The organism is Methylobacterium sp. CM6247, from assembly GCF_054817925.1.
In genome coordinates this window covers 221289-336631 of record NZ_JBTXKX010000003.1, presented here as the reverse complement: position 1 = coordinate 336631, position 115343 = coordinate 221289, and the positions used below count along the sequence as shown (strand labels likewise).

At 65.5% G+C, this 115343-nt stretch carries 101 protein-coding genes, 1 tRNA gene and 1 other RNA gene (2 of these 103 cut by a window edge); 60 read left to right on the top strand and 43 right to left on the bottom strand.

The window, feature by feature from the left end; genetic code table 11:
• The 4 genes from ACYQOP_RS02400 to ACYQOP_RS02385 all read left to right on the top strand — a co-directional run.
• Nucleotides 1–49: the 3' end of an ArsR/SmtB family transcription factor gene (locus ACYQOP_RS02400; RefSeq protein WP_461221000.1), read on the top strand. 968 nt of this gene lie to the left of the window's left edge; only the last 49 of its 1017 coding nucleotides appear in the window; its start codon lies beyond the left edge, outside the window; its stop codon occupies nt 47–49.
• 65 nt (nt 50–114) lie between these two features.
• The gene (metF, locus tag ACYQOP_RS02395) at nt 115–1035 is read left to right on the top strand and encodes a methylenetetrahydrofolate reductase [NAD(P)H] (protein ID WP_056432058.1); all 921 of its coding nucleotides are present in this window, start codon (nt 115–117) and stop codon (nt 1033–1035) included.
• 158 nt (nt 1036–1193) lie between these two features.
• A complete protein-coding gene (metH, locus tag ACYQOP_RS02390) occupies nt 1194–4946 on the top strand; it encodes a methionine synthase (RefSeq protein ID WP_461220999.1) in 3753 nt (1250 codons plus the stop codon).
• Nucleotides 4947–5114: 168 nt separating this feature from the next.
• On the top strand, nt 5115–5546 hold the full coding sequence (locus ACYQOP_RS02385) for a hypothetical protein (RefSeq protein WP_056432068.1): 432 nt from the start codon (nt 5115–5117) through the stop codon (nt 5544–5546).
• A gap of 21 nt (nt 5547–5567) precedes the next feature.
• Here the strand turns inward: ACYQOP_RS02385 and ACYQOP_RS02380 are convergent, their stop codons facing one another.
• A complete protein-coding gene (locus tag ACYQOP_RS02380; protein WP_056432071.1) occupies nt 5568–5789 on the bottom strand; it encodes a hypothetical protein in 222 nt (73 codons plus the stop codon).
• Between the two features lie 260 nt (nt 5790–6049).
• Here ACYQOP_RS02380 and fae point away from each other — a divergent pair, with 260 nt between their 5' ends.
• Nucleotides 6050–6589 carry a formaldehyde-activating enzyme gene (gene fae, locus ACYQOP_RS02375; RefSeq protein WP_056432453.1) on the top strand — a complete coding sequence of 180 codons (540 nt, stop codon included), beginning with the start codon at nt 6050–6052 and terminating at the stop codon, nt 6587–6589.
• 60 nt (nt 6590–6649) lie between these two features.
• On the opposite strand, the gene ACYQOP_RS02370 is transcribed toward fae, so the two are convergent.
• From ACYQOP_RS02370 to pepN, 3 genes are all read right to left on the bottom strand, one after another.
• Entirely contained in the window at nt 6650–7096 is a 447-nt protein-coding gene (locus tag ACYQOP_RS02370) for a hypothetical protein (RefSeq protein ID WP_461220998.1), read from the bottom strand.
• Entirely contained in the window at nt 7093–9498 is a 2406-nt protein-coding gene (locus ACYQOP_RS02365; protein WP_461225168.1) for a PAS domain-containing sensor histidine kinase, read from the bottom strand. Before ACYQOP_RS02365 ends, ACYQOP_RS02370 begins: the two co-directional genes overlap by 4 nt.
• Nucleotides 9499–9689: 191 nt before the next feature.
• Nucleotides 9690–12332 carry an aminopeptidase N gene (pepN, locus tag ACYQOP_RS02360; protein WP_461220997.1) on the bottom strand — a complete coding sequence of 881 codons (2643 nt, stop codon included), beginning with the start codon at nt 12330–12332 and terminating at the stop codon, nt 9690–9692.
• Between the two features lie 169 nt (nt 12333–12501).
• On the opposite strand from pepN, the gene ACYQOP_RS02355 reads away from it, so the two are divergent.
• Nucleotides 12502–12942 (top strand): VOC family protein, encoded by a 441-nt coding sequence (locus ACYQOP_RS02355; protein WP_461220996.1) that lies wholly within the window; start codon nt 12502–12504, stop codon nt 12940–12942.
• Nucleotides 12943–12996: 54 nt separating this feature from the next.
• Here the strand turns inward: ACYQOP_RS02355 and ACYQOP_RS02350 are convergent, their stop codons facing one another.
• The gene (locus tag ACYQOP_RS02350; protein WP_200925922.1) at nt 12997–13173 is read right to left on the bottom strand and encodes a hypothetical protein; all 177 of its coding nucleotides are present in this window, start codon (nt 13171–13173) and stop codon (nt 12997–12999) included.
• Between the two features lie 168 nt (nt 13174–13341).
• Here ACYQOP_RS02350 and rnpB point away from each other — a divergent pair.
• The 11 genes from rnpB to ACYQOP_RS02295 all read left to right on the top strand — a co-directional run bounded on the left by rnpB (nt 13342) and on the right by ACYQOP_RS02295 (nt 29892).
• Nucleotides 13342–13737: RNase P RNA component class A (gene rnpB / locus ACYQOP_RS02345), an RNA gene on the top strand.
• A gap of 428 nt (nt 13738–14165) precedes the next feature.
• The gene (gene rsmH / locus ACYQOP_RS02340; RefSeq protein ID WP_461225166.1) at nt 14166–15230 is read left to right on the top strand and encodes a 16S rRNA (cytosine(1402)-N(4))-methyltransferase RsmH; all 1065 of its coding nucleotides are present in this window, start codon (nt 14166–14168) and stop codon (nt 15228–15230) included.
• A complete protein-coding gene (gene ftsL / locus ACYQOP_RS02335) occupies nt 15227–15703 on the top strand; it encodes a cell division protein FtsL (protein ID WP_207410283.1) in 477 nt (158 codons plus the stop codon). Before rsmH ends, ftsL begins: the two co-directional genes overlap by 4 nt.
• 91 nt (nt 15704–15794) lie before the next feature.
• Nucleotides 15795–17540 (top strand): peptidoglycan D,D-transpeptidase FtsI family protein, encoded by a 1746-nt coding sequence (locus tag ACYQOP_RS02330; protein WP_461225164.1) that lies wholly within the window; start codon nt 15795–15797, stop codon nt 17538–17540.
• A complete protein-coding gene (locus ACYQOP_RS02325) occupies nt 17537–19006 on the top strand; it encodes a UDP-N-acetylmuramoyl-L-alanyl-D-glutamate--2,6-diaminopimelate ligase (RefSeq protein ID WP_461220995.1) in 1470 nt (489 codons plus the stop codon). The genes ACYQOP_RS02330 and ACYQOP_RS02325 overlap by 4 nt, the downstream gene beginning before the upstream one ends.
• Nucleotides 19007–19205: 199 nt before the next feature.
• A complete protein-coding gene (locus tag ACYQOP_RS02320) occupies nt 19206–20669 on the top strand; it encodes a UDP-N-acetylmuramoylalanyl-D-glutamyl-2,6-diaminopimelate--D-alanyl-D-alanine ligase (RefSeq protein WP_461220994.1) in 1464 nt (487 codons plus the stop codon).
• A gap of 128 nt (nt 20670–20797) precedes the next feature.
• Entirely contained in the window at nt 20798–21880 is a 1083-nt protein-coding gene (gene mraY, locus ACYQOP_RS02315) for a phospho-N-acetylmuramoyl-pentapeptide-transferase (protein WP_056432110.1), read from the top strand.
• A 209-nt stretch (nt 21881–22089) separates the two neighbouring features.
• Nucleotides 22090–23448 (top strand): UDP-N-acetylmuramoyl-L-alanine--D-glutamate ligase, encoded by a 1359-nt coding sequence (gene murD / locus ACYQOP_RS02310; protein ID WP_461220993.1) that lies wholly within the window; start codon nt 22090–22092, stop codon nt 23446–23448.
• Between the two features lie 106 nt (nt 23449–23554).
• Complete coding sequence (locus ACYQOP_RS02305) at nt 23555–24658, top strand: acyltransferase family protein (protein ID WP_461220992.1); 1104 nt, start codon at nt 23555–23557, stop codon at nt 24656–24658.
• A gap of 224 nt (nt 24659–24882) precedes the next feature.
• On the top strand, nt 24883–26049 hold the full coding sequence (locus tag ACYQOP_RS02300) for an O-antigen ligase family protein (protein WP_461220991.1): 1167 nt from the start codon (nt 24883–24885) through the stop codon (nt 26047–26049).
• A gap of 183 nt (nt 26050–26232) precedes the next feature.
• Nucleotides 26233–29892 carry a PAS domain S-box protein gene (locus ACYQOP_RS02295; RefSeq protein WP_461220990.1) on the top strand — a complete coding sequence of 1220 codons (3660 nt, stop codon included), beginning with the start codon at nt 26233–26235 and terminating at the stop codon, nt 29890–29892.
• Between the two features lie 15 nt (nt 29893–29907).
• Here the strand turns inward: ACYQOP_RS02295 and ACYQOP_RS02290 are convergent, their stop codons facing one another.
• The 3 genes from ACYQOP_RS02290 to maiA form a co-directional block, all read right to left on the bottom strand.
• Nucleotides 29908–30231: a hypothetical protein gene (locus ACYQOP_RS02290; RefSeq protein ID WP_207410295.1), complete on the bottom strand. Its 324-nt coding sequence runs from the start codon at nt 30229–30231 to the stop codon at nt 29908–29910.
• A gap of 61 nt (nt 30232–30292) precedes the next feature.
• On the bottom strand, nt 30293–31624 hold the full coding sequence (locus ACYQOP_RS02285) for an NAD(P)/FAD-dependent oxidoreductase (protein WP_056432125.1): 1332 nt from the start codon (nt 31622–31624) through the stop codon (nt 30293–30295).
• A gap of 115 nt (nt 31625–31739) precedes the next feature.
• Nucleotides 31740–32384 (bottom strand): maleylacetoacetate isomerase, encoded by a 645-nt coding sequence (gene maiA, locus ACYQOP_RS02280; protein WP_207410299.1) that lies wholly within the window; start codon nt 32382–32384, stop codon nt 31740–31742.
• Between the two features lie 600 nt (nt 32385–32984).
• On the opposite strand from maiA, the gene dgcN reads away from it, so the two are divergent.
• The 5 genes from dgcN to coaA all read left to right on the top strand — a co-directional run bounded on the left by dgcN (nt 32985) and on the right by coaA (nt 37439).
• On the top strand, nt 32985–34007 hold the full coding sequence (gene dgcN, locus ACYQOP_RS02275) for an N-acetyltransferase DgcN (RefSeq protein ID WP_056432130.1): 1023 nt from the start codon (nt 32985–32987) through the stop codon (nt 34005–34007).
• Entirely contained in the window at nt 34004–34993 is a 990-nt protein-coding gene (dgcA, locus tag ACYQOP_RS02270; RefSeq protein ID WP_461220988.1) for an N-acetyl-D-Glu racemase DgcA, read from the top strand. The genes dgcN and dgcA overlap by 4 nt, the downstream gene beginning before the upstream one ends.
• A gap of 207 nt (nt 34994–35200) precedes the next feature.
• Nucleotides 35201–35977 (top strand): imidazole glycerol phosphate synthase subunit HisF, encoded by a 777-nt coding sequence (hisF, locus tag ACYQOP_RS02265; protein WP_056432135.1) that lies wholly within the window; start codon nt 35201–35203, stop codon nt 35975–35977.
• 98 nt (nt 35978–36075) lie between these two features.
• Complete coding sequence (locus tag ACYQOP_RS02260) at nt 36076–36399, top strand: phosphoribosyl-ATP diphosphatase (RefSeq protein WP_056432137.1); 324 nt, start codon at nt 36076–36078, stop codon at nt 36397–36399.
• Nucleotides 36400–36464: 65 nt separating this feature from the next.
• Entirely contained in the window at nt 36465–37439 is a 975-nt protein-coding gene (gene coaA, locus ACYQOP_RS02255; protein ID WP_461225162.1) for a type I pantothenate kinase, read from the top strand.
• An 18-nt stretch (nt 37440–37457) separates the two neighbouring features.
• On the opposite strand, the gene thpR is transcribed toward coaA, so the two are convergent.
• Together thpR and ACYQOP_RS02245 are read right to left on the bottom strand one after the other, a co-directional pair.
• Nucleotides 37458–38000 carry an RNA 2',3'-cyclic phosphodiesterase gene (thpR, locus tag ACYQOP_RS02250; protein ID WP_419951944.1) on the bottom strand — a complete coding sequence of 181 codons (543 nt, stop codon included), beginning with the start codon at nt 37998–38000 and terminating at the stop codon, nt 37458–37460.
• A 4-nt stretch (nt 38001–38004) separates the two neighbouring features.
• Entirely contained in the window at nt 38005–38679 is a 675-nt protein-coding gene (locus ACYQOP_RS02245) for an arylesterase (protein WP_461220985.1), read from the bottom strand.
• Nucleotides 38680–38700: 21 nt separating this feature from the next.
• Here ACYQOP_RS02245 and ACYQOP_RS02240 point away from each other — a divergent pair, with 21 nt between their 5' ends.
• The 4 genes from ACYQOP_RS02240 to ACYQOP_RS02225 all read left to right on the top strand — a co-directional run bounded on the left by ACYQOP_RS02240 (nt 38701) and on the right by ACYQOP_RS02225 (nt 43503).
• Entirely contained in the window at nt 38701–39474 is a 774-nt protein-coding gene (locus ACYQOP_RS02240; protein ID WP_419951942.1) for an ABC transporter ATP-binding protein, read from the top strand.
• Between the two features lie 39 nt (nt 39475–39513).
• Nucleotides 39514–42084, top strand: a complete 2571-nt coding sequence (locus ACYQOP_RS02235; protein WP_461220982.1) for an ABC transporter permease — start codon at nt 39514–39516, stop codon at nt 42082–42084.
• A 306-nt stretch (nt 42085–42390) separates the two neighbouring features.
• On the top strand, nt 42391–43158 hold the full coding sequence (locus ACYQOP_RS02230) for a Bax inhibitor-1/YccA family protein (protein WP_056432147.1): 768 nt from the start codon (nt 42391–42393) through the stop codon (nt 43156–43158).
• An 87-nt stretch (nt 43159–43245) separates the two neighbouring features.
• Entirely contained in the window at nt 43246–43503 is a 258-nt protein-coding gene (locus tag ACYQOP_RS02225; RefSeq protein ID WP_461220980.1) for a hypothetical protein, read from the top strand.
• 9 nt (nt 43504–43512) lie between these two features.
• On the opposite strand, the gene ACYQOP_RS02220 is transcribed toward ACYQOP_RS02225, so the two are convergent.
• Nucleotides 43513–43887, bottom strand: a complete 375-nt coding sequence (locus tag ACYQOP_RS02220) for a DUF2794 domain-containing protein (protein ID WP_461220978.1) — start codon at nt 43885–43887, stop codon at nt 43513–43515.
• A gap of 456 nt (nt 43888–44343) precedes the next feature.
• Here ACYQOP_RS02220 and bluB point away from each other — a divergent pair, with 456 nt between their 5' ends.
• Both bluB and ACYQOP_RS02210 read left to right on the top strand, forming a co-directional pair.
• Nucleotides 44344–44994: a 5,6-dimethylbenzimidazole synthase gene (gene bluB, locus ACYQOP_RS02215; RefSeq protein ID WP_461220976.1), complete on the top strand. Its 651-nt coding sequence runs from the start codon at nt 44344–44346 to the stop codon at nt 44992–44994.
• 187 nt (nt 44995–45181) lie between these two features.
• A complete protein-coding gene (locus ACYQOP_RS02210) occupies nt 45182–45697 on the top strand; it encodes a L,D-transpeptidase (protein WP_056432157.1) in 516 nt (171 codons plus the stop codon).
• 8 nt (nt 45698–45705) lie between these two features.
• Here the strand turns inward: ACYQOP_RS02210 and ACYQOP_RS02205 are convergent, their stop codons facing one another.
• Nucleotides 45706–45924, bottom strand: a complete 219-nt coding sequence (locus ACYQOP_RS02205) for a DUF1674 domain-containing protein (RefSeq protein WP_461220974.1) — start codon at nt 45922–45924, stop codon at nt 45706–45708.
• An 86-nt stretch (nt 45925–46010) separates the two neighbouring features.
• Between ACYQOP_RS02205 and ACYQOP_RS02200 the strand changes: the two genes are divergently transcribed.
• Nucleotides 46011–47408, top strand: a complete 1398-nt coding sequence (locus ACYQOP_RS02200) for an RsmB/NOP family class I SAM-dependent RNA methyltransferase (RefSeq protein ID WP_461220972.1) — start codon at nt 46011–46013, stop codon at nt 47406–47408.
• A gap of 8 nt (nt 47409–47416) precedes the next feature.
• The gene (locus tag ACYQOP_RS02195; RefSeq protein ID WP_461220970.1) at nt 47417–48559 is read left to right on the top strand and encodes a hypothetical protein; all 1143 of its coding nucleotides are present in this window, start codon (nt 47417–47419) and stop codon (nt 48557–48559) included.
• A gap of 28 nt (nt 48560–48587) precedes the next feature.
• On the opposite strand, the gene ACYQOP_RS02190 is transcribed toward ACYQOP_RS02195, so the two are convergent.
• A complete protein-coding gene (locus ACYQOP_RS02190) occupies nt 48588–49142 on the bottom strand; it encodes a hypothetical protein (RefSeq protein WP_461220968.1) in 555 nt (184 codons plus the stop codon).
• Between the two features lie 386 nt (nt 49143–49528).
• Between ACYQOP_RS02190 and ACYQOP_RS02185 the strand changes: the two genes are divergently transcribed.
• The 3 genes from ACYQOP_RS02185 to ACYQOP_RS02175 all read left to right on the top strand — a co-directional run bounded on the left by ACYQOP_RS02185 (nt 49529) and on the right by ACYQOP_RS02175 (nt 54413).
• Entirely contained in the window at nt 49529–51313 is a 1785-nt protein-coding gene (locus ACYQOP_RS02185; protein WP_461220966.1) for a heparinase II/III family protein, read from the top strand.
• A 73-nt stretch (nt 51314–51386) separates the two neighbouring features.
• On the top strand, nt 51387–52985 hold the full coding sequence (gene purH / locus ACYQOP_RS02180) for a bifunctional phosphoribosylaminoimidazolecarboxamide formyltransferase/IMP cyclohydrolase (protein WP_461220964.1): 1599 nt from the start codon (nt 51387–51389) through the stop codon (nt 52983–52985).
• Nucleotides 52986–53042: 57 nt separating this feature from the next.
• Nucleotides 53043–54413, top strand: a complete 1371-nt coding sequence (locus ACYQOP_RS02175) for a DUF2252 domain-containing protein (protein WP_461220962.1) — start codon at nt 53043–53045, stop codon at nt 54411–54413.
• A 217-nt stretch (nt 54414–54630) separates the two neighbouring features.
• Here ACYQOP_RS02175 and ACYQOP_RS02170 read toward each other — a convergent pair whose 3' ends face one another.
• The 5 genes from ACYQOP_RS02170 to ACYQOP_RS02150 form a co-directional block, all read right to left on the bottom strand.
• On the bottom strand, nt 54631–56370 hold the full coding sequence (locus ACYQOP_RS02170; RefSeq protein WP_082469909.1) for an MFS transporter: 1740 nt from the start codon (nt 56368–56370) through the stop codon (nt 54631–54633).
• Between the two features lie 385 nt (nt 56371–56755).
• Nucleotides 56756–58450 carry a cation acetate symporter gene (locus tag ACYQOP_RS02165; RefSeq protein ID WP_461220960.1) on the bottom strand — a complete coding sequence of 565 codons (1695 nt, stop codon included), beginning with the start codon at nt 58448–58450 and terminating at the stop codon, nt 56756–56758.
• Nucleotides 58447–58755, bottom strand: a complete 309-nt coding sequence (locus tag ACYQOP_RS02160) for a DUF485 domain-containing protein (RefSeq protein WP_461220958.1) — start codon at nt 58753–58755, stop codon at nt 58447–58449. Before ACYQOP_RS02160 ends, ACYQOP_RS02165 begins: the two co-directional genes overlap by 4 nt.
• A gap of 234 nt (nt 58756–58989) precedes the next feature.
• A complete protein-coding gene (acs, locus tag ACYQOP_RS02155; protein ID WP_056432182.1) occupies nt 58990–60939 on the bottom strand; it encodes an acetate--CoA ligase in 1950 nt (649 codons plus the stop codon).
• Between the two features lie 776 nt (nt 60940–61715).
• Entirely contained in the window at nt 61716–64358 is a 2643-nt protein-coding gene (locus ACYQOP_RS02150) for a PAS domain-containing sensor histidine kinase (protein ID WP_461220955.1), read from the bottom strand.
• Nucleotides 64359–64842: 484 nt separating this feature from the next.
• Here ACYQOP_RS02150 and ACYQOP_RS02145 point away from each other — a divergent pair, with 484 nt between their 5' ends.
• The 4 genes from ACYQOP_RS02145 (at nt 64843) to ACYQOP_RS02130 (ending at nt 66736) form a co-directional block, all read left to right on the top strand.
• Nucleotides 64843–65331, top strand: a complete 489-nt coding sequence (locus ACYQOP_RS02145; RefSeq protein WP_027172066.1) for a phasin — start codon at nt 64843–64845, stop codon at nt 65329–65331.
• Between the two features lie 269 nt (nt 65332–65600).
• Nucleotides 65601–65861 carry a DUF2798 domain-containing protein gene (locus ACYQOP_RS02140; protein ID WP_461220953.1) on the top strand — a complete coding sequence of 87 codons (261 nt, stop codon included), beginning with the start codon at nt 65601–65603 and terminating at the stop codon, nt 65859–65861.
• Nucleotides 65862–66097: 236 nt separating this feature from the next.
• The gene (locus ACYQOP_RS02135; protein WP_187273350.1) at nt 66098–66265 is read left to right on the top strand and encodes a hypothetical protein; all 168 of its coding nucleotides are present in this window, start codon (nt 66098–66100) and stop codon (nt 66263–66265) included.
• 141 nt (nt 66266–66406) lie between these two features.
• Nucleotides 66407–66736 (top strand): hypothetical protein, encoded by a 330-nt coding sequence (locus tag ACYQOP_RS02130; protein WP_207410340.1) that lies wholly within the window; start codon nt 66407–66409, stop codon nt 66734–66736.
• 72 nt (nt 66737–66808) lie between these two features.
• Here the strand turns inward: ACYQOP_RS02130 and ACYQOP_RS02125 are convergent, their stop codons facing one another.
• The 6 genes from ACYQOP_RS02125 to ACYQOP_RS02100 all read right to left on the bottom strand — a co-directional run bounded on the left by ACYQOP_RS02125 (nt 66809) and on the right by ACYQOP_RS02100 (nt 71987).
• A complete protein-coding gene (locus ACYQOP_RS02125; protein ID WP_207410342.1) occupies nt 66809–67462 on the bottom strand; it encodes a L,D-transpeptidase in 654 nt (217 codons plus the stop codon).
• Nucleotides 67463–67572: 110 nt separating this feature from the next.
• Entirely contained in the window at nt 67573–68379 is an 807-nt protein-coding gene (locus ACYQOP_RS02120) for a transglutaminase-like domain-containing protein (RefSeq protein WP_056432473.1), read from the bottom strand.
• Between the two features lie 72 nt (nt 68380–68451).
• On the bottom strand, nt 68452–69372 hold the full coding sequence (locus ACYQOP_RS02115; RefSeq protein WP_461220950.1) for a transglutaminase family protein: 921 nt from the start codon (nt 69370–69372) through the stop codon (nt 68452–68454).
• A 223-nt stretch (nt 69373–69595) separates the two neighbouring features.
• A complete protein-coding gene (locus tag ACYQOP_RS02110) occupies nt 69596–70117 on the bottom strand; it encodes a response regulator (protein WP_056432480.1) in 522 nt (173 codons plus the stop codon).
• A gap of 302 nt (nt 70118–70419) precedes the next feature.
• Entirely contained in the window at nt 70420–71565 is a 1146-nt protein-coding gene (locus tag ACYQOP_RS02105) for a transglycosylase SLT domain-containing protein (protein ID WP_461220948.1), read from the bottom strand.
• A gap of 345 nt (nt 71566–71910) precedes the next feature.
• Nucleotides 71911–71987, bottom strand: a tRNA-His gene (locus tag ACYQOP_RS02100).
• Between the two features lie 189 nt (nt 71988–72176).
• Between ACYQOP_RS02100 and ACYQOP_RS02095 the strand changes: the two genes are divergently transcribed.
• Nucleotides 72177–74054: a chloride channel protein gene (locus tag ACYQOP_RS02095; RefSeq protein WP_461220946.1), complete on the top strand. Its 1878-nt coding sequence runs from the start codon at nt 72177–72179 to the stop codon at nt 74052–74054.
• 203 nt (nt 74055–74257) lie between these two features.
• On the opposite strand, the gene ACYQOP_RS02090 is transcribed toward ACYQOP_RS02095, so the two are convergent.
• Nucleotides 74258–75619, bottom strand: coding sequence for an MFS family transporter (locus ACYQOP_RS02090; RefSeq protein WP_056432202.1), 1362 nt, complete (start codon nt 75617–75619; stop codon nt 74258–74260).
• A gap of 416 nt (nt 75620–76035) precedes the next feature.
• On the opposite strand from ACYQOP_RS02090, the gene ACYQOP_RS02085 reads away from it, so the two are divergent.
• The 3 genes from ACYQOP_RS02085 to ACYQOP_RS02075 are packed head-to-tail and all read left to right on the top strand — an operon-like array spanning nt 76036 to nt 76853.
• Nucleotides 76036–76488 (top strand): hypothetical protein, encoded by a 453-nt coding sequence (locus ACYQOP_RS02085; RefSeq protein ID WP_461220944.1) that lies wholly within the window; start codon nt 76036–76038, stop codon nt 76486–76488.
• A gap of 3 nt (nt 76489–76491) precedes the next feature.
• Complete coding sequence (locus ACYQOP_RS02080) at nt 76492–76689, top strand: hypothetical protein (protein WP_461220942.1); 198 nt, start codon at nt 76492–76494, stop codon at nt 76687–76689.
• 2 nt (nt 76690–76691) lie between these two features.
• Nucleotides 76692–76853: a DUF1236 domain-containing protein gene (locus tag ACYQOP_RS02075; RefSeq protein ID WP_348646056.1), complete on the top strand. Its 162-nt coding sequence runs from the start codon at nt 76692–76694 to the stop codon at nt 76851–76853.
• Between the two features lie 574 nt (nt 76854–77427).
• On the opposite strand, the gene hrcA is transcribed toward ACYQOP_RS02075, so the two are convergent.
• Nucleotides 77428–78522, bottom strand: coding sequence for a heat-inducible transcriptional repressor HrcA (hrcA, locus tag ACYQOP_RS02070; RefSeq protein ID WP_461225159.1), 1095 nt, complete (start codon nt 78520–78522; stop codon nt 77428–77430).
• 232 nt (nt 78523–78754) lie between these two features.
• Between hrcA and ACYQOP_RS02065 the strand changes: the two genes are divergently transcribed.
• Entirely contained in the window at nt 78755–79684 is a 930-nt protein-coding gene (locus ACYQOP_RS02065; protein WP_082469997.1) for a glutaminase, read from the top strand.
• 195 nt (nt 79685–79879) lie between these two features.
• Here ACYQOP_RS02065 and ACYQOP_RS02060 read toward each other — a convergent pair whose 3' ends face one another.
• On the bottom strand, nt 79880–80920 hold the full coding sequence (locus tag ACYQOP_RS02060; RefSeq protein ID WP_461220940.1) for a glutamine synthetase beta-grasp domain-containing protein: 1041 nt from the start codon (nt 80918–80920) through the stop codon (nt 79880–79882).
• 492 nt (nt 80921–81412) lie between these two features.
• On the opposite strand from ACYQOP_RS02060, the gene ACYQOP_RS02055 reads away from it, so the two are divergent.
• The 4 genes from ACYQOP_RS02055 (at nt 81413) to hemW (ending at nt 84576) form a co-directional block, all read left to right on the top strand.
• Complete coding sequence (locus ACYQOP_RS02055) at nt 81413–81733, top strand: hypothetical protein (protein WP_056432217.1); 321 nt, start codon at nt 81413–81415, stop codon at nt 81731–81733.
• A 122-nt stretch (nt 81734–81855) separates the two neighbouring features.
• Complete coding sequence (rph, locus tag ACYQOP_RS02050; RefSeq protein ID WP_056432220.1) at nt 81856–82569, top strand: ribonuclease PH; 714 nt, start codon at nt 81856–81858, stop codon at nt 82567–82569.
• Nucleotides 82566–83201 (top strand): RdgB/HAM1 family non-canonical purine NTP pyrophosphatase, encoded by a 636-nt coding sequence (gene rdgB / locus ACYQOP_RS02045; protein ID WP_056432223.1) that lies wholly within the window; start codon nt 82566–82568, stop codon nt 83199–83201. The genes rph and rdgB overlap by 4 nt, the downstream gene beginning before the upstream one ends.
• A gap of 196 nt (nt 83202–83397) precedes the next feature.
• The gene (gene hemW, locus ACYQOP_RS02040) at nt 83398–84576 is read left to right on the top strand and encodes a radical SAM family heme chaperone HemW (protein WP_461220938.1); all 1179 of its coding nucleotides are present in this window, start codon (nt 83398–83400) and stop codon (nt 84574–84576) included.
• Between the two features lie 111 nt (nt 84577–84687).
• Here hemW and ACYQOP_RS02035 read toward each other — a convergent pair whose 3' ends face one another.
• Nucleotides 84688–85878, bottom strand: a complete 1191-nt coding sequence (locus ACYQOP_RS02035; RefSeq protein ID WP_461225157.1) for a penicillin-binding protein activator — start codon at nt 85876–85878, stop codon at nt 84688–84690.
• A 190-nt stretch (nt 85879–86068) separates the two neighbouring features.
• On the opposite strand from ACYQOP_RS02035, the gene rsmI reads away from it, so the two are divergent.
• Both rsmI and ACYQOP_RS02025 read left to right on the top strand, forming a co-directional pair.
• Nucleotides 86069–87031 (top strand): 16S rRNA (cytidine(1402)-2'-O)-methyltransferase, encoded by a 963-nt coding sequence (gene rsmI, locus ACYQOP_RS02030; RefSeq protein ID WP_056432237.1) that lies wholly within the window; start codon nt 86069–86071, stop codon nt 87029–87031.
• Nucleotides 87018–87410 carry a YraN family protein gene (locus tag ACYQOP_RS02025; protein WP_419951927.1) on the top strand — a complete coding sequence of 131 codons (393 nt, stop codon included), beginning with the start codon at nt 87018–87020 and terminating at the stop codon, nt 87408–87410. The genes rsmI and ACYQOP_RS02025 overlap by 14 nt, the downstream gene beginning before the upstream one ends.
• Nucleotides 87411–87576: 166 nt before the next feature.
• Here the strand turns inward: ACYQOP_RS02025 and ACYQOP_RS02020 are convergent, their stop codons facing one another.
• Nucleotides 87577–87966: a response regulator gene (locus tag ACYQOP_RS02020; RefSeq protein WP_056432242.1), complete on the bottom strand. Its 390-nt coding sequence runs from the start codon at nt 87964–87966 to the stop codon at nt 87577–87579.
• Nucleotides 87967–88227: 261 nt separating this feature from the next.
• Here ACYQOP_RS02020 and ACYQOP_RS02015 point away from each other — a divergent pair, with 261 nt between their 5' ends.
• The 4 genes from ACYQOP_RS02015 to ACYQOP_RS02000 all read left to right on the top strand — a co-directional run bounded on the left by ACYQOP_RS02015 (nt 88228) and on the right by ACYQOP_RS02000 (nt 91631).
• A complete protein-coding gene (locus ACYQOP_RS02015) occupies nt 88228–89145 on the top strand; it encodes a glycine betaine ABC transporter substrate-binding protein (RefSeq protein WP_461220935.1) in 918 nt (305 codons plus the stop codon).
• Nucleotides 89146–89246: 101 nt separating this feature from the next.
• Nucleotides 89247–90326: an ABC transporter permease gene (locus ACYQOP_RS02010; protein WP_461220933.1), complete on the top strand. Its 1080-nt coding sequence runs from the start codon at nt 89247–89249 to the stop codon at nt 90324–90326.
• On the top strand, nt 90323–91063 hold the full coding sequence (locus tag ACYQOP_RS02005) for an ABC transporter permease (RefSeq protein ID WP_461220931.1): 741 nt from the start codon (nt 90323–90325) through the stop codon (nt 91061–91063). The genes ACYQOP_RS02010 and ACYQOP_RS02005 overlap by 4 nt, the downstream gene beginning before the upstream one ends.
• A gap of 271 nt (nt 91064–91334) precedes the next feature.
• Nucleotides 91335–91631: a hypothetical protein gene (locus tag ACYQOP_RS02000; RefSeq protein ID WP_461220929.1), complete on the top strand. Its 297-nt coding sequence runs from the start codon at nt 91335–91337 to the stop codon at nt 91629–91631.
• A gap of 560 nt (nt 91632–92191) precedes the next feature.
• Here the strand turns inward: ACYQOP_RS02000 and ACYQOP_RS01995 are convergent.
• The 7 genes from ACYQOP_RS01995 to ACYQOP_RS01965 form a co-directional block, all read right to left on the bottom strand.
• Entirely contained in the window at nt 92192–94633 is a 2442-nt protein-coding gene (locus ACYQOP_RS01995) for an EAL domain-containing protein (protein ID WP_461220927.1), read from the bottom strand.
• Nucleotides 94634–94872: 239 nt separating this feature from the next.
• Nucleotides 94873–96177, bottom strand: coding sequence for a L,D-transpeptidase family protein (locus ACYQOP_RS01990; RefSeq protein ID WP_461220925.1), 1305 nt, complete (start codon nt 96175–96177; stop codon nt 94873–94875).
• Between the two features lie 97 nt (nt 96178–96274).
• Complete coding sequence (locus ACYQOP_RS01985) at nt 96275–97192, bottom strand: extensin-like domain-containing protein (RefSeq protein WP_461220923.1); 918 nt, start codon at nt 97190–97192, stop codon at nt 96275–96277.
• A gap of 78 nt (nt 97193–97270) precedes the next feature.
• Entirely contained in the window at nt 97271–97462 is a 192-nt protein-coding gene (locus ACYQOP_RS01980; RefSeq protein WP_056254034.1) for a hypothetical protein, read from the bottom strand.
• Nucleotides 97463–97584: 122 nt separating this feature from the next.
• Nucleotides 97585–98991, bottom strand: coding sequence for an ATP-binding protein (locus tag ACYQOP_RS01975; protein ID WP_082469920.1), 1407 nt, complete (start codon nt 98989–98991; stop codon nt 97585–97587).
• A 12-nt stretch (nt 98992–99003) separates the two neighbouring features.
• Nucleotides 99004–99729, bottom strand: a complete 726-nt coding sequence (locus ACYQOP_RS01970) for a response regulator (protein WP_056432261.1) — start codon at nt 99727–99729, stop codon at nt 99004–99006.
• Nucleotide 99730: 1 nt separating this feature from the next.
• Nucleotides 99731–100348, bottom strand: a complete 618-nt coding sequence (locus ACYQOP_RS01965) for a MarR family winged helix-turn-helix transcriptional regulator (protein WP_207413231.1) — start codon at nt 100346–100348, stop codon at nt 99731–99733.
• A 204-nt stretch (nt 100349–100552) separates the two neighbouring features.
• Between ACYQOP_RS01965 and ACYQOP_RS01960 the strand changes: the two genes are divergently transcribed.
• Entirely contained in the window at nt 100553–101440 is an 888-nt protein-coding gene (locus ACYQOP_RS01960) for a branched-chain amino acid aminotransferase (RefSeq protein WP_461220920.1), read from the top strand.
• A 382-nt stretch (nt 101441–101822) separates the two neighbouring features.
• Here the strand turns inward: ACYQOP_RS01960 and ACYQOP_RS01955 are convergent, their stop codons facing one another.
• Nucleotides 101823–102515 (bottom strand): glutathione S-transferase family protein, encoded by a 693-nt coding sequence (locus ACYQOP_RS01955; RefSeq protein WP_461220918.1) that lies wholly within the window; start codon nt 102513–102515, stop codon nt 101823–101825.
• A gap of 105 nt (nt 102516–102620) precedes the next feature.
• Here ACYQOP_RS01955 and ACYQOP_RS01950 point away from each other — a divergent pair, with 105 nt between their 5' ends.
• From ACYQOP_RS01950 to ACYQOP_RS01940, 3 genes are all read left to right on the top strand, one after another.
• Nucleotides 102621–103184, top strand: coding sequence for a TetR/AcrR family transcriptional regulator (locus ACYQOP_RS01950; RefSeq protein WP_461220916.1), 564 nt, complete (start codon nt 102621–102623; stop codon nt 103182–103184).
• Nucleotides 103185–103334: 150 nt separating this feature from the next.
• A complete protein-coding gene (locus ACYQOP_RS01945; protein ID WP_082469922.1) occupies nt 103335–103580 on the top strand; it encodes a DUF3072 domain-containing protein in 246 nt (81 codons plus the stop codon).
• A gap of 460 nt (nt 103581–104040) precedes the next feature.
• Nucleotides 104041–104172, top strand: a complete 132-nt coding sequence (locus ACYQOP_RS01940) for a Flp family type IVb pilin (protein ID WP_461220914.1) — start codon at nt 104041–104043, stop codon at nt 104170–104172.
• A gap of 36 nt (nt 104173–104208) precedes the next feature.
• On the opposite strand, the gene ACYQOP_RS01935 is transcribed toward ACYQOP_RS01940, so the two are convergent.
• The 5 genes from ACYQOP_RS01935 to ACYQOP_RS01915 form a co-directional block, all read right to left on the bottom strand.
• On the bottom strand, nt 104209–105066 hold the full coding sequence (locus ACYQOP_RS01935; protein WP_461220912.1) for a DUF937 domain-containing protein: 858 nt from the start codon (nt 105064–105066) through the stop codon (nt 104209–104211).
• Nucleotides 105067–105184: 118 nt separating this feature from the next.
• Complete coding sequence (locus tag ACYQOP_RS01930; RefSeq protein WP_461220910.1) at nt 105185–106639, bottom strand: MATE family efflux transporter; 1455 nt, start codon at nt 106637–106639, stop codon at nt 105185–105187.
• Nucleotides 106632–108539, bottom strand: coding sequence for a monovalent cation:proton antiporter-2 (CPA2) family protein (locus tag ACYQOP_RS01925; protein WP_461220908.1), 1908 nt, complete (start codon nt 108537–108539; stop codon nt 106632–106634). The genes ACYQOP_RS01930 and ACYQOP_RS01925 overlap by 8 nt, the downstream gene beginning before the upstream one ends.
• A 179-nt stretch (nt 108540–108718) precedes the next feature.
• A complete protein-coding gene (locus ACYQOP_RS01920; protein WP_461220906.1) occupies nt 108719–109009 on the bottom strand; it encodes a DUF1127 domain-containing protein in 291 nt (96 codons plus the stop codon).
• 236 nt (nt 109010–109245) lie between these two features.
• Nucleotides 109246–109542 carry a DUF1127 domain-containing protein gene (locus ACYQOP_RS01915; RefSeq protein WP_461220904.1) on the bottom strand — a complete coding sequence of 99 codons (297 nt, stop codon included), beginning with the start codon at nt 109540–109542 and terminating at the stop codon, nt 109246–109248.
• A 141-nt stretch (nt 109543–109683) separates the two neighbouring features.
• Between ACYQOP_RS01915 and ACYQOP_RS01910 the strand changes: the two genes are divergently transcribed.
• From ACYQOP_RS01910 to thrB, 4 genes are all read left to right on the top strand, one after another.
• Nucleotides 109684–111081: an aminotransferase-like domain-containing protein gene (locus tag ACYQOP_RS01910; RefSeq protein WP_461220902.1), complete on the top strand. Its 1398-nt coding sequence runs from the start codon at nt 109684–109686 to the stop codon at nt 111079–111081.
• A 95-nt stretch (nt 111082–111176) separates the two neighbouring features.
• On the top strand, nt 111177–112403 hold the full coding sequence (locus ACYQOP_RS01905; RefSeq protein WP_461220900.1) for an acyl-CoA dehydrogenase family protein: 1227 nt from the start codon (nt 111177–111179) through the stop codon (nt 112401–112403).
• Between the two features lie 124 nt (nt 112404–112527).
• Nucleotides 112528–113523, top strand: coding sequence for a 4-hydroxy-3-methylbut-2-enyl diphosphate reductase (gene ispH / locus ACYQOP_RS01900; protein ID WP_056432293.1), 996 nt, complete (start codon nt 112528–112530; stop codon nt 113521–113523).
• A 79-nt stretch (nt 113524–113602) separates the two neighbouring features.
• Entirely contained in the window at nt 113603–114568 is a 966-nt protein-coding gene (gene thrB / locus ACYQOP_RS01895; protein WP_461220898.1) for a homoserine kinase, read from the top strand.
• A gap of 77 nt (nt 114569–114645) precedes the next feature.
• Here thrB and adh read toward each other — a convergent pair whose 3' ends face one another.
• Nucleotides 114646–115343: the 3' end of an aldehyde dehydrogenase gene (gene adh / locus ACYQOP_RS01890; protein WP_374766856.1), read on the bottom strand. It continues 823 nt past the right edge of the window; only the last 698 of its 1521 coding nucleotides appear in the window; its start codon lies beyond the right edge, outside the window — the gene reads right to left on this strand; its stop codon occupies nt 114646–114648.

Genomic DNA, 115343 nt, shown 5'->3' with positions numbered 1-115343 from the left:
GGCGGCCGAGCCGACCCTCGCTTCCGAGGTGGAGCGCGAGGTGGCCTGACCGGCCGCCACGGATTCCCGCCTCGACGACACACGTCTGAACCGAAAGATCTTGAGGACGACCCGATGCCCACCGCTTCCCATCACCGCGCCAGCCGCGACGGCTACCGTCCGATCCAGGTCTCCATCGAGTTCTTCCCGCCGAAGACCGACGAGATGGAGAAGGTCCTGTGGTCGTCGATCGAGCGGCTCGCCCCGCTCCAGCCGAAATTCGTCTCGGTGACCTATGGGGCCGGCGGCTCCACCCGCGAGCGCACCCACAACACCGTGGCGCGGATGATCAAGGAAACGAGCCTCAAGCCCGCCGCCCATCTCACCTGCGTGGACGCCACCCGGGAGGAGATCGACGAAGTCGTGCAATCCTATTGGGATGCCGGGGTACGCCACATCGTGGCCCTGCGCGGCGACCCGCAGGACGGCGTCGGCACCGCCTATCGGCCGCATCCGGGCGGCTATGCCAGGACCAGCGATCTGGTGGCCGGCATCAAGCGGATCGGCGACTTCAAGGTCTCGGTCTCGGCCTATCCGGAAAAGCATCCCGAGGCCGCTACGCTCGATGCCGATATCGATGCGCTGAAGGCCAAGGTCGATGCGGGTGCCGACCAGGCGATCACGCAGTTTTTCTTCGAGAACGACGTCTATCTCCGCTACGTGGAGAAGGTACGGGCGGCGGGGATCGAGATCCCGATCATCCCCGGCATCCTGCCGGTGCAGAACTTCAAGCAATCCGCCAATTTCGCCCGCCGCACCGGCGCCTCGGTGCCGTACTGGCTGGCCGCCCGGTTCGAGGGGCTGGACAACGATGTCGATACCCGCCGGCTGATCGCGGCGGCGGTGGCGGCCGAGCAGGTGCTCGATCTGGTGGACGAGGGGGTCAACGACTTCCATTTCTACTCGATGAACCGCTCCGACCTCGTCTATGCCATCTGCCATCTCCTCGGCCTGCGCGCGCAGGCACCGAAGGTGGCGGCGGCGAAGGCGGCCTGAACGACCCTGGGACGGGGGCCTCTCCTCCCCCCTTGTGGGGAGGAGCTGGAGGTGGGGGTGGTGTCGGATACGGCGCGACATCTTCGCGGCCACCCCCACCCCTGACCCCTCCCCACAAGGGGGAGGGGGATCATCTGCGACGGAACTTGAGAGACCCCATGACAGACCTCCGCCCCGTTGACGGAAAAGAGATCGAAACCGCCCTGCGCCAGCGGGCAGCGGAAAAAATCCTCGTCCTCGATGGGGCGATGGGCACCGTGATCCAGCGCCTCGGCTATGGCGAAGCGGATTTCCGCGGGGCGCGGTTCCTCGATCACGGCCACGACCAGAAGGGCAACAACGACCTCCTGATCCTGACCCAGCCCGACGCGATCCGGCAGATCCACCTCGACTATTTCCTGGCCGGCGCCGACGTCTGCGAGACCAACACCTTCTCGGGCACCACCATCGCCCAGGCCGATTACGGCATGGAATCGATCATCCACGAGTTGAACGCGGAGGGCGCGCGTCTCGCCCGCGAGGCTGCCGCACTGGCCGAGAAGCAGGATGGCCGCCGCCGCTTCGTGGCCGGCGCCATCGGCCCGACGAACCGCACCCTGTCGATCTCGCCGGACGTGAACAATCCCGGCTACCGCGCCGTGACCTTCGATGGGGTCAAGACCGCATACATGGAGCAGGTGCGCGGCCTGATGGATGGCGGCGCCGAACTGATCCTGATCGAGACGATCTTCGACACGCTCAACGCCAAGGCGGCGGTCGCTGCCGCCTGGGCGGTGTTCGAGGAGCGCGGCATGGTGCTGCCGATCATGATCTCGGGCACGATCACCGATCTCTCCGGCCGCACCCTCTCGGGCCAGACGCCCGAAGCGTTCTGGAACGCGCTGCGGCACGCCAGCCCGCTCACCATCGGGCTGAACTGCGCGCTCGGCGCCAAGGAGATGCGCGGCCACATCTCGGAACTGTCGCGTATCGCCGACACCCTGGTCTGCGCCTACCCGAATGCGGGTCTTCCCAACGAATTCGGCCTCTATGACGAGAGCCCCGAAGCCATGGGCAGGCTGGTGGGTGAGTTCGCCACCGCCGGCCTCGTCAACATGGTCGGCGGCTGCTGCGGCACCACCCCGGATCATATCCGCGCCATCGCGCAGGCCGTGGAAGGCGTGAAGCCTCGCGCGATCCCGGAGGTGCCCCGCCTGATGCGCCTGTCGGGCCTCGAGCCCTTCACGCTGACGAAGGAGATCCCCTTCGTGAATGTCGGCGAGCGCACCAACGTCACCGGCTCGGCCAAATTCCGCAAGCTCATCACCGCCGGCGACTACGCGGCCGCCCTCGACGTAGCGCGCGATCAGGTGGCGGCGGGCGCCAGCATCATCGACATCAACATGGACGAGGGCCTGCTCGATTCCGAGAAGGCGATGGTCGAGTTCCTCAATCTCGTCGCCGCCGAGCCCGACATCGCCCGCGTGCCGGTGATGATCGATTCCTCGAAATTCCACGTCATCGAGGCTGGGCTCAAATGCGTCCAGGGCAAGGCCATCGTGAACTCGATCTCCATGAAGGAGGGCGTCGAGAAGTTCATCAGTGACGCCAAGGTGTGCCGCTCCTACGGCGCCGCCGTGGTGGTCATGGCCTTCGACGAGCAGGGCCAGGCCGATTCTTATGAGCGCAAGGTCGAGATCTGCACCAAGGCCTACAAGGTGCTGACCGAGGAGGTCGGTTTCCCGCCGGAAGACATCATCTTCGATCCGAACGTGTTTGCCGTCGCCACCGGCATCGAGGAGCATAACGGCTACGGTGTCGCCTTCATCGAGGCGACCAAGACCATCCGCGAGACCTTGCCCCACGCCCATATCTCGGGCGGCATCTCGAATCTCAGCTTCGCCTTCCGGGGCAACGAGCCCGTGCGTGAGGCAATGCACGCGGTGTTTCTGTACCATGCGATCCAGGTCGGCATGGATATGGGCATCGTGAATGCCGGCCAGCTGGCGATCTACGCCGAGCTTCCGGCCGAGCTGCGCGAGCTGTGCGAGGACGTCGTCCTCAACCGCCGCGACGATTCCACCGACCGGCTGCTCGATGCGGCCGCGCGCTTCAAGTCCGGCGGCGGCGTCCAGGCCAAGGCGGCCGATCTGTCTTGGCGCGAGGCTCCGGTGGCGAAGCGCATCGAGCATGCCCTGGTCAACGGGATCACCGAGTACATCCTCGTCGACACCGAAGAGGCGCGCCTCGGCGTCGAACGTCCGCTCCACGTCATCGAAGGCCCGCTGATGGCCGGCATGAACGTGGTCGGCGACCTGTTCGGCTCGGGCAAGATGTTCCTGCCGCAGGTGGTGAAGTCCGCCCGCGTGATGAAGCAGGCGGTGGCCTATCTCGAACCCTTCATGGAGGCCGAGAAGCTCGCCAATGGCGGCGACGGCAAGCGCCAGGCCGCCGGCAAGATCCTGATGGCGACGGTGAAGGGCGATGTCCACGACATCGGCAAGAACATCGTCGGCGTCGTGCTGGCCTGCAACAATTACGAGATCATCGATCTGGGCGTGATGGTGCCGGCGGCCAAGATCCTCGACGTGGCCAAGCGTGAGAATGTCGACATCGTCGGCCTGTCCGGCCTCATCACGCCCTCGCTGGACGAGATGGTTCACGTGGCGGCCGAGATGGAGCGTGAAGGGTTTTCGGTTCCCCTGCTCATCGGTGGCGCCACGACCAGCCGCGTCCACACGGCGGTGAAGATCCACCCCTCATACAATCGGGGTCAGACGGTCTACGTGACGGATGCGAGCCGTGCGGTCGGCGTGGTCTCGAGCCTGCTCTCGAAGGAGACGCGGGACACCACCATCGCCAACATCCAGGCCGAGTACCGCAAGGTCTCGGACGCGCATGCCCGCTCGGAGCTCGACAAGCAGCGCCTGCCGCTCGCCAAAGCCCGCGCCAACCCGTTCAAGATCGACTGGTCGGGTTACCGTCCGACGAAGCCGAGCTTCACCGGCGTGCGGGTCTATTCCCCCTACGAGGTCGCCGACCTCGTGCCGTATATCGACTGGACGCCGTTCCTGCAGACCTACGAGTTCAAGGGCCGCTACCCGGCGATCTTCGAGGACCCGAACCAGGGTCCGGCGGCCAAGGCCCTGTTCGACGACGCGCAGGAGATGCTGAAGCAGATCGTCGATGAGCGCTGGTTCAACCCGAAGGCGATCATCGGCTTCTGGCCGGCAAATTCCGTGGGCGACGACATCGCGCTCTATACCGGCGAGAGCCGCTCCGAAAAACTCGCGACCTTCCACGGTCTGCGTCAGCAGCTGTCGAAGCGCGACGGGCGCGCCAATACCTGCCTGTCCGATTTCGTAGCGCCGAAGGAGACGGGCATCGGCGATTACGTCGGCGGATTCGTGGTCACGGCCGGCCTGGAAGAGGTGCGGATCGCCGAGCGCTTCGAGCGGGCCAACGACGATTATCGCTCGATCCTGGTGAAGGCGCTGGCCGACCGCATCGCCGAGGCGCTGGCCGAGCGCATGCACGAACGGGTGCGCAAGGAGTTCTGGGGCTATGCCGCCGACGAGACCTTCGCCCCCGAAGACCTCGTGCGCGAGGAATATGCCGGCATCCGCCCGGCACCCGGCTATCCCTCGCAGCCCGACCATACCGAGAAGGTCACCCTGTTCGACCTGCTCAAGGCCGAGTCGCGCATCGGCGTGAAGCTCACCGAGAGCTATGCCATGTGGCCCGGCTCGTCGGTCTCCGGCCTCTACATCGCCCACCCGGAAGCGCATTACTTCGGCGTCGCCAAGGTGGAGCGCGATCAGGTGGAGGATTATGCGCTTCGCAAGGGCATGGACCTGCGCGAGGTGGAGCGCTGGCTCGGCCCCATCCTCAACTACGACCCGGCCCGCTACCTCGCGGCGGCCGCCGAATGACGCCGGATCTCGGTGAGCCTGACCGATGCGGCAGGCTCACCGAGGCGTGGCATAAGCCGCGCGAGCTGGTGGAATGGCGCTCTGTGTGTCCGGCGGAGGCTTGACCATGGTCTCCGTCGCGCTTCAATGCGATCCCTTGATCGATGGCTTGAGCGGAGCGCGACCACGTTGAACCGGACCACCGGAATTCTGGCCGTCGCGGTCACGCTCGCTTTGGGAGTCTCCGGCTGCACCGGTTTCTCCTATCTGTCGAAGAACTACGCCGCTGTGGGCGTCCAGATCGTCACGATCGGCTGCAAGGACCCGTATTCCGTCTACGACCAGCGCCGGGTGAACAAGATGCTCGTCGTCTCCGATGGATTGCGGGAGATCACGGGGTGCGGCATCGACGAGCGCTATGACGGGCAGGGCGGCCCGGCGGAGACCCGCGCCAAGCGCCTGCGCGAGGCGGCCCGCACCTTCCTCGACGAGACCGCCCGAGAGAATTGCAAGATCACCGGGGAAGCGGTCTTCTCCGACCTGCAGACGGAATTCTCCTATATCTGCAAGCCGACGCCGGAAGAGCGTGGCCTGAAGGTGCCGAGACTTCCCGGTCGCTGAGGGAAGCGCCGGTCCGGCGCCCTAATCGCCGTTCGTGGAGGACGGGCGCGGGAACGTGCGTTCCGCCGCATCCCCCGATGCCGCGAGCAGGGCACGGGCGAGGTCGCGGGCCTCCCGCCGGTCGAGGGCCAGAATGGCCGTGAAGGGTGCCCCGGACAGGTCGGCGAGGCCGAGTTCGAGCCGCACACCGTCCGGCAATGCGGCGACGGCGAGACTCCAGTCCCGTTCCTGCTGCCTGTTCATGCGCCTGTCTCCCGTTCGGTTCGCCACGGCATCGGACGGGTGATGGGACGCGACCGAGCGAAGAACTCCGATGCCGCGATGCCTGGAACCGCGCATGGAATGACCGATTGCGGCCCTCAGGGCCAGAGCGGAAGCGCCGCCCGCGAAACTCTCTCGGCCGAGGAATATTGACGGGCGACGGCGGAACGGTGTTTCTCCGCCCGCGAAACGGCCGGATCGCCGGCCCGGCAGCCAATGCCCAGGAACAAGGAAACGCCGACATGTCCGAGATCTGGTTCCGCACCGGAGAGGCCACCGTCCTCGCCGCCGATGGCCAGTACACCGACGCGATGCCGGAGGTGCTGATCGGCTCCACCCGTGGCCCGGTGGGCCAGGCCTTCGCCGGCATGATGGGGCAGGTCCAGGGACATACCCGCATGTTCGTGGTGCGCGACCTGAACCAGCTCGTGCGCCCCTCGACGATGATGACCACCAAGGCGACGATCCACACCGTGGAATACGTCAACCTCCTGGGCGGCGTGGTTCAGGCCGCGACGGGCGACGCCATCGTCGATTGCGTGATCGAGGGCATCCTGCCGAAGGACGGACTCGACGACCTGTGCATGATCATCATGATCTGGCTCGACCCGCGCTGCGCCGAGGACGCCAATCTCGACCAGAAGGACCTCTACCGCACCAATTACGAGGCGACGAAGCTCGCCATCGCCCGCGCCATCAAGGGCGAGCCGACCATCGACGAGCTCATCGCCAACCGCAAGACGGTGAAGCACTACGCGCTCGAGGACATCGTCGAGTACTGAGAGACCGGGGGTGGGGGGATGCACTGGCGTCCTTCCACCCGCCGCTGGATCCCGTCTCCGTCAGCCCGGCGGGATGCGGCCCACCGAGCACAGGGTGCGGATCGAGCCCGATGGATCGGTGTAGCAGCTCGCCGACCACCCGTTCTGCTGGATGAACGACTTGCGCCGCTCGCGGAGCGACGTCTCGTAGGCCTTGCCGATGGCGCTTTGAACCGCACCGGCGTTCTCACCGGTCGCCATCGCACCGGCAATCGCCAGATCCTGAAAATAGACCGCCGAGGGTGCTGGATCGCCGGAGGCCGCCTGGACGATGGGCTCGGACCTGCAGGTCAGGTCGATCTTCGTGCCGTTCGGGATCTTGAGATCGATGCTCGGCCCTTGCCGCCTCCCGACCTTCGCGCCGATCTCGGAAGCGATCCTCGCCGCCAGTCCGTCGCACTCATCCGCATGGGCTGGGACCGCCACGGACAGGGTGATGGCCGCTGCGAGATAACCCGGCCGCGTCACGCTGGAACGACCGTCGGATTCCGCATCTGCGCCCCGCCCGATCCGGCTCCATCGCGCGGTTGCGCGCCCGACGCCTCGCGCAGGGAATCCACGGTTTCGTCGGAACCGGGGGCAACGAGATCACGTCGCCGTTCCGCCGTCGGCATCGGCATGCAGACCAGGATGATGGTGCCGAGACCCTCCTCGGACCGGATGCGCAGCGAGCCTCCATGAAGCTCTGCCATGGAGCGGGCGATGGCGAGCCCCAGGCCGGAGCCCTTATGGGTCCGGGTGAGGTTCGTCTCCACCTGCTGAAACGGTGAGCCGAGACGGCGAAGAGCGGCTTTCGGGATGCCGATCCCGTTATCTTCGATGAAGATGTGGACCCGGTCGCCAGCCGGCCGCGCCTTGACGATGATGCGCCCGTCTCCGCCCGGCGTGAACTTCACCGCGTTCTGGATGAGGTTCAGGAGGATTTGATGCAGCGCGCGGCCATCCGCCAGCAGGGTCAGGTCGTCTGAGACGTCCACGTCGATGCTGAGTGATTTCGCCCGGGCCGACTCGGCCACCAGCTTCAATGCGCCCTGGACGGCGGTGTCGAGGGGGACTTCCCGAAGCGCGAGGCGGACGCTGTGCGATTCGATGCGCGACATGTTGAGGATGTCGTCGATGACCGAGAGCAGGTAGTCGCCGCTGGAGCGGATATCCCGGCAATATTCCGTGTAGCGGGGCGATCCCAGCGTTCCGTAAACTCCGCTTTCCATCAACTCCGCGAAGCCCATGATGGCGTTGAGCGGCGTGCGCAGCTCATGGCTCATGGTAGCGAGGAACTCGGATTTCGCCTGGTTGGCGGTTTCGGCCTGGGCCTTCTGGTCGAGGTAGCGTTCGGCGAGGTCCGCGAGCTGCTGGGTCTGCAGTTCGAGGGTCCGGCGCGAGCGCTTGAGGTCCTTGACCGTCTCGATCAGTTCGCGCTCGGAGGCGACGAGCTGCTCCTGCTGGCGCTTGAGGTTGGTGATGTCGGTGCCGACCGAGACGTAGCCGCCGTCCTTGGTCCGCCGCTCGCTGATCTGGAGCCAGCGGCCGTCGGTGAGCTCCGCCTCGAAAGTGCGGGCGGTCGCCGACGAAACCTCGATCTCGCGGAGTTCGCGGCGTACCGGCGGCAGGACGCCCCGGCCCATGATCTCATGGTAGCGCTTGCCCGGAGTCGCATCGTCGGGACTCAGAGCGTGGAGGTGGCGGAACTTCGAATTGCACAGGACGAGGCGGTTGCTCGTGTCCCACAGGACGAAGGCTTCCGAGATCGCCTCCACCGCGTCGCGCAGGCGCATGTCGGCGGTGGCGTTGGACTCGGCGAGCTGGCGCTGTTCGGTGACGTCGAGTGCGATGCCGACGAGGTGCCGGCCGCCATCGACCTGATCGGGGACGACCTCGGCGCGGGTGCGCAGCCAGATCCAGCCGCCATTGGCGCTGCGCATGCGGAATTCGTGATCGACGGTGGATTGGCTCGCAGCCAACTGGCGGGCCAGGGCGTAGAGGTCGCCGTCATCGGGGTGGACTAGGGCGTTGACGTCGCCGAAGGACAGGAACTCGCGCTCCCGGCGATAACCGAGCAGGGCGTACATCGAATCCGACCAGTAGATCCGGCCGCGCGGAATATCCCAGTCCCACAATCCGCACCGACCGCGACCGAGCGCCGTGTCGAGCCGCTGCTTGATCTGCTCGCACAGCCTGTCGACCGCATAGGCCCGCTGGGTCTGTAGCGCGTAGGCGATGCCGATCCCGACGATCACGAGGGCGGCAGCCGCGTAGAGGACCGCCTGATGCCGCATCCGCGTGGCCCAGGCATCGAGAATGGGGGCGATCGGCTGGATCACCGCAACCTGGCCGCGACCTTTGGGAAGCGTCCGGAGGGCCGCGAAGGCCTGTTCGCCATTGGCGAGGGTCAGCGCCATCACGCCGGCGCGTTCGCCCAGCGTGCTCAGGGCCTGCATCTCTCCGAGGCGGTCCGCGATGGTCCCGCTCAGGTCCGTCAGGGCCGGGTGGGCGCCAAGAAGCGTTTCAGAGGACGAGGCCACCAGGATCTGGCGGCCCGACGGCATCAGCGAGGCGGGGAGCAGAGTCTCCAGGCGCGACCGGATCGCGGGCGGCGTCGCTTCCGCGTCCGACATGGCGGCCGTGACGAGCCGCGTGAAGGTCTCCATGTCCGTGACCGCATCGCGCAGGATCTCACTGCGCTCGCCGCGCAATTGAAGCGCTGCGCCGGCCGCCAGACAGACGAGAAAGGTGGCGAGGAAGGCGGGCACCGCATAGCGGAGCCAGATCTCGGCACGGACGAACCGGGTATGGGCCGCAGTCTGAGGGCGGTGAATACCGAGAATCGTATCCGCACGTGCGGAGAGGGAAGCGGAATCCGCCTCCAGCATGACAAGCCCCCGCAGCTGCTGGTGAGTCGTTCGGGGCATGTCGGTGAGTCACGCTCCGAATCGTATTCAATTCAGCATTTCCACAGCCAACTTGTCCACGAAATTCTTGGCCGTCCGCTTGACTCCTGGCGCAGTGTGGCAATCAGATTCAGAGAATCGATGGATCGAATTTAACCTTATTTTCGAGTGCGTTAACCATCACCGAGGGTCCGGGCCAGAATATCAGCCACATCACGGGAAAGCCCCGTCCTGGAGGCAATTTCTCCAAGCGTGGCCTTGGCTTGGCTACGCCGCACCGGCTCCCACATTCGCCACGAACCGAACGCGGTCAAAAGCCGCGCTGCGAGCTGGGGATTCGTTCGATCCGTCGTCTGAACCGCGTCCGCGAGCAGTCTGAAGCCCGCTCCATCGGGTCGGGCGAACTGCGTCGGGTTCGCCATGCCAAAGCTCCCGATCAGTGAGCGTACGCGATTTGGATTGGTGATCGCGAAAGCCGGATGCCGCTGCAGCCTCTCGATTCGATCGATCGTGCCGTCTTCCGGGATCATCGCCTGGATGGCGAACCACTTGTCGAGAACCAGCGGTTCGTCGGCATAGCGCAGGCCGAAAGCGTGGAGCCCAGTCTCCCGCGCCGTCCCTGGAATCGAGGCCAGGACCGAGAGTGCCGCCAGCCGGTCGGTCATGTTGGTGGTATCAGCGAGTTCGGCAGTGGCGAGCTCGACGCCTCGCTCTCCGTTCGAAGCGGCGATCAGGTCCAGAGCGGCATTACGCAGCGCCCGGCGACCCGCCGAAACCGCACCGGGGTCGAATGGCGCGTCCGCCCCGTCCGCCATGGCGGCGCGAAGGGTCTCCAGGCGCGGACCGAGTCCTCGTCCGATCTGGCGCCGCAGGATCTTTCGGGCCCGATGGATCGCATCGGGATCGACATCGGAGCCTAGATCGCCTGCGACGTCGCCTTCGCTCGGGATGCCGAGGACGAGGGCTGCGAATGCAGGATCGCTTGAGGCCTCGGCGTCCAGGAAGGTAGCGAGCGCTTCGATGAAGGCTTGCGCGGCGGGGTCCGTCTCCTCCGTGAGCGATGCGTTGGCTCTCGTGCGTTCGACGATCAGGCGCAGCGCGATGTTCTGCGCAGCCTGCCACCGATTGAAGGCGTCGGTGTCGTGAGCGAGTAGCGTCAGGCGGTCGGCATCGCTCGATGCCATGTCGATGCGAACCGGGGCGGAAAAGCCTCGGAACAAGGACGGGACCGGCCTCTCGGCGACGTCGGTGAAGACAATCTCGTCCGACGTCCGGTCAAGGACGAAGACGCCCTCGCTGACGCGTTCGCAGGAAGCGGCGATCGGGCCGCGCTCGCCGACGAGGCCAAGGGCGATGGGAATGACGAGCGGCGGGCTGCCTTCGGCGCCTGCCAGGCGCTGGCTGAAGCGCAGGCGATAGGTCCGCGCGGCAGCATCGTAGTCTCCTTCGACGCTGACCGTTGGTGTTCCCGGACGCTCGTACCATCTCGCGAAAGCCGACAGGTCGTGCCCGGTCTCAGCGGCGAAGGCGGCGAGAAAATCCTCCACCGTGGCGGCTCGTCCGTCGTTCTCGGCAAAATAGCGGTCCATCCCCGCGCGAAAGACGTGGGGCCCGATCAGCGTGCGCAGCATCCGCACGATCTCGGCACCTTTTTCGTAGACCGTCGCCGTGTAGAAATTGTTGATCTCGGCATAGGCCCGGGGCCGGACCGGATGAGCCAGCGGCCCGGCATCCTCCGGGAACTGGCGGGCGCGCAGCGTCCTGACCTCGCCGATGCGATGGACCGCACGCGAGCGCATGTCGGACGAGAATTCCTGGTCGCGGAAGACCGTGAGGCCCTCCTTCAGGCAGAGCTGGAACCAGTCGCGGCAGGTGACGCGGTTGCCCGACCAATTGTGGAAATACTCGTGGGCGATGATCCGCTCAATCGCCGCGTAATCGGCATCGGTGGCGGTGTCGGGCGAGGCGAGGACGTATTTGTCGTTGAAGATGTTGAGGCCCTTGTTCTCCATGGCGCCCATGTTGAAATCGGACACCGCCACGACGTTGAAGACGTCGAGATCGTAGGCGCGGCCGAACACCTCCTCGTCCCACGTCATCGAGCGGGCGATGGCGTCCAGGGCATAGGCGGCCCGGTCCGACTTGCCCGGCTCCACGTAGACGGCGAGGGAAACGGGGCGGCCATCCATCGTGGTGAACGGGCGGGACACCCGGTCGAGGCGGCCGCCGACGAGGGCGAAGAGATAAGCGGGCTTCGGGTGCGGATCGTGCCAGATCGCATAATGGCGGCCCGGGCCGGCAGGCCCGGCTTCCGTCAGGTTGCCGTTGCCGAGAAGGACGGGCGCTTCGTCGGCATCGGCCTCGATCCGCGTAGTATAGACCGACATCACGTCGGGCCGGTCGAGGAAGTAGGTGATCCGGCGGAAGCCGTCGGCCTCGCACTGGGTGCAGTAGACGCCGCTCGACCGGTAGAGGCCCATGAGCTTGGTGTTGGCGGTCGGGTCGATCCGCGTCTCGATCGCCAGCGTGAAGGGCTTTCGCGGCGGCTCATGCACCGTCAGCGCCGAGGCGGTGGCGGAATAGGCCGCCGGATCGAGGATTTCGCCGTCGAGCGACAGCCGCGTCAGCGTGAGATCGTCACCGTCCAGCACCAGGGGCGCGTTCGGGCGTCCGTCCGGGTTCGGGCGCAGGGCCAGGGTCGCGACGATCCGCGTCTCACGGGGATGGAGCCGAACGTCGAGTGCCACCGTGTCGATGAGGTGGTCGCTCGGCCGGTAATCCTCGAGACGGATCAGGGTCGGGCTTTCGGTGCGCATGCGGTTGGTCCTGATCGGGAGCGAGGATTAAGAACGGCTCCGCGTCGTCGGCCCGCTCGGCTTCCACCCTCGATGTATGAGAGGGGGCGGGAGCGTCGGGGGCATCGCGGCGTTGACGCCCGGCATAGCCGGGCCACATAGGCGGCATCAACCGGAGACGACCCAGCCCATGGAATACCTGCACACGATGGTCCGCGTGGCGGATCTCGACAAGGCGCTCGCCTTCTACGTGGACACGTTCGGCCTGCGCGAAACCCGCCGGGTTGAGAACGAGAAGGGCCGCTTCACCCTCGTCTTCCTCGCGGCCCCCGGCGATTACGACACGGCCCTGGAGACGAAGGCGCCCCAGGTGGAGCTCACCTACAACTGGGATCCGGAGACCTATTCCGGCGGGCGCAATTTCGGTCACCTCGCCTATCAGGTGGACGACATCTACGCCTTCTGCGCGCGCCTGCAGGACAAGGGCGTGACCATCAACCGGCCGCCGCGCGACGGCTACATGGCCTTTGTTAAGTCGCCGGACGGGATCTCCATCGAGATCCTGCAGAAGGGCGATGCCAAGGCGCCGCAGGAGCCGTGGGCCTCCATGGAGAATACCGGCTCCTGGTAGGACGGCGAGATCGCGGGGCGCGTCATCGCGCGCCCCGCGATCTCGGTTCTAGATCTATGCGCCGCCCGCTTCGCTGGCCGGCGTGATGCCGAGTTCAGCGAGCTTGGCCGAGACGGCTTCGATCGGCCGCTTGAGCTTCAGGCTGATGATGGAGACCGGTACGCGCTCGCGCGCCAGCGTCCGGAGTTCGGATACGTTTTCGAGCGTCCAGGCCGAATCGCTCGTTGCCATGGTCACCTCCTCACGTGGGCGGGCCGCCGCGATGGGCGTGGCCCTATTCGATGAGCTAGGGCCGCGTCGATCGTCGAGCAAGCCGCCGAACAAAATCCCGCCATGGCGCCCGGATGTGCATCCGGCTCCTTGACCTCGGGCGCGATGGCGGCGCACATCCGCGCCGGATCAGTCGGCCGGGCGGCCGCTCCGGTGCGAACCGGGGAGGAAAGTCCGGGCTCCATGGAGAGACGGTGCCGGATAACGTCCGGCGGGGGCGACCCCAGGGACAGTGCCACAGAGAGCAGACCGCCCTGCTTCATGCAGGGTAAGGGTGAAAGGGTGCGGTAAGAGCGCACCGCGGACGCGGCAACGCGGACGGCACGGCAAACCCCACCGGGAGCAAAACCGAATAGGGGCGACACGCCTTCTCCCGAAAGGGACGGGGCAGGCCCTCTCTCCAGGCTCGTCGCCCGGGTTGGTTGCTCGAGGCGTTCGGTAACGAACGTCCCAGAGGAATGGCCGCCACGTCCGGAAGTTCGCTTCCGGGCCCTACAGAACCCGGCTTAAAGGCCGGCTGATCCTCTTTCCGCCGGCATCGGCCAGCGCTTGGCGAGCTCTCTCACACCCAACGAATACGCTGCATAAAACCGACGAAACTTACCGTCGGTTAACCTTGCTGAGGTCTGATCGGACTCGGCGGCTCACATGCGAGTCCGCGCGTTGACGGTGCTCAGAGGCTCATGTTACCCGGAATCACTTCGTCAGCGGCGATTTTGGGAACGGCGGACGCGCTGCGCGCTCGCCGGGGGCGAAGTGCGGGCCGCGTCCGCGACGTCTCCTCTTTCTTTGCCGTTCCGTCTCCTCCGGCCGCCTCGAAGCGGTCGATGCCCGCCGCAGGGACGCATGCGTCACATCCCATCTTCCGCCGCCGCCTGGCGTCCCCGACTCGTTCCAGCCCGGTGCGGGTCTCCGCGATCGGTTCCGTTCCGACCCGCTGGTCGGGTTTCGGCATGACGCTCCCTCATGCCGCCGCCGCCGGCGCGGTTTCCGCTGCGCCGCATATTCCCGTCCTAATCGCCGAAGTCGTGGCATCGCTCGCACTTCCGGGCACATCCCTTGTTGTCGACGGAACCTTCGGTGCAGGCGGCTACACCCGCGCGATGCTGCAAGCCGATCCAGGGATCCGCGTGCTCGCGATCGACCGGGATCCCACTGCCATCGCAAGTGGCGCCGGCCTCGTGGCAGCTTCCGAAGGGCGTTTGACCCTCGTGCCCGGCCGGTTCGGCACGCTTGATACGCTTGTCAGGGAACAAGGCATCGAATCTACCGACGCCGTCGTCCTCGATATCGGCGTCTCCTCGATGCAGATCGACCAGGCAGACCGCGGCTTCTCGTTCCGCAACGACGGCCCCCTCGACATGCGCATGGAGCGCGCCGGCCAGAGCGCCGCCGACCTCGTCAATGGCGCCGAGGAGGCGACGCTGGCCGACATCATCTACCATTACGGCGAGGAGCGCCGCTCGCGCGCGGTGGCCCGCGCCATCATCGAGGCCAGGCGGAAAGGCCCGATCGAGACCACGGCGGCGCTCGCCGAGATCGTGTCGAGCGTGGTCTGGGCGGATCCCGCCAGCGGAATCCATCCGGCCACCCGGACGTTCCAGGGGCTGCGCATCGCCGTGAACGACGAATTGGGCGAACTCGTCCAGGCGCTCCATGCCGCCGAGCGAATCCTCCGGCCGGGCGGACGCCTCGCCGTGGTCACCTTCCATTCCCTGGAAGACCGTATCGTCAAACAGTTCTTCTCCGCGCGCAGCGGTCGAGCGGCCCAGGCCTCCCGTCATCTGCCAAGCGCCGATGCGCCGACCCCGCGCAGCTTCACCATGGTGACGAAGGGCCCGGTGACGGCCTCCGACTCCGAGGTTCATGCCAATCCCCGCTCGCGCTCGGCCAAGCTCCGAGCGGCGGAGCGGACCATGGCACCGGCCGCGCCGCCGCTGGCGGCCATCGAAGCGCTGGCGGCTCTTCCCGCCCAGCGCGGTCACCTCGTCTCGAAGAGCGGTGGAGTGCGTCGGTGATCCGTCTGCTGAACGTCGTCGCCATTCTCGGACTGATCGGCTCGGCGATTTACGCCTACTCGATCAAGTACGACACGCTGTACCAGGCCGGTCAGGTCTCGAAGGCCAAGAGCCAGCTCCACAAAGAGCGGCAGGCCATCGCGGTGCTCCGGGCCGAGTGGCAGCTCCTGACCCGGCCAGACCGCCTTCAAGCCGCCGTCGAGCGTCATCTTGCACTGGAGCCCATCGGCGTGAATCATCTCGGCCGTCTCTCCGACCTGCCGATGCGCCCCGACCGCGGTGACGAGATCGGTCGCCTGCTGGCCGCAACCGCAACGCCCAAGGAAAAATCTTCGGCGAAGACTGCCGATGAGCCGAGGACGACCGGGTCGATCACCACGCGTACGACCACCACCAAGCCGACTGTGACCGCGTCGACGATCAAGACGACCACCGTCCAAACCACCAGAACGCCCAATACGGTTTCGAGGTAGTCCCGTGTCAGACGAGACCGTTCACGATCACACGCTCCACGCCGCCGACGAGGCCGGTGATGCTCTTCCGCAGGAAGGCGCTCCGCAGCCCATGGCCGCCACGCGCCCGCCTTGGACGCCGATGGGCTTGGTGCGGGCGATGTTCCACCTCGCTATCGAGCGGTCCTATGCTCGCGTCGGCCTCGTCGGCCTCGGTTTCGCGCTGGTGTTCCTGACCATCGCCGGCCGACTGGTGGCGATGGCGGCCTTCCCTCAGGCCGATAACGGAGACAACCGCGTCGCCGCCGCGGCCACCACGGCGATCCGCCCCGACATCGTCGACCGCAATGGTGAGATCCTCGCCACAGACATCCGCACCGTGTCGGTCTTCGCCGAGCCCAAGAACATCTACGACAAGGACGAGGCGGTCGAGCTTCTGACCGCCGTCCTACCCGAGCTCAACGCCACCGATCTGCGTGCCAAGCTCTCGACGAAGAAGGGCTTCGTCTGGGTCAAGCGCGAGATCACCCCGAAGCAGCAGCTCGAAGTGCATCGCCTCGGCATTCCCGGCGTCGGCTTCCTGCCCGACCACAAGCGCGTCTACCCGAACGGTACGGCGGCGGCCCATATCCTGGGTGTGACCAACCTCGACAATATCGGCATCGCCGGTATCGAGAAGTACATCGACAATACTGGCCTGAAGGACCTGAACAGCCTCGGCTTCGTCGCCAAGGCCACCGACCTCCGCCCTGTCCAACTCTCCATCGACCTGCGGGCCCAGTTCGCCCTGCGCGACGAACTGGCCTGGGGCGTCGATCACTTCAAGGCCAAGGCCGCGGCAGGCCTGATCCTCGACGTAACCACCGGCGAGGTGATCGCGCTCGCCTCCCTGCCGGATTTCGACCCGAACAACCCGGCCGAGGCCAACAATCCCGACCGGATCAACCGGATGAATGTCGGTGTCTACGAGATGGGCTCGACCTTCAAGGCGATGACCCTCGCAATGGCGCTCGATTCCGGCAAGTACAACGTCAACTCGACCTTCGATACGCGCGGTGGCGTGCTGACCTGGGGCCGGCAGAAGATCCACGAATATCACGGTACCAACCGCACCATCACCATGCCGGAGGTGTTCACGCACTCCTCCAACATCGGCTCGGCCAAGATGGCGCTCGGCATCGGCGTGCCAGGTCACAGGGCCTTCCTGAAGAAGATGGGCCTCACCGACCGGATGCGGACGGAGTTGCCCGAAAGCGCCGAGCCCATCGTTCCCTCGCGCTGGACCGAGATCAACACCATCACCATCGCGTTCGGTCACGGCCTCGCGGTCGCGCCGCTCCAGGCGGCGGCGGCGGTGGGCGCGATCACGAACGGCGGTAACCTGATCGTGCCGACCTTCCTTAAGACGACGGAAGCCGAAGCGCTGAAGAAGGCGACCCGCGTGCTCAAGCCCGAGACCAGCGAGGCGATGCGCTTCATCATGCGCCTCAACGCGGTGGAAGGCTCGGCCAAGAAGGCGTCGATCCCGCTCTACTATGTCGGCGGCAAGACCGGCACGGCGGAGAAGGTCATCCACGGCCGCTACGTCAAGAACCGCCTGTTCACGACCTTCATGGCAGCCGCGCCCATGAACAACCCGAAATACCTGTTCGTCACCATCATGGACGAGCCGCAGGGCCTGCCGGAATCCGGCGGCTACGCCACCGCCGCCTGGAATTCGGGCGTCGTGACCGGCCGGGTGATCGAGCGCGTCGCCCCGATCATCGGTCTGCCGCCGCAATTCGATCCGCCGGTGAAGCCATTCCCCCTGATGGTGAAGCTCGGCGCCTATCACGCGACGATGCTCGACCCGCGATGAGCGACATGAATCTCGGTTCGCTGTTCCCGGACCTCGATGTCGGGCCGGCCTCCAGCGCGATCGTGACGGGCATCACGGCCGATAGCCGCCGGGTCGTTCCCGGCGGCGTCTTCGTGGCGGTGCCCGGCACGCGGGTGGACGGCAAGGTCTTCGCCGCCAAGGCCTTCACGGATGGCGCCGTCGCCATCCTGGGGGAGGGCGACCGGCCCGCCGACCTGCCGGCAGAGGCTCTCTGGATCGCCGTTCCCGACGTGCGACGGGCATTGGCTCTGGCTGCCGCGCGCTTTTCCGGGCGCCAGCCGGAGACCGTGATCGCCGTGACCGGTACCAGCGGCAAAAGCTCGGTGGCCGATTTCGTCCGCCAGATCCTGTCGCGTCTCTCCCTTCCTTCTGCCAGCCTCGGCACGGTAGGGGTCGTCACCGATCGGGGCGCCGAATACGGCTCGCTGACGACGCCCGACCCGGTCTCGCTGCACGAGATCCTGGCGCGGCTGGCCGATGACGGCATCACGCATCTGGCCATGGAAGCGTCTTCGCACGGGATCGAGCAGCGCCGACTCGATGGCGTAAGGCTCGCCGTCGCCGGTTTCACCAATCTCGGTCGCGACCACCTCGATTACCACCCCACCATCGAGGACTATCTCCAGGCCAAGTTGCGGTTGTTCACGACGTTGCTGCCTGCCGGCAGGCCCGCCGTGATCAATGCGGACGGCCCCTATTCCGAGCGCGTCATCGAGGTGGCGCGGGAAGCCGGGCACGACATCCTGACCACCGGCCGGACAGGCGAGACGATCCGTCTTCTGGATGCCCGCACCGAGGGGTTCTCCCAGGCCCTCACCATCCGCCTGCACGGTGAGGCCGCGACCCGTCACGTCGCGCTTCCCCTCGTGGGCGGGTTCCAGGTCGAGAACGCGCTTCTCGCCGCCGGTCTCGTCGGCGCCGCCATCGGCCTCGACCGCATGGCCGATATTCTCGCCGCCCTCGAACACCTCACCGGCGTGCCCGGCCGCATGGAACGGATCGGCGAGGTCAACGGTGCCCTCTGCCTCGTGGATTACGCCCACAAGCCCGAAGCCCTGGAGAGCGTGCTCGATGCGCTCCGCCCCTTCGCGACAGGTCGCCTAACTTGCGTTTTCGGCTGCGGCGGCGACCGCGATGCCGGCAAGCGCCCGCTCATGGGCGCCATCGCGGCGCGGAAAGCCGACCTCGTCATCGTCACCGACGACAACCCACGCAGCGAAGACCCGGCCTCGATCCGCGCTGCCATTCTCGCCGCTTCTCCCGGTGCCACCGAGATCGGCGACCGGGCCGAGGCGATCCAGACCGCCGTGCGCGGGCTCCGGGCCGGCGACGTCCTAGTCGTGGCCGGCAAGGGTCATGAAACCGGCCAGATCGTGGGCACACAGGTGCTCCCGTTCTCGGATCACGCAGTTGTCCGGTCAGCGATCGCGGAGGTGGGGGCGTGAGATCGACTCAGGGTGAAACGCTGTCTTCAGCGCGTCTCTCCCTCCCCCCTTTGCGGGGGAGGGTGCCTGCGGAGCAGGCGGGAGAGGGGACGACCTCTCCGGAACTGGCGCTCCCCTCTCCCGACCCGCTTCGCGGGCCACCTCCCCCCGCAGAGGGGGGAGGGTACGCGCGCGGTCGCCCCATGCATGAGTCCGCCCGATGACGACGCCCCTCTGGTCCCCCGAGGCCCTGGAAGCCGCCACCGGCGGCACCTTGCACGGCAACCCGAAGCCGATCACCGGCGCGTCCATCGACACGCGGACGCTGCAGCCGGGCGACCTGTTCTTCGCCATTCGCGGTGAGGCGCGGGACGGTCACGACTTCGTTCGCGATGCCCTGGCGCGTGGTGCCGGGGCGGCCGTGGTCGCGGCCGACCGGGCCGAGGAATTCGCCGGGGCAGGGGGCCTTCTCGCGGTATCGGGGACGAGCGAGGACCCGATCCTCGACGCCATGCGGGCTCTGGGCCAGGCCTCGCGCGCCCGCAGCCAGGCCGGCATCGTCGCCGTCACCGGCTCGGTGGGCAAGACCGGCACGAAAGAGGCTCTGCTGCACGTCCTCTCGGCTCAGGGCGAGACCCATGCCTCCATCGCCTCCTACAACAACCATTGGGGCGTGCCCCTGACTTTGGCGCGGATGCCGGCCGAGAGCCGTTACGGCGTGTTCGAGATCGGCATGAACCATCCGGGCGAGATCGTGCCGTTGACCGCCATGGTCCGGCCCGACATCGCGCTGATCACCACGGTCGAGCCGGTGCATATCGAGCACTTCGCCTCGCTCTCGGCCATCGCCGATGCCAAGGGTGAGATCTTTTCCGGCTTGAGTACGGGCGGGACCGCCATCATCAACCGCGACAATCCGAACTACCCGCGGCTGCTCGCCCATGCGCATGCCTCGAAGGCGGGGCGGGTCGTCACGTTCGGTGAGCATGAGGAGGCGGATGTCCGCGCCCTTCGCATCGTCATGCGGCCCGATCTCTCGGTGGTGGACGCGGTGGTGATGGGCGTCCCCGTCACCTACCAGCTCGGCACGCCGGGCCGGCACGTGGCGATGAACTCCCTCGGCGTCATGGCGGTGGTTCATGCTCTCGGGGCCGATCTCGCCCGCGCTGCCCTGTCGCTCGCCGCGCTGAAACCGCCGGTGGGGCGTGGCGAGCGCACGGCCTTGCGGCTCAAGGAGGGCGAGGCCTTCCTGGTGGACGAGAGTTACAACGCCAACCCGGCCTCGGTACGGGCGGCTCTGGCCACCTTGTCGGGAATCGAGACAGGGCCGCGCGGGCGCCGCATCGCGGTCCTAGGCGACATGCTCGAACTCGGCGCTTCGGCCGAAGATCACCACCGCGCGCTCGCCTCCGCCGTGGAAGCGGGCGGGATCGACCTCGTCTTCACCGCCGGCCCGATGATGCGGCATCTGTTCGAGGCGCTGCCGGTGAGCCGGCGCGGCGTCTCGGCGGGCGTTTCGTCGGATCTGGTCGATCCGCTCATCGGCGCCCTCCGCGCCGGTGACGCCGTCATGGTGAAGGGGTCGAACAGCATCCGCATGGGTCACATTGTCGAAGCTCTCAAAGCCCGCTACGCGGACGCGGTGGACCGCGCCGAGTCGGCGCAGGCCGCGATCCGCCAATAGACCTCCGTGTCAGGCCCGGCCTCGCACCGGGTTCGCCCGCCAGCCGGGTGCACGGCGGGGATGGAAAGGCGCGCGGCCTCCTCCAACCCCGATGATCCATTCTCAGACAAACCGCGACCGGGTGTCGGATGCTGTATCTTCTGTCGGACCTGAGCGGCACGCTCTCGCCCCTCAACGTCTTCCGCTACATCACCTTCCGCACCGGCGGCGCGCTGTTCACGGCGGGCCTGTTCGTGTTCTGGTTCGGGCCACTCATCATCTCGCTGCTGCGCCTGCGCCAGGGCAAGGGTCAGCCGATCCGCGAGGACGGTCCGCAGACTCATCTGACCAAGCGCGGCACGCCGACCATGGGCGGGCTGATGATCCTGGCCGGCGCCATCGTGGCGATCCTGCTCTGGGCCAACCCGCGCAATCACTTCGTCTGGGTAACCCTCGCGGTGACCCTGGGCTTTGGTGCCATCGGCTTCTACGACGATTACCTCAAGGTGACGAAGCAGTCGCATAAGGGGTTCTCTGGCAAATTCCGGCTCCTGCTCGAAGCCGCTATCGCCATCTCGGCCTGCACCCTGATCTCGTATTATTCGGCGCCCGCGCTCCAGAACCAGCTCGCCTTCCCGGTCTTCAAGGATGCCCTGCTGAATCTCGGCTGGTTCTACGTGCTGTTCGCCGGCTTCGTCATCGTTGGTGCCGGAAACGCCGTGAACATCACCGACGGCCTCGACGGCCTCGCCATCGTGCCGGTGATGATCGCCTGCGGAACCTTTGGGGTGATCGCCTATCTGGTCGGCAACGTCTTCACCGCCGGATACCTCCAGGTGAACTACGTCCGCGACACCGGCGAACTCGCGGTCGTCTGTGGTGCGGTCATCGGGGCGGGGCTCGGCTTCCTGTGGTTCAACGCCCCCCCGGCGCAGATCTTCATGGGCGATACCGGCTCGCTCGCTCTCGGCGGCCTGCTCGGCACCGTGGCTGTCGCCACCAAGCACGAGATCGTCCTCGCCATCGTCGGCGGCCTGTTCGTCTTGGAAATCATGTCGGTGATCATCCAGGTCGCCTCGTTCAAGCTCACCGGCAAACGCGTTTTCCGCATGGCGCCGATCCACCACCATTTCGAGCAGAAAGGGTGGAAGGAGCCGCAGGTCGTCATCCGGTTCTGGATCATCGCCGTGATCCTGGCGCTCGCCGGCCTCGCGACGCTGAAGCTGCGCTGAGCGTCGTATGATGGTTCGTCACAACTGGTCTTTCTCCCGCCGATCCACCTCGTCCTGAGGCGCCGCAGCGGAGCGGAGGCCTCGAAGGAGCCCTCCACTTCGTGCATTGGGCTCTGAAGGCCTCCTTCGAGGCCCGCTCGCGCGGGCACCTCAGGATGAGGTAGAGGGAGGGGGACAGAGATCAGAGCATTGGCGAGTTCGAGACCCGCATGACCCCCGCCACCACCTTCGCCGGCCGCACGGTCGCCCTGTTCGGCCTCGGCGGCTCCGGCCTCGCCACGGCGGTCTCGCTCCAGGCCGGGGGCGCCCGCGTCGTCGCCTGGGACGACAGTACCGAGAGCCAGGCAAAGGCGCGAGAACAGGGCGTCACCGTTGCGGATCTGCGCAGCGCAGACTGGTCGGGTTTTGCCGCCTTGATCCTGGCGCCCGGCGTACCGCTGACCCATCCCGTACCCCATTGGAGCGTCGGTCTCGCCGAGGCCGCCGGGATAGAAATTATCGGCGATGTCGAGCTGTTCTGCCGCGAGCGGGCGAAGACCGCCCCCGATGCACCTTTCGTCGCCATCACGGGTACCAACGGCAAGTCGACCACCACGGCGCTGATCGCTCATATCCTGGCCAAAGCGGGCCGTGACGTGCAGATGGGCGGGAATATCGGCACCGCGATCCTGTCACTGGAGGCACCGGCGCCGGGGCGCTGTCACGTCATCGAACTGTCCTCGTTCCAGATCGACCTGACGCCGTCGCTGGCTCCCAGCATCGGCGTGCTCCTCAACATCACGCCCGACCATCTCGACCGCCACGGCACGATGGAGAATTACGCGGCGATCAAGGCGCGCCTCATCAATGGCTCCGCCCTTGCGGTGGTCGGGGTCGACGACGAGCCGAGCCGCGCCATCGCCGACCGGCATAGGGGGGCGCTCGTGCGGATCGGCGTCGCGCAACAGGACGTGGATGGGCTGACCGTCCGCGACGGGATCGTGGCCGGGCGCTCCGCGGAGGCCATCGCGGATGTCTCCGGCATCGGCTCGCTCCGGGGCGCCCATAACTGGCAGAACGCCGCCGTCGCCATCGCCGTGGCCCAAGCTCTCGCCGTGACCGATGGGCAGATCGCATCGGCACTCGTGAGTTTCCCCGGCCTGCCGCATCGGATGGAGCAGGTCGGCCGTCGCGAGCGGGTGCTCTTCGTCAACGATTCCAAGGCGACCAACGCGGATTCCACCGAGAAGGCTCTCACCGCCTTCCGCGACATTCATTGGATCCTCGGTGGCAAGCCGAAAGAGGGTGGTATCGACCTGCTGGAGCCTCTGTTCGACCGCGTCGCCCACGCCTACCTCATCGGCGCAGCGAGCGACGTCTTCGCCGCGACACTGGAGGGGAGGGTGCCCTATACGCGCTGCGGCACCCTGGATGTGGCGACGAAGCAAGCGGCGGAGGCTGCTGCGAGATCAGAGGCGCCGGAGCCGGTGGTCCTCCTCTCGCCGGCCTGTGCCTCCTACGACCAGTTCAAGAGTTTCGAAGATCGGGGCGACCAGTTCCGCGCGCTCGTGCGGGGGCTGATCGGGTAATCCGACGCCGGACCCCGTTTTCCGCGACTGGCTTTATCGGGATTTAACCGGCCCGGACTCATCATTCGCTGCGACCGGCATCATGCCGCTGGCGAGGCCGCGCCCTGTGAAACAGATCGTTTCCGTTCAGATCCTGCGAGGACTGGCGGCATTCATGGTCGTTTTCGGCCATGCCCAGCATCACACCCTCGTGCAGACGTTGAAGCTCGGCGGTTCGTTCGAGCGTGTTCATCTGTTACCTTGGCGTGCTGGTGTCGATATCTTCTTCGTCATCTCCGGTTTCATCATGGTCTACGCGTCCGAAGATCTATTTGGACGAAAGGGTGCATCGGTCGAGTTTTTGGCGCGGCGAGTGGCGCGGATCGTCCCGCTCTATTGGATGTTCACGGCCTTCTACACCCTGTTTCTCGTGATCGCGCTCGCGGGCACGACTAAGGACTTTCCAGGCTGGCCGAACATCGTCGCATCCTTTGCCTTCTGGCCAGCCTATGCCACGGGGCATGAGGCTCCAATGCCCGTCTTCGAACTCGGATGGACGCTGAATTACGAGATGTTTTTCTATGTCGTCTTCGCGGTCTTCATCGGCTTGCGACGTAGTCGGACGGTGATCGTTGTGGCGGCCCTGCTCGGTGGACTCGTTCTCATGGGATTCGTCCTGCAGCCGAGTGCCGCCGCCCCGTTCTTCTGGACCCGCCCGATCGTTCTCGAATTTGTCTTCGGCATGGGGATCGCTCTGCTCCTCCGCCATGGTGTGGTTTTATCGGGACTGATCCGGGGAGCCTTTCTCGTCAGCGGGGTCGCCATCCTGATAGCCGACCCGATCGACTCGTCGCATCAGGCCATCGATTGGACGACGCCCAACGACGCCTGGCGCGTCCTCGGCTGGGGACTCCCCGCAGCTTTGATCGTCTGCGCAGCCGTCCTCGGCCGTCAGGGGCAGCCTTCCCGTCTCTCCAAGCTCGGGGTCCATCTGGGCGACGCATCGTATGCGCTCTATCTGAGCCATCCTTTCGTGATCGTCGGGATCCGCAAGGCCATGCAATGGGCGGGCTTCCATGAAACGACGAGGGCTTGGCCGACGCTCGCCTTCACGGTCGTATCCTGCTGTGTCTTTGCCGCGTTCGTGCACCGGTTCGTGGAACGGCCGGTGACCCGCTTCATCCAGGGAATCCTGGTCCGCCCCCGGCCTCCCAGGACAGCGACAGCCTGACGCTTGGGCGACGGTCCTCAGCATGCGAGGGACGCAACGCCGCCTGCTTAAGCCTTCGCTGACGGGACTGCCTCATGCTGAGGCCGGGCGCTTATCCTGAGGCGGGTTGGACGGGTGAAATGGCGGCAGGCGGGAGATGGAGTGCAGAAGAGGTTGGCGTCACTCTGACGTCGGCTGATTCTCGCCGTGTCTCTTCGGGGCCGCTGCATACCCTCGGTCACGCCTTGTTGGCGCTGGTCATCTTCTTCACGTGCTTCACCTTCATGAAGCCGTCGCCCTATGATTTTCTGGCATTGCCGACGATCGCGTTGTGGTTCCTGCTGGGGATCAGGTTCTATCGTTCGACGATCGTCATCGTAGCGCTTCTGCTGATCTATCTGGTGGCGATCGTCATCGCGCTGATCCCCTATCTCGACGAGAGCAATTCGGTCGATTGGACCTATCAGGCCGTCTATCTCGGGTTGACCGGGATCTTCTTCGTGATGTTCTTCTCGGACGAGTCGTCCGACAGGGTCGGTTTCGTCCTCAAGGCTTACCTCGCGGGAGCCCTCTTCGCCGCGATCTGCGGCATCTTCAGCTATTTCGACGTGCTCGGCGAAGACGTGCTGTTCAAGATGGACGGACGCGCCTCGGGCGTGTTCCAGGACCCCAATCTGCTCGGATCCTTCCTGATTCTGTCGGTGCTGTATCTCATCCGCAGGATGCTGGTGGGGGAGACGCGAGAGATGTTCCTGTCGGCGATGGCGCTGCTCGTCCTGCTCGCCTGCGTCTTCCTCTCGTTCTCGCGCGGATCCTGGGGAGCGTGCCTCCTCGGCATCTGCCTGACGATCGGCCTCACCTGGGCAACCTCTCCGTCGCGGGCCGTCCGGCGGCGCATCGCCCGGTTGTCGGCCCTCACCGTCCTCGTCGGCGCGCTCCTGATCGGCGGCCTCCTGTCGATGGAGGGTGTCTCGGAGCGGTTCACCGATCGGGCGCAGGTCACGAAGGATTACGACGAAGGCGAGACCGGACGGTTCGGCAACCAGCGCCGCGGCATCCCCATGCTCATCGATCGCCCCCTCGGTTTCGGGCCTCTGAGATGGCGCGTGGTCTTCGATCTGGAGCCGCACAATTCCTATATCGGCAGTTTCGCGAATGGCGGGTGGCTCGGAGGTTTCGCTTTCGTCTCCATCGTCCTGACATCGATCTTCGTCGGGTTTCGCCTGTGCCTCAAACCGTCGCCCTATCAGGGACTCGCCCAGATCGTGTTTCCGGCCCTTCTGATGTTCTTCCTCCAGGCATTTCAGATCGATATCGAGAAGTGGCGTCACCTTTATATGATGCTTGGAATGGTATGGGGGCTCGAGGCGGCCCGCGTTCGCTGGCTGTCTCAACAGCGATCGACCATCTGAAGTCTCACGCTGGGTCCATTGCCGTGGCAGCGAAGTCTCGCCGGCGATGGAATGATGCTGTGCGCCGTCGAGAGTGAGGCGGCGGAGGGCGAAATTCTCATGCGAGACATAGAACGTTATCCTTGCGACCCGCACATGTGATGCTCCGCAAGGCTGCCGCCGCAGCTCAACGAGGCCCGATCCTTGATCACGCCGTCTCATGAAGCCGAGCGCCTCGCCGCGCTTCACGGCCTGGGTATCCTCGATACGCCCCCCGAAGAGCACTTCGAGGCGGTGTCGCGCACGGCCAAACGCCTTTTCGGGGTCGAGAAGGCCTATGTCGCCCTCATCGACTCCGACCGGCAGTGGATCAAGTCGGACTGCGATCTCGGCCGCAAGGAGATGCCGCGCCTCGAATCGTTCTGCCATCACACCATCGCCGGTGGCGACATGCTCGTGGTGCCGGATGCGCGCCTCGATCCGCGCTTCGCCGGGAACCCCCTGGTGACCGGCCCAGATCCCATCGTCTTCTACGCCGGCGTGCCACTGTGCCTCGAATCGGGTTTCCGCGTCGGCTCGTTCTGTCTCATGCACAGCACTCCGCGCCCGTTCGGCGTGGAGGATGAAGCGGCTCTGCACGACCTCGCGGCCACCGTCACCGCCCATCTTCGCCTCGCGGACGCCCATGTGAGGCTGGTCCGCGAGGCCGAGGAACGCGCGGCCCATCAGGCGACCATCGCCGACCAGCGGGAAGAGTTGCAGCAGCGCCAGAGCGCGCTCGCCAGCGCGCATCACCTGCTCGCCATGGCGGAAGAGGTTGCCGGGATCGGCCATTGGCGCGTTCGGCTCGCCGATGGCCAAACCTTCTGGTCCACCGGCATCTACGGGATTGCCGGGCTCGATCCCGCGACCTCCGCGCCGACATTCGACGGGGCCATCGATCTGCATCATCCCGACGACCGTGAGCTGGTTCGGTCCAGCATCTCCAATGCGCTGGAGCGAAGAGGTGCTTTCGCCTTCGAAGCGAGGATGGTTCGTCCCACGGGAGAAATCCGGACGATGGTGGTTCGTGGCATCTGCGAATGCGACGTGGCGGGTCTGACCGTGGGTCTGGTCGGCACCGCCATCGACGTGACGGACGCCCGGAATTCCGACGCCGCCCTGCGGGAGCGGACGAGCCAGTTCCGCCGTCTCGTGGACGCGGTGAGCGATTGCGCCTTCGTCACCCTCGACCGGACCGGGCATGTCGCCAACTGGAACAGCGGAGCGGAGCGTATCACCGGCTATTCCGCCCAGGATGCCATCGGGCGTCACGTCTCGCGCTTCTACACGAGGGAGGGGCTCGAAGCGGGGGCCCCGCGTATCGCGCTTGCGACCGCTGCTTATGAAGGGAAGGTCAAATTCGAGTGCTGGCGGGTTCGCCGAGACGGCTCGCAATTCTTCGCCAGTGTCGCCATCGACGCCATCCGCGACGAACAAGGGTCCGTGGTCGGCTATGCTGAGATCACCCGCGACATCACCGAGCGTCGGGCGGCCGAACTCGAACTCCAGCGCAGCGAAGATCGCTACCGCACTCTCGCGGAGGCGCTGCCCGCGCTAATCTGGACGACGCGTCCACCGGACGGGACGGCGACCTATGTGAATCCGGCCTTCACGGATTTTTACGGCGCTATCGGTCCCGAGAGGACGGAGCGTACGGCGCGCAACCATCCCGACGATGCCGAACGGATGGAGGTCGCTTGGCGGACCGCCCACAAACGGGGGCGGACGTTCATGGTGGAGGGACGCCTGCGCCGCCACGACGGCGTCTACCGCTGGCACAAGATCGTGATGATTCCGATCCCGACCCATGACGACCGGGCGCCCGACGACGCCGAATGGCTCGGCACTGCCCTCGACATCGACGACATCATCACCGCGCGTCAGCGGTTGGAGGAGACGTCCGACCTGCTCCGCATCGCCCAGACGGCGGCCGATGCCGGTACCTGGGACCTCGACCTCCGGACGGACGCGATCACGCTCAGCCAGAAAGCCCTGGGCCTGTTCGGCATCTCCGGGGAGGACGCCCAGGCGATGCCGGTCCGGGACTGGATCCGGCTCGTCCATCCCGATGACAGGCAGGCGGTCCGCGAGGAGGCGGCCCAGGCGATCCGGAACCAGCTCAACTACGTCGCGGAATACCGCATCGTCGTGGAAACCGAGCAGCGCTGGATCTCCACCTGCGGACGCGTACACTACGACGTGGCTGGCGCGCCCTATCGTATGGTCGGCCTGCATTTCGACATCACCGAACGAAAGACCGTAGAGGCCGCATTGCAGGCCGCGACAGCCAGGGCCGAGGGGGCGAGCGCTGCGAAGAGCGAGTTCCTGGCTGCTATGAGCCACGAAATCCGCACGCCGCTGAACAGTATCCTCGGCTATGCCGACCTCCTGCTGGAGGAGCCGAGCCGGACGCCTGACGACAGGCACCGCCTCGAATTGATCCATGGTGCGGGCAATGCGCTCCTCACCATCGTCAACGATGTGCTGGACTTCTCGAAGATCGAGGCGGGGCAGTTCACGCTGGAATTGCTGCCATTCCCGTTACGCGACCTGATCGAGAACACCGTGGAGATCGTGCGCGGCAGTGCGCTCAAGAGCCCCGTGACCATCCTCTCGCGGCTCGACCCCGCGCTGCCGCCCTGGACCATGGGCGATGCGAACCGGCTCAGGCAGGTTCTGCTCAACCTGCTCAATAACGCGGTGAAGTTCACACTCTCCGGGTCCGTCACCCTTAATGTCAGCCAATGCGGCGAGGAGGCGGCTGGTCCGGTCCTGCGCTTCGAGGTGGTGGATACCGGCATCGGCATCTCGGCGGAGCAGCAGGAGCGCCTGTTCCAGCGCTTCAGCCAAGTCGATTCCTCGATCAGCCGCCGCTTCGGCGGTACCGGTCTCGGACTCGCGATATGCCGTCGCCTGGTCTCGATGATGGACGGGGAGATCGGTGTCACCAGCACTCCCAGGCAAGGATCGACCTTCTGGTTCACCCTCGTCCTGCCGCGCGCCGACGCAGCGAGCGGTGTCGCTGTAGAGGAAGCGGGAACGCAGCCTGTCCGGGCCTCCGCGTCATCGAGAAGGGCACGGATTCTCGTCGCCGAGGATGTGCCAGTGAACCAGGCCTTGGCCCGGGCGGTCCTCGAACTCGCGGGCCACAGCGTCGAGGTCGTGGGCGACGGCGCCGAAGCGGTGGCTGCGATCCGGGATGCCGCGGAAGGACCGAAGGCTTATGATCTTGTGCTGATGGACGTGCAGATGCCGGGCATGGACGGGCTTACCGCCACGCGCCTCATCCGCGCTCTGCCTGCGCCCGCCTGTACGGTACCGATCATCGCCATGACGGCCAATGTCCTGCCGCAGCAACTCGCTGCTTTGACCGCAGCCGGCATGAACGACCACGTTGGCAAGCCATTCAAGCGCGACGCGCTCTATGCCGCCATCGCCCGCTGGACCGATCCTTCGGCTACCCTCGATGCGCCGGATTCCCCGCCCATTCTCGACCGGGAGATCTTCGACACGTTGAAGGACATGGTGGGGCCGGAGCGAGCCACCGCGCTTCTGTCCATGCTGGCAGATGAACTCGTCGACCGGTTCGGGGCCCCTCCGGAATCGGTCGACCTATCTGGCATCGATCCGCCGGAACTCGCCTACGATGCCCATGTCATGGTGTCCGCCGCCGGGCTGCTCGGCTTCGTCGGATTGTCCGACCTCTGTCGAGAGATCGAGAACGCTTGCCGCAACGGTGACGATCTGGCGCCGCTGATCCACCGCCTCGCCGTGGTCCGGGACGGCACGCTCGGAACGATCAGGACGTTGCAGGCCGCTTGACCGTTCCGGCCAGGCTCATTCGTCCGCGGGGACCGGCTCGTCTTCCGGTTCCGGCTCTGCCGTCCAGGCGGTGGCAAAGGCGGCCAATTGCATCGCATCCTTGAAGGCCATCACCGAGACGCTGCGTTCCGTCGGCATCGCGCCCGGATAGGGGGCGATCAACACGGTCTCCTGCGATAGGCGTGCGCCCGGCGCTTTCTCGGCGATCCAGGCCTCGGCCTCGGTGCACAGCCGTGCGGGATCCGAAGGATGGCGCGCCCGGGAATCCGAGCGCAGCACCAGGACGTAGGGGCCAAGGGTAGGATTGCGCTGCTGCAGGCCCTGGATGATGTCGATCATGCTCGTGTCTCGTCACGTTTCTGCCGTGGGCGAGGCGCGCCCCCCGCCAACCCGGCCGTTCTCAGTGAAGTTTGACCCGTGGTTCGGTGCGCCGCGTCAGTGCGCGAGCCATGGCATCGAGCGCCGTCTTGATCGTGCCGTGCAGGGCCTGCTCGTGCATCTTGTAGAGTGAGCGGTACATCATCCGCGCGAAGAGGCCTGCGATGAACAGGTTCTTTCCCTGAATGAACCCCATCAGGTTGCCGACCGTGGAATACTCCCCGAGGGAGACCAACGAGCCGAAATCGCGATACTTGAACGGCTTCAGGGTCCCGCCCGCCATCTTGACCGGAATCTGCTTGATCAGGTGGCTCGCCTGCTGGTGCGCTGCCTGGGCGCGGGGGGGGATCGGGGTATCCGAGCCCTTCTCCACCAGATAGGCGCAATCGCCCATGGCGAAGATGTCGGGGTCGCGGGTCGTCTGGAGCGTCGGCGTCACGACGAGCTGATTGTTGCGCGTCGTCTCCAGGCCGCCGATCTCCTGCAGGAAGGGCGGTGCCTTCACGCCAGCCGCCCAGACGACGAGCTCGGAGGGGATAAAGCCGCCATCGGCGAGCTGAACCCCATCGGGGCGGACCTCGGTGACACGCGCTTGGGTGCGGACCTCGACACCGATCTTGTTCAACAGCGTCATGACGTCGGCGGACAGACGCTCGGGGACTGCAGGCAGAATCCGGTTCGCCGCTTCGACGAGGGTGATCTTCAGATCCTTGGCAGGATCGATCCTGTCGAGACCGGTGGAGGCCACGTCACGGGTCGTGCGATGAAGTTCCGCCGCGAGCTCGGTTCCAGTGGCGCCGGCTCCGATCACCACCACGTGGAGCTGCCCGGCCCGCACCGGGCCGACCTGGGTATGGGCGCGCAGCATGCCGTTGATCAGGCGCTGGTGGAACCGCACCGCCTGCTCCTGCGTGTCGAGGGCGATGGCGTTCTCCTTCACCCCCGGCGTGCCGAAATCGTTGGTGGTCGAGCCCACCGCGAGGACCAGCGTATCGTAGGGAATCGAGCGGACGGGCGTGACCTCACGCCCCTCGGCATCGTGGCTCGCGGCGAGCTGGATCGTGCGCGCGCCACGGTCGAGTCCCGTCATCGAGCCGATACGATAGCGGAAATGATGGCGGTGGGCGTGGTGGAGATAGTCCACCGCATGGTGGCCGACATCGAGGCTGCCAGCGGCGACCTCGTGCAACAGAGGCTTCCAGATATGAGTGCGGGCCTTGTCCACGAGGGTGACGTGAGCCTTGCCTTTCCTGCCCAGCGTGTCGCCGAGCTTGGTGGCCAGCTGAAGCCCCGCCGCGCCTCCGCCGACGACCACGATCCGATGCAGGTTGTCCACGGTTTCGCCCGGTACCATGCGTTCCTCGTCTTCAGCGTTGAGCGGCAGGCCGTACGCCCTTCTTGTCCGCTCGGGTATTATAGGCAAAATCTTTTTGAACGGCAGCCTTCGTCGTGCAGGCCGGCTCTACGCCTTAAGCAGGCGCACCCGGCTGGCGGAGGGGATGCGCTTTCGCGAAAGCCTCCTGCGACAGGCAATCCTCTGCGATCCGCTTCACGGTGGGATAGGGAGCTGTCTCGACGCCGAAGATGCCGGTGCCGACCCAGAGGCTCACGAGGCACAGATCGGCGTGGCTGATCGTGTCCCCTTGCGCGTAGCGACCGGTGCCGGGCTCGTGGGCGAGGCGGGTCTCGAGCGTCTTCAGCCCTGTCTCGAACCAGTGCCGTACGAAACCCATCATGTCGTCTTTCGGGATGTCGTAGGCCGACATCAGGTAGTTGCGCACACGCGGGACGTAGAGCGGATGGGTGTCGCAGGCGACGACCTGCGCAAGGGAACGGGCGCGTGCCCGCGCCCTCGGCTCCTTCGGCAGCAGGGCCGGTTCGGGGTGGATGTCCTCGAGATAGTCGAGGATCGCCAGCGATTGGGTCAGGGGAGGGCCGTCGCCATCGAAGAAGGCCGGTACTGCCGCCTGCGGATTGATGGCGAGGAAATCCGGCTTGTACTGGTCGCCAGCGTCGAGGTCGATGAAGGTCTCCTCGCAGGGAATCCCCTTCAGGTTAAGGGCGATACGGACCCGGAAGGCGGCGGCCGAGCGCCAGTTGCCGTACATCCTCATGCCCATCTCCCTCACCTTTGTCTGGCGCGGACCACACCCGACAAAGGCGCCGGTTGCAAGGGATGATCTTGTCGTAGTTCATCACGAGCGTGGCACGAGAGGATGGACGACGTGTCGAGCTTCTTCATCCGCGGCGGCATCGCTACGCTCGATGAATGACCTTGTTCGCGTATCCCCGAATGTCGCGTCCCTCGGTTTGCTGCCCGATGGCCGCATTGCGCCAAACGAGCGAGCCAGGCGTGGCGGGATCCGGCCTGGTCCGTTCGAGCCCCTAGAACGACCGGCCGTAATCGTACCCGCCGCATCAGTCCGTTGCTCCCTCGGAAGCTTGCGATACTCCTCCCCCTACCTCTTGGGCGGCATCCTGCATCAGTTTTGCTCTTCTGCCGCGACGTCGGGCACGGCAGAAGGCCGAATGCCTCGGAACGATCCGGCATCTTGGCTTCCCCTTGCAGGCGAGGCGGCTTCACCGTGGAAGCACAATTCCGTCTGCGTCGATTGCGGGGTTGGCGGCAGTCGCACATTTGGCAGCGCCGCCCGGTTCGCGCATAGACGGCGGGACACGGTCGACAGCCCCCGATTGCGACGGATGCCAGCGCGATGCAGATCGAAACGCCCTACCTGATGTTCCTCGGCGACGTGCCGGATACGCTCGCCGCCAAGACGGCCTACGGCATTGCCGATTGGCGGCCTGAATGGTGTGTCGGCCAGCTGCGCCTTCCCGGATGTGCCGCCGATCTCGGCATCCCCGATCTCACCCTGAGCGACGCCGTGGCCAAGGGCTGCAAGACCATGGTGATCGGCGTCGCCAATGCGGGTGGTGTGCTGCCCCCGCATTGGGTGTCCGAGGTGGTCACAGCGCTCGATGCCGGTCTCGACATCGCCAGCGGCTTGCATGTGCGCCTCGGTTCGATCCCCGAGATCGCCGAAGCGGCCGAGCGGAACGGGCGGCAGCTTCACGATGTCCGCCACACCAGCGAGACCTTCGACACGGGCAAGGGCACGAGGCGGCCGGGCCGGCGCCTGCTCAGCGTCGGCACCGATTGTTCGGTGGGCAAGAAGTACACGGTCCTCGCCCTGGAGCGCGCCATGCGGGAACGCGGGCTCGATGCAGATTTCCGCGCTACGGGGCAGACCGGGGTGTTCATCTCCGGGCGCGGCGTCGCCATCGACGCGGTGGTGGCGGATTTCATCTCCGGCGCCGTGGAGTGGATCGCCCCGGCGGCGGATCCTGACCACTGGGACCTGATCGAGGGGCAGGGGTCGCTCTACCATCCGTCCTTCGCGGGCGTGAGTCTGGGGCTGCTTCACGGCGCCCAGGCCGATGCCTTCGTGGTCTGCCATGAGCCGAGCCGCACCACCATGCGCGGGGTCAAGCACCCGCTTCCCTCGATCCAGCAGGTGATCGACCTGACGATCCAGCTCGGAAGCCTGACCAATCCCGCCATCTGCCCTGTCGGCATCGCCGTGAACACGCAGAAACTGCCGGAGGACGAGGCGCGAACCCTGCTCCAAGACCTCACTCGCGATCACGGGCTGCCCGCCACCGATCCGGTTCGCTTCGGTGTCGACGGCATTATCGACCGGATGCTCGCGGAATTTCCCGCCGGGAGCGCCGCATGAGCCGCCGCCTCACCGTCGCCGTGGAGCGCTTTCCTATCGCTGGCGCTTTCACCATCGCTCGGGGCAGCCGCACGGAAGCCGTGGTGGTACTCGCCACCATCGTCGATGGGGCAGACGGCCATGTGGGGCGCGGCGAATGCGTCCCGTATCCACGCTACGGCGAATCCCCCGAGAGCGTCTGCGCACTGATCTCTGAACAGGCCGACGCCATCGCCTCGGGTGCCACCCGCACGGACTTGCTCACGCGAATGAGCGCTGGCGCCGCACGCAACGCCCTCGATTGCGCCCTGCTCGATCTCGAGGCCAAGCAGATCGGCCGACCGGCTTGGGAGATTGCCGGGCTCAGCGCACCGCAGGTCGCCACCACCGCCTACACGTTGAGCCTCGGTACGCCCGAAAGCATGGAGGAGGCCGCCCGGGGGGCTGCCCATCGCCCCCTTCTCAAGGTCAAGCTCGGCGGTGAGGGCGACCCCGAGCGCATCGCCGCCGTGCGTCGCGGCGCACCGAATTCACGCCTCATAGTCGATGCGAACGAGGCGTGGCGCGCGAACACGATCGAGGCGAACCTCGCCGCCTGCATCGCTGCGGGCGTCGGCCTGATCGAGCAACCGCTTCCGGCAGGGGAGGACGACCTTCTCGCCCAGATCCCGCGGCCGATTCCGATTTGCGCCGATGAAAGCCTGCACGACCGTGCCGGCCTCGATGCTCTCTCCAACCGCTACGATGCCATCAACATCAAGCTCGACAAGGCCGGTGGCCTCACCGAAGCAGTGATGCTGGCGCACGAAGCGAAGGCGCGGGGCCTCTCGCTGATGATCGGCTGCATGGTCGGCACCTCGCTCGCCATGGCCCCGGCGATGCTGCTCGCCCACCATGCCGATTACGTGGATCTCGATGGGCCGCTGCTCCTGGCGCGGGACCGCGACCCGGCTCTGCGCTTCGACGGCAGCCTCATCCATCCTCCGACACCCGATCTGTGGGGATAGGGCCACCGGAATCGCCGCGGGGACGCCAAATACGGCTGACGCAGATCACGAATGGGTGTTTCTGCAGGATCGGCCGTCTTTCAAAACTGCAGAGTTGATCCTGCAAAATCGTGCCGATCCGCACCATCGAGTTGACGGAACGGTGCCCGGACGGGCATGGCCCGATGCCTGCGACCGGAGTCCGGCTGCAAGCGTGACAGGTCCACCATGTTGAAGACCCGCATCATCCCCTGCCTCGACGTGAAGGACGGGCGCGTCGTTAAAGGCGTCCAGTTCCTCGAACTGCGCGATGCCGGCGATCCCGTCGAGGCGGCCAAGGCCTATGACGCGGCCGGCGCGGACGAACTCTGCTTCCTCGACATCACCGCGAGCCACGAGGCGCGCGGCACCCTACTGGATGTGGTGAGCCGGACCGCCGAGGCCTGTTTCATGCCGCTCACCGTGGGTGGAGGCGTACGCACGGTGGAGGACATCCGCACGCTTCTGCTCGCCGGGGCCGACAAGGTCTCCATCAACACGGCGGCGGTGAAGGATCCCTCCTTCGTCGAGCGTGGTGCTCTCAAATTCGGCAGCCAGTGCATCGTGGTCGCCATCGACGCCAAGCGCACCTCGGCGCCAGGGGAGCCCGATGCCTGGCAGATCTTCACCCATGGCGGGCGCACCCCCACCGGTCTCGACGCCATCGACTTCGCCCGCACCGTGGCGGCTCGCGGCGCCGGTGAGCTTCTGGTCACCTCCATGGACCGCGACGGGATGCGCTCGGGCTACGACATCGCCCTGACCCGGGCGATCTCGGACGCGGTCTCCGTGCCGGTGATCGCCTCCGGCGGCGTCGGCGGCCTCGACGACCTCGTGGCGGGCGTGCGCGACGGGGGCGCCAGCGCGGTTCTCGCCGCATCGATCTTCCATTTCGGCCAGCACAGCGTCGCCGAGGCCAAGGCACATATGGCGGCGGCCGGCCTGCGCATGCGGCTCGATCCGTAATGCGCCCCCTCGACCCCACCCTTGCCCAATTCCGCCCCGTGCCGCAGGCTCCGGCCCGTGGAGCGCGCGGCCCCGCCCGCCAACGTCCCTAGGATCGCATGACCGATTTCACTCTGAGCGACCTGGAGGCCGTGGTGGCCGACCGCGCCGCCGCACCACCGGACCAATCCTACACCGCCAAGCTCCTTGCCGGCGGGCCGGCAAAGCCCGCCAAAAAACTCGGCGAGGAGGCCGTCGAGGCCGCCATCGCCGCGGTCCAGGGGGACCGGGCAGGCTTAGTGAGCGAGGCGGCGGATGTGCTCTATCATCTCCTGGTTGTGCTACGCGCCGGCGGCATCGGCCTGCCGGAGGTGATGGCGGAACTTCAGCGTCGTACGGCGCAGAGCGGCATCGCCGAAAAGGCGGCCCGGAGGCAGACGTGACCGTCGAGCCCCAACGGCCCGTGGCCTCCGTGATTGGGCGCGAACCGGCTCTCGGCCGCGGCCTCGTGCTGGGCCAGGATCCCGTGACTGGGATCGGCCCGGAGCGACTGTCGCCCTACCGACTGTTTTCCCGGGACGAGTGGGCCCAATTGCGCGCCGAGACGCCGCTCACCCTGACGAGCGACGATGTCAGCCGCCTGCAATCCCTCAACGATCCCATCTCCATCGAGGAGGTGGTGGCAATCTACCTGCCCTTGTCGCGTCTTCTCTCGCTCTACGTCGCGGCTACGCAGGGGCTGTTTAAAGCAACCCAGCGCTTCCTCCTCGCCGAGCACGAGGCCAAGGTCCCCTACATCATCGGCGTCGCCGGATCGGTGGCGGTGGGGAAATCCACCACGGCCCGTGTGCTCAAGGCGTTGCTGGCGCGCTGGCCCAACACGCCCAAGGTCGATCTCATCACCACGGACGGGTTCCTGCACCCGAATGCCGAGCTGAAGCGCATGGGCGCGATGGAGCGCAAGGGGTTTCCCGAGAGCTACGACACGGCGGCGCTTCTGCGCTTCCTCACCGACATCAAGGCCGGCAAGAAGAGCGTGGCGGCGCCGCTCTATTCCCACCTCGTCTACGACGTGGTGGCGGGCGAGGAGCGGGTGGTGGAATCCCCCGACATCCTCATCGTGGAAGGCCTGAACGTCCTCCAGCCGGCGCGCCTGCCGCGCGATGGGACCGCGATCCCCTTCGTCTCCGATTTCTTCGACTTCTCGATCTATCTCGACGGTCACGAGGACGACCTGCACCGCTGGTACGTCAACCGCTTCCTGCGCCTGCGCCAGACCGCCTTCCGGGATCCGCTCTCGTATTTCCGGAAATACGCCGAGGTGACGGAGGCCGAGGCCCTGGAGATCGCCGACAATCTTTGGACCACGATCAACCTGCCCAACTTGCGCGACAACATCCTGCCGACGCGCCAACGAGCGAGCCTGATCCTGGCCAAGGGCGCGAGCCACCGTATCGAGAGCGTAGCGCTGCGGCGGCTGTGAAATGGCCCGTGAGCGTCGTCATCCTAGCGGATACGCCGCCTCCACCACATACGGTCCTCCGCCTCGCGATTCCCGCGCCGAGAACAGCGCCACCCGTGTTGCGGTGAACCTCAGCGTCGCAAAAAGCCCCGCCTCGGCGATGTACCCTGCCACATCCGCCGCCTGGGTGTCGCGGCGGTTGAGGCGGGCGAGCGTGACGTGCGGCGTGAACTTGCGCCGTTCCGGCTCAGCTCCGGCTGCCCGGGCGATGCGCTCGTGCTCGTCTTGCAGGTCGAGCAGGTCGGGGCCGGCAGTCACGCTTGCGATGATCGCGCGAGGCTTGTCTCCGCCGAACGCGTCGAGGCCGGACAGCGTCACGTCGAGAGGCGGGCGCGGGCGCGCTTCGACCAGACCGGCATGGAACGCCTCGGCCACCTCGTCATCCACGTCGCCGAGGAAGCGCAGGGTGATGTGAAGGTCACCGCGCTCTATCCAGCGCGCGCCGCGAAGGCCGCATTGGTAGCGCGTCAGCGCCTCCGCTGCGTCGTCCGGGATTTCTATGGCTGTGAACAGGCGGGGCATCGGGTTACTTCGACGCCGTGCCGAGCTTGTCGAGGAAGGTCTCGACGGTGGGCAGGATGCCGGCCACGATCGTCTCGACGCCCTTCACATTGGGATGGAGCCCGTCTTCTAGGTTGAAGCGCCGGTCGCCCACGATGCCATCGAGGAAGAACGGGTAGAGGACGAGTCCGTATCGCGACGCCAGATCAGGATAAATCGCGTCGAACCGCGCGACGTAATCCGGCCCGAGATTGGTCGAGGCCTTCATGCCCGCGAGCAGGACCGGAATGTTGCGGGCCTTTAAGCGTGATACGATGGTGTCGAGGGCCTTCTTGGTGACGGCGGGGTCAGTGCCGCGCAGCATGTCGTTGGCACCGAGTTCGAGGATCACCCCATCGGTCCCGTCCGGAACGGACCAGTCGAGCCGGTCGAGGCCCCCGGTGCTGGTATCGCCGGACACGCCGGCATTGGCGATGGAGACCTCGCGTCCCCTTGCCTTCAACTCGCGTTCCAGCACTGAGGGGAAGGCCGCTGCCGAGGGCAGGCGATAACCGGCCGTGAGGCTGTCGCCGAAGGCCACGATGTTGAACGGTCGGGAGGCGGCGTGGCCGATTCCTATTCCAGCGCCGAGTGCGGCAAAGAGCGTCATCGCGAGGGCCGTCCGGCGCGAGTGCTGGCACGGCGCTCTCCGACCGACCATATCGACGCCGATGCGTGACGTATGACACAGACCCATTCGCGCAAAGCCCTGACCTATGGTGTTCATGACGATGATCTCACACAGATCGGTCCTGCCTTGATACCCGGCAAGGTCCAGAGCCCGGCGATCGCCCTTTCGAAGATCGATCTCAGTCTTGGACGGGGGGCGGCTCGGGTGCATGTCCTGCGCGGCATCTCCCTCGAAGTAGCGCGCGGCGAGGCTGTAGGGCTGGTCGGCCCCTCGGGCTCCGGCAAGTCGACGCTTCTCATGGTGATGGCCGGCCTGGAGCGCGCGGAATCGGGAAGCATCCATGTGGAGGGCACCGATCTCGGGACGCTCGACGAGGATGCCCTGGCGCGGTTTCGCGGGCGGCGCATCGGAATCGTGTTCCAGGCCTTCCATCTGGTGCCGACAATGACCGCCTTGGAGAACGTCGCCCTTCCCCTCGAACTCGCCGACAAGGCCGACGCACATGAGCGAGCGAAGGCCGAGCTCGAAGCGGTCGGCCTCGGACACCGTCTCCATCATTATCCGGCCCAGCTCTCCGGGGGAGAGCAACAGCGTGTCGCCATCGCTCGTGCCATCGCTCCGGACCCGGCAATTCTCGTTGCCGACGAGCCGACCGGCAATCTCGACGAAGCCACGGGCCGCCAGATCGTAGATCTGCTCTTCGCACTCAAGCGCGACCGGGGCGCGACCCTCGTCCTTGTGACCCATGATCCCGGCCTCGCCCGGCTCTGCGACCGCACCGTGCGCCTGCGCTCCGGGCGGGTGGATGAGGCGGTGGCGGCGTGATTCCGCTGAACTCCCGCGTTCGGCGGAAGGTCTGACCCCATGCACGGCACCCTGCCTCGGCCCGCTCCGAAACCGAGCCGCGTTCCACTGACGCTCCGCCTCGCATTCCGTGAATTGCGCGGCGGCCTTTCCGGTTTCGCGGTGTTCCTCGCCTGCATCGCGCTTGGCGTCGCGGCCATTGCCGGTGTCGCCTCGATCTCGCGCTCGCTCACGGATGGTCTCGGCCGCGAGGGCAAGCGCATCCTCGGCGGCGACCTGACCTACAGCCTCATAAACCGTGAGGCGACATCGGACGAGCGTGCCGCCCTCGACGCACAGGGCAAGGTTTCGGTGGTGACGACCCTGCGCGCCATGGCTCTGGCTGGCGACAAGGGCGCGGCCCTCGTGGAAATGAAGGCCGTCGACGGCGCCTATCCCGCCGCCGGGGACCTCGTGACCGACCCCGACACGCCGCTCTCTGGTCTGCTGGCCGAGAAGGATGGGGTATTCGGCGCGGTCGCCGACCCGCTCCTTCTTACGCGCCTCGACCTGAAGGTCGGCGATAGGATCGAGATCGCCGGTAAGTCGATTGCCATACGTGCCACTCTGGTCTCCGAGCCGGACAAGATCGCCAACGGCATCGGCTTCGGCCCGCGCCTCCTGGTTTCCGCCGCGACCCTACAAGCGACGGGTCTGATCCGACCGGGCAGCCTCAACCGCTGGAGCTATCGCATCCAGGCGCCCGAAGCCGACGATGCGGAGCTGGAGCGACGGATCGCAACCATCGCCAAGGCAGCACCGGATGCGGGCTGGGAGATGCGCTCGCGCTCGAACGCCGATCCGCGCTTTGCCAAGAGCGTCGAGCGCTTCACCCAGTTCCTCACTTTGGTCGGTCTCACCGCATTGATCGTCGGCGGTGTCGGCGTCGCCAATGCGGTGAACGCCTTCGTCGCGAGGAAACGCGGCTCCATCGCTACCCTGAAGAGCGTCGGCGCGCCGGGCGGACAGGTGGTCGCCATCTACCTGACGCAGGTGATGCTGGTCGCCGGCCTCGGTACCGCATTCGGCCTCGTGATCGGGGCGGGATTACCGTTCCTCCTCGACATGCTGTTCCACAATGCGCTTCCGCTGCCGCTGAACCCGACCCTAGCACCAGGGGAATTGCTGCTCGCCGCTGCCTACGGCCTTCTGACGGCGCTCGCCTTCGCCATCATTCCTCTCGGCCACGCCCATGATGTGCCGGTCTCCGGCCTGTTCCGAGACGTCATCGATCCCGACACCCGCAAGACGCGGCTCCGCTATCGCCTGATCCTCGTCGCTGCGCTCGCGACCCTGGTAACGCTAGCGCTCGCCACGGCGTTCGACCGCAGGGTGGCCTTGATGTTCATCGTGGCGGCCGGACTTGCCTTCGGACTCCTGCGCCTCGTCGCTCTCGGCCTCATGGCTTTGGCGCGGCGTCTGCCTCGCCCGCGCTCGGCAGCGCCCCGCATGGCGCTCGCCAACCTGCACCGCCCCGGTGCCCTCACCCCCGCCATCGTCCTGTCCCTGGGCCTCGGCGTGACATTGCTGGTGACGCTGAGCCTGATCGACGCCAATGTTCGCCGGACGCTGACAAGTTCCTTGCCGGCCCGTGCACCGAACCTGTTCTTCCTCGATATCCCGGCGGCGGAAGCGGACGGGTTCCACGCGGCACTCGGCCAACTCGCGCCGGGCGCCAAGATCGAGCGCGTGCCGATGATGCGTGGGCGCATCGTCGCCATCAACGGGGTTCCGGCAGCCGCGATCAAACCGCCGGAGGATGCAGCCTGGGTGCTCGATGGCGACCGCGGCATCACCTATGCCGAGGATCTTCCCGAGGGATCGAACCTCGTTGCGGGCTCCTGGTGGAACGCCGAGGAGGGGGTGAAACCCCTGGTCTCATTCGACTCGGAATTGGCGCGCAGTCTCAGTCTCTCCGTGGGCGGCACCGTCACGGTGAACGTGCTCGGGCGGAATCTGACGGCTACGGTCGCCAATCTCCGCAAGGTCGAATGGCGCAACCTCGGCATCAACTTCGTCATGGTTTTCTCTCCCGGTACCTTCCGGGGCGCGCCGCACTCGGACCTTGCCACCCTGACGCTGGGCGGTGGGCCGGATGCCAAGGCCGAGGCCGTGATCCTACGCGATATCGCACGCGCCTTCCCGTCTGTGACCAGCGTACGGGTGAAAGACGCTCTCGATACGGTCAACGATATCGTCGGCAAGCTGGTGCTGGCGATCCGTGGCGCCAGTGGCGTCGCCGTGTTGGCGAGCCTGTTCGTTCTCGCGGGTGCCATCGCGGCGGGGCACGGAGCCCGGTTGTACGACGCCGTCGTGCTGAAGGTACTGGGCGCCACCCGGGGTCGCCTGCTCCTGGCCTACACGCTGGAATACGGCGCATTGGGGCTAGCCACCGCCGTGTTCGGGCTCCTTGCCGGAACGCTGGCAGGTTGGGCCATCGTCACCCGCGTGATGAAGCTCGACTTCGCCCTCGACCTCTCGGGCGCCCTCGTCGCATCCGCCCTCGCGGTGGCGTTCGCGATCCTCCTCGGCCTTGCCGGGACTTGGCGCATCCTCGGTCAGAAGCCGGCACCTTACCTGCGCCGATTCTGATCCGGGCGAGGATAGGCCTATCCTCGCGAGTTCGGTGGGAATGAGCCGGCGAAAGTCATGCTTTATGAAATGTCACTATAGCTCTACCGTGCCGGGTGAATGATGAACCCGATTTAATCCGCGCGGCTGCAAATAAAGATCGTGCTCAGAAGCTATGATTCTGGGCGCACAAAGCTCGGCCGCCCCCTTGTGCGGAGCGGCATGACGGAACATATTTCGGCTCAAGGCGCGGTCACGTGCCAGAGGTCCTGTGCGTGAGCCTCGGTTCCAAATCACACGCTGAGAGAGCTTCCAAGGGAAACTCCCATGGCATTCGATAATAGCCCCTTCCGCTACGGCGCCCAGCCGCAGGGTTATGCTGGCTCGCAGGTCGAGGTCGACCAGGGCCTGCGCACCTTCATGCTCGGCGTCTACAACAACATGGTCATCGGCCTCGGGATCTCGGGCCTCGTGGCCCTTGGCCTGAACATGGCTGCGACCGCCCAGACGGCGACGGGCAAGCTCGCCCTGACCCCGTTCGGCCAGATGCTCTACACCAGCCCGCTGAAGTGGGTCCTCATGCTGGCGCCCCTCGCGTTCATCTTCATCTTCACGATGCGGATGGATAAGATGTCGGCCTCGTCCGCTCGACTGACCTTCTTCGCCTTCGCGGCGGTGATGGGCGCGTCGATGTCGACCCTGCTGCTCGTCTTCACGGGCGCCAGTGTCGTCCGGGTCTTCTTCATCACGGCGGCCACGTTCGGCGGTCTCAGCCTCTACGGCTACACCACCAAGCGCAGCCTTTCGGGGATGGGCTCGTTCCTGATCATGGGCGTGATCGGCCTCTTCATCGCCTCGATCGTGAATATCTTCCTTGCTTCCAGCGCGCTTCAGTTCGCCATCTCGGTTCTCGGCGTCCTGATCTTCGCGGGCCTTACCGCCTACGACACGCAGAAGCTCAAGGAGATGTTCCTCTACAGCGGTGCCGATGCCGAAGGTGCGGCCAAGCTGTCGGTGAACGGCGCTCTGACCCTCTACCTGGACTTCATCAACATGTTCCAGTTCCTCCTCCAGCTCCTCGGCGACCGTCGCTAAACGAGCTTTATGGGACACGGAGCGAGAAGGCCTCGGCGGAAACGCCGGGGCCTTTTGCGTTGGCTGCAGCAAGGCGAGGATGTTGCGGTGGCAAAGCCCGTAGTGCCGAAGATCGTGAGAGGTTCGGGGAGTGACACCCCACCTCCGAGCGATGTGCCGACTTACGCCATTGTCGGCGCGAGCGTTGCCGCCGCGATAGGCACAGGCGCATGGGCCGGCTTCGGTGTTGGCATCGTCGTGGGCATCATCAGTTTGGTTGTACTCGGCGGTCTGTATTCCGTGATCGCGTACCGGTTGGGTTGGCCCCCCATCCGATGGGAGACGATCCCGTTCTTCATTCCGTGACGTCAGGTGTCACACTACCCGTAGGGGCTTCTCCAGCACCGCTAGGACGCGGGCGAGGTCATGGCCGCGCTTTAGAACAATGCCGGCGGCGGAAATCACCGAGTAAGCGCCCTGCCGACGGGCGAGCTTAGGATCCTTCTCGACCCTGAACAAAGCCGTCTCGGACGAGCGGCGATAGATCGAGAACGCTGCCTTGTCGCGGCGGAAGTCGAGGGCATAATCGCGCCACTCTCCGGCGGACACCATGCGGCCGTAGAGGTTGAACAGGGTCCTGAGTTCGGAGCGGTCGAAGGCGACCTGTGGTACAACCGGGGCCGTCGGGAAAGGCACGACGCGGTTGGAGGAATCCTGTGATCGCGGCTCGGCTCCGGTCCTCTCGTCCATCCTCGCTCCTCGGTTTCGGCGACCCAACGGACACCATAAAGAGCAGATGATGGGCCTCCCGATCCGAGGCCGCAAGCCCAGCCAACCGTCGAGTGCGCTGCGGCACCAGCTACGGACGGGCAACACAACATCACGATTTCGCCGCGTTATTGCCCATCGTCGGCCTTGATAGAAGATGATACCTGTGGCTGAACCTCGTCGGTTCCGTGCTCGGTCGGGTGACCGATATCCATGCTCCCCAGCTTTCGGGAGCTCGCCGATGCCACGGAAGCGGCACTCCAGAGGTTTCGAGACCCAAGGACTTCAGGCCGCCTCTCCGGAGTGCGGCCTTTTTTTCTGCCATGCGGGCGAGCTCTGGTTTAAAAACCTCTCTGGCTGCGGCAGGCGCACAATCACTTCTCTCCCTGTGCATCTCGGCATTGGTCGCTAACAGGGTCCAGCGGTCATAAGCCCGCAATGAGGAGATGTCCGTTCGTGACGAGTTTCGACCCCGGCTTTCGCGAGACGCTTGGCGACCTGATTGCCTGGCGTCGAGACGTGCGCCGCTTTCGGGCCGATCCGGTCGACGACGCCCTCCTACGCCAATGCCTCAACCTTGCTTGTCTGAGTCCATCGGTCGGCAACAGCCAGCCGTGGCGCTTCGTCCGCGTCACCGATCCTGACAGGCGGGCGGCGGTGGTTGATAATTTCGAGCGCTGCAACGGCAATGCGGCGGAAACCTACGATTCGGAGCGTCGGGAAGCCTATAACCGGTTGAAGCTTGCGGGTTTGCGCGAGGCGCCGATCCATCTTGTGGTCTTCTGCGACGAAGCGACGGAATGCGGCTACGGGCTCGGCCGCGCCACCATGCCGGAAATGTTGCGCTACTCGGTGGTGACCGCCGTGCATACATTCTGGCTGGCAGCGCGCGCCCATGGGATCGGTGTGGGCTGGGTCTCGATCATCGAGCCGGACGGGGTTACCCGCCTTCTCGATGTTCCTCCGACGTGGCGCCTCGTCGCTTATCTCTGCGTTGGCTATCCCGTGGAGGAGCACGAGGATCCCGAACTCGTCCGGCATGGCTGGCAGGAGCGGGACAGGGCGGCGACCGGGCTGCTGGAGCGGTGAAGCTACCGGTCTTAACGAAAGCCTACCCGGATCATTCGCTTTTATCCGGAACACCCTAGGCCACGCTTAACTGTCCGGCGCGATATGCGTGCGTATCCCCCGGATAGGGCGCTCCGGTAACCGGAACCGCAACTTCGAGAGCTGCTTATCGTGAAGCTCACGGTCACGGTTTCGAGGACGACACCAAATGTTCGCGCGTCATGGGTTCACTGTTTATCTGGCCGGAACAATCCTCAGTGTCGGGTTTGCGGCGACACCCGCCGCATCCCGTGAGCTCGTTGCCTTTGATCAAGCGGTCATGCCCGGCACTGTCGTGGTCAGAACCTCAGAGCGAAGGCTCTACCTCGTCAACGGTGACGGCACGGCGATCCGCTATCCGGTGGCGGTGGGCAAGCCCGGCAAGCAATGGACCGGCGCCACCACCATCGACGGCAAGTATGTGGAGCCGGCCTGGTCGCCGCCGCGGGAGGTGAAGCGCGACAATCCGCGACTGCCCGACGTCATCGCCGGCGGCTCGCCGCATAACCCGATGGGCGCGGCGGCAATGACGCTTGCCGGCGGTGAATACGCCATTCACGGCACCAACCGCCCGAACTCGGTGGGTACATACGCATCTTACGGCTGCATCCGCATGTACAACCAGGATGTGGTCGATCTCTACGGGCGCGTCTCCGTTGGAACGCAGGTCTACGTCACGCGCTGAGACCTCGCTTAGAAATCGACGGCAATGCCTTTCACTTCCCAGTCGTCGTAACGAACAGGCTCGAGGCCGCCACGGCCCTGGCGTTCGCGCGCAGCGGAGATTTCCGCCGCCTTCGCATCGATGGCCGCGCGTCGGTCGGCAGCCTCGGCCAAAGCACGCTCGGCGGCGGGTGTCAGCCCCGCGCGGGGCGGGATCTCGGCGTTTTCCGCGTTGTAGGGCGTTGTCATGGCTTGCATCTCAGTGGGCCGGATGGGAGGGCATCCGTTGGAACTGGCTTCGGGTAACCGAGCCTCGGACACGGAAAGTGGCATTCATGGCGACACGCCGCAACGCGGACGGGCCGACGACGACGATCGACCGCACCGTTCCGGGCCTCGCTGCTCGGCAGGTGGCGCATGCCGCCGTGGCCGATCTCCTCGTTCAGGGACGGGCTTTCGCGCTCGAAGACGCCCTCGCTCAGGCGGGTCGTGACGCAGGCCTCGATGCGGCCGATGCGTCCCTCGCCCGCGCCATTGCCACCGCCACCTTCCGCCGCCTCGGCTTCCTGCGGCGAATGCTTTCGGCTCGGATGAACCAGGGCCTGCCGCCGGATCAGCCACGACTGGTGGCTCTCCTCGTGACCGGCGCCGTTCAGATCCTCGATCTCAACGTGCCGGACCATGCCGCCGTCGATCTTTCGGTGCGCCTCGCCAAGGGTGACCCCTACCTTCAGCACACGCCGGGCCTCGTGAACGCCATCCTGCGTCGGGTGATCCGCGAGCGGGACGCCATCGCGGCAGAGGCCTCCGATCCCCTGGCGCAAAATACGCCGGACTGGCTCGCCGCTCGCTGGAGCGCCGCCTACGGACCCGACACTGCCCGAGCCATCGCCTCGGCTCATCTCTCCGGCGCCGCGATCGACATCACGCCACGTGGACCGGCTGCGGAATGGGCCGATCGCCTCGGCGGCGTCGCCCTTCCCACTGGCAGCATCCGCCTGCACGAGGTCCGCTCTGCGGTTTCGGAACTCCCCGGATATGCTGAGGGCGCGTGGTGGGTGCAGGATGCCGCCGCCGCCATCCCGGCGCGCCTGCTCGCAGTCGGGCCGGGGCAGCGTGTGGCCGATCTCTGCGCGGCACCGGGCGGCAAGACCGCTCAGCTCGCCGCCATGGGGGCGGAAGTGGTCGCCGTGGATCGTTCGGCCCAGCGCCTCGAGCGACTGACGGAGAATCTCACGCGCCTCGGCCTCAAGGCCGAAATCCGCATCGGCGACGCTACTCAGTTGCCCGAGAGCGATGCCGATACGTTCGATGCCGTGCTTCTCGATGCGCCATGCTCGGCGACCGGCACGATCCGGCGGCATCCGGACGTCGCCTGGACCAAGGCCGGTGGCGATATCGGACGCCTTGCCGGTCTGCAGCGCCGCCTGCTCGACCGTGCCGCCACCCTTGTGAAGCCGGGTGGGCGTCTCGTCTATTGCACCTGCTCGCTGGAACCCGAGGAAGGTGAGGGACAGGTCGCGGCCTTCCTCGCACGCAATCCGGCTTTCGAGCGGCTTCCGATCCGCGTCGAGGAGATTGGCGGCCTCGAAGAACTCATCAATGGCGACGGCGATCTTCGGACGCTGCCCTCGCACCTCTCCGGCGAAACGACCACCGGCGAGGAGGGGCCGCCTGCGGCGCGCGGCGGGATCGACGGGTTCTTCGCGAGCCGTCTGGTTCGGAAGGCGTAGGACGCGCGGTGCGTGCCCCCCGCCATGCCATTGCCGGCCTGTTCGGGGGGCTTCTTCTCCTCGGCCAAGCTGGGGCCGACGAGATCGACCGCCGAATCCTGCCGGTTGCGCCGACCTATACCCGCAATGCGACCTGCGCCTCGGTCTCGGCGACGATTCCTTTCGAGATTCATACAGGGACCCAGGATGTAGGCATCTCGCCCTCGCCGAAGGACCTGCCGCTGAACCAAGGTGAGAGTGCGATCTGCTTTGCCTATGCCACGGCGGACATGATTTCGCACCGCGTCGGCAGGCCGGTCTCTCCCTTGGATGTGGCGACGAAATTCTATTTCGCCGACCCAGCCAGGCTGGAGACGATCTCGGACCCGCATCTCAAGCGCCATCTCCGTGCGCATCCGGCCTACCGGGCCGACATCGCCTGGAGTCGCAATACTGCCGAGGTCACCAAGGACGGTAACCCAGCCCTGGAACCGTATTTCGACAAGATCGAAGGCGGTGAGGAGGACATGGCGGCGCTCCTCTACAACATCGGCGGGTATTGCGAGGACCGCGACCTGCCGTCCAATGATGGCTATCGCTACGTGATGCCGACATTGCGTTCGCTGCGCTACCGGACGAAGCTTCACCCGGCGCGGCAGAGCTTTCGCGCGGTGGCTGCAACTGCTTCCCACTTGCGTGGGCGGTGGGCTGATTCATTCAACGCAGCATGGATCGCCCATGTGGAGGCCGTCTGCCGTCGTGTGCCGCTACCTGTGCCGCTTCTGCCGGTCTCCTACCGTGTGGCGGCGAGCCAGGCCGATTTCGCGGACATGCTCGAGTCCGGCCGTCATCCGAGCAAGCAAAAACTCGACCGAATCCTGGCCATGGTCGATTACGCACTCGACCGCGGCCGTGTGCCGACAGTGGGGTATAGCTGGTACCTTCTCGAAGACCGCGATCCGAAGGACCCGGACCTGTTCGCCGATCATGCGAGCCCGGTCATCGGCCGCCGCAAGGCAGAGGGCACCTGCCAGTATCGAATCCAGGACAATACCGGTGAATATTGCGGCCGCATGCGCGACGGCATCCGTGAACGTTGCGACAACGGACGCATCTGGGTCACTGAAAGCGAGCTGAGGAAGACCTTGTACAGCGTGACCTATCTGAGATAGGCGTCTAAAAACAGTATCGGTGTCGGCCTTACGGTGTAATGATTCGCATGGAGACGGTCTGCACCTGCGCATCGCCGTTTTGATCGCTGGCAGGTGCGGTCTTCTTCAGCCGCGCCATGAACTTGCGCACCTCGTCGGGCGGCAATGCACCCATCGGTGCGATCATCATGGACAGGAGTGCCTTGGTCTTGCGATCGACCGAGGCGGAACGGCTCACCGGCTCGAAATCCCGCACCGTGTGAGTCTTGTCCTCGTTGCCGGTAAAGACACGCGCGCCGTCCTTCAGCACGACGATGTCGCCCGGACGTAGGGTCGGATCCTTTAGCAGGGCGTTCATCGGTCCAGAAGACATGGAGATCGGCGTCTGGCGCTCGGCGATATGAAGCTGCAGCGGCTCGCTCTTCGGCAGGGCGGCATAACGGATCTTCGGACGGGGGCGGCTGGCTTCGCGCCGGATCGACGGAAGCCGGCGCTCAAATTGGTGCACGGGGACGGCTTGTTGCTGCTCGACAGCAGGACGGGCGGGAGAGAACAGCGCCTCGAAAAGTCCGCCCAAGCCACGGTCTTGAGCGTTTTGCGCCATCGCTGCGCTAGATGTGCACAATAACGCTGCTGCCGATATCAAGAGGCCGGCACGCTTGGCGACTGGGATGACAGTCATGGACACACTGCCATTGCTGGAGGCTACAGGGGAGAAGCTCGCTGGACGCTGTGTATAACCTGTGCAGCATTCAACCGTTCCAGCCGAGTTTGCCAAAAAATACAGTTCGGCGATTCAGCTTGGTGCCACGCCTCGCCCCAGTGGATGGCTCCGGCTCGAAGGCAAAAACCCGTGCGCAGATCGGCCTATGCATCGTGGGCAGTGTCGGCATCCTTAATCGTTGGTTAATACGCACGGCTTAGCTTTCGTGATGGGCGACATCTGGCGCGAGGGCCCAATCGGGTCTGGGCGCTGGAGGAAAGGTGTGCGTGGGTTGGGGGGCTGATCGCTGGCGGTTCTATCGGCTCGTCGGGCGGGAGATCGTCCGCTCGGCGCGGGGTGTGTCCGCACGCCTGACGGCGAGTCCAGACCTGCTCGCGCGGGCGCGCGTCAGCGCCCTGGTCATCGCCCCGCACGATCTGCGCACTAGCGACGCCACCTTTGCCGACGACATCTATGCCGGCCTCTTCGTTTTCGCGGGACGCTCTCTTTCCGTGAGCGGTCGGTCACCGTTCGACTATGCGCCGCCGTCACCGGAATGGGCGGATGCGTTCTACGGATTCGGATGGCTGCGCCATCTGCGCGCCGCCGATACGGCCCTGGCTCGAGCCAATGCCCGAGCCTTCGTGGCGGATTTCATCGCTGGCCGTGGCGATGAGACTCTGGCCGCGCCCGTCCCCGTTGCCGCGCGGCGGTTGATCTCCTTCCTCTGTCAGTCGCCGCTGGTTCTGGAAGGCGCGGACCACGCCTTCTACCAGGCGTTCCTCAAGGCCGTCGGGCGCGGCGCAAGAGACCTCGAACGCTCCCTGCGCCGTGGCCTGCCGCCGCAATCGCGGCTCTTGGCGGTGGTGGCGCTATGTTATGCCGGCCTGTGCTGCGAGGGCATCCAGCCGATCCTGCGCCGGGCCACCCGCATCCTGTCTCGCGAACTCGATCGGCAGATCATGGCGGATGGCGGGCATCGCAGCCGCGATCCGCGCTTCGCCATGGAGCTCTTGCTAGATCTCCTGCCTCTGCGCCAAAGCTTCCTGAGCCGCAGCCTCGACCCGCCGGAGGCTCTGCTTCACGCGATCGACCGGATGCTCCCGTTGCTGCGGCTCCTGCGCCACGGCGATGCGTCCCTGAGCCATTTCAACGGCATGGGCGCCACGGCGGCGGACCATCTCGCCACCTTGCTGGTCTATGACGGGGCCCTGGCGCAGCCGCTGATGCATGCGCCGAATTCCGGCTACGAGCGGCTGGAAAGCGGCCGTGTCGTTTTGGTCGCTGATGTGGGGGCGCCGCCGCCGCTGCCCTTCTCAATGAATGCGGGGGCCGGTTGTCTCTCCTTCGAGATGTCGAGCGGCCCCCAGCGGGTGGTCATCAATTGCGGGCTGCCGGCGAGCGGCCCGGAATTGCGTCGCCTCGCCCGCAGCACCGCCGCCCATTCCACGGCGACGATAGGGGATTCGTCCTCCTGCCGATTCCTCGGTGCCAGCGAAGGACTGGGCAGTCGCTGGGCCTCGGACTGGCTCATCAAGCGGATCGGTCCCGTGCTCGTGCGCGGCCCGCGCGCCGTCAAATCCGAGCGGACGAGCGATGGCGGAACGTTGATCCTGGCCGGACGCCATGACGGCTATGCCGCCGAGTTCGGGATCGTCCATGAGCGCCGCTGGCGCCTCCTGCCCGACGGGGCGGGGCTAGAAGGCGAGGATGCCTTCGTTCCGGTGGCCCATAAGGGCAACCGAATCCGGCTACGTCCGCCCGAGGCGGCAATCCGCTTCCATCTGCATCCCGCCATCGCGGCCAATGCGGCGGTCGGCGGTGGGGTCGATCTCGCCTCGCCCCTCGGGGAGGTCTGGCGGTTCGAGGCCGAGGGCGCTGCGGTAGCGCTGGAGGAGAGCGTCTATTTCGCGGGTCTCACCGGCGCGCGCCGAACCGACCAGATCGTCCTGTATGTCACGGCCGGGGAGGGCGCCCAGGTGCGATGGCGCTTCCTGCACATCGCACAGGCGCCGGGGCGGGGCGAACCCGCCGTGCGTGACGCTTCCATGGCCGATGACGCGGCGCGGTAGCCGATAGGGCGTCACTTGTGGTACCCGCGCCTTTGAGGGGCAGGATCTGCCCTGTGCCGGACGGTTCTCGACGATGTCGCATGATCAGGCGCGGGTTGCCCGCGCACTTCTTTCCGTTTCCGACAAGACGGGTCTCGTGGATTTCGCCCGCGCGCTGTCTGAGCGTGGCGTGGCCCTGGTTTCCACCGGCGGCACCCATCGGGCGCTCACCGGGGCGAGGCTTCCTGTCACGGAGGTGGCCGAGATCACCGGTTTTCCCGAGATGATGGACGGACGGGTGAAGACCCTGCACCCGGCTGTGCATGGCGGCCTGCTCGCGGTGCGCGACGACCCTCAGCACCAGGCCGCACTTGCCGCACACGGCATCGGCGCCATCGATCTTCTCGTGGTCAATCTCTACCCGTTCGAGGCGACGATCGCGAAGCCTTGCGGCTATGACGATGCGGTGGAGAACATCGATGTCGGCGGTCCGGCCATGATTCGCGCCGCCGCGAAGAACCACGCCGACGTGGCTGTGGTGGTGGATGTGGCTGATTACGCTGCCATCCTCACCGAGCTCGAGGCCGGCAACGGCGCGCTCGGAGCGGCGACTCGAAAGCGCCTTGCCCAGAAGGCCTTTGCCCGCACCGCCTCCTACGATGCTGCGATTGCGTCCTGGCTTGCCGACCATGTGGAGATGGATGAGGCGCCTGCCTACCGCGCCTTCGGCGGCACGCTCGCCCAATCCCTGCGCTACGGCGAGAACCCACACCAATCGGCGGCCTTCTACCGGACGCCCGGCCTCGTTCGGCCCGGCGTGGCGAGTGCCCGCCAGCTCCAAGGCAAGGAGCTATCCTTCAACAACCTCAACGACACCGACGCGGCCTATGAATGCGTCGCCGAATTCGATCCGGCCCGCGTCGCCGCAGTGGCGATCATCAAGCATGCCAACCCTTGCGGTGTCGCCGAAGGTCCTACGCTGGCGGAGGCCTATGAGCGGGCTCTGGCCTGCGACCCGACCTCGGCCTTCGGCGGCATCGTCGCCCTCAACCGCACCCTGGATGCCGAATCGGCTGCGCGGATCGTCGAGATCTTCACCGAGGTGATCATCGCGCCGGACGCCACCGAGGAGGCGATCGCCATCGTCGCGGCCAAGAAGAACCTGCGTCTCCTCCTCGCGGGCGCTCTTCCCGACCCGCGCGCCAAGGGCTTCGCCATGCGCAACCTCGCCGGCGGCATCCTCGTTCAGGGCCGCGACGCCGCGGTGGTCGACGACATGACGCTGAAGGTAGTGACGAAGCGCGAGCCCTCGGGCCAGGAATACGCGGACATGCGCTTCGCTTACCGCGTCGCCAAGCACGTCAAGTCGAATGCCATCGTCTACGCGCGCGACGGTGCTACGGTGGGGATCGGCGCCGGACAGATGTCGCGGGTCGATTCCTCGCGCATTGCCGCCTGGAAGGCGGCGGAGGGCGCCAAACGCATCGGTGCGACCGAGAGCCTAGCCAAGGGCTCTGTGGTTGCCTCGGACGCGTTCTTCCCCTTCGCCGATGGCCTGATCGCGGCGGCGGAAGCCGGCGCCACCGCGGTGATTCAGCCGGGCGGATCGATGCGTGACGCCGACGTAATCAAGGCCGCCGACGAAGCCGGTCTCGCCATGGTGTTTACAGGGCATCGTCACTTCCGGCACTGATGCCGCGCGGTGCGCGGCAAACGGCCTGCGCGCATCGCCTTGTCGAGGCTTTCTTCCATGACGAACATCTCTCCTTCCCCCGATCGCGCCCAGCGCCGAGCGGCCGGTAAGCGCTTGCGCGATGCGGTTCCCCGTGAATCCCATGCCGACTGGTATCCTGCCGAGAACCGCGATCCGCTCGCGGTTCTCCGGGCGAACGATTCGGGCAGGTTGCTCGAACTGATCCCTCTGCGGCACGAGCGGATGCGGGCAAACCCATTTGCGTTCCTGCGTGGGGCTGCCGCCGTGATGGCCGCCGACCTCGCGGGCGTTGCGGTTCCGGGCATTCCCGTCCAGGCCTGCGGCGATTGCCACATCGGCAATTTCGGCGTGTATCGCAGCGCCGAGGGCCAGACCCTTTTCGACATCAACGATTTCGACGAGACGCTCTGGAACGTCGATTTCACGATCGATGTGAAGCGCCTCGCCGCCAGTGTCGCCGTCGCCGCCCTGCCTCAGGGCGAGGACCGGGCACATCGTGCAGCTCGGGCAAGCGTCCGGGCTTATCGTGAACATATGCGTGACCTGTCGCATCTCTCGCCGCTCGCCATCTGGCACAGCCGGATCGATCTCGATCACGAAATCGGTCGCCTCGGCGACGGAGATCTGTGCCGCCGCCTCCTGTCCGATGCGGCTTCCGAGACCGCCGACGGCCTCAGCCATGGCGATGCACCGGACCTCGATCCTGCGAGCTTCGGCGCCGATCCGTCTTTGTGGCGCATCGCCGACAAGGCCCCGACCGTCTTCCATGGTGGGCCGAACGGCCTGACCGAGGCGGTTCAGGAAGCGGCCGCCGCGTTGCTCGCCTATCCGCAAAGCCTTCAGGCCGACCGGAACCTGCTGGCTCTGCGCTACACGCAGCGCGATGTCGCCTTCAAGGTGGTGGGGATCGGCTCGGTGGGCACGGTCTGCGCCGTGGGATTGTATACCGACGCGGATGGTGCGCCGCTCTTCCTGCAGATCAAGGAAGCCCGACCTTCGGTGCTGGCGCAGCTCACCCTGAGCCCCTTCTTCCTCGCATCCGAAGGTCAGCGCGTCATCGACGGGCAGCGCATCATGCAGGCCGCGAGCGACATGTTCCTGGGCACCGCCTATTCCGATGCGAGTGGGCGCTCCTACTATGTCCGCCAGTTGAAGAACAAGAAGCTGTCGGCCGTCGCAGAAATCATGTCCGAGAGCGGTCCCAAGGCCTATGCCCAACTTTGCGGGACCACGCTCGCCCGTGCCCATGCCCGCTCGGGGGACGCAGCGATGATCGCCGGCTATCTCGGCAAGGGCGATGCCTTCGAAGAGGCGGTGGCCGAATTCGCGATGCGCTATGCGTGGCAGACGATGGCAGACCACGATGCGCTGAAGCAGGCCTATCAGGAGCCCGCCGAGGCTGCGTGAAGGCAAAGGCCTCATGCAAGGTCTGACCGAACCCTGCGGCATAAGTCGAACCCGTCGACGACGTCGGAGATGACAAACGAAGAAGGCCCTGTCTCGCGACAGGGCCTTCTTCGTATCGTCGCCTTACAGGCATCGGGTCTTCAAGGCACCGACGCCGTTGAAGCACTTGCTCAAGCTGGACCGGGGCTGGCCCCGATCCAGCCCTTCGCTCCGAACGCTAGCGTGCCGGGCGGTCGTCCCAGGTGAAGATGTCCCTGTCCTTGGTCTCGGGGATGAACAGGGCACCGATGACGGCCGTCGCGAGGGCGATGACGATCGGGTACCAGAGGCCGAAATAGATGTCGCCGGTCTGGGCAACCATGGCGAAGGCGGTGGCCGGCAGAAGGCCACCGAACCAGCCGTTGCCGATATGGTAAGGCAGCGACATCGAGGTGTAGCGGATACGCGTCGGGAAGAGCTCGACGAGAGCCGCCGCGATCGGGCCGTAGACCATCGTCACGTAGAGGACGAGGATGGTCAGAATACCGATGATCGTCAGTTTCTGGACCGAGAAGATGTCGATCATCTTGGCGAAGTTCGACAGGCCGTCCTTCGGTTCGATGGCGATCTTCACGATGCTCGGGTTGTTGGCGCCAGGGTAGCCGGCGGCCGTGAGCGCGGCGCCGATATCCTTGGCGAAGGCCGGATCGGCGGCGGCGAACTCCTTGCCGGCGACGGTGACGGTGGCCTTGGTGCCGGGAGCGACCGGCTCGGTGGTGTAGTTCACGGCCGAGCGCGCGAGCAGCGCCTTGGCGATGTCGCAGGAATTGGTGAACTTGGCCGTTCCGACCGGATTGAACTGGAACGAGCAATCCGCCGGATCGGCCTTGACCACCACCTGCGTGCTCTGCTGGGCCGCGTGCAGGGCCGGGTTGGCTGCAGCGGTCAGCGCTTTGAAGAGCGGGAAGAAGGTCAGTGCCGCGATGACGCAACCGCCGAGGATGATCGGCTTGCGGCCGATCTTGTCGGAGAGTGCGCCGAAGAACAGGAATCCGCCGGTGCCGAGGATGAGCGACCAGGCGATGAGCACGTTGGCCGTGAACTGATCGACCTTCAGGATCGTCTGAAGGAAGAACAGCGCGTAGAACTGGCCGGTGTACCAGACCACGGCCTGGCCGGCGGTGAGGCCGAGCAGGGCGAGGAGCGCCCACTTGGCGTTGCGCCACTGGCCGAACGCCTCGGAGAGCGGCGCCTTCGAGCCGGTGCCCTCGTCCTTCATCTTCTTGAAGGCCGGGCTCTCCTGCATCTGCAGACGGATCCAGACCGAGACGCCGAGCAGCACGATCGAGACCAGGAACGGAATGCGCCAGCCCCAGGCGGCGAAGGGCGTGATCGTCCCGGCCGAACCGTCAGCGAGGGTGGTGGCGACGGGCGCGTAGTTCGCGTTGACGTAGATCTGGGTGAACAGGATCACCATCAGCGACAGCAGCAGCCCGAGGGTCGCCGTGGTCTGGATGAAGGCGGTGTAGAAGCCGCGACGCCCGGGGGGAGCGTGCTCGGCCACATAGACTGCCGCCCCGCCATACTCACCACCGAGGGCGAGACCCTGGAGCATGCGCAGAGCCAGCAGCGCCACGGGCGCGACCCAACCGACGCCGTACTCGTTCATCGTGGCGTAGGAGGGCAGAAGGCCGACTACGAAGGTCGAGATGCCCATGATCAGGATGGTCACGAGGAAGGTGTACTTGCGGCCCACAAGGTCGCCGAGACGTCCGAACACCAGTGCGCCGAAGGGGCGGACCAGAAAGCCCGCTGCGAAAGCCATCAGGGCGAAAATGTTGCGCGTGGCTTCCGGATAGGCCGAGAAGAACTGCGCGCCGATGATCGCGGCCAGCGATCCATAGAGATAGAAATCGTACCACTCGAACACGGTACCGAGCGAGGATGCCAGAATAACCTTCTTCTCGCCGGCACTCATGGGCCGTGCGGCTTCCTTTGGTAATGGGACCGCTGACGTTGCAGACATGGGGGAATCCTCCAAAATTTTTTTACTTCCAGGCTTTTGCAGGCCTGGCTTTCATCACTTCAGAAACTTGGGCGCTGCGTCGGCGTTCGCAGTCGCTCAAGTCCTGGCGCGCATTGGTCTTGCCGCTCACGGAAACGAGAGCGATCGACGCTACCTCACGCCATGATTTCGCCCAAGAGTGAAAAAGCCGTACGGTCCAGGGATACTCACGTTTTTATGCAAACGTGTCACTTTGGTGCCGATTGGTAGAACCGCTGCCCGATGGGCTGCCATGAATGAGAGAGGGCGCGGCTTCCGCCGCGCCCTCTCGAGCATTCGTAGTGTGGTCTTGGAACCGTCAGTGAGCGTGGGCGCCGTCGGCTCCGATCCCAGTCTCCGAGCGCACGAACTGCTGTTCGAACGATGCGCGCTCGCGCTTGGCCCTGGCAGTATTGTCGAGCTTCGACACGACGTAGATCGTGAGGAAGGCCAGCGGCATCGAGAACAGGGCCGGGTTGTCGTAGGGGAAGATCGCCGCAGGATTACCGAAGGTCGTCACCCACACTGCCTTCGACAGGATCACCATTCCGACAGCCGCGAAAAGGCCGACGAATCCGCCAATCAGTGCGCCCCAGGTGGTCGTGCCCCGCCATAGGATCGACATGGTGAGGATGGGGAAGTTGCAGCTCGCCGCCACCGAGAAGGCGAGGCCGACCATGAAGGCGACGTTCTGGTTCTCGAAAACGTATCCGAGATAGATCGCCACGATACCGATGACGACCGCCGAGATCTTCGAGAGTCGCACTTCGGACGCCTCGTTGGTGCGTCCGCGGGCGATGACGCTGGCATACAGATCATGGCTGACCGCCGATGCACCGGCGAGCGTGAGCCCGGCCACGACAGCGAGAATGGTGGCGAAGGCGACTGCCGAGATGAAGCCGAGGAAGTACGGCCCGCCAACGGCGTTGGCGAGGTTCACAGCAACCATGTTGGTGCCGCCAAGCATCCCCTTCAGCTTGTCGAACGCACCCGCCGGATCGAGCTTGAAGTAGACCGGATCGGACATCAGCAGGGCGATGCCGCCGAAGCCGATGATGAAGGTCAGGATGTAGAAGTAACCGATCAGGCCGGTGGCGTAGAACACCGATTTGCGGGCGGCCTGAGCATCGGAGACGGTGAAAAAGCGCATCAGGATGTGTGGTAGGCCGGCGGTGCCGAACATCAGACCGACGCCGAGGGAGATCGCTTCGATGGGGTTCGAGACGAGGCCGCCCGGCGCCATGATGGCATCGCCCTTCGGATGGGTGGCGACGGCGGCCGAGAACAGGGCCTCGGGGTTGAAGCCGTATTTGTAGAGGACCGCGCCGGCCATGAAGGTGGCACCCCCGAGGAGAAGGCAGGCCTTGATGACCTGGACCCAAGTGGTCGCCTTCATGCCGCCGAACGCCACGTAGACGATCATCAGCACGCCGACGATCACGACCGCATAGAGATATTCGAGGCCGAACAGCAGTTGGATCAGTTTCCCTGCGCCGACCATTTGGGCGATCAGGTAGAACGCCACCACCACGAGGGTGCCCACTGCCGAAATGATGCGGATCGAGGTCTGGTCGAGGCGAAAGGAGGCGACGTCGGCGAAGGTGAACTTGCCGAGGTTGCGCAGCCGCTCTGCAATGAGAAACAGCACGATCGGCCACCCCACGAGGAAGCCTGTGGAATAGATCAGACCATCGAAGCCGGACGTATAGACGAGGCCGGAGATGCCGAGGAATGAGGCAGCCGACATGTAGTCGCCGGCAATGGCCAGCGAGTTGGTGCCGGCCGAGATACCACCGCCGGCGGCGTAGAAGTCAGAGGCCGATTTGGTGCCCTTGGCGGCCTTATAAGTGATGCCGAGGGTGAAGAGCACGAAGAACGCGAACATACCGATGGCCGGCCAGTTCGTCTGGGCTTTCGTGACGGCGCCGAGATCCGGACCGGCGGCGTAGGCCGCGCCAGCGAGGATGACTGCGAGGGTGGTACCCAGGGCGATGGGGTGGGCTGAGCGGATCATCGGCCGAGATCCTGCTTGAGGGCGGCAGTCAGTTCGTCGAAACGGCCGTTGGCGCGCTGGACGTAGATACCAGTAAGGATGAAGGCGAAGACGATCACGGCGACGCCGAGGACCAGGCCCAAAGAGGTCGTGGCGCTCCCGACTTTCATGGCGAGCAGCGACTTGTCGAAAGCGATAAGCCCGATGAAGCCGAAATAGACGAGCAGCATCGCGATGGTCAGCGTCCAGCCGAAGCGGGTCCGCTCGTGGACGAGTTCCCTGAAACGCGGATTCTGCGCGATCCGTGCAGTCTCGATATCGGACATGGCGTAACTTTCCCTGAAGCTTCGGCCCTTCTGAACGGGGCCTCGGTCTTGGCGAATACTATGGCGATGGGAGACGAGCGCGTTCGATGCCGCCCAGCCTGTCTCGTGTCGCGAGGCGTGCCGGCGCAAGCGCCGCACGGTCACGATATCGTCAGGACAGGCGGGAGAGGCGGCCGAAAATGCGAGCGGCGCACCTCCTTCGAGATGCGCCGCTTCCTTGTGCGAGGCCCGCAATCAGGACGCGCGGTTCTGGCGGTTCTCGATCAGGTCGTCGACGACGGCCGGCTCGGCAAGGGTCGAGGTATCGCCGAGCGATGAGAACTCGTCCTCTGCGATCTTGCGGAGGATGCGGCGCATGATCTTGCCCGAGCGAGTCTTGGGCAGGCCGGGGGCGAACTGGATCAGGTCCGGCGAGGCGATGGGGCCGATATCCTTGCGGACCCAGGCCACCAGTTCCTTGCGCAGCTCGTCCGAACCGTCCTCGCCCTCCATCAGGGTGACGTAGGCGTAGATGCCCTGTCCCTTCATGGAGTGCGGGTAGCCGACGACGGCCGCTTCCGACACCTTCGGATGGGCGACGAGGGAGGATTCGACCTCCGCGGTGCCCATGCGGTGGCCCGAGACGTTGATGACGTCGTCGACGCGGCCGGTGATCCAGTAATAGCCGTCCGCATCCCGGCGGCAGCCGTCGCCGGTGAAGTAGAGGTTTGGATAGGTGGAGAAGTAGGTCTGCTCGAACCGCTCGTGGTCGCCATAGACCGTGCGCATCTGGCCCGGCCAGGAATCCGCGATGCAGAGGTTGCCCTCGCAGGCACCGTCGAGCGGCTTGCCCTCCGCATCGACGATGAGCGGCTGCACGCCGAAGAATGGGCGTGTGGCCGAACCGGGCTTTAGCTTGGTGGCACCGGGCAACGGCGTAATGAGGATGCCGCCGGTCTCGGTCTGCCACCAGGTATCGACGATGGGGCAGCGGCTGTCGCCGACCACCCGGTAGTACCAGTCCCAGGCTTCCGGGTTGATCGGCTCGCCGACCGAGCCGAGGACGCGGAGCGAGGCCCGCGAGGTCTTCTTCACCGGGCCTTCGCCGCCGCCCATGAGCGAGCGGATCGCCGTGGGCGCGGTGTAGAAGATGTTGACCTTGTGTTTGTCGACGACGTCCCAGAAGCGGGAGGTCGACGGATAGGTCGGGATGCCTTCGAACATCAGGGTCGTGGCGCCGTTGGCGAGCGGGCCATAGACGATGTAGCTGTGGCCTGTGACCCAGCCCACATCCGCCGTGCACCAGTAGACCTCGCCCTCGCGGTAATCGAAGACGTATTGATGCGTCATCGCGGCGTAGACGAGGTAGCCGCCGGTGGTATGCACCACACCCTTGGGCTGGCCCGTGGAGCCTGAGGTGTAGAGGATGAAGAGCGGGTGCTCTGCCTCCACGGCTTCGGCCGGGCACTCGTCGGTGACCATGGCGGCGGCCTCGTCGTAATAGACGTCGCGGCCGGGCTCCATGGCGACATTACTGCCCGTGCGACGCACAACGACGACGTGGTCCACGGCATCCTTGCCGAGCCTCGCGATCGCGGCATCCACATTGGCCTTCAACGCGACCTTGCGGCCGCCGCGCAGACCCTCGTCGGCGGTGATGACGAGCTTCGAGGCACAGCCTTCGATACGGCCGGCCAGGGAATCCGGGGAGAAACCGCCGAACACGATGGAGTGGATCGCGCCGAGCCGGGCGCAGGCCAACATGGCGTATGCGGCCTCCGGGATCATCGGCAGGTAGAGGGTGACGCGGTCACCCTTGCCGACACCGCGGTTGCGCAGCACATTGGCCATGCGGCAGACTTCCGAATGAAGCTGCCGATAGGTGATGTGCTTGGATTCGTTGGGGTCGTCGCCTTCCCAGATGATCGCGACCTGGTCGCCGCGCGTCGCGAGGTGACGGTCGATGCAATTGTAGGCGACGTTGGTCTTGCCGTCCTCGAACCATTTGATCGAGACGTTGCCGGGAGCAAAGCTTGTATTCTTGACGGTCGAATAAGGCGTCGACCAATCGATCCGCTTGCCGTGTTCACCCCAAAATGCAGCCGGGTCATCGACCGAGGCCTTGTACATCGCCTGATACCCGGCGTCGTCTACATGCGCACCGTCGATCCAGGTCGCGCGGACGTCGACCACCTTCTCGTCCATGACGTTTTCCCTACTGGTGCCCGATCGTATCGCGAAAACCGCGCAGCCGGGACTTCCAACTCGTTCTTAGGCGCAGGAACAGTCCTATCGCAAGCGCGAAGGGGGCGGATGCACCTGCGTCCGCACCCCCAATTTGGGCAATACTCTCGATCCATGATCGGACGGCTGTCAGTTGCAGCCGATACAGATTCCCTTGATCCCCGAACCTTCGGTCTCGCCCTTCTTGCGGGCCTCATCGGGGGGCAGCCGGGTGTCGGGCGCGGCTGCGGCACCGGGCGGCTTTGTGACGCCGGTCGGGGCAATATCTCGGAACGAGCCCGCCGATTCCAGGTTCTGACCGGTCGTCTGCGACGGACCCGCCGTTTGGGCTAGGACGCTGGTCGCTCCGGATATGAGTAGGCCAGCGAAAAGAAGCCTAAGGGTAATGTGCATGGGGTTTCTCCAAGACCTGCCTGGAGAACGGGTGGCGCTTGCCTGGGTTGCCGACCAGCAAGCGTTCGCACCCACGCCGGAATGCCCGTTTCAGGATGGCGAACCGCCCGGCTCGGTGCGCCGCGGCAGTGTCGGCTTGGCCCTTTGGGACTCGGCAACTATCGCATCGAGGCGCGCTTCCTCGATATCGGTCATCTGACGCATGACGTGTCTCGTCATGACGCTCGTACCCAATCTGGCTCGCCGACGGTCGCCGCTAGGCGATCGCCCACGGGCCGCGGCGTTGTGCCGGTCCACCATGCCAGATGCGTTGCCGCCAGACGAGCCTGGGCTCGCCGCGCTGATCACGCCGTTCTGACCGCCGCCTGCGGTGGGAACAGCATTTCCACCAGGGTGCCTTCGTCCTTCCGGCTCTCGATGCGGAAGCGGCCATGATTGGCCTCGACGAGCGCCTTCGTGAGCGGCAGACCGAGGCCGGTTCCAGTGCTTCGTCCGTCCGCACGTCCCCTGGCCGAGGCCGCCACGGCGATCTGCCGGAACGGTTCGAGGGCGGTCTCTACCTCGTCGGGGGTCATCCCGATTCCAGTGTCGCGGACCCTAAGTGCGATCTCGCCACGATCCGCCATGGTGGTGGAGACGATGACCTGTCCGCCGGCCTCGGTGAAGGCGATGGCGTTGGCGATGATATTGAGGGCAGCCTGCCGTACCGAGCGCTCGTCTGCGACCAGCATCGGGAGGTCGTCGGAGAAACTCGTCCGTACGACGATTCGATCGCGCATCGCCTGCGGCTGCAGCATCGCGACGCAATGGGTGACGACGTCGTTGAGGGGGACCTCGGCGAAGGTCAGGTCGAGGCGGCCGGCTTCGATCTTTGCAAGGTCGAGCAGGTCGTTGACGAGACTGAGGACGTGAGTTCCCGAAGCGTGGATGTCGCCCAGATAGTCGCGGTAGCGCTCGTGGCCTACGGGACCGAACGGTTCGGCTAGCATCATATCGGCGAAGCCGAGGATGCCGTTCATCGGCGTGCGGATCTCGTGGCTGATCCGGGCGAGGAAATCCGATTTGCGTGCGCTGGCATATTCCGCAGCCTGCCGTGCGTTCGACGTTTCCGCTTCGATACGTCTGGTGGCGCGAACGTCCCGCACGGTCATGACCATGCGGCCGTCGTCCCGACCGGCGAGGGGGGTCACCTTGATCAGCAGCGGAGACATGCCGGCGGCGGTGCGGCCGATCACATCCGGGGTCGCTTGCGCGAGGACGGTTTGCCCCGAACCGGCTATGCCATGGACGCTGGCGAGCACTGCCACCGCGCTTTCCGCTGCGAACAGACTGAGGATGGCGGCACCGACGACTTCGCGCGGGTCGAGGCCGAAGGTCGTCGCCGCGCTGCGGTTGAGGCCGATGATCCGCCCATTCCGGTCGAGGGTGATGACTCCGTCATCGAGGCTGTCGAGAACGGCCTGCGCATCGGCGGCTCGGGCTCCCGCGAAGGCGTCGGCGATCTGCAGGGCAACGCGCTCACGGCCAGGCTCACCGGCAACGGCGTCGCGGATGAGGAGAAGGTGAGCCGGTGCGCCGCGCCAATCGAGATCGGAGGCCTGTATGTCGACGCTCAGGCGGTGCCCCGAGGCGGCGGTGAGGATGGCGGGGGCGCCGCTGATCTTCCGCTCGTGCGGGACGAGGCCGCCGAACAGCTTGCCGATGCCGCCCGATGCCGCCAGTTCGGCCAGATCGGCGAAGCCCGCCATCGCCAGCAGGTGGCTGTTGGCGAACAGGACGCTGTCGCCGCGATAGACCATCACGCCGCCGGGCACCCGCTCCAGCGTCGCGCTGACGGCGGCATTGGGGTCTTCCGATGCAGGCTCCGCGAACCGCGTCATCGCCGTGGGAAACGGAGTCACAGAACCGCCGGTGGCGCGCTCTTCGCCGGTCCTGGTCTCCGAAACCTCATCGTCGGGCGTGCTATCGCCGGCGAAGCGCGCGCCCAGGGCCCGCGCGATTTCGCGGAACGCCGCATGTTCGTTGCTGGACAAATGCGGGTCGTGCAACGGTGTCCAGGCGTCTTCGTCAGTCGTCGGGGGCTCTGTTCCGGTCGCAGACCGTTCGGTCGTTTCTTCCCCTGACGGCTCCACGTTGAGGAGGGCGAGGGAGGAATCTCCTTCCGCAGCTGCGGACGGATCATCACCGATCGTCGCAAAAGCGGGTTCCGCGACGGGCAGAGCGGATGTTTCCTCGTTTCTCGCCAAGTCCGTTTTTCTCGCCAAGTCCATGGCGCTGAGCTCCATGGCCGTTGGCGTCACAGCCTCGGCAGTATCGGCAGATGCTCCATCATCGGGCTCCCCCTCCGATACAGGCTGATCGGTAGGATGCAGGTCGGTGATGATGTCCGCGTGTTCTGGGCTCACCGATCCACTCTCCGATGACGCGGTCGAAGACCGCACCATGGCGAAGCCGTTGAACCCGGTGAACTCGGCTGCCCCGCGCTGGATCGGCGTGCCGGATATGTCGAGATCCATCGCGTCCGGCATGCCATCGGCCTGCAGCGTGACGGAAATTGCACGAAAGGTCCGGCGCTGGGCCAACGCCTGCAGGAGCCCTTCCGCGTCGAGCAGCGTGCGCGTGTGTGACAGCGCAGCCCAGGTCCGTCCTATCAGTGCCGGTTTGACCGCGGCGGCGGCAGGCCCGGAAATGTCCGTGAGCCTGTCCTCGGCGTCGCTTTTCCAGGTTACGCGTCCAGTCCGCACCGCGCGGCTGTCCAATGGTGCGGACGTGTCTTCAAAGACGGAAGGACGCGGCTCAGGTGCTGCCGTCGGATCGGCCTGTGCGCGCTCCTGTTCGCCTGCGCCTTTCTGGGGCAAGGCTCGGTGGCCCGGCAGGCGATCGAGGACCGCCACGATCACGCAATTACGACCCGATGCATCCTTCGTCCGCAAAGCAAGGCAGGTCGTGGCCTGTCCGAGACGCCGCGTGTCGAATCGCAGCTTCATCAGCGATGGCCGATTCAGCGGCAGGGCGCGCGGACGAATTTGTTCGCCCATGCGAATCCCGTCGTTGATCCGGCCCGATTCGCCGCCGCTCAGAGACCGCGCAACGCCATCCGCCGTCGAAGCCAGCAGGATTCGCTCCGCCGTACCGTCGAGCACAAGCCACACCGCGTCTGGGCCGCTCAGGCGAGCGCCAAACCGCGAATCACCGCTCCAGTGTCTAATAAGGTCGCCGAGGTCCGGTTCAGGGCCGGATATCGGTTCTTCAGCCCGTCTTTCGAACATTCGTACCCGTTTCGCGTGACACGTGAGTGATTCGCACCCTTTTTTAACCGCAACGCGCCGCGGATGTAGACACCAAGCGCCGCCGATGCGCGTTTACCTTTTGTCATCCTTAATGCCGTGATCGAGGGTGGCATAGAGCGGGCGCTGTGTTATTGTGCAGCGCACAACAAACGATCAACAAGCAAGTTCAGAGGAGACGGACATGAGCAACACCCCGAACTATGAAGTGCCCGCTGAAATGCGCGATTTCGCTGAGAAGAGCGTCGATCAGGCTCGTAAGGCCTTCGACTCATTCATTGGCGCCGCTCGTCGCACCGCCGACACGGTCCAGGGTTCGGCCGACACGGCCCGTACCAGTGCACATGACGTCTCCGCGCGCGGCTTCGAGTTCGCCGAGCAGAACGTGAATGCCGCCTTCGACCTCGCCCAGAAGCTCGTTCGCTCGCGCGACTTGCAGGAAGCCATGCAGCATCAGGCTGAGTTCGTCCGCAGCCAGTTCGCCGCAATCCAGGCCCAGGCCAAGGAGTTCGGTGGCTTGGCGCAGAGTGCAATGCAGCAAGGCGCCGAGAAGGCCAAGGCAGCGATGCAGGAGACGGCTGAGAACACTCGCAAGGCGATGGAGCAGGGCACCGAGGCCGCTCGCAAGGCCGGCGCCGATGCCGAGCAAGCCATTCGCAACGCCAATTCCTGATATTTTCGAAATGCGACGGATCTAATCCGTCCGACGATAGAGGCCCGCCCCGCCCTCACGGTGAGGCGGGCCTTATTGTTTTTCTGAAGATGGACGCGATGACCCAGCTCGATATTCGGCTATTGACGGTCCCGGCCAAGCTGCCCTAGTCAAGTTTCGCCGCGCCAAGCGCGTGCCGTAAGCGTCTGACGTCAAGCAACGCATTTTCCGATCCGTCTTCCGGTCGGTGTCAGCGCTGCCCCGGATTGCGGTACAGACGTCGGGTTATCATGAACCGCCTGCAATCGTTCAGCCTCCGCGGATGTCTGTCGCCGAGCAGTCAGTGGCTCATCATGCCGCTGGTGCTCTCGCTGCTGATGACGCTCGTCGTCTCGGCGATCTCCACCTACAAGACCTTGGGGGCCGATGCGGCTTTCATCGAGCATTGGCCGCCGGCCTGGGCTTTGTCCTGGGTGGTGGCGTTCCCGACGCTTCTCCTGGTCCTGCCCCTGGTCCGCCGGATCGTCGGGTTCCTGGTCAGGCCCGCCTGATGCGTGCCGTGCCCGTCCCGGATTTCGAATGTGCGGCTCCATGAGTCGCTCCCAACGATGATCCGAGCATAACAGCGAGGGCGGAGGCAGGTTCTCAGACGAGCCGGCACGGCATATGAAACTGCCGCATCGCTCCTGAGACCATGTCCGGGACGGTGCGGCGGTCCTGCTCGACAGTCTCAAGTCACCAACGCTTAGGATGGCCACGCAGCGGAGATCGGGAGGAACGGGGATCGATGACCATCAAGCCGGGTGATTACGTGGGGTCGGACGACAACGAGGCGACAATGACCGTCGTCGAGATCGTGGACGACAAGGCCCTGTGCCGCTGGTTCGTGGATGGCGACGTCGACGGCGACGAACTGGAAGCGTGGCTGCCGATCGCCTCCCTCACGGTTCTTTGAAAGGCCCTCAATCGCCGGTGCCGTAGTCCCGTCGGCGACGGCAGCGAACGAGGTGCGACACGACGCTTGCACCGCGACGGCCGGTCTCCTAACCCTGGCGCCCCGCCCGGATTTCGGGCTCGTCGAAGAGGGCGAACCTTCATGCGACCTGCTTTTTCGCGCGCCGCCCAGCGTTTCGGCCTGTTGGCCCTCGCTCTGGCCGGTGTGCTATCCGCTGGCGCCGCCAGCGCCCAGTATGACGACGGCTACTACCGCCCCGCGCCCCGGCGCGACTATTACGAGGATCGCGGGCCCCCGCCCCGCCGGGCCGTCGGCTTGAACTGCGATGCTGTCCAGTCGGGAATCAGCGGCCTGCAGCCCTATTCCTGCCCGCTGCCCGGACCTCGTCCCCTCGGGGCGCGCTGTTTCTGCGACATGCCAATCGCGTCCTTCAGTTCACCGCAGACTGCGGTTGGACGTGTCGTCCCGTAAGGGTCGAACCGGAAAGAAACAACGCCGCGCCATCCTGGGATGACGCGGCGTTGTTCTGCAGAGACGTGGAATTCAGTTGAGGACGACGACCTTGGCGCCTACTTTCACGCGCTCGTAAAGGTCGGTGACGTCGTCATTGGTCATCCGGATACAACCTGACGAAACTGCCTGACCGATCGTGTCGGGCTCGTTGGATCCGTGGATCCGGTACTCCGTATTGCCGATATACATGGCGCGGGCGCCCAGAGGGTTCTCCACACCACCCGCCATGTAGCGCGGCAGGTCGGGGCGGCGGGCGATCATTGCGGCCGGGGGCGTCCATGACGGCCATTCGCGCTTGGCGGTAACGGTCTTCGTGCCTGACCAAGTGAAGCCGGGACGACCGACGCCAACGCCGTAGCGGATAGCTTCACCGTTCGGCAGAACGAAGTAGAGACGCCGTTCAGCGGTCGAGACGACGATCGTGCCAGGCTTGTATGCGCCGCGGAAGGTTACGATCTCGCGCGGGATCGGCGAGACCTGGGCCTGCGGAGCTGCTTGCGCGCCCTGACCGACGGTGCCCTGATAGCCATAAGGGTCGTAGGAGGGCTGGCTGTACTCGGTCTCGGGATAGTAATCGTCGCCCCCCGTTCCGAACGGATCGTAGGAGGAGGCGGCGAGAACGGGGGTGGAAGCGAGGATGCAAGCACCCATCATGCCTGCAAAAGCGGTCGCCAACGTCTTCATGGTCGGATGCCTTACCTGTGCGGTAACCTTTGCTATACAAGCGTAGGCGTAGGCGCGTGGTTCCACCCCCGGTCGCAGATTTCGCGTCTCGTTAACGTGAGCTTATGAATTTAGTACACCTCGTCCGTATGCACGTCGAAACGGGCAAGGTGCGAATAACCAAAGTTTGTGGTGATCGCGACATCAGTGGCATCGCGACCGCGGGCCATGACGATGCGGCCGATCCGCGGTGTATTGTGACGGGCGTCGAATGTGTACCAGCGCCCGTCCAGATACACTTCGAACCATGCCGAAAAATCCATCGGGTCCGGCACGGGCGGGATGCCGATATCGCCGAGATATCCGGTGCAGTAGCGCGCCGGGATGTTCATGCATCGGCAGAAAGCAACCGCCAGATGGGCGAAGTCGCGGCAGACGCCCTGGCGCTGCATGAAACCGTCCCAGGCCGTGCGCGTGGCATCGGCGAGCATGTAGTCGAACCGGATGCGGTCGTGAACGTAGTCGCAGATCGCCTGGACCCTCGACCAGCCAGGCATCGTTCCTCCGAAGAGGGACCAGGCCGTCTCAGACAGCTTGTCGGTGTCGCAATAGCGGCTGCCGAGAAGATAGACGAGGACATCGCTCGGCAGGTTCTGGACGTCGATCTGCTGCGCATGCGGAGCGTATTCGTCCGGCAATCCGGAATCGTAAACGGTAAAATCGGCCGAGATGTCGAGACGGCCAACCGGAGTGACGATGCGCGTGCAGATGTTGTCGTAGACGTCCCGATATTCCTGGAAAGGTATCGGCGGGTTGAAGCTGATGACGTGTGGGGTCATCACATCCGGCATGCGTGATGGATGCACGCTCAGTTCAAGAATCATGGGCGTCGGCTGAACCGATTCGAAGGCGATGTCGAACCCAGTCCTGATCTTCATCGTATTGGCCCCATGTCTGAAAAAATATGATTGGAACCCAGCCGCCATCTGATGGCAGCGGAATGAACGTCTTCAACGCACCACCATCGCATCGGGTGTACGCTGCTCGAGTGAACCGAGTTCGACTTCATCGACCTCGACGCTCACGGACATGCCGAGATCGTCCGCGGGAAACCCGAAGAAGGAGCCGTGCAACGGCACCGCCTGCCGCGGATCGCGGGCGACGGCGACGCGGATGAGGTCGCGATTGCCGACGATGCCATTGGTGGGATCGAACTCGATCCAGCCCGCGCCGGGCAGGTAGACCTGAACCCAGGCATGGGTCGAGCCACCGCCCACATGGCGGTTGCGGTCACCGCGCGGATTGTAGAGGTAGCCGGAGACGAAGCGGGCGGCCATGCCAAGCGCGCGCACGGCCTCGATCATCAGCACCGCGAAATCGCGGCAGCTTCCGCGCTTGAGGCGCAGGGTTGTGACGGGGTCCTGAACGCCTTTCTCCGAGCGCGCGAGATAGGCGAAGTTGCGCCGGACATGGCGCGTCATCTCGGCGAGCAGATCCTGCGTGCCGATGCGACCCGCAGGCGGAACGAAGCTACGCGCCCAGGCATCGACCTCGTTCTTCGGATCGCGGTGCTCGCGCTCGATGGAGCGGCTGAGATCCGGCATATCGTCGGCGCCGTAGCCGAAAGGGTAGTAGGCCGCATGCGGCGCGATCGGAAATTCCGGTGCGAGCTCGGGTGTGTGATCGAGGGTGATCGAGCATTCGAAGGTCAGGGTGGAGGCGCGACCCTGGAATGTCGCCACGGCAACGCAATTTCCGAACACGTCGTGCAACCACCGCAGAGACGACGGCTCGGGCGTGATCTTGAGCGTCGCGGCGATCAGGCGCTGGTCATAGCTGTCGCGCGGACGAAACATGATCCGGTGTTCGCCCAAGCCGACGGGCTGGCGGTACCGGTAGGTCGTAATGTGACGGACGGATAGGATCGGCACGTTCACAGGCTCCGCAGCACCGGTCGGTACCACTCTCTTGGATCGATGCAATGCAAGAGGTGCGCCCAACGTCATGGCGGCCCGTGATGTCGCCTCCACGGCACAGGAGTATTGGCCTGAATATCACCGCTGGGGCAATGCTCCTTGAGCTGGTTCGATAGCGATCTTCATTAAAGTGAAAGCGGCCCTGGCCCCTGGCCGATTCATCCGCGGCGGGCAGAGTTCAGGGCACTGGCGGAGGAGGATTGCTGGTCGCGTGCTCGGCTTCCACCAACACATCCTGGGGGCGCCAGGGTTTGGGGATGAAGACCACCCTTTCCGGCAATGCGTCCGGTCGCGGAGCACGTCGGCCGGATGTGACCACCATCCTCGCCGTAGGCCACAGCATCGCGACGGCACGCGCCAGTTGCAGGCCGTCCATGACACCCGAGAGCTGGATATCGGCAAAGACCAAAGCGACATCGCCGCCCCTGTCCCGCATCACGGCCAGAGCCTCTTCCGCCGTAGCGCAGCCGATAGCATCGAGCTCAGTCTCGTCCAACAGGGCGACTGCCAAGCCTTGTGTCGATGCATCATCCTCGACCACGAGGGCGAGGCGGCCGGATTTACGAATCGGCGCGGAGATAACGGGATCGGGCTCAGGCGTGGCTTCCGGCTGGTGGACCTGACGAACGAGGGCAGCCAAGTTCTCCGGAATGCCCTCGGCGATCAGGTCGTCATAGAAAGACGCTAGGGCTTCGCCGATTTGGTCGAGGGCGAGGCCAGGCGCGAGCGTATCGTTGCCTGCGCGCTTTTTCGGAACATCCTTGAAAGGAGTGGGCGAACGATTGTTCGACGGGCCTTTCGGATCGAGCACGTCATCCCTCCGGTTTTCGTCATCTGCATGGTACCGCCGCGTGCGGCCCCAAGCTCAACGTAGGGACTCAGGCGTCAGTTGCTCCCAAGGCGCAACAAGGGTTGGGCCGACGGCGAATCGGTCCGCGAAATGCGATTGCTGGGGTTCAGGACTGACAGCGAGATCGGCGCATAAAACGCGGTGAGGCGCGGTTACTCCGCCGAGGCGTCGGCATAGGCCATGACGCCCGAGAGAGAGCGGACATCGCGGTAGCGAGCACCACGAGTGCTCATCATGGTCTCGAACTTCTCATGAACCTGGGCCACCGACAGGCTCGCTGCCTTGCGGCGACCGCGTTGGGCCGCGAAGAAGATGGAACGGTTGGCGCGCGCCGGGCCCGGCAGCATCTGGGCGGCGGCGGATGTCGGCTTGTCGACAACGGTAGCGAGGAACTCCTCGGCATCGTCGGGACCGAGGAAGTGGGCGAGATACACCTCGCCCAGGGTCAGCTCGCGGCCGATACGCAGGGAGATTCGCGCTGCGTCGCGTTTCAGCATCTCGCCTGCCATCAGTGCGGCGAGATAGGGGTCACGCCGCAATTCGAGGATGCGGGTCCGCTCGGCGGCATCTGCCACGCTCGGCTTGCCGTTATCGCCGGAGACCACGAGGGCCGCTTCCTGCGTCAGGCCGTATTTCGGTCCGAAGTCGCGCACAACACCGAGCCAGGTGCGCTCGATGAACTGGAACAGGCCGGTCGCCGAGGACGTCTTGGCCTGCACTTCGGTGATGAAGCTCGACTCTTTGTCGGCTACCGCCATCAGCAGGACGGGGTCGGTCTGTACGGCCTGCGCAGCGCGGACGATCTTCTGCACCAAGTGGCGGCGAATCTTCATGGGTCCGAATTCGAGGATATCGTTCGGGTCGCCGACAGCGCTTTCGGTCAACAGGTAATCGTAGGAGACACGATCGACGGCATTGGAGCCGATTTCGGTGTCGAGGTCGTGGACGGGGGCAAAGGCCGAGGATGACGTGAGTACGGTGGGTGGAGCTTCTAGAACTCCCGGGACCGCCGACTGAATTCTGGGCTTCGGCATCGACAGCTCGGTCATCGCCTGAGCCGATTGTACCACGGCGCCGAAGCCACTGGTGCCGGTGCCGTTGAGAACGACGGCGCTCAGGCCTCCCGCGACCAGCATCATGGCCAGAACGGAGCGGGTGAGGGCGGGGCGGCTCCCATGGTCGTGTCCGACCCGATTCTTGAGCGTCAGCGCATCGGATGAAGTTGCCGCATCACCGCCAGCGCCGAAGCGGCGCGAGGGAGGGGTAACTCGTGATGATCCGACCTTCTGAACCCGCATCTGATCGACTCGTCTCCGTGTGGTGGCGCACATCGGCATTTACGAGGACAGTTGTGGCGACAAAACGGCTAGGCTCGTGATCATCCCGTGGCGTCGATGGCCACTTTGCGGCAGCTTAGCCATTACGAGCCATTACCGTCCGCATGCGACAGGGTCGGACGGAATGCACCAGCAACCACCGGGCATTCACGACAAGTTTGTATCGGAACTAATCTAGCAAGAACGGCGCTGCCGTAATCGGGCGGTACGCATCATTCTAGGCAGGCAAGGCCAAGCTGGGAGCTTTAGAAACAGCTGCCGATTCTTAGCCTGCAAGGCGTCGCCAAAGACGCCAATATAGTCGAATGGTACCACTGCCCCGGCTCGAACGGGGGACCTCTTGATCCACAATCAAGCGCTCTAACCAACTGAGCTACAGCGGCACTCGGGCTGCGATGTATCCTGAGGCTGCGGGCATTTCAAGCGTTAGAGACGCAAGGAATGCAGAATGGGGAAAACTCTTCGCCCCATCAATGCCGCCGGACGTCGAAATTCGGTCGACGGACCTTGCACCCCACCCCTAAGGTGCCGCGGTCTTCGTACCCCTTTCGTGCCAATCCCCCCGTCGGTCGATGAACTCAGAAACCGCGCCGCGCCGTGGATCTCCCGCCGGCCAGCTGCTGGTCCACGTGCCAAGCCGATTGCGTGCCCTGGTGCGCGGCAGCGAAGCCGGGCTCGTGGCGCTGGCCGCCTGCGTCGGCGCGATCGCCGGGATCGCAGTCTCGGCCATGAGTCTCGCGACGCAGGGCCTGCGCGAGATCCTCTATCGACTACCGCACGGCGCCCGACTCAGCGCTTCGACGGATGTGGCCCCGATCCTTATTCTAGTCGGCCCGGCCGTCGGCGGTCTCATCCTCGGCCTGATCGCTCTGGGCTTGGCTCGTCGCCGAGGCAACCCGCAGCAGCCGATCGTCGATCCCATCGAGGCCAATGCCCTGCATGGCGGGCGGCTCTCGCTGAAGGGGTCGGCTGCCGTGGCGGCGCAAAATGTGATCTCGAACGGCAGCGGTGCATCGGTCGGTCTCGAAGCGGGCTATACCCAGATCTGCGCCGGCATCGCCTCGCGTCTCGGCCTCTCCTTTGAAATGCGTCGCTCGGATCTACGTACCCTAGTGGGCTGCGGCTCGGCCGCCGCCATCGCCGCTGCCTTCGGGGCGCCGCTCACGGGGGCATTCTATGCGTTCGAACTCATCATCGGCACGTATTCCATCGCCACTCTCACACCGGTGGTCGTCTCGGCCCTGTGCGGTAGCCTCGTCGCCAAGGCGCTCGTAACGCAGAGTCCCCTGGTGACTGCCAACGGTTTCGATGTCCTGACGACGAGGGCGGTCTCCGGAATCGATACGCTACCGAGCCTCGCTCTCGGTTTCGCGTGCGCTGGGCTCGGAATTCTGATCATGCGTGGTGTCACCCTAGTCGAGCAGGGTGTGCGGGCGACCCGCCTGCCGGCCTTCCTCGCCCCCGCCATCGGCGGTCTCTGCGTTGGCGTCCTGGCCCTAGCTGTCTCCCCGCAGATACTTTCCGGTGGGCACGGAGCGCTCCATCTCCATCTCGACACCAACATGCCTGCCATGGGGTTCGGTGCTCTGGCGCTGCTGTTCGTGGCGAAGGCCTCGACCTCGGCGATCTCGATCGGCTCGGGTTTTCGCGGCGGCTTGTTCTTCGCTTCGCTGTTTCTCGGCGCTCTGGCGGGCAAGCTCTTTGCCGCGCTGATGGCGGAGGTAATCCCGGCCCTTTCCGGCGTTCATGGACTATCCGGCCTGGAGGGACTCACCTTCTTCGCTCTCACACCGCTGGCTTATGCGGTGATCGGCATGAGCGCCCTGGCGGTGGCAGTCATCGGCGGCCCGCTTACGATGACATTCCTCGCCCTCGAGCTCACCGGCAGCTTTCCGATCACCGGCCTCGTACTGGTGGCGGTGATCGCCTCGTCGATGACCGTGCGGAAGACCTTCGGCTATTCCTTTGCCACCTGGCGCTTCCACCTTCGCGGCGAAAGCATCCGTAGCGCGCATGATATCGGCTGGATCAGGTCACTCACCGTTGGGGCGCTCATGCGTCGCGAGGTCGAAACCGTGCCGGTCGATATGAAGCTCTGCGATTTCCTTGCGGCTCATCCCCTCGGCTCGCCGTCCCGCGTTGTGATGGTGGATAAGGAAGGGCGCTACGCCGGAATCGTGCTGGTGCCCGAGGCTCATGCCCTGGTGACGGCCGATAGCGAGGCCAGTCTCATCGAGGCCATACGCTATACAGACGTGTTCCTCACCGCCGGCATGAATGCCAAACAGGCAGCCTCGGCCTTCGACAGCGCGGAGAGCGAAGCTCTGGCGGTGGTGGATGATCCGGTCTCGCGTCGGGTGATCGGGCTGCTCACCGAGAGCCACACCCTCAAGCGCTACAGCGAGGAGCTCGACCGGCAGCGACGAGCGATCATGGGCGACGCTGCGTGAAACTGATCCAGTTCCTCGCTGCAAGTCTCGGCCATGCGGATGCGAAGGGCCAATTCCCGCACATGCACGACTGACTCGCACTGCATCGGAAATAGTCACCGACGATATCACCTGAACCGGATCACGGTCGCTGTGCGGCACTTATGAAGACGCACGCGGCGAGTGAACACCGCGTGCGTTTAACCTTTCGACAAAGCGGCAATTTAGGCGGGCAGCGCCCGGCGTGACTTGCGCATCAGCGCCTCTTCCACCGTGCCGTCACCGTCGAGATAACCGTGGCGCTTGGGGTTCGGCATGATCAGCGAGCCGATGAAGGCGATGGCGAGCATCGCCGTGACGTACCAGAAGAAGCTGCTTTCCGAGCCGATCTGCTTCAAATACAGGGCTACCGCCTCCGCCGTGCCACCGAAGATCGAGTTCGCCACCGCGTAGGAGAGGCCGACCCCCAGCGCCCGGACCTGGGTCGGGAACAGCTCTGCTTTCACAATGCCGCTGATGCCCGTGTAGAAGCTGATCACCGTGAGGCCGATCATGATCAGACCGAACGAGAGGTAGGGGTTCGTAGTGGAGCCGATCGCCGTCATTAGCGGCACCACCATCAGCGTGCCGAGCCCGCTATAGAGCAGCATGTTGGTCTTGCGGCCGATCCTATCCGAAAGCCAGCCGAAGAAGGGCTGGATCACCATGTAGACGAGGAGCGCCGCAGTGGAGATCTGCGATGCGGTGATCTTGTCGATATGCGCCGTGTTGAAGAGATATTTCGGCATGTAGGTGGTGAAAGTATAGAAGCTCAAGGAGCCGCCGGCGGTGTAGGCGAGTACCACGCAGAACGCCCGCCAATGCTTGAAAAGGGCCGAAAAGGTCCCCGATTCCTTCGAGGCCATGTCCTCTTTGGTCGCCGTCTCCGCGAGCGACGAACGTAGGAACAGCGCCACCACGGCCGCCATCGCACCGATGAAGAACGGGATGCGCCAGCCCCAGGCAGTGAGCTGCTGGGCGGTGAGGAAGCTCTGCAGAATGATCAGCACCAGCGAGGCCAGAAGCTGTCCGCCGATTAGGGTAACGTACTGGAACGAGGCGAAGAATCCACGCTGACCCTTCAGGGCGACCTCGCTCATGTAGGTGGCGCTGGTGCCGTACTCGCCGCCCACGGAAAGGCCCTGGATCATACGTGCGAGCAGGAGCAGGGCGGGAGCCCAGTGCCCCACACTGGCATAGGTCGGCAGCACGGCGATCATGAGCGATCCGCCGCACATCATCAGCACCGAGATCATCATCGAGGTCTTGCGGCCAAGGCGATCGGCGATACGGCCGAACAACCAACCACCGATGGGGCGCATGAAGAATCCGACCGCGAACACGGCGGCGGATTTCAGGAGCTGACTGGTATCGTCGCCTTCAGGAAAGAAGACCGGCGCAAAATAGAGGGCAAAGAAGGCGTAGCAATAAAAGTCGAACCACTCGACGAGATTACCCGACGACGAGCCCACGATGGCGAATATCCGCCGACGGCGGTCTTCCGGATCGTCAGGCTTCGAAGGATCGATCGCGATAGCGTCGGACATGGGCACTCCCTACCATCCTTGTCGGGGCCCTACCTGGGCCTCTTGGTCGGCGACGTTAAGCGGCGATGGAGAATTCACAAGCGCCTCAACGCGGCTTTCCTACAGCAGGCTGCAAATGTCAGCCATTCCCTCATCCCCGTCGCCCTTCCCGCCATGGCAAAGGTACGTCAGTGTCTTCTCCAAGTTGAGATACATGGAAGTCCGTTGCCGTGAAGCTTGGGCTTAAGTTGCCTGTGCAGCGTGATGACAACGTGGGAAGTAGTTTTAATTCACGGAACGGTTTTGGCAGTCTTTCCGTTTCGGCTTCGCGTCGGCGCCGCGTGGCGTCAGCATTCAACTAAGAGATGGACTGACTGACATGAGCAAGCTCTTGCGGAGTACGGTGACGGCTGCCGTTCTCGTCGTCGGTGCGGCGAGTGCTTTCGCCCAAGGTGGGCCTGGAGCAGGTGGCGGTGCGGGTGGCGGCGGCGCGGCAGGCGCCGGTGCGCCCGGCGGTGGCGCGGGTGGTGCCGGATCGGCTGGTGGCGCCGGCATGCGGGGCGCCGGTGGCGGCGGAGCCGAGCGTGGTGGAGCCGCAGGTGGTATGGAACGCGGTGGTGCCTCGGGGGATCGCGGCGGCCCTGCGGGTGAGCGCGGCGGCGCGGCTGGAATGGAGCGAGGCGGTGATGCTGGCGGCGAACGAAATGGCCGCGTGGAGCAGGGCGAACGTCCGAGTGCTGGCAGCAGGAGCGATCCCGCAGCCCGGCCGGATCGAGACGGCAAGTCTGATCGAGACGGCAAGTCTGATCGAGACGGCAAGTCTGATCGAGACGGCAGGGCCGATCGTGATGAGCGGATGGACGGAAGCGGCAAGGCCGATCGCGGCCTGAAGGATGGCAAAGCGGATCGTGGCGAGAGGAGCGACAGCGACCGGGGTGATCGAGCTGGGCGTCGAGATCGTTCGGGCCGAGGCGATAGCGGCGCCGTGCGCGGGGCTTATGGCCGACTGGGTGCTCCGCAGCGTACAGAATTTCGCCAGAGCGTACTTCGTCGCGGGATCCCCCGTCTCGCCGCTGGTGCTTTCGCTCTGACGGTGGGGACTGCAATCGCCCGAAGCTACACTCTCTACGACCTGCCGCCTGACATCGTGCAGATCGTGCCCGAATACGAGGATTATCGATACGTGCTCGTCGACGACGACATCGTCATCGTCGACCCGGACACCTATGAGATCGTGGACGTCATCCGCGGTTGATCTTCATCTGTGGTGTCCTCGAGGGGAACTTCCTCTGGCGAAGCGCATACGCTGTTGAAATGTGAACCGTAGCGCGTGATGCTTTGCCGGATCGAAGTGGTGACGTGAGAACAGAGTCCAGGCTCCTGACAAGCTGTCATCAGCGATCCGGAGCCTGGATGTTTCAGGCAAGGGCTTATTTTTGGTCCGCGTATCAAACGACCTGCGAGGTTGGGCCTCTTCCTCTTACTAAACTCTGCAGCGCCGCATGAGTGCAACAGGCTAGGTTGAGAACGTCATTCTCAGGCTGCGCCTGACGCGGGCGCTTGGCGAGATCACAGCGAGGTGAAAGACTGAGACTTCTATGCGAGTGATCGCAGCGAGTTTCGCTTTCCGGCAGGAGGGCAGCTAAGTCAGGGCCTTTCAGCAGGCCTTTGGCTACTCATGTGCCGAGCTTCGAATAAAGGTCACCAGTGTCTCGACATTAATCCCCGAAGCCGGGGCGTCGTCGACCATTGGTTCAGTTTCCTTCAAGTCGTGGCAGAGCTTTCTTGGAGAAGCGAAGTCTTGTCCGGTGAGATGAACGCAATGACGCTCAGCGCCCGTTGCGGTCGAGCATCTTCGAGACTACCCGAGCAGTGTAATCCACCATCGGCACGATCCGCGCGTAGTTAAGTCTCGTCGGGCCGATGACACCAACGACGCCGACGATTTTCTGAGAACCGTCCCGGAAAGGCGCGGCGATCATCGACGAGCCGGAAAGCGAGAACAGTTTATTCTCCGAGCCGATGAAGATGCGCACTCCTTCTCCGCCCTCGGCGCGGGAGAGCAGTTCGATCACATCCTTCTGTGTTTCAAGGTCGTTGAAGAGTAGGCGGATGCGCTCGAGATCCTCCACCGCGCGCAAGTCGTCGAGAAGGTTGGCTTGGCCGCGCACGATTAATTGACGTGCGTCGGAGGGCCCGACGGTGGTGGCTAGGCCCGCATCCACCAGGCGCTCGGTAATGACGTCTAGTTCGCGCTTCATCGCCTCGCGGCCGGCCTCGATCTCGGCGCGCAAGCCTCCCAGCGTGCGTCCATGAAGGCGGGCATTGAGGTAGTTGGAGGCTTCCTGCAGGGCGCTGGCCGGAAGGCCCAGGGGCAGATCCAGGAGGCGGTTCTCAACCGAACCATCATCCGACACCAGTACGACGAGGGCGCGGGCTGGATCGAGCCGGACGAATTCGATGTGTTTCAGGTGCACGTTTGTCTTAGTGGTGAGCACGACGCCTGCACCCCGGGAAATTCCGGACAGCAGCGTCGAGGCCTCGGCCAAGGCGCTTTCGAATGTGTGGCCAGATGCGGCGGCACGCATCTGGGCCTCGATCCGCTCCTGCTCCTCGCGCCCGACATCGCCGATCTCCAGCATGGCATCGACAAAGAAGCGCAGGCCCATTTCCGTCGGAAGTCGGCCGGCGGATGTGTGAGGCGCGAAGATCAGGCCAGAATGCTCCAGATCCGCCATGACATTGCGGATCGAGGCCGGCGACAGCGCCATGGGCAGGATGCGCGCGAGGTTGCGGGATCCTACAGGTTCGCCCGTCGTGAGGTAGCTCTCCACGATCTGTCGAAAGATCTCGCGTGTGCGCTCGTTTAGAGCCGCGAGGGGCTGGAGCTGCTGAGAAGAGAAGGGGCGGGGTCGATCGTTCAATGGGTTCTTCCTGAGCGGCGATTGTGTCCGGCTCTGCCCTCGCGCACAACCTCTAGGCCCGCGGCATCGACGTTGTTCTCCGGCAATCCGCTTCGTCCAAAAGGAATGCCCTTTGCGTCGCGGTGCGGCCGGCCGCGAAACTCCGCCATCTGTCGGATGGCGCCGTGGCGGAGGCATGCGGGTTCCGTCTTGGCTCGCATCGATACCCGTTTCCTCGCAGATGAGCGACGCCGTGCCCGACCTTGATACCGTCGTCAGAGAAATCGCCGAAGAGATGGCTGACCGGCCAGACCGAGGTGAGGTCGCCACCTACATCCCGGAACTCGCCCGTGTCGATCCGAAGGCCTTCGGAATCGTCGTCATCGATGCTGACGGGCATGTGGCGGCAGGAGGTGACAGCGACACTTCATTCTCGATCCAAAGCATCTCGAAGGTGTTCACGCTGACTCTGGCCCTCGGCATGGCGGGAGATCGGCTCTGGCGCCGAGTCGGTCGCGAGCCGTCCGGCAGTCCTTTCAACTCCATTGTCCAGCTCGAGCGTGAGCGCGGCATCCCCCGCAATCCATTCATCAATGCCGGTGCCATCGCGGTGACCGACACGATACTGTCGGGCCACCAGCCCCGGGAGGCACTCGGTGAAATCCTGCGCTTCATGCAGTTCCTCGCCCAGGACCCGACCATTACCATTGACGAGGCGGTGGCCGCGTCCGAGCTGCGTACGGGTTTCCGTAATATCGCGCTTGCCAACTACATGAAATCCTTCGGCAATATCGATAACCCGGTCGATTTCACCCTGGGTGTTTATTTCCATCATTGCGCCATCGGCATGTCGTGCCGGCAGCTAGCCACGGCGAGCCGCTTCCTCGCTCATTCCGGCCGCAACCCTCTCACCGGGCATTCCGTGGTCTCTCCGGAGCGCGCCAAGCGTATCAACGCAGTCATGCTGACTTGCGGTCACTACGACGGGTCCGGCGAATTCGCTTATCGTGTTGGCCTTCCCGGCAAAAGTGGCGTCGGCGGCGGAATTATCGCGGTGGCCCCCGAAAAAGCGTCGATCGCGGTATGGTCGCCGGGCCTCGACGCATCCGGTAATTCGCATCTCGGCCGGATCGCCCTCGAGATGCTCACTCGGCGCCTTGGCTGGTCGATCTTCGGCGCGTGAACTCAGTAGGGACGGTAATCCCCTACGCCCCATCGTGATGTAGGCGAAAAGAAGCGTGTTGCACCGAGGTAGCCAAGCGACTTGTTCATTGAGACCCGCTTGCCTTCCAAATGAGCAAAAAAGAATGCCTGCCGCAGACCCTGCGACAGGCATCGATTATAATTGGCGCAAAATCCTTGCTTATGTGCCTTATATTTAGGCGGCGGCTTTCGCCTCGTCGGCGGTGGAAACCGTCGCGATCGTCTTCAGGATCTGCGAGGCGATCTGGTAGGGGTCCCCCTGGCTGTTGGGACGGCGGTCTTCCAAGTAGCCCTTGTACTCATTGTTGACGAAGCTGTGGGGCACCCGAATCGAGGCACCACGATCGGCGACGCCATAGCTGAACTCGTTGATCGCAGCGGTCTCGTGCTTGCCGGTCAACCGCATGTGGTTGTCAGGCCCGTAGACCGCGATGTGGTCGTCCAGGTTTTCCTTGAACGCTGCCATGAGCGCTTCGAAATAGGCCTTGCCGCCCACCGTGCGCAGGTGCTCCGTCGAGAAGTTCGCGTGCATGCCGGAGCCGTTCCAATCCGTCGCACCGAGCGGCTTGCAATGGTACTCGACATCGATCTCGTAGGTCTCGCACAGGCGCTGGAGAAGGTAGCGAGCGACCCACATCTCGTCGGCGGCTTTCTTGGAGCCCTTGCCGAAGATCTGGAATTCCCATTGGCCCTTGGCCACCTCGGCGTTGATGCCTTCGTGGTTGATACCGGCATCGAGGCACAGGTCGAGATGTTCCTCGACGATCTTGCGAGCGATGCTGCCGACTTCCTTATAGCCGACGCCACAATAATAGGGACCCTGCGGGGCAGGGTAGCCGCTGGCGGGGAAGCCGAGGGGGCGTCCGTCCTTGTAGAAGAAATACTCTTGCTCGAAGCCGAACCAGGCGCCGTCATCATCGAGGATGGTTGCGCGCTTGTTCGAGACGTGCGGGGTGACTCCGTCCGGCATCATCACTTCACAGAGAACGAGGACGCCATTCTTGCGAGTGCTATCGGGGAAGTGGCGCACAGGCTTCAGCATACAGTCGGAGCTGCCGCCCTCGGCCTGCATCGTCGAGCTGCCATCGAAGCCCCACAGCGGAAGCTGCTCAAGGGTCGGGAAGCCATCGAATTCCTTGATCTGGGTCTTGCCACGCAGGTTCGGCACCGGCGTGTATCCATCGAGCCATAGATACTCGAGCTTATATTTCGTCATTTCGAGCCTCTCGTACCTCAAGCGATCCGACAGCCGGGTTTCCCCTCACATCGTTCGCGGCCGTTCGTAGCCGGATTCGCCGTTAGCATATCTCATGCCAATGACTTGCACGGACGGTTGATGGCTGTGCGTTCCGCGGAGAGCGTGGCCGATGAGAGATAGTGACATGGCAGGGACGACGGTCTGGAACATGCCGGCTACCTGCCAACCTGAATCACCCAAGTGGGAGAAAAACGAGTTCGGGTCATGATTCTAACGGGCGTCTACAGACGATCACCGCTCGCTCATTTCGGCGCATTCTGTCGAGCGAGGATGGAGGCTCGACGAGTTTAAAGGAATAAAAGCCTTATTCTGATCGGCCTCTGCTTAATCCCGAAACAAAAAATATATAATCTCCCCAGGTCGTGCGTCGTTTTCCGTCGAACATGCGTTGCACCGCATCCGCACCCAGCGGTCGACGAAACAAACATCTTTCAAACGGAGCCCGTCCTGATGAAGAACCCAACCCTGTCCGCCATGGCGAAGACCTTCGCCATCGTGGTCGCCCTGGTGGGCGCGATGATCCTGGGAACGCCCCGTGGCGCTGAAGCCGCGCCGATGGCGGTATCCAGCGAAGTCGCCGGCGCGGCGAACGCGGCCGCCACCGAGGTTCAATACGGCGGCGGACACTGGCGCCACCACGGCCGGCATCATCGCCGCCATTTCGGCCATCATCGCGGTCGTCATTTCGGCCATCATTACGGTCGTCGCTTCGGTCATCACCATCACCGCCGCCATTTCGGTCATCATCATCGCCGCTTCTATCGCTACTGAGGCCCGAGTTTGGGGCGCGCCGCGAGGCGCGCCCCTACCTTACCTCGCTGCGCTTGCCGGTAGCCGGACCGCGGCCTAAGAGCCCGGACGACCATCCCGGAACCCGACCAAGGAGAGTGCCCATGCGGCCCTCGAAGCGCGCGAACGACGAATTGCGCAACGTGACTCTGGAGCGCTCCGTCGCCCGTTATGCCGAGGGTTCGTGCCTCGTGACGTTCGGTCAAACGAAAGTTCTTTGCACCGCCTCCCTCGAAGAGCGCGGTCCGCCATGGCTGCGCGGCTCGGGAAAGGGCTGGGTCACCGCCGAGTACTCCATGCTCCCCCGCGCTACCCATGAACGCACCCGCCGCGAGGTAAATTCCGGCAAGCCCTCCGGACGGACGCAGGAGATCCAACGGCTGATTGGCCGCTCGCTCCGCGCCGTCACCAATCTTCCCGCCATCGGCGAGCGCCAGATCACCGTGGATTGCGATGTGATTCAAGCGGATGGCGGCACTCGCACTGCCGCGATCACGGGCGCTTGGATCGCCCTGCATGATTGTTTCACCTGGATGCGCGGGCGCTCCATCATTTCCGTCGATCCCCTACGTGAGCATGTCGCCGCCATTTCCTGCGGCATCTACAAAGGCACCCCCGTGCTGGATCTCGAATACGCCGAGGATTCGGCCGCCGAGACCGATGCGAACTTCGTCATGACCGGCTCCGGCGGCCTCGTGGAGGTGCAGGGCACCGCCGAGGGAAAGCCCTTCTCGGAAGCCGAACTCATCGAGTTGCTGCGCCTAGCCCGCGGCGGCGTCGAGCAACTCGTCGCCCTTCAGAAGCAGGCGATCGCATGAGCGCGCCGCGCATTCTCACCGGGCGAGTTGTTATCGCCACTCATAATGCCGGCAAGCTCGTAGAGATGCGCGAGCTTCTGATGCCCTTCGGTGTCGAGGCCGTCTCTGCCGGCGAACTCGGCTTGCCGGAGCCCGAGGAGACCGGGACGATGTTTGCAGAGAACGCAGCGATCAAAGCTATCGCTGCGGCGCAGGCTTCGGGCCTGCCCGCCTTCGCTGACGATTCCGGACTTTGCGTCAACGCTCTCGATGGCGCACCCGGACTGTTCTCCGCCCGCTGGGCCGGGTCGAGCAAAGACTTTTCCAGTGCGATGGCTCGCATCGCGGCCGAACTCGATAAGCGCGGAGCCACGACCCGCCGGGCTCATTTTGTTTCGGCCCTCGTCATCGCTTGGCCCGATGGCCACACCGAAACGTTCGAAGGTCGCGTCTTCGGCGATCTCGTGGAGCCGCGCGGCTCACAAGGCTTTGGCTACGACCCGATGTTCCTGCCCGACGGCTACGACCGAACCTTCGGTGAGATTTCTTCAGAGGAGAAGCACGGTGTCGATTGGCAGAGCGGAAATGCGCTGTCGCACCGGGCACGGGCCTTCGTGCTGTTGGCCCAAAGTTGCCTGCAGCGTCCGGTCTGACCGGTCTCGTCTAGATTGAGATTGGATGACCCTGATCTCAGTCGTGCCGACGGGAGCAGGTGGATTCATCGACGGCCGCAACGGTCTCTCACCGAGACCTTCTTGTGACGGATGAATCCAAGAAGGGGGCGTAGGCTGAGCGCGGGATGTCTCCGGGACCATTGCCAAAACTGTTATCCGCGCGCACATCCGTTGAATGACCGACTCTTCAGGACCGGACCACCCGACCCGCGACGCCGGGTTCGGAATCTATGTCCATTGGCCTTTCTGCGCTTCGAAATGCCCCTATTGCGACTTCAATAGCCATGTCCGCCATGCCCCGGTGGATGAAGGACGTTTCCTGGCGGCATTCCGGACCGAGATCGCCCATGTCGCGGCGCGCGTTCCGGGCCGCACGGTTTCCAGCATCTTCCTCGGCGGCGGCACGCCGTCCCTCATGCAGCCGTCAACCGTGGCGGGGCTTCTCGAGGCCATTGACGATGCCTGGGGGGCGGCCCCCGATATCGAGGTCACGCTGGAGGCCAATCCCACGAGCGTCGAGGCCGGTCGCTTTCGCGGCTATCGGGCCGCGGGGGTGAACCGTGTCTCGCTCGGTGTCCAAGCCATGGACGACATCTCCCTGAAAGCGCTGGGGCGCCTCCATACGGCCGCGGAGGCAATGTCGGCGGTGCAGACGGCGGCTGCCCACTTCGAACGCTACTCCTTCGATCTCATCTATGCGCGGCCGAACCAGAGCGCGTCGGCGTGGCGGGCCGAGTTGAAGGAGGCCATCGCGCGGGCGGCGGAGCACCTGTCCCTCTACCAACTCACCATTGAGCCCGGCACGCCGTTCTTCGGCCTGCATGCGGCCGGCAAGCTTGTCCCACCGGACAACGACATGGCGAGGGCACTCTATGATGTGACGCAAGAGGTATGCGACGCCGCGGGCCTCCCATCCTACGAGATTTCCAATCACGCTCGCCCCGGCGCGCAATCGCGTCATAACCTCCTGTACTGGCGCTACGGCGAGTATGCCGGCATCGGTCCAGGCGCGCATGGCCGGCTTGTGACGGAAGAAGGGCGGATGGGCACCGTCACTGAGCGGGCGCCGGAGGCGTGGCTTGCTCAGGTCGAGCGCAACGGTCATGGCATCATCGAGACCGAAGCACTCTCATGTGCCGACCAGGGCGATGAGTTCCTTATGATGGGTCTGCGCCTCAAGGAGGGCGTCGACCCCGACCGTTACGCGATGCTGAAAGGCCGTCCCATCGATGCGGCGCGTGTCGAGGCTCTGATCGGCGACGGGCTCGTCGCCCGCCTGGACGGAGGCCGCATCGCCGCGACCCCGCGCGGTGCGCCGGTTCTCAACGCCGTGGTGGCGGAACTCGCTGCCTGATGCTGGCCCCCGTCCGCTTGCTCATGATCTATCACATCGACCAGGGTGCATCGCCGGCCAGGGCTACCTTCTGCGCAGCCTTTCTCGACCATACCTGACGCGCAAGCCGGATCAGGTGCCAGAGGGGCCGAGCGTGCGCGGGGCCGGGCTCACGATAGCCGGTGCGCCGCTGCGGATTTCGTAGATGGCTAGAGCTCTATCGCTTACCCCCTCCGGCCGGAAGCGGAAGGTGCCGTCGATCCCCGAGAAGCCGGCCTGCGTCGTCAGCGTCGCGTCGGCGAAGCGCTGAGATCCATATTGCCGCGACAGCGCTGCCATGAGCGAGACAGCGTCGTAGGCCAGCGTCGCCACACGCGGAGGTGCAGAGCCGAACCGCGCCTGATAGCGCTGTGAGAAATCGCTGAATCCCTTCGAATCGGCCGCTGCGAACCAGCCGCCCTGCAGGGCGGGCAGGGCGAAAAGGCGCGGGTCGTTCCACACCGCCGTGCCGATGGGCTTCACTCGGCCGGGAGAAAATCCCGCCTTGGCGAGGGCCGGTGCGACGATGGCCAAGCCTTCCGGGCTTTCCGGCAGGAACAGGGCGTCAGCCTGGGCGCCAGGACCATTGATGAGGCCCGCAAGGCGAGAGATAGCGGGGGCTGGCGCGCCGGGCGCATAGCGCTCGATCCCCACCAGCCGAGCACCCTTTCTGGCCACCGCCTCACGGAATTGTGCCTCCACGGCATTGCCGTAGCTGCTCTCGGGAATCAGCGCGGCGAAGGAGCGTCGCCCGGCCGCCACCGCCTCGTCGACTACCCGGTCCACCTCGGTCTGCGGCAGGAAACTGAGGAGATAGACACTGCGTGCCGCGACGCTCGCATCGGTGGAAAAGGCGATGATCGGCTTGCCCGCCGCGCGCGTGACGCCGGCAGCCGCCTGGACATTGGCCGCGAACAGGGGGCCGAGCACCAGTTCGGCGCCCTCGGATAGGGCGGCCTGGGCCGCCTCGCGTGCGCCATCGGGCGATCCGCGATCGTCCTTCACCAAAATCTGCAGGTCGGGCTTTTGGAAATCCTCGACCGCGAGTTCCGCCGCATTGCGGAGGGCCGTTCCGACGGTCGCACCGGGACCGGACAGGGGCAGGATGAGGGCGATCTTGACCGAACCCGTGCCGATCTTCATCGCGCCCGGTGACGGCGCCTGCGGATCGCCAGCGGCGGCAATATCCGGGTTAGGAGAGGCTTTCGTAGCGCGTGGGCCACCATCGGGGCCGCCGATGCAGCCGCTGAGCCCCCCGGCGAGCAGGAGAATCGCCACCGCCATCGCCCAAACGGGCATTGCCGGACGGTGGCCCCTTGCAAGGCTTTTCTCCATTGCACGGGACTCCTCGTCGCCAATCCGCATCTCACGCCCGATGCGCGCACGGTTAAAGCCTGAACGACAAAAGTAAATGTCGCGACACCCCCGGTGCAGGCATTCCTCCGGCCCGTGTCCCCGTGGCAATGTCTGCCTCATGACTCAGAGAATCGACAATCGGACGCGCCGCTCCAGGGCGGTCCACGATCCGGCCAAGCCCATCTCGACCTTCACCGCCTTCGGCCTCGCGGCAGAGGCGGAACCGCTCGACCCTGGCCTGCACGTGGTGGCGACCCCGATCGGCAACCTCAAGGATGTGTCGTTCCGCGCGCTCGCGACTCTGGCGGCGGCCGATACGGTGCTCGCCGAAGACACCCGCGTCACCCGCACGCTGTTGATGCATTACGGCATCACGACGCCGCTGGTCGCCTATCACGAGCATTCCAACGCGGCTGTCCGCGAGCGGATGATCGCACGGATGCAGAACGGCGAAGCCTTGGCCCTGGTCTCGGATGCCGGGACGCCGCTCGTATCGGATCCGGGTTTCAAGCTTGTTCAGGCCGCCATCGAGGCGGGTATTGCGGTGACGCCTATCCCCGGTCCATCGGCGGTGATGACCGCCATCGTCGCGGCGGGCCTGCCCACCGACCGGTTTTTTTTCGAAGGCTTCCTGCCGCAGAAATCCGGTGCCCGGCGCAATCGCCTAGCGGCGCTCGGGCAGATCCCCGGAACGCTGGTGCTGTTCGAATCACCCCACCGTCTGCCCGAAATGCTGGTGGATGCCGCCGCGATCCTCGGAGGGAGCCGGCCCGCGGCGGTCGCCCGCGAACTCACCAAGCTCTACGAGACGATCCGGCGCGGCACCCTCGCGACCCTGGCCGAGACGTTCACCGAGGAGGGGGCTCCCAAGGGCGAGGTGGTGGTGGTGATCGGGACCAACCCAGAAGAACCGCCGGAGGAGGAGGTCGAGGCCGGTCTCGATGCGGCAATCGAGGCAGCGCTTTCGCGTCACTCGATCAAGGATGCCGCTGCTCTCGTGGCCGATGCCACCGGCCAGCCCCGCCGGGTCGTCTATGCCCGGGCTCTCGTCCTCGCCAGACGTACCGATGCGGACGTCTAAGCTCCTCGATGCGAAAGGACGGCGGCGCGCCACCTACCTGCGCGGCCAGTCCGGCGAGACCTTGGCCCTCTTCGCCATGATCATGAAGGGCTATCGCCCTCTGGCCCGCCGCTTCAGCGCGAATGGCGGCGAGATCGACCTGGTCCTACGCCGGGGCGACACCGTTGCTTTCGTAGAGGTGAAGGCGAGGGCGAATCTCGAGACTGCCCTGGTCGCTATCGATGCAAAGAAACGCGCCCGGTTTTCCCGTGCCGTGCGTGCCTGGATCACGCGCAATCCCCGCTACGGGGGGATGACGTTCAGGGCGGATGCGGTGTTCGTTGCGCCAAGGACTTGGCCGCGCCATCTCCCTGACGCCTTCACAATCGAGGGACTCTGAGCCGAGAGGTAACCCTCCATCCGAGGACGGAGTTGTGTCGTGTCCGGACCCGCCCGCGAGCTTGATGGGGCAGGGCTGCAGGCGCCGCTGTACTCTCTGGAAGAGCGGTCGCTGCTGACACGAGGCCATCAGCCAAGAGCAGCGCCCGAGCGAGGTCGACCGAGGCTTATTTCTTCGCTGCCGCGAGGGCAGCGATCAGGGTGCGCTTCAGATCGGCCTGGCTGAATGGCTTCTGGACCACGAGACGATCACGGAACGGCTCACGAATCCCCGCGCCGCCGTAGCCCGTCGAGAAGACGATGGGCAGGTCGCGCTCGGTGATCGCTTCGGCCACCGGATAGATCGGCTCGCCGGCGACGTTGACGTCGAGGATCGCGACTTCGAAGGTCTCGTTCCGAGCCATTTCCAAAGCCGTCGCAAGACGCGCAGCGGGACCGACTACGGTACACCCGAAGTCGAGCAGCATGTCTTCGAGCAGCATCGAGATGGCCGCTTCGTCCTCCACCACCAGAACCCTGGCGCCGTCGAGGAGAGTGTCGTTCTGTTCAGCACTCACGCTGGGGATTCTTCCCTTCGATTCGTTCCTGCCCGGAACGGTGCCGTCATCCGTAGCCTCGCAGGCTTGCCATCCGTCGGGGTGGCGGGAATGACGTATGGCTCCTGCGGCAACGGTCGAGCCGTCGCCCGTTCCGCTTGGCGTGTCAAGGCGCAGAAAGTGGCCTCGGCGGTTCAGGATCGGGTTAATGTTATCGGACGATACATTTTCACGCACATCGCCGATACCTGTGGCATGCGGAGCAAGCGAGGGCGCGGCCTCATGACCACTCATCGTCGCGGCGCCCTGGTAATGCTGGGCGCGGCGTCCTTCGCGGCTGCATCTCCTGTCCGAGCTGAGCGGCCCCTCGTCGTGGCCTCGAAAAGCGATACGGAGGGAGCGCTCACGGGGGCGATGATCGCCCTGGCGCTCGAGCATCTCAACGTCCCGGTGGTGCGCAAGCTCGGCCTCGGCCCGACCCTGATCGTCCGCGGCGCCCTGCTGTCGGGCGACGTGGATATCTACCCGGAATATACCGGAAACGGCGCGTTCTTCACCGGCACCGAGGCCGATCACGCCTGGAAGATCCCTCAGGACGCCTACGAGACCATCCGGCGGAGCGATGCCGAAAAGGGGCTGGTCTGGCTCGCCAGGGCGCCCGCCAACAACACCTGGCTCATCGCCCTCAACGGCGCTTTCGCGCGGGAGCGGCATCTGGTCACGATGGCGGATTTCGCCAAGGTGGCGAATGACGGCCTGATCTTGCTGGCCGCGTCAACCGAGTTCGTGGAGAGCCCGGCGGCTTTGCCGTCCTTCGAGGCGGCCTACCGTTTCAGCCTGCCCCTCGACCGCATCATCAGCCTGCCCGGCGGCGATACGGCGGTGACGGCCCGGGCGGCGGCACAGCGGATCAGCGGGGTCAATGCCGGGATGGTCTATGGCACCGACGGGGCCCTCTCCGCCCTGGACCTCGTGGTGATGAGCGATCCCGCTGCGGCTCAGATCGTCTATGAGGTTGCACCGGTCATCCGCGCCGCCGCTTTGGAGCGATTTCCGGCGATCGGCCCGGCCCTGGCCCGCATTTTCGCCGGTCTCGACGCGCCGACCCTTCGCCGGCTGAACGCGCGGATCACCGTCGACGGCGAGATCGCGGAAAAGGTCGCACGTGACGACCTCACGGAGCGCGGGCTGATCGGATGAGAGCGGAATCGGACCCGCGTTCGAACCGCCATCGGGCGGCTTTTCATGCGTCATCGGCCGGGCTTTTCGGGGCCGGCCTTCTCATCGCATTCCTCCATCGGATGGCGCTGCTCGATATCGCGCCGAATCGCCTCCTGCCCGGCGCTCCTGTGGTTGCGTCCGGGTTCGGGGATGGGTCGATCGGCCTGGTCTCGCTGCTGTCGCTGGCCGGTCTCGTCCTTCTCGCGACGCTGCCCCGACGCATGGGCGGTCTGCTCGCCGTCGGCCTCTTCGCGGCGGCCTGGGCTTTCCTCCTGCTCGGCCTCGGGGCGGAGGCCACTCGCCGCCTCGCGACCATGCCTACTGCGGCGAGAGCCAGCCTCGGCTCCGGGTTCTGGATGGCCTCGGCCTGCCTCCTGGCCTTCGCCGGAGCCAGTATCGGACGCGCCCGGATCCGCGGGCTCGGAGTGGTCGCCGCCCTCGCCGTCGCGGGAATCCTGATCGCGGCGTGGCACGGCGGCGGGTTGGACCGGCTCTCGCTGGTCGTGGAATATGCCGGGCGGCGGGAGGCGCTCCACCAGGCCATCGCCGAGCATCTGCTCCTGTCGGGCGGGGCGATCGTTCTGGCGCTTCCGGCGGCGGTGCTTTTGTCGCTCTGGCGCTCGGGGGAGGGAATCGTCGGGCTCGTCGTGAACGGCATACAGGTGATTCCCGCCGTCGCCTTATTCGGCGGCCTCGTCGCTCTGGTCTCCGGGTTGGTCCGCGCCGTGCCGGCCCTGCGCGATCTCGGCCTCTCGGCGCTCGGGCCATGGCCCGCCCTCATCGGCATCGCCGCCTATCTGCTGCTTCCGCTCTGGCGCGGGATCGGCACTGCCCTGCGCTCCGCCGACCCCGCCGCCATCGATGCCGCCGAGGCCATCGGCCTGACGAGGGGGCAGATCCTGCAGCAGGTCAGGCTGCCGCTCGGCGCGCCGGTGCTCGTGGGAGCCTTGCGGGTCGCGACGGTCCAGAGCCTCGGCCTCGCGACACTGGGCGCCCTCATCGGCGCAGGCGGCCTCGGGCGGATCGTGTTCGACGGCATGGCCCAGTTCGCGCCCGACCTGATCCTCCTCGGCGCCATCCCCATCGTCGCCCTGTCGCTCGCGGCGGAAGGGGCCTTGAGCGCGATGGAGGCTCGCTGCCGAGCAAGGTGGCGCGCATGACCCACCGCCTGCGCCCGGCCTTCGGTATCTTCCTGGTCGGAGCCATCTTCGCGGCGATGAGCCATCCCTCCCTGGCCGCCTGGATCGTGGCTGGCCTCGGCGAGGAGCCGCGACGGGGCCTGAGCGCCGAGCGGTTGCTGGCCCTCGCGACGCATCATCTCGGCCTCGCCGCGCTCGGGCTCGCCCTGGTGGCCGCCCTCGGCCTCGGTCTCGGCATCCTGGTGACGCGCGCGGTCGCCGCGCCCCTGCGCGGCGGCATTGATGGCATCGCCGCCGCCGCGCAGGCGGTGCCGCCGGTGGTGATGGTGGCCCTGGCCCTGCCCATCCTCGGCTTCGGCGGGCCGCCGACCCTATTGGCCCTCGTGGCCTACGGCATCATGCCGGTCCTGCGCGGCACGGTGGGCGCGCTGGAATCGGTCTCGCCCGAGGCCCGCGAGGCGGCGGAGGCCTTGGGCTTCACGCCGATCCAGGTCCTGCTCCGGGTGGAACTGCCCCTGGCGCTGCCGGGCCTCGTCGATGCCCTGCGCACGGCCCTCGTCCTCGCCATCGCCACCACGGCGGTGGGAGCCCTGGCGGGAGCCTCCACGCTCGGCACCCCTATCGTCGCCGGGCTGCAGAACCAGAACGTCCTGCCAATGCTGCAGGGGGCGCTCGCCACCGCCGCCCTGGCCTTTCTCTGCGACGCGGTGCTGCTCGGGCTGGCGAGTTTGGTTTCGGCGGACCGAGCGCGGCAATGAACGGGTTTCGTAAAGGCGGCGACCGTTTATGCGATCTAAAATCGACGACGGGTCGGTGCCTGTTTAAGTTGATTTCCCATGCTTTACCTCATCCTGAGGTGCCGCGTAGCGGCCTCGAAGGAGGGCTTCAGAATCCGCTACGCGAACTGGAAGGCTCCTTCGAGGCCTTCGCTGCACTTCGGCACCTCAGGATGAGGTGGTCGGCTGGGGATGATGAGCTCAAGCCGTCGGCGCGGTCGTTTCCTGGCCTGTTCGAACGTCACGAGGCGGTATGACAAACCCGACGTCACAGGACATCGCGGCATTGCGGAGCGAGTGGATCACCGGAGGTCGGCTGGTCGTCGGGGACGATTCCTCTCCGTCGGACCATGAATCCGTCTACCGATGGGTCTTGAACTTCATCGACCGCAGCGCTGACGATCCCGACTACAGCACCGTCCTCGGCCTGATTTATCATAGCCTGAACTTCGATATCCCGTTCAGCGCGACCCAGTCCGTTCGGGACGATCTGATGCACATAGCGCGGAGAAAACTCGATGATCCGCATTGGCGCAGACACCCGCCCTAGCTCTCAGGTTGCGAGAGTTCCCCTGCATCAACTGTGACGCGAAGCTGCCGAGGGCGAAACGCGATAAAGCCGACGGAGTGAAGGGCGGCCGAGGATGGCACGCCGACCGGATTGGTCACCGGGCCAAAGGTTGGACCCGATGCGCTCGCGGGCCGCCTCAATGCCTTCGTGCGCGAGGGTCCGGGACGGATTGCCGTCTTGCATGGACCGCTCGAAGTTGTTGGCAAGGAGAAGCCCGAGGGGGAGCGGGGCTCCCCGACAGCTCTCCCCAGTGGCGCTCGCCTCGGAGATCACTTTATCGGTCCGATGCTGAACGAGGATATCGAGCGGCGGCACAAATCGTAGACATGCCATTGCCACTCAATCTATCTTGGCTACCTCGGCCATATCGGCACGCCAACGGCGCAGATCGCCTGACGTTGGAAGCCGGTACCGTTGCCGGACCGTAGCGGTAAGGTCCTGGCCTTGCGTCCCGAAGCAGACGTTGCCGTTGATGCTGAAGGTCGCCTGCCCGAAAACATCAGTTCTTCGTAGCCGGCGTGGAACAAGAAAACGCGGTATCACGCCACAAGATCTTTCGAAGCACGGGCGTATTGAAGAGCATCGCGCGCTGAAAGTGGTTTGCTCAGCAAGTAGCCTTGTGCCTCTGTGAAACCCTCTCGACGTGCGTGGGCAAGCTGTATTTCGTCCTCGACACCCTCGGCGGTGATGCTCGCGCCCAGCCGTTCAGCGAGGCCGACGATGGCGCGCACGATCGCGGCCGTATCGGCATTGCCGATTTCGTGGATGAAGGAACGGTCGATCTTGATCTTGTCGAATGGGAATCGCCGCAGATAACTCAAGGACGAAAAGCCGGTGCCGAAATCATCGAGGGCTATGTGTACTCCAAGCTCACGCAGCCGATGCAGGCAACGGATTGCGCTTTCCGTGTCGCTCATCAGCACGCTCTCGGTGATTTCGAGCTCAAGACGTTGCGGCGGCAGACCTGACGCCGCCAGCGCCGTCACAACAGCATGCTCCAAACCAAGTACGGCGAATTGCACGGTTGAGGCGTTTACGGCGACCTTGAGGTCGCCGGGCCATCTCGCCGCTTCGCAGCATGCTTCCTTCAGGGCCCAGGCGCCGAGCTGGACGACCAAGCCGATTTCTTCGGCCAGTGGAATGAAGTCTCCGGGCGAGACGAGGCCCCGCGAAGGACTTCTCCAACGCATGAGCGCCTCGAAGCCGCTCAACATATCGTTCTCGAGGCGGATGATCGGCTGGTAGTACAACTCGAACTCACCCAGCCGAACGGCTTCGCGAAGGTCTAGTTCGAGCGCATTGCGTTCGGCTATCGCCGCATCCATCTCGGGCTCGTAGTAGCGGTAAGTGCTCCGACCTGCGGCCTTGGCGCGGTAGAGCGCGATATCGGCATTCTTGAACAACTGGTCCGGATTGCAGCCATCCTGCGGCCCCAGCGCGATGCCAATACTGATCCCGACACTGACTGCGCGGCCCTCGATATCGAAAGGCAGCTTCACGGCGTCGATGACCTGCTGCGCTGTAGTGCTGGAATTCTGCGGATGGTCGAGTCCTCTGAGAACGATCGCAAACTCGTCGCCGCCGAGCCGAGCGACGGTGTCTCCCTCACGGATCGCCGCGGTAAGCCGTTCAGCGACCTTGCGCAGAAGGGTGTCGCCCGCCGGGTGTCCCATGCTGTCGTTCACGGATTTGAATCGATCGAGATCGCAGGCGAGCACAGCGAAAAAGTGTCCGCGTCGTTCCGCGCTCACCATTTCACGGTCGAGGCGATCCCAAAATAGGGTGCGGTTGGGCAATCCGGTGAGCGCATCATACAACGCCAGATACTCGATCTGCTGCTCCGCCTGTTTGCGCGCCGCGATGTCGATCTGTGTGCCGACGATGCGGAGTGGAGCCCCCGTGGCATCACGCGCGACGATCTTGCCGCGCGACAGGACCCACGTGTAGGCACCGCTTTTGTTGCGGACGCGTTGCTCGCATTCGTAGATCTTCGTCTTCCCCTCTATGTGGTCGGCCAGCTGCCTTCGAGACTGCTCGATGTCGTCAGGGTGCGTAAGTCGTATCAAGGACCGCACATGACCCTCGATCTCGCCCGGCTCGTAGCCGAGCATTGTCTGCGAGCGGTCTGAGAACCAGACCTTTCCTGTCGCGACATCCCAGTCCCAAAGGCCGTCGCTGCCGCTATCGAGGGCGAGCGCAAGACGCTCTTCGCTGATCCGCAAAGCGGTCTCACTGGTCCGCAAGGCGCGATTGGCGCGGCGCATGCGGTCGGCGAACAGGGCGAGCGCGGCAAAGCCCAGGATCGCAAGCATGACCGCAGCGATGCCGGAGGCGAGGGCGAGACGTGGCAGCCCAGACACCGAAGCAGGTTCCGCTCCGTCAGGGGTGATCTGCACCGCGCCCATGGCGGTGAAGTGCAATCCCGCGATCGCGACGGTCAGAAGCGTCGCGGCGACACCGTTCGGGTATTTCAGCCCTCGATGCCTGAAAGCGACGAATGCGGCGGCTGAAAAGCTACAACCGATCAGCACCGAGGCGAAGACGAGCGTTCGATCCCAGGCAAAAGCTCCAGGAAGCTGGATGCTCGCCATGCCGATAAAATGCATGGCCGCCACGCCCAGCCCGAGAACGATCCCAGCGCCCGCCGCCATGGCTGAATTGGTGGCCCAACGTCCGAACGCCAGTGCGACCACCGACGCCAGTATGGCTGCCATCAGGGATAGCAGCGTCAAGCGCGTATTGTAGCTGACGACGAGTCCCGGGTCATAACCGAGCATACCGATGAAATGCGTACTCCAGACCCCGGCCCCAGCTGAGAAACCCGCCGCCAACAGCCATGCCAAAGGTTCCAGACCCCGGCTCTTAGTTGACTGGCGGGCAAGCCGCAGGGCGGTATGGCTCGATACCCAGCATACGATAGCAGCAAGGGGCAATACCCAGGCGTCGTGCTGCGCGCTTAGGCAGAGAAGGGCGCGGTACATTGACGAATACCCTGTGGTTTTATGTCGACCACGCTGCCGTCAAGAGCCTTAATAAATTTAAACTATTTCTCGATGAATACGATTGAAATCAGAGCTATACAGTGAACCTTCGTTCCTCCGGTCGTGCTCTCTATCCCGCCCGGTGGCTTGAAAGCCGACTTACTCAGGAGCTGCTCAGGTCGGAACCTGCCCCTCGTCCGTTCGAACTGCGCACGTCCCAACCCTACGCCCAAGTCACCTCACTCGTCCTTGAACACAACCTTCGCGCCGCGTTCGATGCGGGTGGCGAGGTCGCGGGCGTCCCAGTTGGTGAGGCGGATGCAGCCGTGGGATTCGGTCTTGCCGACCTTCTCCGGCTCTGGCGTGCCGTGGATGCCGTAGGACGGGATCGACAGGTCGATCCAGACGATGCCGACCGGGTTGTTCGGGCCGGGGCGGATCGAGAAGGTCTTGTTCGTCTTCACGCCCTTGAAGGCGTATTTCGGGTTGTAGGTGTAGACCGGCGCGAAGGCGACGCCCTTCACCTTGGCCTCACCCGAGGGGGCCGGCTTCTCGGCACTGCCGATGGAGGCGGGGTAATAGGCCCGCAAGGTGCCGTCCTCGCCGAAGCCTCGGACATGCCTAGTGACCTTGTCGACCTCGACCCGCACGATGTCCTTTTTCGGGGTGTCATCCTTCTTCGGAGCGTCATCCTTCTTGGAGGTATCGTCGCTCTTGGGCGCATCGTCCTTCTTCGACGTGTCCGTGCCTTTGTCCGCGGATTTGCCGTCCGATGCGTCGCGGGCCATGTCTTCCGTTTTGCCGCTGGACTTGCTCTTGGACTTCGCCTCGTCCTTTGCCGGCTTGCCGGTCTCGAGCGGAGGGACCGCCGCCACGACGATGCCGGTGCCGGACTTGTCGAAGGCGGCGTCGGGGTTCAGGGCGCTGAGGAGGTCGCGCGACATGTGGAATCGCTCGGCCAGCATCTCGCGCGGATTGGTGTAGTTCATCGCCTCGAGATCGGCCTGCTCTTCCATCTTGGCGGGGATCTTTCCCACGAAGGGGCCCGAGGCGTCGGAATCGGTGATCGTGTAGGTGGCCACCACCGGGTCGGCGCTGGAGGCGGCCAGCTTGTCGAAGAGCTCCTGGTTCAGGGTCTGGCTCGCAGGCAGCCCCTGGGCCACGGCGAAGGCCGACAGGGCGTTGCGCATGTTCTCGCCGTCCCGCCCGTCGATGGCGCCGGGGGAGAAATGTGCCCGGTCGAGCAGCACCTGGACTTTCACCAGCAACGGCTGAGGACGCTTGTCCTTGCCCTTCGCCCGCGCTTTCTTGCTCTCCTTCTTACCGTCCTTCTTGCCGCCGCCCTCGGGTGTTTCGGACGCCGTGAAGGTCGCACCGTTGATCGCCTCGGCGGTCAGGGCCTCGCCGGGAGCGTCCTTGTCGGAGCTCGTCTTGCTGGCCTCCGAGGATGTGTTTCCCGCCGGCTTCGCCACTGCCGCGTTCGGAGCCGCGAGGCAGACAAGAGCCATGAGCGCGACGGCGCTCGGCAGGGGCAGATGGGGCATCGGGAGATCAACTTTCGCCTAGGGATCGACAGCTTCGTTCCTTCAAGCCGGTCCGACCCCTCGGCGTTCCACCGCTCCTACTGGCAGAGACCAAGTCTTATTGGCAGAGACGATGTCCCGCATTCCTCTCGCGTTCGTCGAGATGGAGGTGGTTGCCGTGGGAGGCATCCGACCCCGGCCCGAGCACGGTGCGGAAGAAGGCGCAGGCCTTGGCCCGGGTCGCGGCCTGGAACGTCGCCTCCGGCGCACCGTCGAGGCCGGCGCCCACCTGGATCGGTGCCCGTCCTTCGAAGCCGTAGCCCATGATGTCCACGCCGTTGGCAAAGCTGTGCTCGCTGAGCTTGGCGTCGGGATCGTGGTTCTGGCCGCGACACTCGTAGGACGTGCCGATGGAGAGGCTTCGAAGCGGAGCCTTCAGGATGCGCTCCGAGGCTTCCTGGGCCTCCGTCGTCCAGCGCGCCAGGGCTTCGGCGGTGTTGCAGACCAGGGTCGCGGGCGGGGTGAGCGTCACCTCGCCGGACAGACGGCTGAGCTTCAACGGCTTCTCCGCGCCGCATTGGCCGTTCGAGATCGGCGGCAGCGCCTCGAAGACCGCTCCCAGCCGTTCGAGGCCTTTGCGACAGGCGGTATCGTCGAGGGGGGCGACCGTCAGCGTCAGGGCGGGCGTGGAGGCCGGCGGCGTCGAGAGTTCGGCCGGGCGCGGTGGCGGCGCTGGCATTTCCGAGGCCGGGCCCGTCTCTGGCGCGGCCGGGGCAGGGGGCGTGAGTTCGGCGGGGCGTTCGGGCGGGGTCGGAGCGTCCGGCAGGGGCGGGACCGTCGCGGGTGTCGGCGCGGGTTCGGGCTTCAGCTCGGCGGGCCGAACCGGCGGCTCTGGCATCGACGCGGGCGGAGGGGCCGACTTTTCCTCGGCGGCCAGGGCCAGTGGGGAGAGCGCAGCGACGCCCGCCGCGAGGCAGAGGGCGACTGCCGTCCATGGCCGGGCGGGCAGGGGAATTCGAGCGAGGGCGGCCTTCATGTCGTCCTCGATCCCATCGTCACCGTTGCGTCACCGGGGAACCGGCCCCGCCATGGGGCCGATCCGGAGGCGCGGTTGTCAGCCTTCCGAGCGGGCGGCGAGCCGGCTCGCGCCGTAGGACAGGATCCCGGCGATGGCGAACAGGGCGACGAAGGTCTTCACCGTGGCGGAGAACAGCGCCGGCTCGATCCCGGTATCGGTGTAGAGCAGGAGGCCGATGGCGGAGATCGGGAGGAGCAGGACGATCAGGACGGGACCCAGCGGGTTCATGGCGTACTCGCGTGTATCGGGACCGGGGTTCGGCCCTTCTCTTGAAAGCGGCACCGGTCATAGCATTGGACTGCGCCCGAGGGGACACCCCGAACGCAACAAAATTCACAGGCGCTCCACCGTCACGCCGGGATGCGGACGGTGGCACGCAATCCCCCCAGCGGACTGTCGTGAAGGGCGACGTCGCCGCCATGGGCGCGGGCGATGTCGCGGGCGATGGCGAGGCCGAGGCCCGACCCGCCGGCATCCTGGCGCGCATCGTCGAGGCGGACGAAGGGCTTGAACACCTCTTCGCGGCTCTCGGGAGGGATGCCGGGGCCGTCATCGTCGATGGAGACGACGAAGGAGCGTGCCTCCGTGCGGCCCCGGATCGCCACCGTCTCGCCGTAGCGGGCGGCGTTGGCGGCGAGGTTGAACAGGCAGCGGCGGAACGCGTCCGGCCGCAGCGTCACCATGGCGCGGCCGTCGAACTCCACCTCGGCCACATGGGCTCCGAGGCGTTCCACGTCGGTGCGCAGGTCGTCCAGCATCGCCCGCATGTCGGTGGACACGGCGGCCTCGCCGGAATCGCCGCGCGCGAAGGCGAGGTAGGCCTCCAGCATCCGGCTCATCTCGTCGACGTCGCGCTGGAGGTCTTCCACCTCCGAGGTCTGCTCCACCAGGGCGAGCGACAGCTTGAACCGCGTGATGATGGTGCGAAGGTCGTGGCTGACGCCGTTGAGCATGGTCGTGCGCTGTTCCATCGCCCGCTCGATGCGCCGCTTCATCTCGATGAAGGCGTGGCCGGCCTGGCGCACCTCGCGGGCGCCGCGCGGCCGGAACTCGATCTCGCGGCCCTTGCCGAAACTTTCCGCCACGTCGGCCAGCCGAAGGATCGGCTTGATCTGGTTGCGCAGGAACAGGATCGCCACGCCGAGCAGGACCAGGGACGAACCGCTCATCCAGAGCAGGAAAATGTGCGAGTTCGAGGCGTAGGCCATGCTCCGCCGCGCGGTCACCCGCAGCACCCCGTCCGGGATCTCGACGCGGATCTCGATGAGGCTGGACCGGCCCACCGTGTCGATCCAGAACGGCCGGCCGATCTGCTTGGCGAGTTCCTCGGAGAGTGTCTCGTCGAGGATGGAGAAGAACGGGCGCGGCCCCGGCAGGGGGAGCTTCGCCCCTTTCAGGATGTCGAGGTCGAGGTTCAGCCGCGTGCCGGCGATGCGGGTGAGGGTGTCGGCGTCCTTGTCCTGGGGGTAGCTCTCATAGACGTCGATCATCGCCGCCACGTCGGCCGTCACGGCGGCCGAGAGGCGGCGGGTCACGAGCTGCCAGTGCCGCTCCATGAAGGTGTAGGCGATGACCGATTGCAGCAGCACCACCGGCGCGATGATGATGATGAGCGAGCGGGCGTAGAGCCCCTTCGGCAGGGCGTTGCCGATGGCGCGCGCGAGCCTCTTCCACATCCGGCGCGGATGCGGTCTCGCGCGCCAGGCAGCGGCGGTGCTGGTTCTGATCCGCGACAGGTTCAGGCCGGCGAGGGCCATGGCGGGTCCTGTCTAATCGATCGCGAGGCGGTAGCCGATGCCGCGGACCGTCTGGAGGAAGAGAGGATTGCCCGGATCGACCTCGGTCTTGCGGCGCAGGCGGTTGATCTGCACGTCGATGGTGCGCTCCGCGGCGAGGCCGCCATTCCCGGCCAGCACGTCGCGGTCGACATTGCCGCCCTTGGCCTCGGCCAGGATCGTCAGGATCTCGCGTTCGCGCTCGGTGATGCGGATGGTCTCCTCGTCGCGGCGCAGTTCGCCACGGTCGATCCGGTAGGAGAACGGCCCGAACGTCACCGTGGCGATGGTGCGGTCCGATGGCGGCGCGCCGTCCGGGCGGCGCTTGATGATGTTGTTGAGGCGCAGGATCAGCTCGCGCGGCTCGAAGGGCTTGGGCAGGTAATCGTCCGCCCCGATCTCGAGTCCCATCACCCGGTCGTTGGGGTTGGAACGGGCCGTGAGCATCAGGATCGGCACCCGCGAGGTCTCGCGCACCTGCCGGGCGTAATCGAAACCGTTCTCGCCCGGCATCATCACATCGAGGACGAGGGCGTCGAAGACGAAGCTCTGTGCCCGCTGGCGGGCCTCCTCGACATTTCCGGCGGAGGTGACGCGGAAGCCCTGCTCGTAGAGATAGCGCGACAGCAATTCACGTACCCGCCGGTCGTCGTCGACCACGAGGATATGCGGCGCGTGGTCGGGAAGCTCGGCGCGGACCTTCAGTTCCGGTGATGCCATGTCAGCGACGGCTCCGGGCGCGCCGCGCCATCAGGCTCGTCACCGCCGCGCGCTCTTCGGGTTCGATCATCGCCATGAGAAACCCCTGTGCCGCTGCAAATCCGCTCTTGTCCCGGGCGTCCTTCGGACCATCCCCCACGGGGTCCGCGATGGCGCGGGCGACCCGCCGTACCTGCACCCGCGTCAGCTCGGCCGTGAGGGTGGCGCCCGTCTCCGAACAATAAAGCAGACGCTGCCGGCGGTCGCTCCGGCCGGTCTTCTGCACGATGTGACCCTGTTCGATCAAATCCTTGAGAACCCGGTTCAGACTCTGCTTCGTGATCCGCAGGATGTCGAGGAGTTCGGCGATGGTCAGGCCGGGATAGTGGTAGACGAAATGGAGCACCCGGTGATGCGCCCGCCCGAACCCGTATTCGGCCAGCATCCGGTCCGGATCGCCGACGAAATCGCGGTAGGCGAAGAAGAGCAGTTCGACGAGATCGTTGGTGATGCCGTTGTCGGATACGCGCACGCCTTCGGGCGCGAGACCTGAATCCGCCAGCCCGTCATCCTCCCCGGACGGGGGTATGGGGGGCGGGCTCGTTGCCAGGGTCGATTGGCGCGTCACGTCCGGCGACATCCTCAATATACGTCAGTGTTGTTGACATATCTCAGGGGCGTTGATACCCGTCAAGCCTCCCCGGGGCCGGCTCGCCGTAACGGCCGTCTTGCGGACCTCCGTCCCCGCGGATACTGCGCGGTGCATTGCCTGGCCATCGCGCCAACCCGATCGATCGACCCCGCAGGCGCGACGATGCGAGCCCGCGGATTCAAGGAATTCGTCATGTCCGTGATCCCGTTCGACGAACGCGAGGGCACCATCTGGTTCGATGGCGTGCTGGTGCCGTGGCGCGAGGCCAAGATCCACGTGCTCAGCCACGGCCTGCATTACGGCTCGGCGGTGTTCGAGGGCGAGCGCGCCTATGGTGGACGGATCTTCAAGAGCCACGAGCATGCCGAGCGCCTGCTCCGCTCGGCGCAGTATCTCGATTTCACGATTCCCTACGGCGTCGCCGAGATCGAGGCGGCCAAGGAACTCGTGCTCAAGACCAGTGGCCTCACCGACGCCTATCTGCGTCCCGTCGCTTGGCGCGGTTCGGAGATGATGGGCGTCTCGGCCCAGAACAACACCATCCATCTCGCGGTCGCCGCCTGGGAATGGCCGAGCTATTTCGATCCCGAGACCAAGATGAAGGGCATCCGCCTCGACATGGCCGATTATCGCCGGCCCGATCCGCGGACCATTCCCTCCGCCTCGAAGGCGGCGGGCCTCTACATGATCTGCACGATCTCGAAGCACCGGGCCGAGAACAAGGGCTATGCCGACGCCCTGATGCTCGATTGGGAGGATTACGTCGCCGAATGCACCGGCGCGAACATCTTCTTCATCAAGGACGGCGTGGTCCACACCCCGCTCGCCGACCGCTTCCTCGACGGCATCACCCGCCAGACCGTCATCGACCTCGCCCACCGGCGTGGCTTCGAGGTGATCGAGCGGCGGATCAAGCCCGAGGAGATGGAGGGCTTCTCCGAGTGCTTCATCACCGGCTCCGCTGCCGAAGTGACGCCGGTCTCCGAAATCGGCCCCTACCGCTTCACCCCGGCCGCCATGACCAAGACGCTCATGGACGATTACACCGCCGAGGTTCAGCCGAAGGCGGTGGCGGCGTAGTTCGGACCGCACTTCGCGGGGCCACGTCGCAGGCGCTTGCGGGGACGAGGCGTGAACGACGCCTTGCCCTCGCTCACCGGGGATTCACATCGAGCTGGTCCTTCGTGACGAGGCTCGCCGTCCATCACGCAAGCGGGCGCGATGGACGGTCCCGGTGTGGAAGCCTGCGGCTCCCAGACATCTGTCTGCTCGGATTTTTCAGCGGACGATCCTAACCGAAATCGAACATCCAAGCAGATTTCCTCATCCTGAGGTGCCCGCGTCAGCGGGCCTCGAAGGAGGCCTCCAGTGGTCACGCGATCCCTGGAAGGCTCCTGCGAGGCCGCTATGCGGCACCTCAGCAGGATGAGGCGAAGCCCTGGAAAAACAGCCCGAACAGGCCCTAAGCCGCGTCGCCGTATCGCGCCAGGTCTTCCGGCCTCGGGACCTGTCCGCTGCGGTTCTTCACGGCCGGACGATCGGCGACCTTGCCGCGCCAGTCGTGAAGGGCGGTGAGTTCCGGGGCGATCGGCAGGCCGACGATCTCGGCGAACATCAGCCCGGCGAACAAGGTGATGTCCGGCATCGAGAAGCCCTCTCCGGCGAGAAAGGGCTGCTTCGCCACCAGATCGTTGAAATAGGGCATGTTGGCGACGGCATAGGCGCCGCGCCGCTGCCCCCATTCTTTGGCCCCGCTCCAATCCGGCATCCGCCATGGCCGCAGCGCGCCGCCGAGGCCGGGGGTGCCGTAATGGAAATAATCGTCGACGGCATCGATCAGCATCATCTCGGCGCGTCGCTGCATCATATGGATGATGCCTTTGTCACGCGGTGTCGTACCCGTGAGGGTCGGATGGCCGTCCAGGTTGTCGAGATATTCCGTGATCGCCGTGGATTCGGTGATGATCGTTCCGTCATCGAGTTCGAGGACCGGGACCTTCCCGATCGGGTTCATCGCCAGGAAACCAGGCTGCTTCTGCTCGGCGGCGATGAGGTCGATACTGACGAACTCGATCCTTTCCTCCAGCCCCTTCTCGGCGAGGACGATGCGGATTCGTGCGGGGTGGGGACCCGCCTCACGGTCGTAGATTTTCATGGGCAACGCTCTCTATCTGCCAGTTGGTAGATACACCATGCAGGTCGATGACGACACGTCAACGTCTACCTGCCAATCGATAGAATGCAGGTGTACAAGCGGAGGATGAGTGAGAGCACCCGGGAACTGATCCTGAACGCCGCAAGGCTGACCGCGCAGGCACGCGGCTATGGCGGCCTGAACTTCCGCGATCTCGCGGAGGAGGTGGGAATCAAGGCGGCGAGCATCCACTATTATTTCCCCGGCAAGGCTGCCCTGGGGGCGGCGGTGGCACGGCGCTACCGGGAAGATGCGTTCGCTGCCCTGGAGGCCCTATCGGACGCATGTCCGGATCCGGTCGCCTGTCTGCGGCGCTACCCCGACACGTTCCGCGCGGCGCTCCAGAACGACAACCGAATGTGCCTCGGCAGCATGATGGCCGCCGAGCACGACGACCTGCCGGACGACGTGAAGGCGGAGGTGCGAGCTTTCGCCGAGGTGAACGTGGCCTGGATCGGCAGACAGCTGACCGCCGCATCCCCGGTCACCGCCGAGACCGCCACGTCGAGAGCCTGGGCCATCTTCGCGGCCATCGCCGGCGCGCAACTTCTGGCGAGAAGCCGGTCGGATCTCTCCGTCTACGATGCGGCGATCGACACCTACCGTCAGGCGGGACTTCTGCCGGGCTAGCGGGGCACCAACGATATGGCCGCCGGTTGCCGGAACGAAGGATCGTGGCGAAGTGAGGCTTACACCCCGCATCCCGGGGATGGTCAGGGTTCGGAACTCATCGGCGACCGCCTCGTTATGGAGAGAACAATTCATGAACGAGGTCGAGCGATGACGAAGAAGCAGGCGACGGACGAGAACGAGAACCCGAAGACGGCGGGTGGCGATGCATCGAACCGGATCAAGGATCCGAGCGAATGGACCACGGGCGACGAGCCGATGACCGGCGCGCAGGCTTCCTATCTCAAGACCTTGTCGGAGGAGGCGAAATCACCCGACTCGTTCGAGCCGGATCTGGACAAGGCCGAGGCCTCCAAACGGATCGACGCGCTGCGCAAGGAATCCGGAAAAGCTTGATGGTCGGCAGCCCCGGTCGCGGGCTTGCGGCACGCGTTTTCGATAGGGCGAGACCCGATCCGTCTCGTCCTGCATAGTGATGTCTAGCGCGCCTTTGGCTCGGCCCTTCGGGGCCGGGCAACCCGGTGACGCGGAATGACGATGTGAGCGGTGAAAGCGCTGGGCCGTCGCTGCCGGATCGTGGGACATCGAACCGGATGTCGAGCCCCTGGTCGCGTTGGCAGAGGGGCACGTACCCATTGGAAGTCCGACGGCGTTTCGCCGGTATTTGTTTAAACCGTCGGCAATGATTTTCGTCGTAGGAAGGCGGGCGCTGCTTCTTCAGGGATCGCCTCGCTCGATGACGATTTCTGAAAAAAACGATGTGACATCTGCGGTCGCCAAGCCGATCGCGTCCTCGGCTGGCCCTTCGTCCCGTCTTTCACGAAGCGCTTCGCGGTTCGCTCGAGATACAAGCGGGATGTCCGCGATCGAATACGCCCTGATTGCCAGCGTGATCGTCCTGGGGATCGTCACGGCGCTGCTGAATTACACCAACCGGGTCCGCGAGCTTTACGAGTCTGTCGCGCAGGCTTTCACCCGGAGTATTTGAGCGTTCGTGCCCCGCGCGTCTCGTGCGGCGCCGGCTTCAGCGCCGCGTCTGGCCGGGTCGGTTCGGCGTCGGGGTGTTGGCTTTCGACGGGCCTACGGACGCCATGCCGTCACGCCACAGGCTGTCGAACAGGCTCTGCATCGTCCTGGCGTTTTCCTGCTGAACCTCCAGCCCGGACTGAAACATCTGCTGCAACAGATCGAACGGGTTCAGCGCAGCACCTTGCTGCGCGCCGGCCGAGGCCTGACGGGATTCGGGCGTGGGGGAAGAATCCTGCGCCGGTCGGGCCGCCGGGAACAGGCGTGCGGGCGGCAGGCTCTTCTGTGCCGGGGCGGTGCGAGTAGGGGGGCCGGCCTGCATCGGCGAAGACAGCATCGCACCGCTCGCTTTCATGAAGCCGTTCATCATCTCGGTCCAATAGGGATGGGTCGGGATGCCGAAGGGCGAGGGCGGGGGAGGCGCGGGCTGGGGAGCGGGCTGCCCCGGATTCATCATCACGTGGACGATCCCCGCCACGACCATGCCGGCCATGAGCGGCAGCATCTGCCGGAGGGCGGGCGTCGCCACGCCGCTCACCGCAGCCGCCTGTTGCAGTACGGCCTGGCTCAGATGCTGCGAGCCGAAGAGCTGGCGCATCATGGCATCCATCTGCGGCTTGGCCTGCGGGGCGGTGAGCGCGGCCGGGTCCATGAAGCTGAACATCTGGGTGAAGCCGGTGGGATCGGCGGCGGCGTTGCGCTGGAGGCCGAGCGTCAGGGCCGGCATCAGCGCTTCCATGGCCCGACGAGTCTGGTCCGGCGACAATCCGAATTGCTGGCCGAAACCGTTGGCGCCCATGAAACCATTGGGGTCCATGCCGCCCTGCGCCTGCAAGAGATCGAACAGGTTGAACATGGCGGCAGCCTCTTGATCCCATCGCGGCCAGGCCGAATTGCTTCGGCCTGCTGTCGAGACGCGAACTCTGTCGCATCCCAGTCGTACTTACCAGCCCGAGATCATGCCCGTCCCGGCTCTAAACCAGTGCGTTCGACCTCTCCGGGGCCGGAATATCGCCCCCGGAGGCATCCGCATCGGCCTTCGAGGCTAATTCGCGCGCGAAACCGGCCCGTTGCTCGAGCTGCGTCACCGTCCGGAAGGCGAGGGCGATGCCGATCGCCCCGAAGGCGATGGAGCCGAACCCCACCCCGGCGATGATGCCCTCGGGGCCATAGAGATAGCCGCCGAGAAGCGCCGGGGGCACGGTTCCGATGGTGGCGCGGCCCCAATTGAGGAAGGTCGACAGGAAGGGAAAGCCGAGATTGTTGAACGAGGCGTTGGCGAGGAACAGTAGCCCGGTGAAGAACCACACGCCTCCGCTCACGAGGCAGAAGAAGACGAACAGGTCGGCGGCGGTCCCGGTCAGTTCGAACAGGCCCGTCAACGGCCCGCGAAAGGCGATCAGGGCGGCCCAGACCACCACGACATAGACCGCCGTCACCAACGCGCCGTTCCTCAGCACGCCGCGCATCCGGTCGAACCGCCCCGCTCCCCAATTCTGGCCGAGGATCGGGCCAATGGAGCCGGACATGGCGAAGAGGCCGCCGAAGGCCACCGGCGTCAGCCGGTCGATCACCACGTTGCCGGCCACCGCCACGGCGCCGAACTTGGCCAGCGCATGGGCGATGAAGGCGCTCGCCACCGAGGGGGCGAGATTGGTGAGCACGGCGGGCAGGGCGATCCGGAAGACGATGGGCGCGTCCGAGATCACATCCGCGACACTCGGCGTGGCGAGCATCCGGTGCTGGCGCACGCCCCACAGGCCGACGAGGGCGAAGGTCGCCCGCGCCACGCAGGTGGTGATGGCGGCTCCGTCGATCCCCAGCCCCGCCGTGAAGATGAGGAGCGGATCGAGGCCGGCGGTGACGATGGCGCCGCCCAGCGTCACGTACATCGCCTGGCGCGCCGCCCCAACCGCGCGAAGCAGGCCCGAGAACATCATGCCCGGCCCCATGAGCATGTTCGAGGGCAGGGCGATCCAGAGGAAGCGCTCGGCGACGGGCAGCGTCTCGGCGTCGGCTCCGATCCAGGACAGGATGGTCGGCAGGAAGGGCAGCATGGCGAGGACGAGGATGCCCGAGACGATGATGCCGTGGATCGAGGCGGAGGTGGCCAGCCGCCGCGCGCCCGCTTCGTCGCCCGCGCCGATGGCCCGTGAGACCAGGGCCCCGGCGGCGATCATCAGGCCGATATTGATGGCGATGGCGAAGAACTGGACGATGGTGGCGAAGCCCACCGCCGCCGTGAGCGTCGGGTCGCCGAGTTTCGAGACATAGATCAGCGAGAGCAGGTCGACGACGAAGATCGCCATCAGCCCGATCGAGCCCGTCCCGCTCATCACCACGACGTGCCGCAGGATCGATCCCGTGACGAAACGGCCCGTCTCCCGTCGGGCGGCGGGTTTCACCGCCGCCGCGCTCGTTTCAGGCATCCGCTGGCGTGTCCTGCAATGGGGAATCCTGGACTTGCAACGTGCGGGTCGCGGCTTCGCGCTGTTCCAGGCCGATAATATCTCTGGTCTCGGCGCTGAGGGCGCGCGACGGGCGCTGCGGACGGGTCAAGGGTTCGGGTTTGATCTCGGGGCTGCCGCCGATATAGCGCGTTTCCTCCGGAAGGGCGCCGGCCTGCTGCAGGACGAGGCGGGCCACGTCGCGCTTGCGCACGTCCTGCGCCGTGGCGGCGGCGGCCTCGGCCGAAATGCCGAGCCCTTCCAGGGTCGCGCGGCCGAAGGCGATGGCCGATTCCACGGTCTCGCGAAGCTGATAATCCACGTCGCGGTTCATCAGCTCCACGGAATGCATCCGGTCGAAGGCGCGGACATAGGTGCGCACTCCGGTGAATTCCTCATGCACGATATCGACGATCTTCAACGCGGCCTGGGGATCGTCGACACAGATGCAGAGCAGCTCGACCCGGCCGATTCCGGCCGCGCGCAGCACGTCGAGGCGCGTGCCGTCGCCGTAATAGATGCGGAACCCGAAGCGCGAGGCGGAACGGATCTGCTCCACGTCCTTGTCGATGACGGTGACGCTGATTCCCTCGGCGAGGAGCACCTGGGTCAGGATCTGTCCGAAACGGCCGAACCCGACCACGAGGACGCGGGCCTCCGTGCTCTCGATCTGGTCTGGTGCGTGCTCCACCGCGTCCGGCCGGTGGCGCGACAGGTAGCCGTCGAGGGACTTGGCGGCGACGGGGCCGACCAGCATGGTCAGGGCGGCGAGCGCCACGGCGAACCGGGTGGAGGATTGGTCGATCAGCCCCAGTTCGGACCCGGCGGGAAGCAACACGAAGGCGAACTCGCCCGCCGGCGCGAGGATCGCCGCGCCGCGCACCGCATCGAGCCAGGGCGAGCCGAACAGGCGGAACAGGCCGGCCACGATGGCGACCTTGAGCAGGATGGCCGCCGCCGTCGCGCCGAGCAGGGCGGGCCACGCGCTCTTCAGCAGGCCGCCGTCGATGGACATGCCCACGCTCATGAAGAACAGGCCGAGGAGCATGCCGCGGAACGGCTCGATATCGGCTTCGAGCTGATGTCGGAAGTTCGATTCCGCGAGAAGCACACCGGCGAGGAAGGCGCCCATCGCCATGGACAGGCCGACATGCTCCATCAGCATCGCGGTGCCGAGGACCACGAGGAGGGCCGCCGCCGTCATGACCTCGCGCGCGCCGCTGGCCGCCAGCATGCTGAAGAACGGATTGAGGCCGTAGCGGCCCACCAGCACCACGGCGAGGATCGCCGCCCCGACGGTTCCCGTGGAGGTTAGCGCGTGTCCCAGCCACTCGTCGTTGCCGGTGCCGCCGCTGGAGGCGAGGAGCGGCATCAGGGCGAGGATGGCCACGACGGAGATGTCCTGGAACAGCAGCACCGCGAAGGCGCGTCCGCCATAGGGCGTACCGAGATCGCCGCGCTCTTCCAAGAGCTGCAGGGCGACGGCGGTGGCCGACAGGGCGAGGGCGACGCCGATGACGAGGCTCGCGGCCAGGGTGAGCCCGAACAGGGCGCAGGCGCCGGCAAGCAAGATCGTGCAGAGGAGCAGCTGTGCCGCACCGAGCCCGAAAATGTCGCGCCGCATCGAAATCAGCCGGGAAATCTCGAGTTCGAGCCCGACGATGAAGAGAAGGAGGACGACGCCGAGTTCCGCGACGCTCGCGGCGGTCTCCGGCTCGGCGATGAGCGAGAAGCCGAAGGGGCCGATGATGACCCCGGCGACGAGATATCCGAGTACCGCGCTCTGCCCGATGAGACGGAAGATCGGCACGCCGATCACCGCCGCCGACAGGAAGGTCAGCACCGGCGGCAGGAAGCTCACATGGGTGGAGGCGCTCGCCATGTCGATCCGGTCTATGAGGAGTGGGGTCGCCCGCGGCCGGTGCCGCGAGCGCGTCGCCGTGCTCTCCTCTTAGACCAGGGGCATCGCCCCCGCCACGCCTGCATGTGGTGGATGGACCGTGTCGCATCCACTACCGGTGCGCAGCGGCACGCGGTTCAGGCGAAGCGGCGCATGACGTGTCAGGCGAAGCGGCGCGTGACCTGGCGGACGGCGCGATGGGCCAGGATCACCTTGGTGGCGTCCGAAGGCGAGGGCGCGTCGTAGGCGTCCAGGACGTCCCAGCGGGTGAGGCCGATATCGTTCAATTCGCACTCGGAAAGGGAGCCGAGCTCCACGAGGCCGCGCTTGTCGGCGTCGTTGCGCGAGACCAGGGACGCGGCCTTGGAGAAGAGGTTGCCGATGAAGCGGGTGGCCCGGCCGACCTGTTCGGCTGCCGCGTCGCCCGGGGTCCAGTTGAGGGTGCTGTTCATGATCCTGAGTTCCAAGTTCTCGACGCACAATCTTTGCGGCGAAGGTGATGGGGGTGATGTGCGCCCCCTCCGCCCTGAAAGACGTGCGATCGAGCACTTAGCCCAAATAGACTTGCGGTGCCTGCAGGTCTGGTAGAACCGGACCACGGATAAACCTCAATCACCAACCGAATGACCAGTTTGGCGGCATGCCGAATTCGAAGTCATGCTCAATAATGCACGTTCCGCCATCTTGATCAGATCTTAACGCTTTGGGTGCGGCGTGCCTCCCGTCTCTCGTCCTGGCGGACCAGCAGGAACTGGGAGGCGTCGGCTTCGCCTGCGCCTGCATCCATCACGTCCTGCCGGATCAGGCCGATATCCTTCAATTCCCGATCGGTCATGACACTGAGCTTGCGCAGGACCCGCCGGTTGATCGCCTGGCGCGACAACTCGGCGGCCAGTCCGGCGAACAGCCGGGCGGCGGCGAGGGAGACGCGCCGAGCGAGGTCGCCCGTCCGCGTGGTGTTCCGCTGCTGCAGGATCGTAGTCATCGATAGGCCTTTCCTTCGCCGGCCTGCCGCGCGGGCCTGACGGCGTTTCGTCGGAGGGCAGGGATGGCCCCGTCCCGCTGGCGGAGACAGGGACAGTCCAGTACGCTTTGGCTGAATTGTCCGGTCGAAGGATCAGTACAGATGGCGGGATCGGCGCGGACCACGCTCACCCTGGTGGATACGGTGTCGTCCGCGATCATGGAGCGGATCGCCGGACGCCAGCTCATGCCCGGCGCGCGGCTGCCCTCGGTGCGGGCTTTCGCCGAATCCATGGGCGTGTCGAAATCCACCGTGGTCGAGGCCTATGAGCGCCTGGGCGCCGAAGGGGCCATCGTCGCGCGCCGGGGCTCGGGCTTCTATGTGGCGGGCAAGACCCGCCCGCTCTGCCTGAAGGAGATCGGGCCGCAGCTCGACCGCGCCGTGGATCCGCTCTGGATCACCCGGCAATCGATGCAATCCGGGCCGGACCTGCTGAAACCCGGTTCCGGCTGGCTGCCCTCGTCATGGATGCCCGAGGAGGCGATCCGGCGCGCCCTGCGCCACATCGCCCGCGACGCCGATTCGAACGTGATCTGCTATGACAAGCCCCTCGGCTTTCCGCCGTTGCGGAGCCAGATCGCCCGGCGTCTCTCCGAGAAGGGGATCGAGGCGGAGGCCGACCAGATCGTCCTGACGGATTCGGCGACCCAGGCCGTGGACCTGCTGTGCCGGTTCCTCCTCGACCCGGGCGACGCCGTGCTGGTCGATGACCCCTGCTACTTCAACTACCATGCGCTGCTGCGGGCGAACCGCGCGAAGGTCGTGGGTGTGCCCTTCACCCCCGCCGGGCCGGACGTCGCCGAGCTCGAACGGCTGATCGTCGAGCACCGGCCCCGGTTCTACCTGACCAATTCCGCGCTCCATAACCCCACCGGCGCCACCCTGGCTCCCGCCGTGGCCCACCGCGTCCTCAAGCTCGCCGAGGCGCATGACCTGCTCATCGTCGAGGACGACATCTTCGGAGATCTCGAAGCCGACCCGGCCCCGCGTCTGGCGGGGTTCGACGGGCTCGACCGGGTGATCGCGGTGGGCAGCTTCTCGAAGACCCTCTCGGCCTCGATCCGCTGCGGCTACATCGCCCTGCGCCCCGACTGGGTGGAGGGGCTGATCGACCTCAAGCTCGCCCTCAGCCTCGGCAACGGTCATCTCTCCGCGGCGCTGATGCACCGTCTCATCACCGACGGGGCCTATCGCCGCCACCTCGCGGAAATCCGCGAAAAACTCGCCCGCTCCATGGGCGAGACCGCACGGCGGCTGGAGCGCTGCGGCCTGACGCTCTGGACCGAGCCGCGCGGCGGCCTCTTCCTCTGGGCGCGCCTGCCGGACGGGCTCGATTCGGCCGATATCGCCCGCAACGCCCTGGCGCGGGACGTGGTCCTCGCCCCCGGTGCGGCCTTCAGCATCGGCGCAAGCGGGCGTGACTTCCTTCGCTTCAACGTGGCCCATTGCGCCGATCCGCGCCTGTTTCGCGTGCTGGAAGAGAGCATGGCGGCGGCCTGACGACTTTCTGGTGCGCCGCGACAGGTGGAACCCCTGAGCCGAAGCGAAGCTTTGCTGGATAAGGGCGACGCCCAACACAAATCTCGGGAGGAACCATGTCGAAGTCGGAGCTGAAGCAGCCGCGTCCGCCGGAGCTGTTCTCCCCCTGGCGCACGGAGGCGCGCGCCAGGCTTCAGCAGGAGGCGCGCGACTTCGCCCGGGACGTGGTGCTGCCGCTCGCCGACGAACTCGACCGGCAGAAAGCCGAGATGCCGCGCTCGCTCATCGACCGGATGGCGGCCAAGGGCTGGTTCGGCATCACCATTCCGGCCGAGCATGGCGGGCTCGGCCTCGGCGTGTTCGAATATTGCCTCGTCTCGGAGGAGCTCGCCCGCGCCTGGCTCTCTGTCGGCAGCATTCTGGCGCGGGGGCAAGGGCTCGGCACCCAGACCCTCGACGAGGAGCGCCGCCGCGCTCTCCTGCAGAGATCGGCCCGCGGCGAGTGGATCGGCGGCATCGCCTTGTCCGAGCCCACCGCCGGTTCCGATCTCGCCGGCGTCCAGACCCGCGCGGTGCGCGACGGGGACGAATGGGTTCTCACCGGGACCAAGCGCTGGGCCGGTTTCGCGCTCGCCGCCGATTTCATCGAAGTCCTGGCCCGCACCCGAGAGCCGGAGCCGGGCGAGCCGCGCTCGGCCGGGCTGGAACCGTTCCTCGTGGTCAAGAAGCCCGCCACCTTCCCCGAGGGCATGACCGGGCACGTCATCGACAAGATCGGCTATCACGGCTTCCTCACCTTCGAGCTCGAACTCGACGGCGTGCGCGTGCCCGAGGGCGACCGCCTCACCGGCCTTTACGGCGATGGCGGCGCGGATGCGGATTCCGGCGGCTTCGCCTCGGTGCAGCGTGGCCTCAACATCGCCCGCGTCCACACCGCCGCCCGCGCCGTCGGCGTCGCCCGCGCGGCGGTGGAGGATTGCCAGCTCTACCTGCAGGAGCGCGAACAGTTCGGCCATCCGATCGGCGAGTTCCAGGCTCTGCGCTTCGCGCTGGCCGACATGTCGGCGGAGGTCGATCAGGCCCGCGCCTACTGGCGGCAGGTAGCCCACCTTCTCGACGAGGGCGAGGCGGCCGAGAGCGAATCCGCCAAGGTGAAGCTGCTCGCCACCGAGATGGCGGTGCGCGTCACCAACCAGGCGATGCAGCTCCACGGCGGCAACGGCTACACCACCGAACGCCGAGTGGAGCGCTACTGGCGCGACGCGCGGCTCACCACGATCTTCGAGGGAACCAGCGAGATCCAGCGGCGGATCATCAGCGACCGGATGCTGGGGCGCAGGTAAGTGACGCAAGGGAGGGACGCATCCGATCCTGCCCCGGTGTGCCCCCTCCGCCCTGACACCGCCGCGCATTTTACGTTATAGGAGGTTGACAGGGGCGGCCTCGCCTCGCCACATCCCGGCTATCATGAGCGATCCTCTTTCGAAGACCTTTCCCGACGGTTCGGCCAAGCCGCCGCTGGAGATCCTGCTCTGCGCACCGCGGGGGTTCTGCGCGGGCGTGGTTCGCGCCATCGACGTGGTGGAGCGGGCGCTGGCGATCTACGGACCTCCGGTCTATGTACGTCACGAGATCGTCCACAACAAATACGTGGTCGAGAGCCTGAAGCGGAAGGGCGCGGTGTTCGTCCGTGAGCTCGACGAGGTGCCGGACGGCAACGCCCCGGTGATCTTCTCGGCCCACGGCGTCGCCAAGACGGTGCCGGCCAATGCCGACAATCGCGGCCTCGTCACCATCGACGCCACCTGCCCGCTGGTGACCAAGGTCCACCGCGAGGCCGAGATCCACCACAAGCGCGGCCGCCACGTCCTGCTGGTCGGCCATTCCGGCCATCCGGAAGTCGTCGGCACCATGGGCCAGCTGCCCAAGGGCTCGATCACCCTGGTGGAGGATCTTGAGCAGATCGCGGCCCTGGAGCCGGAGAATCGCGACAACCTCGCCTGGGTCACGCAGACGACCCTGTCGGTGGACGATACCCGCCACATCGTCGCCGCCCTGAAGCAGAAGTTCCCGACCATCACCGGGCCGCACAAGGACGACATCTGCTACGCCACCACCAACCGCCAGGAAGCGGTGAAGCAGGTGGCCCCGCTGGTGGACGCCGTGATCGTCGTCGGCTCCTCGAACTCCTCGAACTCACAGCGTCTCCGCGAGGTCGCCGAGCGCGTCGGCTGCCCGATCACCCGCCTCGTGCTCCGCGCCGAGGAGATCGACTGGCCGGCCTTCGAGGGCATCCGCAAGCTCGGCCTCACCGCCGGCGCCTCGGCGCCCGAGGTGCTGGTGGAAGAGATCATCGACGCTTTCGCCGCCCGCTACGACGTCACCGTCGATACGGTCTCCACGGTGGTGGAGGACATGTCCTTCCCGCTGCCGCGCGAATTGCGCAGCGAAGCCGCCGAGTAACACGGCCGCATCGGCTCTCTATCCGGGGGCGCCTGCGGGCGCCCCTTCGCGTTTCCGCCCTCGAACCTCAGCGAAGCCCGTGGCCGTCTATACCGAGGTCTCCGACGAGGCGCTGACCGCCTTCCTCTCCGAATACGAGATCGGCACGCTCCTGTCCTACAAGGGCATCGCCGAGGGCGTCGAAAACACCAACTTCTTCCTGCACACCACGGCGGGCTCCTACATTCTCACCCTCTACGAGAAGAGGGTGAATGCCGGCGACCTGCCGTTCTTCCTCAACCTGATGCAGCACCTCGCCGCGCGCGGACTCGCCTGTCCGCAGCCGATCGCGCGGCGCGACGGCGTGGCGCTGGGCACGCTCTGCGGTCGTCCGGCGGTGATCGTGAGCTTCCTGGAGGGCGTGTCGGTCAAGCGGCCGACCGCCGACCATTGCCGGGCGCTGGGCGTCGCCCTTGCGGGGCTGCATCGCGCCGGCAGAGATTTCGGCATGACCCGCGCCAACAACCTCTCCGTCGAGGCATGGCAGCCGCTGTTCGAGGCCGCCGGCCCCGCCGCCGACACCGTCTCCGAGGGGCTGACGGAGCGCGTGCGCGGCGATCTCGCGGTGCTCCAGGCCGGCTGGCCGCGCGGCCTGCCCTCCGGCGTGATCCATGCCGACCTGTTCACCGACAACGTGTTCTTCATCGGCGACGACCTGTCGGGTCTGATCGACTTCTATTTCGCCTGCACCGACGCCTTCGCCTACGATCTCGCCATCTGCCTCAATGCCTGGTGCTTCGAGGCGGACGGCACGTTCTTCCCCGAGAAGGGCGAGGCGATGATCGCCGGCTACCAATCCGTGCGTCGTCTGCAGGACGACGAGGTCGCGGCGCTGCCGATCCTGTGTCGGGGCGCGGCCCTGCGCTTCATGCTGACCCGCCTCGTCGACTGGCTCAACGTGCCCCCCGGCGCCCTGGTCCAGCCGAAGGACCCGCTGGAATACGACCGCCGGCTGGTGTTCCACCGCGCGGCGACGCAGGCGCGGGATTACGGCTGGCGCGAATAGCGGCCACGCAGAGGTCGGGGCCAAGAAAAAGCCCCGGCCGTTTCCGGCCGGGGCAAGGTGGTCTCGTACCTTGAGGCCTAGAAGAAGCCGAGCTTCTTGGCCGAGTAGCTGACCAGCATGTTCTTGGTCTGCTGGTAATGGTCGAGCATCATCTTGTGGTTCTCACGGCCGATGCCGGACTGCTTGTAGCCGCCGAAGGCCGCATGGGCCGGATAGGCGTGGTAGCAATTGGTCCAGACGCGGCCGGCCTGGATGGCGCGGCCGAAGCGGTAGGCGCGGGTTCCGTCGCGGGTCCAGACGCCGGCGCCGAGGCCGTAGAGCGTATCGTTGGCGATGGAGAGCGCGTCGGCATCGTCCTTGAAGGTCGTCACCGACAGGACGGGGCCGAAGATTTCCTCCTGGAAGATGCGCATCTTGTTGTGGCCCTGGAACACGGTGGGCTTCACGTAGAAGCCTTCCGCCAGGTCGCCTTCGAGGGTGTTGCGCTCGCCGCCGGTGAGGACCTTGGCGCCTTCCTGCTTGCCGATGTCGATGTAGCTCAGGATCTTCTCGAGCTGCTCGCCGGAGGCCTGGGCACCGATCATCGTGGTCGGGTCGAGGGGCGAGCCCTGGGTGATCGCCTCGACGCGCTTGATCGCCCGTTCCATGAAGCGGTCGTAGATCGATTCGTGCACCAGCGCGCGGCTCGGGCAGGTGCAGACCTCACCCTGGTTGAGGGCGAACATGGTGAAGCCTTCGAGGGCCTTGTCGAAGAAGTCGTCATCCTCGTTGGCCA

Excerpts from the sequence above, each read along its gene's own strand:
- ACYQOP_RS02000 (WP_461220929.1), top strand. The coding sequence starts at position 91,335 with ATGACAAACCCGACGTCACAGGACATCGCGGCATTGCGGAGCGAGTGG.
- ACYQOP_RS01975 (WP_082469920.1), bottom strand. The coding sequence starts at position 98,991 with ATGGCCCTCGCCGGCCTGAACCTGTCGCGGATCAGAACCAGCACCGCC.
- ACYQOP_RS02190 (WP_461220968.1), bottom strand. The coding sequence starts at position 49,142 with ATGGCGCAAAACGCTCAAGACCGTGGCTTGGGCGGACTTTTCGAGGCG.
- ACYQOP_RS02060 (WP_461220940.1), bottom strand. The coding sequence starts at position 80,920 with ATGACGAAATATAAGCTCGAGTATCTATGGCTCGATGGATACACGCCG.
- ACYQOP_RS02165 (WP_461220960.1), bottom strand. The coding sequence starts at position 58,450 with ATGATCCGCTCAGCCCACCCCATCGCCCTGGGTACCACCCTCGCAGTC.
- hemW (WP_461220938.1), top strand. The coding sequence starts at position 83,398 with ATGACCGACTCTTCAGGACCGGACCACCCGACCCGCGACGCCGGGTTC.
- ACYQOP_RS02290 (WP_207410295.1), bottom strand. The coding sequence starts at position 30,231 with ATGATCGACATCATCCAGGGCCTGCAGCAGCGCAATCCTACCCTTGGC.
- ACYQOP_RS01925 (WP_461220908.1), bottom strand. The coding sequence starts at position 108,539 with ATGGCGAGCGCCTCCACCCATGTGAGCTTCCTGCCGCCGGTGCTGACC.
- purH (WP_461220964.1), top strand. The coding sequence starts at position 51,387 with ATGTCGCATGATCAGGCGCGGGTTGCCCGCGCACTTCTTTCCGTTTCC.
- ACYQOP_RS01990 (WP_461220925.1), bottom strand. The coding sequence starts at position 96,177 with ATGCCCCATCTGCCCCTGCCGAGCGCCGTCGCGCTCATGGCTCTTGTC.
- ACYQOP_RS02130 (WP_207410340.1), top strand. The coding sequence starts at position 66,407 with ATGCGACCTGCTTTTTCGCGCGCCGCCCAGCGTTTCGGCCTGTTGGCC.
- ACYQOP_RS01920 (WP_461220906.1), bottom strand. The coding sequence starts at position 109,009 with ATGAACAGCACCCTCAACTGGACCCCGGGCGACGCGGCAGCCGAACAG.
- ACYQOP_RS02285 (WP_056432125.1), bottom strand. The coding sequence starts at position 31,624 with ATGGTACCGGGCGAAACCGTGGACAACCTGCATCGGATCGTGGTCGTC.
- ACYQOP_RS02035 (WP_461225157.1), bottom strand. The coding sequence starts at position 85,878 with ATGGCGGTGGCGATTCTCCTGCTCGCCGGGGGGCTCAGCGGCTGCATC.
- ACYQOP_RS02125 (WP_207410342.1), bottom strand. The coding sequence starts at position 67,462 with ATGAAGACGTTGGCGACCGCTTTTGCAGGCATGATGGGTGCTTGCATC.
- dgcA (WP_461220988.1), top strand. The coding sequence starts at position 34,004 with ATGAGCCGCCGCCTCACCGTCGCCGTGGAGCGCTTTCCTATCGCTGGC.
- ACYQOP_RS02230 (WP_056432147.1), top strand. The coding sequence starts at position 42,391 with ATGGCATTCGATAATAGCCCCTTCCGCTACGGCGCCCAGCCGCAGGGT.
- ispH (WP_056432293.1), top strand. The coding sequence starts at position 112,528 with ATGAGCGATCCTCTTTCGAAGACCTTTCCCGACGGTTCGGCCAAGCCG.
- ACYQOP_RS02170 (WP_082469909.1), bottom strand. The coding sequence starts at position 56,370 with ATGAGTGCCGGCGAGAAGAAGGTTATTCTGGCATCCTCGCTCGGTACC.
- ACYQOP_RS01915 (WP_461220904.1), bottom strand. The coding sequence starts at position 109,542 with ATGACTACGATCCTGCAGCAGCGGAACACCACGCGGACGGGCGACCTC.
- metF (WP_056432058.1), top strand. The coding sequence starts at position 115 with ATGCCCACCGCTTCCCATCACCGCGCCAGCCGCGACGGCTACCGTCCG.
- ACYQOP_RS02260 (WP_056432137.1), top strand. The coding sequence starts at position 36,076 with ATGACCGATTTCACTCTGAGCGACCTGGAGGCCGTGGTGGCCGACCGC.
- ACYQOP_RS02095 (WP_461220946.1), top strand. The coding sequence starts at position 72,177 with ATGAACTCAGAAACCGCGCCGCGCCGTGGATCTCCCGCCGGCCAGCTG.
- ACYQOP_RS02380 (WP_056432071.1), bottom strand. The coding sequence starts at position 5,789 with ATGAACAGGCAGCAGGAACGGGACTGGAGTCTCGCCGTCGCCGCATTG.
- ACYQOP_RS02235 (WP_461220982.1), top strand. The coding sequence starts at position 39,514 with ATGCACGGCACCCTGCCTCGGCCCGCTCCGAAACCGAGCCGCGTTCCA.
- ACYQOP_RS02015 (WP_461220935.1), top strand. The coding sequence starts at position 88,228 with ATGACCACTCATCGTCGCGGCGCCCTGGTAATGCTGGGCGCGGCGTCC.
- ACYQOP_RS02325 (WP_461220995.1), top strand. The coding sequence starts at position 17,537 with ATGAGCGACATGAATCTCGGTTCGCTGTTCCCGGACCTCGATGTCGGG.
- ACYQOP_RS02330 (WP_461225164.1), top strand. The coding sequence starts at position 15,795 with ATGGCCGCCACGCGCCCGCCTTGGACGCCGATGGGCTTGGTGCGGGCG.
- ACYQOP_RS02355 (WP_461220996.1), top strand. The coding sequence starts at position 12,502 with ATGGAATACCTGCACACGATGGTCCGCGTGGCGGATCTCGACAAGGCG.
- ACYQOP_RS01980 (WP_056254034.1), bottom strand. The coding sequence starts at position 97,462 with ATGAACCCGCTGGGTCCCGTCCTGATCGTCCTGCTCCTCCCGATCTCC.
- ACYQOP_RS01910 (WP_461220902.1), top strand. The coding sequence starts at position 109,684 with ATGGCGGGATCGGCGCGGACCACGCTCACCCTGGTGGATACGGTGTCG.
- thpR (WP_419951944.1), bottom strand. The coding sequence starts at position 38,000 with ATGCCCCGCCTGTTCACAGCCATAGAAATCCCGGACGACGCAGCGGAG.
- ACYQOP_RS02240 (WP_419951942.1), top strand. The coding sequence starts at position 38,701 with ATGACACAGACCCATTCGCGCAAAGCCCTGACCTATGGTGTTCATGAC.
- ACYQOP_RS02140 (WP_461220953.1), top strand. The coding sequence starts at position 65,601 with ATGAACCGCCTGCAATCGTTCAGCCTCCGCGGATGTCTGTCGCCGAGC.
- ACYQOP_RS01905 (WP_461220900.1), top strand. The coding sequence starts at position 111,177 with ATGTCGAAGTCGGAGCTGAAGCAGCCGCGTCCGCCGGAGCTGTTCTCC.
- ACYQOP_RS02150 (WP_461220955.1), bottom strand. The coding sequence starts at position 64,358 with ATGAAGCTGCGATTCGACACGCGGCGTCTCGGACAGGCCACGACCTGC.
- ACYQOP_RS02135 (WP_187273350.1), top strand. The coding sequence starts at position 66,098 with ATGACCATCAAGCCGGGTGATTACGTGGGGTCGGACGACAACGAGGCG.
- ACYQOP_RS01930 (WP_461220910.1), bottom strand. The coding sequence starts at position 106,639 with ATGCCTGAAACGAGCGCGGCGGCGGTGAAACCCGCCGCCCGACGGGAG.
- murD (WP_461220993.1), top strand. The coding sequence starts at position 22,090 with ATGACCCCCGCCACCACCTTCGCCGGCCGCACGGTCGCCCTGTTCGGC.
- ACYQOP_RS02055 (WP_056432217.1), top strand. The coding sequence starts at position 81,413 with ATGAAGAACCCAACCCTGTCCGCCATGGCGAAGACCTTCGCCATCGTG.
- ACYQOP_RS01950 (WP_461220916.1), top strand. The coding sequence starts at position 102,621 with ATGAGTGAGAGCACCCGGGAACTGATCCTGAACGCCGCAAGGCTGACC.
- fae (WP_056432453.1), top strand. The coding sequence starts at position 6,050 with ATGTCCGAGATCTGGTTCCGCACCGGAGAGGCCACCGTCCTCGCCGCC.
- ACYQOP_RS02205 (WP_461220974.1), bottom strand. The coding sequence starts at position 45,924 with ATGACAACGCCCTACAACGCGGAAAACGCCGAGATCCCGCCCCGCGCG.
- ACYQOP_RS01995 (WP_461220927.1), bottom strand. The coding sequence starts at position 94,633 with ATGTACCGCGCCCTTCTCTGCCTAAGCGCGCAGCACGACGCCTGGGTA.
- bluB (WP_461220976.1), top strand. The coding sequence starts at position 44,344 with ATGAGGAGATGTCCGTTCGTGACGAGTTTCGACCCCGGCTTTCGCGAG.
- rsmI (WP_056432237.1), top strand. The coding sequence starts at position 86,069 with ATGACTCAGAGAATCGACAATCGGACGCGCCGCTCCAGGGCGGTCCAC.
- ACYQOP_RS02105 (WP_461220948.1), bottom strand. The coding sequence starts at position 71,565 with ATGCGGGTTCAGAAGGTCGGATCATCACGAGTTACCCCTCCCTCGCGC.
- ACYQOP_RS01960 (WP_461220920.1), top strand. The coding sequence starts at position 100,553 with ATGTCCGTGATCCCGTTCGACGAACGCGAGGGCACCATCTGGTTCGAT.
- ACYQOP_RS01965 (WP_207413231.1), bottom strand. The coding sequence starts at position 100,348 with ATGTCGCCGGACGTGACGCGCCAATCGACCCTGGCAACGAGCCCGCCC.
- ACYQOP_RS02010 (WP_461220933.1), top strand. The coding sequence starts at position 89,247 with ATGGCGCTGCTCGATATCGCGCCGAATCGCCTCCTGCCCGGCGCTCCT.
- ACYQOP_RS02320 (WP_461220994.1), top strand. The coding sequence starts at position 19,206 with ATGACGACGCCCCTCTGGTCCCCCGAGGCCCTGGAAGCCGCCACCGGC.
- hisF (WP_056432135.1), top strand. The coding sequence starts at position 35,201 with ATGTTGAAGACCCGCATCATCCCCTGCCTCGACGTGAAGGACGGGCGC.
- rdgB (WP_056432223.1), top strand. The coding sequence starts at position 82,566 with ATGAGCGCGCCGCGCATTCTCACCGGGCGAGTTGTTATCGCCACTCAT.
- ACYQOP_RS01940 (WP_461220914.1), top strand. The coding sequence starts at position 104,041 with ATGTCCGCGATCGAATACGCCCTGATTGCCAGCGTGATCGTCCTGGGG.
- pepN (WP_461220997.1), bottom strand. The coding sequence starts at position 12,332 with ATGCGCACCGAAAGCCCGACCCTGATCCGTCTCGAGGATTACCGGCCG.
- rsmH (WP_461225166.1), top strand. The coding sequence starts at position 14,166 with ATGACGCTCCCTCATGCCGCCGCCGCCGGCGCGGTTTCCGCTGCGCCG.
- rph (WP_056432220.1), top strand. The coding sequence starts at position 81,856 with ATGCGGCCCTCGAAGCGCGCGAACGACGAATTGCGCAACGTGACTCTG.
- ACYQOP_RS02175 (WP_461220962.1), top strand. The coding sequence starts at position 53,043 with ATGACGAACATCTCTCCTTCCCCCGATCGCGCCCAGCGCCGAGCGGCC.
- mraY (WP_056432110.1), top strand. The coding sequence starts at position 20,798 with ATGCTGTATCTTCTGTCGGACCTGAGCGGCACGCTCTCGCCCCTCAAC.
- ACYQOP_RS01985 (WP_461220923.1), bottom strand. The coding sequence starts at position 97,192 with ATGAAGGCCGCCCTCGCTCGAATTCCCCTGCCCGCCCGGCCATGGACG.
- ACYQOP_RS01970 (WP_056432261.1), bottom strand. The coding sequence starts at position 99,729 with ATGGCATCACCGGAACTGAAGGTCCGCGCCGAGCTTCCCGACCACGCG.
- ACYQOP_RS02025 (WP_419951927.1), top strand. The coding sequence starts at position 87,018 with ATGCGGACGTCTAAGCTCCTCGATGCGAAAGGACGGCGGCGCGCCACC.
- maiA (WP_207410299.1), bottom strand. The coding sequence starts at position 32,384 with ATGAGGATGTACGGCAACTGGCGCTCGGCCGCCGCCTTCCGGGTCCGT.
- ACYQOP_RS02245 (WP_461220985.1), bottom strand. The coding sequence starts at position 38,679 with ATGGTCGGTCGGAGAGCGCCGTGCCAGCACTCGCGCCGGACGGCCCTC.
- ACYQOP_RS02145 (WP_027172066.1), top strand. The coding sequence starts at position 64,843 with ATGAGCAACACCCCGAACTATGAAGTGCCCGCTGAAATGCGCGATTTC.
- acs (WP_056432182.1), bottom strand. The coding sequence starts at position 60,939 with ATGGACGAGAAGGTGGTCGACGTCCGCGCGACCTGGATCGACGGTGCG.
- dgcN (WP_056432130.1), top strand. The coding sequence starts at position 32,985 with ATGCAGATCGAAACGCCCTACCTGATGTTCCTCGGCGACGTGCCGGAT.
- ACYQOP_RS02080 (WP_461220942.1), top strand. The coding sequence starts at position 76,492 with ATGGCAAAGCGGATCGTGGCGAGAGGAGCGACAGCGACCGGGGTGATC.
- ACYQOP_RS02090 (WP_056432202.1), bottom strand. The coding sequence starts at position 75,619 with ATGTCCGACGCTATCGCGATCGATCCTTCGAAGCCTGACGATCCGGAA.
- ACYQOP_RS02365 (WP_461225168.1), bottom strand. The coding sequence starts at position 9,498 with ATGCTGGAGGCGGATTCCGCTTCCCTCTCCGCACGTGCGGATACGATT.
- ACYQOP_RS02005 (WP_461220931.1), top strand. The coding sequence starts at position 90,323 with ATGACCCACCGCCTGCGCCCGGCCTTCGGTATCTTCCTGGTCGGAGCC.
- ACYQOP_RS02220 (WP_461220978.1), bottom strand. The coding sequence starts at position 43,887 with ATGGACGAGAGGACCGGAGCCGAGCCGCGATCACAGGATTCCTCCAAC.
- ACYQOP_RS01945 (WP_082469922.1), top strand. The coding sequence starts at position 103,335 with ATGACGAAGAAGCAGGCGACGGACGAGAACGAGAACCCGAAGACGGCG.
- ACYQOP_RS02210 (WP_056432157.1), top strand. The coding sequence starts at position 45,182 with ATGTTCGCGCGTCATGGGTTCACTGTTTATCTGGCCGGAACAATCCTC.
- metH (WP_461220999.1), top strand. The coding sequence starts at position 1,194 with ATGACAGACCTCCGCCCCGTTGACGGAAAAGAGATCGAAACCGCCCTG.
- ACYQOP_RS01955 (WP_461220918.1), bottom strand. The coding sequence starts at position 102,515 with ATGAAAATCTACGACCGTGAGGCGGGTCCCCACCCCGCACGAATCCGC.
- ACYQOP_RS02160 (WP_461220958.1), bottom strand. The coding sequence starts at position 58,755 with ATGTCCGATATCGAGACTGCACGGATCGCGCAGAATCCGCGTTTCAGG.
- ACYQOP_RS02200 (WP_461220972.1), top strand. The coding sequence starts at position 46,011 with ATGGCGACACGCCGCAACGCGGACGGGCCGACGACGACGATCGACCGC.
- ACYQOP_RS02120 (WP_056432473.1), bottom strand. The coding sequence starts at position 68,379 with ATGAAGATCAGGACTGGGTTCGACATCGCCTTCGAATCGGTTCAGCCG.
- ACYQOP_RS02350 (WP_200925922.1), bottom strand. The coding sequence starts at position 13,173 with ATGGCAACGAGCGATTCGGCCTGGACGCTCGAAAACGTATCCGAACTC.
- ACYQOP_RS01935 (WP_461220912.1), bottom strand. The coding sequence starts at position 105,066 with ATGTTCAACCTGTTCGATCTCTTGCAGGCGCAGGGCGGCATGGACCCC.